Origin of the sequence: Geodermatophilus poikilotrophus (assembly GCF_900111455.1) — a bacterium.
Classification (GTDB): Bacteria; Actinomycetota; Actinomycetes; order Mycobacteriales; family Geodermatophilaceae; genus Geodermatophilus; species Geodermatophilus poikilotrophus.
Genome location: NZ_FOIE01000005.1, coordinates 1 through 115,343 on the forward strand (window position 1 = coordinate 1; position 115,343 = coordinate 115,343).

A 115,343-nucleotide genomic window follows, 5' to 3' on the forward strand; every position below is an offset into this window, starting at 1 on the left:
GTCTGCGACGGCTCGCTGCTGGGCAAGCACATCGCCGTGCTCGGCGCGGCGTTCAAGCCCGACTCCGACGACATCCGCGACTCCCCGGCGCTCAACGTCGCCGCCCAGCTGCAACTGCAGGGCGCGGTGGTGTGCGTCACCGATCCGGCCGCGATCGACAACGCCCGCCGGTCCTGGCCGCAGCTGGACTACGCGCCCACCCCCGAGCAGGCCGCGCACCGGGCCGACGCGGTGCTGGTGCTCACCGAGTGGCGGCAGTACCGCGACCTGGACCCGGTCGCCTTCGGGCAGGTCGTGGCCGGCAAGCGGGTCCTCGACGGCCGCAACGCCCTGGACCGGGAGGCCTGGACCGCCGCCGGCTGGACCTACCGCGCCCTCGGCCGACGGACCGACTGATGCGCACCCGATCCGCGACGCCCGGCGGTCGGATCCGCGGCTCCGGCAGCGGGAGGTGGGAGCGGCCGCCGGCCTGGGCCCTCGTCGCCATGGCGCTGTGCCTGGCCGGACTGGTCGCCGTCGGGCCGTCGGCCCTCGCGCCGGGCGCCGTCCCGAGCGCGGAGGCCACGGAGCCCACCGCGGCACCGCCCGCCGCTCCCGCCCGTCCGACGGCGGTCCCGCTGCCGTGGCCGGCCGACCGCCCCCTCCGGGTGCTCTTCATCGGGGACTCCCTGATGTGGGGGTCCTTCGCCAGTGACGAGAGCCTGACCTACCGGGCACGCGTCACGGCCGCGCTCTCGGCCCGTGGGCCGGTGGAGGTCGCCACCGTCGGCGGCCCCGGCTGGAGCGCGGCCGAGGCCACGGAGGACCTGCCCGGGGTGGCCGGGCCGTTCGACCTGGTCCTCGTCGAGGTCGGCGCCAACGACTCGGTCGCCCTGACGGCGGCCCGGTTCGGCGAGGACTACGCCGCGCTGCTCGACGGCGTCCGCGCGCTGGCTCCCGACGCCGCGCTGGTGTGCGACGGCGTCTGGAACGGCCCGGAGCTCGCGACGGCCCTCGACCGGGAGCTGCGGCCGGTCTGCGCCGAGCACGGCGGCGTCGTCGTCCCGCTGAGCCAGCTCTACGTCGACGAGACGCTGCGCGGGCCCGAGGGTTCGCCGGTCCCGGGTGGAGGGGTCCGCGACCAGTTCCACCCCAACGACGCGGGCCATGCCGCGATCGCCGAGGCGATGCTGGCGGTCCTCGACCTCTGAGCAGCCGGCTCCCTCCGCCTGCAGGTGGAACTCCCCGTGAGGCTGCGGGGAAGGACGGCGGTCGCAGCTCGGGGGGACGACCGGGTGTCACCTCGCCGGGGGACGCGACGCTCACGCTGCGTCACATAGCTTGGCCGGACAAGGTCATCCGACGGAGCGGGACGCCCTCGAGGGACGTCGCGCACGGGTCAGTGCAACAACGGGGGAACAACGCTCGTGCGTGCCACACGCAGTCTCGTCCTGGTCGTCCTCGCCGCCCTCCTGGCCGTCGGCGGCCTGGTCGTCGGCCCCGACCGGGCCGCCGCAGCTACAGGCGACTTCGGCCACCAGGGACCGTCCTACGCCGGCGTCTCCCACGTGCCCACGTCCGACAAGCCACAGAGCAAGCTCTGGTTCGCCCAGGGCTCGTGGTGGGCGGACATGTTCGACACCGTCTCCGGGACCTGGCACGTCTTCCGGCTGGACCGCTCCACGCAGCAGTGGGTGGACACCGGCGTGCAGATCGACGACCGGCCGAACACGCTGGCCGACGTGCTGTGGGACGGCACGCACCTGTACGTCGCGTCGCACGTGGTGAGCCTCTCCAGCGACACGAGCGCCACCCCGTCCCAGCCGGGCAACCCGGCGCGGCTCTACCGGTACAGCTGGTCCGCCGACCGCGGGTACACGCTCGACGCCGGCTTCCCCGTCGCGATCACCCAGTACTCGAGCGAGTCCCTGACCATCGACAAGGACTCCACCGGCACCCTCTGGGCCACCTGGACGCAGGTCAGCGCGGCCGCGGGCGGCGGCTACACGAGCGCGGTGCACGTCAACTCCACCACCGGCAGCGACAGCAGCTGGGGGACGCCGTTCGTCGTCCCGGTGGCCGGGTCGACCGTGTCGCAGGACGACATCTCCAGCGTGGTGGCCTTCGGCCGCAACCGGATCGGGCTGCTGTGGAGCAACCAGCTGGACGGGACCGTGTACTGGGCGGTCCACGACGACGGCACCTCCCGCACCTCCTGGCGGGGCAGCCCGGCCGTCCGGGGGAACAAGCAGGCCGACGACCACCTCAACATCAAGGCGGTGCAGGCCGACACGTCCGGTCGGGTGTTCGCGGTGGTCAAGACCAGCCTGGACGGCGAGCCGACGGCCGTGCCGACCGACCCGCAGATCCGCCTGCTGAGCTTCAAGCCCGGCACGGGTGCCTGGTCCGCCACGACGGTGGGCACCCTGGCCGACTGCCACACCCGGCCGCTGCTGATCCTGGACGAGCAGCACCAGACCGTCCACGTGCTGGCCACGGCACCCACCAGCGGCGGGTGCCCCTTCGCCGGCGCTCCCGGCACCATCTACGACAAGACCGCACCGATGGCCGATCCGGTCTTCGCCGCCGGGCGCGGCACCCCGGTCATCCGCGACGTGGCCTCGGCCACCATGAACGACGTCACCGGCACGAAGCAGAGCGTGACCTCGGCCAGCGGGATCGTCGTCCTGGCCAGCAACAAGGCCACCCAGCGCTACTGGCACGCCGACCTCGCCGCCCAGCCGGCGGCACCGGTGGCCCCCGTCGCGTCGTTCACGACCTCGACGACGTCCGGGGCGGCACCGCTGCCGGTGCAGTTCACCGACACCTCGAGCGGCGCCCCCACCTCCTGGACGTGGGACTTCGGCGACGGCACCACCGCCACCACCCAGAGCCCGGCGCACACCTACGCCGCCCCGGGCACCTACACGGTCCGGCTGACCGCCACCAACGCGACCGGTTCGAGCACCCCGGCCACCGCCACCGTCGCGGTGACCGCCGCGGCGACCGCGAGCGGCGTCGTCACGGCCGGTGCGTCGACCACCGCGGCCGCGACGACGGCCGGCACCGAGGTGACGATCCCGCTGCCCGCGGGCGTGACCGCCGGCACCGTGCTGGTCGCCCAGGTCACCGCGGACGGCGCGCCCACCATGGCCGGCGTCCCCAGCGGCTGGACGGCGCTCCTGACCCGACCGCTCGCCCTCGGCAGCGGCGCCCGGGTGTTCGCCTACCACCGGGTCGTCGGTGACCCGGCCACCGAACCGGCCACCGCGACGTGGACGCTGTCCGCGGCCCAGCGGTGGGGCGGTGGCATGACCGCCTTCGAAGGGGCCGACCCCGCCGCCCCCTTCGACACCCCGCTGAGCACCGCCGTCGACACCACCTACGCGGCCACCCAGCTCACCGTGCCCGGTCCGACCACCGTCACCGACGGCGCCCTGCTCGTCGGCGGTCTCGGCCTGGACAACCTCACGACCGGCGTCACCCCGCCCGGCGCGTGGACCGAGGCCTGGGAGAGCACCGGGGGCCAGGTGTCGGAGATGGCCTCCCGCCAGACCTCCGCGCCCGGCCCGGCCGGGGACCTCACCTGGACCCTGAGCCGGGCGACGGCCGCGGGCGGCTGGGCCCGCGCGCTGCGCCCGAGGCCCGCGCCCCCGACGGCGTCCTTCACCACCTCGGCGACCGAGGGGCAGGCGCCCCTGGCGGTGCAGTTCACCGACACCTCGACCGGCGCCCCCACCTCCTGGACGTGGGACCTCGGCGACGGCACGACCGCCGGCACGCAGAACCCGGCGCACACCTACACCGCGCCGGGCACCTACACGGTCCGGCTGACCGCCACCAACGCCCTCGGCGACAGCGCCCCGGCCACCGCGACGGTGACCGTGACGGCGCCTCCGCCGCCGCGGCCGGCGGGCATCACGGTGGGCGCGTCGACGACCGCGGTCGGGCTGACGGCGACCACCGCCGTCGCCGTGCCCCGCCCGGCGGGCGTGGCCACCGGTGACGTCCTGGTCGCGCAGATCACCGCCAACGGTGCGCCGGCGATGGCGTCGGCACCGGCGGGCTGGACGGCGGTGGTCTCCCCGATCGCCGTGCACACGGGCGCCCGCGTGTTCGCCTACTCCCACGTGGTGACCGACGCGGCGGCCGAGCCGGCGAGCTACACGTGGCAGCTCTCGGCCGCGCAGAAGTGGAACGCCGGGATGACCGCCTTCTCCGGGGTGGACACCACCACGCCCTTCGACACGGCGGCCAGCACCGCCGTGCAGACCGGGTACACGACCGCGAGCCTCGCCGTCCCCGGCGTGACCACGACGACGGCCGGCGCGATGCTCGTCGGCGGGGTCGGGCTGGACAGCTCGGAGACCGCGGTGACCCCGCCGTCCGGGTGGACCGAGGCCTGGGACAGCAACGGCGCCCAGGTGTCCGAGCTGGCCTCTCGCGCCGTGGCCACGCCCGGCGCCACCGGCTCGGCGACCTGGACCCTGGGCAAGGGCACCTCCTCCGGCGGCTGGCTGCGGGCCCTGCGTCCGGCGTCCGGTCCTCCGGCTCCGCCGCCGGGTCCGGTGGCGCCGACGGCGTCCTTCACCACCTCGGCGACCGGTGGGCCGGCGCCGCTGGCGGTGCAGTTCACCGACACCTCGACCGGCGCCCCCACCTCCTGGACGTGGGACCTCGGCGACGGCACGACCGCCGGCACGCAGAACCCGGCGCACACCTACACCGCGCCGGGCACCTACACGGTGACCCTGACCGCCGCCAACGCCACCGGGACCAGCGCGCCGGCCACCGCGACCATCACGGTGACGGACACGGGCACCCCGCCGCCACCGGCGGGTGGCGCGGTGACGGCCGGGCCGTCGGGGACGGCGGTGTCGCTGACCGCGGTGCCGGACGTGACGGTGCCCCGCCCGGCCGGGATCGCCGACGGCGACGTCCTGATCGCCCAGGTCACCACGGACAACGCCCCGACCGTCAGCAGCGCCCCGGCCGGCTGGACGCCGGTGCTCACCGGCCCGGTCTCCATCGGCGGCGGAGCACGCGTCTTCGTCTACTCGCACGTGGTGACCAGCGCGGCCGCCGAGCCGGCGTCCTACACCTGGCGGCTGTCGGCAGCCCAGAAGTGGGGCGCCGTCGTGGGCAGCTTCCGCGGGGTCGACCCGACCGCTCCCCTCGACACCGCGCCGGTGACCGCGGTCGACCGCACGTTCACCGCGAGCAGCCTGACCCTCCCCGGGGTCACCACCGTCACGCCCGGCGCCATGCTGGTCGGGGGCATCGGGCTGGACAGCTCGGCGGCCGGCATCGAGCCGCCGGCCGGGTGGACCGAGCTCGGGGAGAGCAGCGGGGCCCAGGCCGCCGAGCTGGCCTCGCGCGCGACGGCCACCGCGGGGCCCAGCGGCAGCGCCACCTGGCGCCTGCCGAAGGCGACCGCCGTCGGTGGCTGGCTGGTGGCACTGCGCCCGGCCGCCTGACCGGCTCGGCCACGCGGACGTCACCGGCGGCCGGCTGACGACGAGCCCGCCTCCGGGCCACCTCGGCGCCGAGCGCCGGGCCGCGGGTACGTCTCGACGTCCCCGCGGCCCGCACGACCGTGGGGGTCGCCGGGTTGGGCGCCGGGGGCTCCTGCCGGAGGCGGGCACGGGGCACGTCCAGGTGGACGACCGCGCCGGCGGCTACCGACGTCTTCGGCGTCGCTCGGCGCGCCGCGGAACGGCGGGTCGGTGACCGCCGCCGCACGGCAGCCGGCGGCTGCGGTGCCCGGCCTGCCGGCTCGGCGCCTCGTGGGAGCCGTTCAGCGACTAGCCGGGGCCGCACGCGCATGGCTGCGGGCTCCGGGCCGCGCAGCGAGGGCCCCGAGCCGTCAGCTGCCCGCGGTGCTCGTCGGGCGACACCGGCACCGCCACCTCGGACGACCACGAGGCGCCGAGCGACGGCACCGTCCCCCGTGTCGCGCCGCCGGGACCACGACCTGCGTGAGGCGTGCGTCGAGCTCGGCAGCCAGGCGGCCTGCTGGTCCTGCGCTCGATCCCGACGACGTGCTGCGGTGGAGGCCTCGGTCGACGACCACCGGCCCGACGACGGCGCCCTGACGCCGTTCCCCGTCGGCTACGGTCCGAGGAGCGCCGGGTGCGCCGGCGCCCTCGACCCCACCCCTGCCCGCACGTGCCCGACCCGGCCCCGGTGCCCGGGGCGAGGCCACCGACCCGTCACGGACGGTGCACCGGTCGGCCCGGAGACCTCGACGCCGGCTGCGCCTCCGGCCAGGACCCGGCCACCGGCCGCGTCACCGGGGCCGGCCGGGGGTCCGGCCCCGGACAGCACGGAGCCGGGCGCCCGCACCGACCGGGGTCGGGTGCGGGCGCCCGGCCTCCTCCGACGCTCAGTAGGCCCCGGAGCTGCTGACGACGGCGCGGAAGGTCTTCACGAGGATGAGCAGGTCCATCGCCAGCGACCAGTTCTCGACGTAGCGCAGGTCCAGGCGGACCGACTCGTGCCACGACAGGTCGGAGCGACCGGAGATCTGCCACAGGCCGGTGAGCCCGGGCTTGACCAGCAGCCGGCGGCTGACGGACGTGTCGTAGCGGGCGACCTCGCCCGGCAGCGGCGGCCGCGGGCCGACCAGCGACATGGAACCCCCGAGGACGTTGAGCAGCTGCGGCAGCTCGTCCAGCGACAGCCGGCGCAGCACCCGGCCGACCGGGGTCACCCGCGGGTCCACGCGCATCTTGAACAGCAGGCCGTCGGAGATGTTCTGCGCCCGCAGGGCGTCGACCTGGCGGTCGGCGTCGACCACCATGCTGCGGAACTTCAGCATCGTGAAGGCCTGCCCGTTCACGCCCACCCGCTCCTGGCGGTAGAGGACCGGGCCCGGGCTGGTGACCTTGACGGCGGCGGCGACGGACAGCAGCACCGGAGCGAGCAGCAGCAGCGCCAGGGCGGCCACCACCCGGTCCAGGCCGCCCTTGACGACGCGCTGCCAACCCTCGAAGCGCGGCTGCTCCACCGACAGCAGCGGCAGCCCCTCGAACGGCCGGATGTGCAGCCGTGGCCCGGCGACCTCGACGAGGCCGGGGGCCACCAGCAGCTCGATGCCGGTGCCCTCCAGCTGCCAGGACAGCGAGCGCAGGTACTGCGACGCCGTCTCGCTGGCGGAGGTGACCGCTATGGTGTCCGCGTCGAGCTGCCCGGCCAGCGTCAGGACGTCGTCCAGCCCACCGACGGGGACGCCGGCGGCGTGGGCCACCCGGTCGCGGTCGTCGGGGGTGACACAGGCGGCGACGACCTCCAGGCCGGCGAACTGCTCGCGCCGCAGCCGGTCGACCAGCTCGAGGGCGGCGGTGCCGCGACCCACGACGACGACCCGCTTGGTGCACCGGCCCTGGGCGCGCAGGCCGCGCAGCGCGCAGCGGGCGGCGAACCGCCCCACCAGGGTGCCCACGGCGAGCGCGGGGACGGCGCCGACGACCAGGGCCCGGCTGAGGTCCAGCTCGGCGGCGTAGGAGGCGAAGCCGGCCAGAGCCAGGAGCAGGAAGCCGGCCCTGCCGACGGCGCGGTACTCGTCGCTGCCGGTGCCGAAGACCCGCTCGGCGTGGGCGCCGGTGGTGTGCAGCAGGACCGGCCAGGCGAGGACGAGACCGACGCTCGCCCAGAACAGCGAGGTGGTCGGCGATGCCCCCGGGTGCGTGCCGAGGACGCAGGCCCCGGCCACCGCGGCGGCCACCACCTCGAAGGCGGTGAGGACGCGCGAGTACCGCCCGGCCCAGGGCGCCCTGCCGGCCCGCGGGCGGGGCCGGAGCACGGTGGACGGCGGATCCGCGAGAGTGCGGGACGCCGTCCCGAGACGGACGGCGGAGTGGTCGAGCAGCACGGTTCCCCCCGGACACGCGTGACAACGTGTGATCGGCGCCGCTCGCGCCAGGACCACCACCCGCCTGCCACCAGGGGGTTCGCCCGGGACGAGCGCCCGATGTCGCAAGAACGATCACAGCCGGTCACGAGCGGGTCAATGCGGAGGGGACGCCTTCACCCGTTGGGGACGGCGACTCACCCACCCGTGGCGGGGTCAGCTGCGCGGGTGGACCACGTTCTGCGCGGCCTCGAGGCCCAGCGCCAGGAGCTCCTCGGTGGCGTCGGCGGCCTCGGCGACCAGCAGGTCCAGTTCCTTGCGCTCGGTGGCCGAGAAGTCCTTGAGCACGAAGTCGGCCGGGTCCTGGCGGCCGGGCGGGCGGCCGATGCCGACGCGCACCCGGAGGTAGTCCCTGGTGCCGGTGGCACGGGAGATCGACCGCAACCCGTTGTGGCCGCCCTCGCCGCCGCCGCGCTTGAGCCGCACGCCGGCGAAGGGGATGTCGAGCTCGTCGTGCAGCACCACGAGGTCGGTGGCGGGGATGGAGTGGTAGTCGAGCAGGCCGCGGACGGGGCCGCCGGACTCGTTCATGTAGCTCGTGGGGCGCGCCAGCACGACGCGGCGGCCGGCCAGCCGGCCCTCACCGATCAGCGTCCGCGCCCGCTTGCCCTTCCCGGGGGAGAGCCGCACGCCGGCGCGCGCGGCGAGCTCGTCGAGCACCATCGCGCCGACGTTGTGCCGGTTGCCGGCGTAGGACGGCCCGGGGTTGCCCAGCCCGACGACGAGGAAGGGTCCCTCGGACACGGCCGCAGGGGCGCCGGCGTCGCCGGCGCCCCTGCGGGTGGTGTTCTCGCTCAGGGTCGGCCTCAGCCCTTCTCGGCCGACTCCATCGACTCCCCGCTGCCCTGGTCCTGCGGCTCGGAGACGACGTCACCCTGACCGGTGCCCTCCTCGGCGGGCGCGGACTCCTCGCGCTCGATGCCGGCCTCGGCCTCGGCCTCGGCGAGCTCGGCCTCGAGGGCCTCGGCGGTCGGGGCACCCAGGAAGCCGATGACCAGGGCCTCGGGGTCGGTGACCAGCGTCGCGCCGCGCGGCAGCACGACGTCGGCCGCGGTGATGTTCTGACCGGCGGTCCGGCCGGTCACGTCGACCTCGAGGGTGTCGGGCAGGTTCGTGGCGTCCGCCTCGATCGAGACGGTGTTCAGCTGGTGGTTCGGGATGGCGTCGACGCCAGGCTCACCCACGACGACGATCGGCACGTCGACGGTGGTCCGCTCGCCGCGGCGCACCAGGAGCAGGTCGACGTGCTCGTGGACACGGGTCAGCGGGTCGCGCTGGACGGACTTGGTCAGCGCCAGCTGCTCCTCGCCGTCGAGGACGACGGTGATCAGGGCGTTGCTGCCGCCGTTGCGCAGCACCGCGGCGAACTCGCGGGCCGGCAGGGACAGGTGCACGACGTCCTGGCCGTGCCCGTAGAGGACGGCGGGGATGCGGCCGGCCCGGCGGGTGCGGCGGGCGCTGCCCTTGCCGAACTCGGTGCGGGCCTCGGCGACGAGGCGGAAGTCAGCCACGGTGGTGTGCTCCTCGGGGAGGTGGATCCGGGTCGGTGGCCGGCACACGGCGCGGCACACCCCTGGAGGGCACACGCACGTCGATCACGGAGTACGGCGGACCGTCTCCCTCGCCGGGCAACGCCTTGAAGATACCCGAGGAGCCGCGGCAGGCACGCAGCGGTCCGTCCGAGCGGGGGCCCGGAGGGTTCCCCCGAGGACGGACGGGACGGGGGACGAAGAGGCTGGGACGGGAGCCGCCCTGCGAGGCCGGCCTGCCGAGCGGGGCCCGGAGGGTCCCCGAGGGAGGACGTGGGAACGGCTCAGCGCAGGCCGGGGACGGCACGTGGCCGCGGTGTCGGCCGGTAGGTCGACAGTTAAGACGCGCCGCCGAAGAGGCTCGTCACGGAGCCGTCCTCGAAGACCTCCTTGATCGCCCGGGCGAGCAGCGGGGCGATGGAGAGGACGGTGAGCTTGTCGAACTGGCGGGCCGGCTCGATGGGCAACGTGTTGGTCACGATGACCTCGCTGACGCGGCTGTTCTTCAGCCGGTCGACCGCCGGGCCGGAGAGGACGCCGTGGGTGGCGCAGACGATGACGTCAGCGGCACCGGCGTCGAACAGCGTCTCGGCGGCCTTCACGATGGTGCCGCCGGTGTCGATCATGTCGTCGACCAGGATGCAGACCCGGCCCTCCACCTCGCCGACGACCCGGTTGGCGACGACCTCGTTGGGTTTCATCGGGTCGCGGGTCTTGTGGATGAAGGCCAGCGGGACGCCGCCGAGCTTGTCGCTCCACCGCTCGGAGACGCGCACCCGCCCCGAGTCCGGCGACACCACGGTGATCTCGCGGTCGCCCCAGCGCTCCTTGACGTGCTCGACGAGCAGGTCGAGAGCGAAGAGGTGGTCGACGGGGCCGTCGAAGAAGCCCTGGATCTGCGCGGTGTGCAGGTCGACCGTCATCAGCCGGTCGGCGCCAGCGGTCTTGAACATGTCGGCGACCAGGCGGGCGGAGATGGGCTCGCGTCCGCGGTGCTTCTTGTCCTGACGGGCGTAGGGGAAGAACGGGGCGACGACGGTGATCCGCTTGGCCGACGCGCGCTTGGCGGCGTCGACCATGAGCAGCTGTTCCATCAGCCAGGTGTTGATCGGCGCGGTGTGGCTCTGGACGATGAACGCGTCGCAGCCGCGGACGGACTCCTCGAAGCGGACGAACAGCTCGCCGTTGGCGAACTCGTAGGACGCGGTGGGCGTCGGAGTCACGCCGAGGTGCCCGGCGATCTCCTCCGTCAGCTCGGGGTAGGCCCGGCCGGAGAAGAGCATCAGGCTCTTGCTGGTCGTCTGCCGGATCGCGCTCATCGGCTCGTCCACCCCTGCTCGTCGCGTCTGTCGGGCGACCGACGGGCCCTACTCGGACGCCTCCGCGCGAGTGTCGGCCGCCGCCTCGCCCCCTGCATCCTCGGCCGCCTCGGCGGCCCTCGCGGCAGCCGTCCCGGGACGGCGCCGCTTCACCCAGCCTGCCACATTGCGCTGACGCGCCCTCGCGACGCCCATCGCACCTGGGGGGACGTCGGTGGTGATGACCGAGCCGGCCGCGGTGTAGGCGCCGTCCCCGACGGTGACCGGCGCCACGAGCATGGTGTCCGAGCCGATGCGGACGTGGTCCCCGACCTCGGTGCGGTGCTTCTCGACGCCGTCGTAGTTCACGAACACCGTCGCCGCCCCGATGTTCGAGCCGCGGCCGATGGTGGCGTCCCCGACGTAGGACAGGTGCGGCACCTTGGATCCCTCGCCGAGCTGCACGTTCTTGGTCTCGACGAAGGCCCCGACCTTGGTCCCGGCCGACAGCCGCGAGCCCGGACGCAGGTAGCTGAACGGTCCGACGGTGGCGCGCGGGCCGACGACCGCGCCGAGGACGTGCGAGCGCACCACGCTCGCCTCCTCCTCGACGGTGGTGTCGACGAGCGTGGTGTCCGGCCCGACGACGGCGCCGGGAGCGACCGACGTCGACCCCCGGAGGTGGACGCCGGGCTCGAGCAGCGCGTCGGGCGCGACGGTGACGGTGACGTCGACCCAGGTGGTGGCCGGGTCGACGACGGTGACGCCGGAGCGCATCAGCTCGTCGAGGACGCGGTCGTTGAGGACGCGGCGGCGGGCGGCGAGCTCGCGGCGGTCGTTGCAGCCCAGGACGTCGACCGGGTCGTCGGCGGGGGCGCCGCCCACGGGGGCGCCCTCGGCGACCAGCAGGCCGAGGACGTCGGTGAGGTACTGCTCGCCCTGGTCGTTGTCCTCGCCGAGGGAGCCCAGCGCCCGGCGCAGCGCGGCGGCCTCGCCGACGTAGACGCCGGCGTTGACCTCGCGGACGGCGCGCTGCTCGTCGGTGGCGTCGCGCTCCTCGACGATGGCCCGGACGGCGCCGTCGGCATCCCGCACGATCCGGCCCAGGCCGGTCGGGTCGTCGACCTCGGCGGTCAGCACGGTCAGCACGTTGCCCGCCGCCCGGTGCACGTCGACCAGCGAGGTGACCGTCTCGGGGCGCAGCAGCGGGGCGTCGCCGTTGACCAGCAGCACCGGGCCCTCGAGGTCGGGGACGGCGGCCAGCGCGACCGCCGCGGCGTGCCCGGACCCGCGCTGCTCCTCCTGCAGCACCGGCCGCGCGCCGGGGGCGACCTGCGCCAGGTGCTCCTCCACGGCCTCCCGGCCTGCGCCGACCACCACGAGGGTGTGCCGGGCGGCCAGCGGCGTGGTCGCGGCCAGCACGTGGCCGAGCATGCTGCGCCCGCCGAGCGCGTGCAGCACCTTCGGCGTCGCGGACCTCATGCGGGTGCCCTGCCCGGCGGCGAGGACGACGACGGCGGCGATGCCGCCCTCGGGGGCGGAACCGGACGGCTGCAGAACGGACACGGATCTCCTCGGCCTCGGGCGTCTGTCGTGGCTGGGGGACTCGGACTCGAACCGAGACTTCCCGGCTCCAAAGGCCGGCGGGCTGCCGATTACCCCATCCCCCACTGCGGTCGCGCGGACGCCGGTCCGGCGTCCCCCGAGAGCCTAGGCGTCCGCCCCGGGAGCCACGGCGCCCCGCGCCCCGGCCCGGCGGGCGGGGCTCCCTACGGTGACGTAGCTTACGTACCGGTACGGCGGCCTCGCCGGACCGCACGACGCGACCTGGAGGCCGCTTGTCCGCTCCTGCTCCCACCCGGCCCACCGCCCCGGTCCTCCGGCCGGCCGTCCCCGATGCCGGGCTCCCGGCGAACGCCTTCGGCAAGGAGAAGGGGGTGCTGGAGCAGGTCACGCTCTACGTCTTCGTCGTCGTGCCGTTCCTCGCCCTCGCCGCCGTCGTCCCCGCCGTCTGGGGCTGGGGGCTGTCCTGGCTCGACGTCGGACTGGCCGTGGGCTTCTACTCCCTCACCCTGCTGGGGATCACCGTCGGCTACCACCGGTACTTCACCCACGGCTCGTTCAAGGCCGCCCGGCCGCTGCGGATCGCGCTGGCCGTCGTCGGCTGCATGGCCATCCAGGGACCGGTCGTGCAGTGGGTGGCCGACCACCGCCGCCACCACGCCTTCTCCGACCGCGAGGGCGACCCGCACTCGCCCTGGCGGTACGGCACCGACGCCCGCGCACTGCTCAAGGGCATGTGGCACGCCCACCTGGGCTGGCTGTTCGACCGCCGGCAGACCAACGCCGAGCGCTACGCCCCCGACCTGCTCAAGGACACCGGGCTGCGCCGCACCAGCCGGCTGTTCACCGTGTGGGCCTTCCTCAGCCTGGCGCTGCCGGCCGTCATCGGCGGCCTGGTCACGGCGAGCTGGACCGGCGCCTGGACGGCGTTCTTCTGGGCCGGCCTGGTGCGGGTCGCGCTGCTGCACCACGTGACCTGGTCCATCAACTCGGTGTGCCACGTCGTCGGCGACCGGCCGTTCGTCTCGCGGGACCGCGCCACCAACTTCTGGCCGCTGGCGATCCTCAGCGCCGGCGAGTCCTGGCACAACCTGCACCACGCCGACCCGACCTGCGCCCGGCACGGCGTCCTGCGCGGGCAGATCGACATCAGCGCGCGGGTGATCTGGGTGTTCGAGAAGCTCGGCTGGGCGCACGGCGTCAAGTGGCCCGACCCGGTCCGGCTGGCGGCCAAGCGCCGCACCGCGGCGACGGCCGCGTCCTGAGCAGCACCCCGTCCCCCTCACCCTTCGCAGGCTCGGGGCGAGCCGCTGGACGGGGGCGGGGCACGACAGGCGCCGTGCCCGGCGGCGCGGGCCGGCCCCGGGTGCGGATGACCGGTGCGCAGCGACGCCAGCAGCTGCTCGACGTCGGCCGGGAGGTGTTCGCCCAGCGGGGTTACGACGGCACCTCCATCGAGGAGCTCGCCGCCCGCGCCGACGTGAGCAAGCCGGTGGTGTACGAGCACTTCGGCGGCAAGGAGGGTCTCTACACCCTCGTCGTCGACCGGGAGATGCAGCGGCTGCTCGACCGGTTCACCGCCGCGCTGGCCGCCGGCGGCTCGCCGCGCGAGCTGCTGGAGCGCGCCGCCCTCGTGCTGCTGGACTACATCGAGGAGGACACCGACGGCTTCCGGGTGCTCACCCGCGACTCCCCGGCCGGCGGCTCGCCCGACGGCTGCGCATCCCTGATCGGCGAGGTCGCCCGCAAGGTCGAGCACGTCCTCGGCGCGCAGTTCAGCGTCCGCGGCCAGGACCCGGAGCTGGCCGAGCTGCACAGCCAGGCGCTGGTCGGGATGGTCGCCCTCGTCGGTCAGTGGTGGCTGGAGCGCCGCTCCCCCGGCAAGGAGCAGGTCGCCGCTCACCTGGTGGACCTCGCCTACGACGGTCTGGCCCGCCTCAGGCCCCCTCCCGGCGCGCCCTGAGCCGGTGGGCGGTGGGGGGTGAGGGGGTCCTCCCTCAGCCGACCAGCCGGGCGCCGGGGACGGGGCCGTGCACCGCCCGCACGGTGCGGTAGACGCCCTCCCCGGCCAGCGCCGCGGTCAGCCGCACCGCGGACTCCTCGTCCTCGGCGAGAGCGGCGACCGTCGGACCCGAGCCGCTGACCACCGCCGCCGCGGCACCGGCCCCGGTCGCGGCCCGCAGCGCCCGCCGCAGGTCCGGCCGCAGCGACAGCGCCGGGGGCTGCAGGTCGTTGCCGAGCGCGGCCGCCAGCGCGGGCACCGGACCGCTGCGCAGCGCCGCGATCACCGGGTCGGGCGAGGACAGCTCCGCACCGTCGGGTACCCGGCCCGCGGCCCGAAGCCGGTCCAGCTCGGCGTAGACCGCCGGCGTGGACAGCCCCTCGCCGGCGATGCCGAGCACCCAGTCCCAGCGGCGGCGGGCCAGCACGGGGGACAGCTGCTCCCCCCGGCCGGAGCCCAGGGCCACCCCGCCGAGCAGGCTGAACGGGACGTCGCTGCCCAGCCGGGCGGCCAGCGCGGTGAGCTCGCCGCGGGTGGCGTGGGTGGCCCACAGCGCGTCGAGGGCCACCAGCGCCGCGGCGGCGTCCGCGCTGCCGCCCGCCAGCCCCGCGGCGGCCGGGATCGACTTGTCGATGGTGATGGCGGCGTCGGCCGGCACCCCGGCACGCTGGGCCAGCAGCTCGGCGGCCCGCCAGACGAGGTTGCGGCGGTCGGCGGGGACGGCGTCCGGACCGCTGCCCGTCGTCCCCTCCCCGGTGACCGTGAGCGAGAGGCCGTCGCCGGGGCGCACGGTCACCGTGTCGAACAGCGAGACGGCCAGGTAGACGGTGCGCAGCTCGTGGAAACCGTCGGACCGCAGCGGCCCGACGGCGAGGTGCACGTTGACCTTGGCGGGGGCGCGGGCGACGACGGCGCCGTCCCCGGTCAGCCGGCCGGGTCCGCCGGGTGAGGACCAGCTCACTCCGCCACCTCCGTCGCGGCCAACCGCGCGAAGTCCGCGACCGACAGCTGCTCCCCGCGCGTGGTCGGGTCGATGCCGGCGGCGCGCAGCCGGGCCTCCGCCGCCGCGGGGCCGCCGGCCCAGCGGGCCAGCGCCGCGCGCAGCCCCTTGCGACGGGTGGCGAAGGCGGCGTCGATCACGGCGAAGGTGGCGGCGCGGTCGCCCGGGGGCGGCGGACGGCGGTCGAGGGCGACCAGGCCGGAGTCGACGTTGGGCTCGGGCCAGAAGACCCGCCGGCCGACGTTGCCGGCCCGGCGCACCTCGCCGTACCAGGCGGCCTTGGCCGACGGCACACCGTAGGGCGGCGAGCCCGGGGCCGCGGCCAGGCGCTCGGCGACCTCGGCCTGCACGAGGACCAGCGCGCGCCGCAGCGTCGGCAGCAGTTCCAGCAGGTGCAGCAGGACGGGCACCGCCACGTTGTACGGCAGATTGGCCACCAGCGCCGTCGGAGCGCGACCGGGGACCTCCTGGATGCGCAGCGCGTCGGCCTCGACGACGGTCAGCCGGTCGGCGAGCGCGGGAACTCGCCCGGCCACCGTGCGGGGCAGCAGCGCGGCCAGCCGGGGGTCGATCTCGACGGCGGTGACCTGCGCGGCGGCGGGCAGCAGCCCCAGGGTCAGCGAGCCGAGACCGGGGCCGACCTCCAGGACGACGTCCTCGGCGGTCAGCTCGGCGGTCCGCACGATCCGCCGGATGGTGTTCGCGTCGTGCAGGAAGTTCTGGCCGAGGGTCTTGGTGGGACGCAGTTCGAGCTGCTGGGCCAGGTCGCGGATCGCGGCCGGGCCCAGCAGCCCGTCGGTCTGTTCGGGAGGCGTGCTCAGCACCGGTCCGATCAGTTGAAGAGGCGCGAACCGCAGTGCGGCCACTGGCCGGCGCCGGAGCGCTGGTACAGCAGCTGCGCACGGTAGGTCTGCTCGTCGGCCGAGGCGGCGGCCGGGTCGCCGCTGCCGCCGACAGCGTTCCACGTCCCCTGCGAGAACTGGTACATGCCCCGGTACTTGCCGGTGCCGCTCACCGCGGTCGGGCGGCCACCGGACTCGCAGGCCGCCAGGGCGGCCCAGTTGAGGCCGTCCGCGCTGGGCTCGTTGCCGCTGGAGGCCGGGCGCGCCTTGGTGCCGACGGTGACCAGCTCGGCGACCGGCTCGCGGGTGACGGTGGCGGCCAGCTGCTCGCGGGCGGTCTCGACGCCGTCGGTGACCGTGACCCGGTAGGTGGTCACCTGCTCGCCCTCCACGCCCTCCTGGGTGACGGTGTCGTCGCCCTCGAAGGCGTTGGGGTCCTCGGTCTCGACGGTCTGGTAGTCGATGGGCGTGGGGACCGCGACCTCGGTGACCTGCACGCGGAAGACCTGCAGCCGCATGTGGGCCAGCAGCGCCTGCTCCGGGTACACGCTCGTGCGGTCGGTCGCGCCGAGGACGACGCCCTGCTCGACGAGCAGGTCCCCGGCGGTGGCCGCGGTGGTGGTGACCACGCGCTCCTGGCCGTCGACGACGAGGGTGACGTCCTTGGGCGTGGTGATCGACAGGGCCATGCCGTCGAGCGGGAGGCGCTCGCTGCGGCTGGCGGAGACGACGAGGTCCTCGGCGCGGTAGCCGAGCTGCGCGAGCGCCTCGTCGACCGACAGCGCGGTCACGTAGACCTCGCTCTGCACCCCGTCCACGGTGAGCGTGAGCGGACGGGCGCGGTTGAGCACGACGGTGTCGCCGTCGCTCACCGGGGCGGCGGCGTCCGGCAGGACGACGTCGTGCGACTGCGTCTGCAGGCCCGCCTCCTCGAGCACCTCACCGACCGTGCCGGCGTAGGTGCGGACCTCCCGCGCCTGGCCGTCGACGGTCACCGTCAGCGACTTCTGCGCGGCGAAGTAGGCCAGGGAGCCACCCAGGAGTCCCAGCAGGACGAGGGCGAGGAGGACGGGCTTCAGGGATCGGGGCACGACTCTCCCAGGGCTCGAGGACCCGGGAGGAGGAGCACGCGCAGGTGCACGCCGGCTGGCGGGCACCGAGCGCGACCCGGCTCGGACGGCAGTCGACCGGGAGACGGAGCTCCCGGTCGCGGTGCCCTCCGGGTCGGTTCCCACCCCGGCTGGTCACGACACGGTAACGGACACGATGCGTGTGGCAACGGTGCGCGACGAGTGAACCAGCGAGACGATCTGTCGACTCGGGGACGCGCCGACACGGTCCGTGACCGGCGCGCCGGGTGGGGCGGGTGTGACGAGTGCGCAGCGTGAGGTCAGCGCAGTGGTGGAGACCACGGCGTGATCACGGGCGGAGAGCGGTAGCCGACCCACTGCCGACGGGAGCCGCCCGGCGAGGCGGTCGCGCGGAGCGTGGCCCGGAGGGTCCGCGACGAGCAGCCGGACAGGGCTCAGCGCAGGCCGGGAACGGCACCTGGCCGCAGTGCGGTCCGGAGGACCGGGATGCCATGGATCACGTCGTCAGCGCCCGGTCGTCGACCCGGACGGGCTTGAGCCAGGTGACCAGGAAGACGGCGAGCGCGAGGCCGGCGGCCAGCGCGGCGAAGCCCCCGGCCACGAGCGCCACGGGCAACAGGTCGATGCCCTGGGTGACGCGGTCACCGAGGTCGATGCCCGCCGACAGCAGCAGGACCCCGACGGGCAGCAGCGCCAGCACGCTGACGGCGGCGGTGACCAGGTGCGCCGTCCAGGTGCGCAGCGCCTCGTCGACCGGCACGTCGGCCCCCTCGGCGGGCAGCGGGCGCACCAGCGTCCGCACCAGCGCCACCTCGGCGAGCAGCCAGGCGACCAGCGGAACGGCGACGGCGACCCAGCCGACGCTGTCGGGGAGCTCGCCGCGCTGCCACGTGAGGACGGCGGCGGTCAGCTCGGCGGCGACGACCGCACGCATGGACCAGAGCAGCACCATGGAGATGAGCTCGGACTGCCGGGGCCGGCGGGACGGCGAGCTGGTCCGCCAGCGCGGCCGGGGGCGGGTCGCCTCGGCGAGGACGACGCCCAGCAGCAACCCGAGGACGAGGGCCGGCAGCCAGAGGAACACCGACGCCTCACCGAACAGGGCGATGGCGGCGCCGATGCCGGCCACGCCGAGGACGAAGCCGAGCCGGCGCACCCGCCGCCCGTGCTGCGCCTGACGCCCGAGCACGGCGAGTCCCTCCGGCGTGGGGGTGGTGAACCCGACCGCCGCGGCGGCGACGGCCCGCCGGTCGGCGGCCAGGGCCCAGGCGCGGGCGAGCAGGACACCGGGGACCAGGACGGCGATGAAGAGCACGACGGCGATGAGGCGGCCCACGACGCCAGTGTCCCCCCGAACTGCGCGACGTGACGTGCGCCCGTCATGACACTGCGGTCCGACCGCCGGCCGGTCCCGCTGCAGGGGGCAGCGGGGTCTCTCACCAGCTCCCGAAGACGCGTTCGGCGGTGGTGGTGAGGTGGGCGCAGAGCTCCTCGAGCTCGACGCCGGTGACCTCGGCCAGTGCGCGGACCGTGTGCGGCACCAGCCGGGAGGCGTTGGGCCGGCCGCGGTACGGGACCGGGGTCAGGAACGGCGAGTCGGTCTCCACGAGCAGCTGCCCGACCGGCGCGAGCGCGGCGGCCTCCCGCAGGTAGCCGGCGTTGGCGAAGGTCAGCGTTCCCGCGAAGGACAGCACGAAGCCCCGCTCGACGCAGGCCCGGGCGAAGGGGACGTCACCGGAGAAGCAGTGCAGGACGGTGTGCTCGGGAGCCCCCTCGTCCTCCAGCACCCGGAGGATCTCCTCGTGGGCGTCGCGGTCGTGGATGACCAGCGCGACGCCGCGGTCCTGGGCGATCCGGATGTGCGCCCGGAACGACGCCTCCTGGGCCGCCCAGCCGTCGGGTCCGGTGCGGAAGCGGTCGAGACCGGTCTCCCCCACCGCCCGCACCCTGGGCAGCGCCGCGAGCCGGTCGATCTCGGCCAGCGCGTCCTCGGTCGCCGCGCCCGTACCCGCCTCGTTGGGGTGCAGGGCGACGGCGGCCAGCACGTTCGGGTGCCGGGCGGCGAGCTCGGCCGACCAGCGGGAGGAGCCGACGTCCACCCCGACCTGCACCAGCCGCGGGACGCCCACGGCGACGGCGGCGGCGATCTCGTCGTCCACGGCCCGGTCGTCCGGCCGCCGGTCGCTGTCGAGGGTGATGTCGAGGTGCGTGTGACTGTCGACCGCCGGGGACGGGAGCGGCTCGGGGGACGGCGGCGCCTCGCCCCTCCGGTTGGCGCGGGCCCCGGCCGACCGGCTCACACCAGGCCCTCGCCGACGTTCGGGCTCGGCCCTCGCCGGGCTGCTCCGCCCACCGGTGAGCTCGCGAGCCCGCTCACTCCTCTCCCTCGAGCCGGCGCAGCTCCTCCTCGACGATCGACTCGTCGAGCTTCTTGAACACCGGGGTGGGTGGCGACAGCGGCGTCCCCGAGGGGAGCGGCCGGGACGCCCACACCGCCTGCCCCCCGGAGTGGTCGCCGGTGATGATCGGGTACGGCGAGCCGTCGTCGAGGTCGGTGACCTCCTCGATCCGCGGCGCCGGTGACCACACGCCGGTCCCGCCGAGCAGCTCGTGCACCTTCTGCGCCGAGTGCGGGAGGAACGGGGTGAGTAGCGCGTTGCAGTCGCTGACCGCCTGCAGCGCCGTGTGCAGCACGGTGTCCCGGCGGGCCGGGTCCTCCTTGAGCTTCCACGGCGCCTGGTCGGACAGGTACTTGTTGGCCTCGCCGACCACCCGCATCGCCTCCGCGGCCGCGGCCTTCTGCCGGTTCCGCGACAACAGCTCCCCGACCGGCCCGAACGCGCCCGAGGTCGCGTCCAGCAGCGCCCGATCCGCGTCGGTCAGCTCCCCCGGGGTCGGGACGGCGCCGACGTTCTTCGCCGCCATCGACACCGTGCGGTTGACCAGGTTGCCCCAGCCGGCGACCAGCTCGTCGTTGTTGCGGCGCAGGAACTCCGCCCAGGTGAAGTCGGTGTCCTGGCTCTCCGGCCCCGCGGCCGCGATGAAGTACCGCAGCGCGTCGGCGTCGTAGCGGGCCAGGAAGTCGCGCACGTAGATGACGACCTGGCGGGACGAGCTGAACTTGCGCCCCTCCATGGTCAGGAACTCGCTCGAGACCACCTCGGTGGGCAGGTTGAGCCGGCCCAGCGAGCCCGGGGTGCCGCCCTTGTCGCCCTCGCCGTTGTAGCCGAGCAGCTGGGCGGGCCAGATCTCGGCGTGGAAGACGATGTTGTCCTTGCCCATGAAGTAGTAGGCGGACGCGTCCGGCGTCTGCCACCACTGGCGCCACGCGTCGTCGTCCCCGGAGCGGCGCGCCCACTCGATGGAGGCCGACAGGTAGCCGACGACGGCGTCGAACCACACGTAGATCCGCTTGTCGGGGCGGTCGCGCCAGCCCTCGAGCGGCACCGGCACGCCCCAGTCGATGTCACGGGTGTAGCTGCGCGGCTTGAGGTCGGTGAGCAGGTTCTTGGCGAAGTTGAGGACGTTGGGTCGCCAGCCCTTGCGGCTGTCCAGCCAGTCGCCCAGCGAGCGGGTGAAGGCCGGCAGGTCGAGGAAGTAGTGCTCCTCCTCCACGAACTTCGGCGTCTCGCCGTTGATCCGGCTCCTGGGGTTGATCAGGTCGACCGGGTCGAGCTGGTTGCCGCAGTTGTCGCACTGGTCGCCGCGGGCGCCGTCGTAGCCGCAGATCGGGCAGGTGCCCTCGATGTAGCGGTCGGGCAGGGTGCGCCCGGTCGACGGGCTGATCGCGCCGAGCGTCGTCCTCGGGAAGACGTACCCGTTCTTGAGCAGGCCGAGGAAGATCTCCTGGCTGATCGCCGCGTGGTTGCCCGTCGTCGTCCGGGTGAACAAGTCGTAGGACAGTCCGAGCGACTGCAGGTCGCCGATGATGACCCGGTTGTTGCGGTCGGCGATCTCCCTCGGGCTCACGCCCTCCGCGTCGGCGGCGACGGTGATCGGCGTCCCGTGCTCGTCGGTGCCGCTGACCATCAGCACCCGGTCACCCACCATGCGGTGGTAGCGGCTGAAGACGTCGGAGGGGACGCCGAAGCCGGAGACGTGGCCGATGTGCCGCGGGCCGTTGGCGTAGGGCCAGGCCACGGCGGTCAGGATGTGCCGATCACTCACGGCACGAGCCTAGGCGGCGGCGTCCAGCCGGTTCAGGGCCGGCTGGTGCCCACCGTCGCCGGGGCCTCGGGAGCCGCGCCGGGCACCGGGGTGGTGAGCGCGACGGTGAGCAGGGCCAGGCCGATGAGGGCGAGGGTGACCGCCCGGGTCCGCGGGCCGACGGCGGCCGGCTCCGGGCGGCGCACCGCCGGGCGCGGTCCCTGCGCCACCCAGTCCACGGTCGAGGGCGCGCCGGCCAGCAGCAGCTTCCCCACCGGCAGGCCGAGGGTCAGCAGCGCCAGCGCCGGCAGCGGCAGGCCCACCGGCAGGGTGTCGAACAGCGGGGTGAGCAGCGCGAGCGCCACCAGCGCTCCCACCAGCGCCACCTCCGCGGTGGCCACGGCGGTGTAGACCCGCCGTCCGGACCGGTCGAGCAGCAGCACCCCACCGCCGGCGCACAGCACCACCCACCCGGCGAGCAGGAGCAGCACCACGGCGACGACCGGGCCCGCCGGCCGCAGCGGGGACAGCAGCAGGCCGTCCAGCCCGGTCAGCCCACCGGCCAGCAGCGCCACCGCCTCCGCGACGCCGACGACCGCGGCCGCCAGCACGGCGACCGGCGGCCGGCGCCGGTCGGGGGACGACGGCGCGCGCGGGGTCTCGCGGGCGTCGAGGACGGTGCTCGCCACGGGTGTGCTCTCCCTGGCCGGGGACGTCGGTCACCGGTCGGGTCGGCCCCCGGAGCGGGCGGCTGGAGGGCCTGCGCGGGCGGCCTCACCCCTCCGAGGGGGTCAGCGGCGGGCGATGTTGTCCGCAGCCGACATCCGTTCCCCGGTGGCCATCCGGCTGCGGCGGCGGCCGTAGACGAAGTACATGCCGACGCCGAGTGCCATCCAGACGATGAAACGCAGCCACGTGTCGGTCGGCAGGTTGGACATGAGCCACAGCGAGGCGAGTGCCGAGATGATCGGCAGGACCGGGACCCACGGCACCCGGAAGGAGCGGTGCAGGTCCGGGCGGGTCCGCCGCAGCACCCAGACGCCGATCGACACGAGGAAGAAGGCGAACAGCGTGCCGATGTTCACCAGCTCCGCGAGTGCGGTGAGCGGGACGAACCCGGCGAGCAGCGCGACCACGATCCCGGTGACGATCGTGATGCGGTACGGGGTGCCGTACCGGGGGTGGACCTTCGCCAGGCCGGGCGGGAGCAGGTGGTCGCGGCTCATCGCGAACAGCACGCGGGACTGACCGAGCATCAGGATCATCACCACGGAGGTGAGCCCGGCCAGTGCGCCGAGCGAGATGAGGCTCGCGAAGACGGGCCACCCGTTGGCCGAGAAGGCGCCCGCCAGCGGCGCGGTGGCGCTCAGCTCGGTGTAGTTCTGCATCCCCACAACCACCAGCGAGACCATCACGTAGAGGAGGGTGCAGATCGCCAGCGAGCCGAGGATCCCGCGCGGCATGTCCCGCTTGGGGTCGCGGGTCTCCTCTGCCGCGGTGGCCACGATGTCGAAGCCGATGAACGCGAAGAACACGATCGCGGCGCCGGCGAGCACGCCGCCCCAGCCGTACGTGCCGGGGCTGAACCCGGTGAGCAGCGAGATCAGCGGCGTGTGCAGCCAGCCCTCCTCCCCCGCGGCCGCGGGCTCGGCCGGCGGGACGAACGGCGTGTAGTTCGCGGCCTTGGTCAGGAAGAACCCGACCCCGATCACCAGCAGGACGACGACCAGCTTGATGGCCACGATGATCGCGGTGACCCGCGAGGAGAGCTTGATCCCGAGGATCAGGACGCCGGTCATCACCAGCGTGATCAGGATCGCGGGGATGTTGACCGTCGCCGTCTCGCCGGCTATCGACGACGGCAGGGGCGTACCGATGTCGTCGAGCAGCTGGTTGAGGTAGCCCGACCAGCCGACGGACACCGTCGCCGCGCCCAGCGCGAGTTCGAGGACGAGGTCCCAGCCGATGATCCAGGCGATGAACTCGCCGAAGGTCGCGTAGGAGAACGTGTACGCCGACCCGGCGACCGGCACCGTCGAGGCGAACTCGGCGTAGCAGATCGCCGCCAGCCCGCAGACCACGCCGGCGATGACGAAGGAGATCGCCACGGCCGGGCCCGCCTGGTCCCGGGCGACGATGCCGGTGAGCACGAAGATGCCGGTGCCGATGATGACGCCGACGCCGAAGACCGTGAGGTCCAGGCCGGACAGGTTCTTCTTGAGCCGGTGCTCCGGCTCGTCGGTGTCTCGGATCGAGTCCTCGACGGACTTCACCCGGCGTGTGTTGGCGGCCACGGCGTCCTCGCTCTCGGCACTTCCCGGACCCTGGCAGCGTGGCACGGGGACTCCCGGCGCGCATGCCTACGCTGTTCCACCGACCCGGTCGGAGAGGAGTGCGGATGCCCGGCACGGAGGTCCCCGGCGGGATGTCCCGCGAGGTGCCGACGGAACTCCCGTCGACCCGGCCGCGGCCGGAGGGCCGGCCGCGTACGACGCCGTCCCGGCCGGACGACGTCGGCCCGGTCGTCGACTGCGCCGTCTACGTCGACGGACGCCGGGAGCCCCCGGTCGAGCCGCAGGAGGCGCTGCGCACGGCGGTCGACAAGGGCGGCTTCGTCTGGCTCGGGCTCTACGCGCCGACCGAGGACGAGCTGGGCACCATCGCCGAGCACTACCGCCTGCACCCGCTGGCCGTCGAGGACGCCGTCTACGCCCACCAGCGGCCGAAGCTCGAGCGCTACGACGACGTCCTGTTCATGGTGCTGACCACCGCCCGGTACGTGGAGCACGACCGGCTGACCGCGACGAGCGAGGTCGTCGACACCGGCGAGGTCATGGTCTTCGTCGGGCCGCACTACGTGATCACCGTGCGGCACGGCGAGCACGGCGGCCTGGCCGACCTGCGCCGCGGCCTGGAGTCGCAGCCGGACCTGCTGTGCCTGGGCCCCTCGTCGGTGCTCTACGCGGTCGCCGACAGCGTGGTCGACTCCTTCGTGGACGTCGCGACGGCGGTCGAGGAGGACGTCGAGGAGCTCGAGGCCTCGGTGTTCAGCCCGGAGCGGACCGACGACATCGGCCGGCTCTACCAGCTCAAGCGGGAGCTGCTGTCGCTGCGCCGGGCGGTCTCCCCGCTGGAGGTGCCGCTGGAGAAGCTGGCCGAGAAGCAGATCGACGTCGTCCCGGCGGCGATGCGGTCCTACTTCCGCGACGTCGAGGACCACGCCATCCGGGTGCGCGACCAGGTGGCCGCCCTCGACGAGCTGCTGACCTCGATCCTGCAGGCGTCGCTGGCCCGCACCTCGATGGCCGACAACGAGGACATGCGCAAGATCAGCGCGTGGGCCGGCATCATCGCCGTCCCCACCGCGATCGCCGGCATCTACGGGATGAACTTCGAGTTCATGCCGGAGCTGCGGTGGCGCTACGGCTACTTCGCGGTGCTGCTGGTCATCGTGACCGCCTGCGTGCTGCTCTACCGCGGTTTCAAGCGCAACGGCTGGCTGTAGCTCCGCGTCGTTCCGGTCAGACGGCAGCGGCACCCTCCTCCCGGCCCCCACGACCGAGCCGGCGCCGTCGGACGACCCTGACGAGGGTGGGCCGGGCCTGTGCCGTGCGGACCAGGAGGACGGCGGCGGCCAGGGCGACCTGCACCCCGGCCAACCCGAGCCCCGACCACATCGCCAGCTCCGACCAGGTCAGGGCACCCGTGTGGACGTGCGCCCGGGCCGCGGCTGCCCCGCCCTGCGGTCCCGTCAGCACCAGCAGGTGGGCCGCGAGCATCGCCGCGTACATGCCGCCGGTCATGGCCCAGGTCCGCACGGTGGGTCTCCGCCAGAGCCCACGGACGCACGGTACGCAGGCGGCGGCCATGGCGACCAGCAGGACGGCGACCGGCCGACCCCCGTGCCCCGGGGAGGCAGCCGCCACCAGGTGCAGGGCGATGCACCCGGCGCCCAGGGCGGCGGCCGCCTCACCGAGGACCTGCGCTCCGACCGTCGACCCGGGCACCGGGACGGTCACGTGGGACCCGCCCCTCACACCCGCCCCGTGGGCAGGTCTCCCTCGGGCGCCCGCTCCACCCCCACCGTCTCGACCGGCACAGGGTCCTCCTCGGTCGTCCCGACGTCCTGGACCCGTTCCGGCGCGGTGGCTCGGACGTAGAGCAACCAGGTCAGGCCCAGCAGCAGCGCACCCGCGAAGACGTACGGCAGCAGGTTGTACGGCGAGGGCGGCACCGGGACGACGTTCTTGTAGAAGACGTAGAGCAGCGCGACGACCACCACGACCGCCAGGACGGCCGACAGTGGCTTGGCCTCGTTCCGCCTGCGCAGGAAGACCGGCAGTGCGATCGCCATCAGGAGATAGGCGAGCATGTACCCGAACGTCCCGATCGTCCCGGTGTAGGCGTAGATGTTCAGCGGGGTCGTTCCCGTCGCCAACATGACGATCGGCACGACTCCCACGACGGGGGTGATCGCCCAGATGGCCACGTGCGGCGTCTTGTGCTCCCGGTGGGCCCGCCCGAACGCCTGCGGCAGCACCCCCTCCTCGCCCATGGTGTAGAGCACCCGCGAGGCGGCGTTGATGCTGGCGATGACGACGGCGAAGAAGGAGGCCGTGACCCCCAGGTCGATCAGCCAGGTGACCCCGCCGAGACCGTTGTCGCCGGCCAGGTCGCTGATCGGGGCTCCGCTGGAGGCCAGGGCCTCCGGGCCACCGAAGCCGAGGACCGACGAGTACGCGGCGAAGACGTACAGGAGTCCCACGAGCACCGCGCTGCCGACGACCGCCCGAGGGATGGTCCGGTGCGGGTTGCGTGCCTCCGCGCCCAGGCTGGCCGCGCTCTCGAACCCGACGAAGCCGAGTACGGCGAGCACGATGCCGAAGGTGACACCGTCGAACGAGACCCCGTCCAGGCGGAACTGGGACGCGTCGATGGCGAACCCGTTGCGCACCAGGACGACGACGAAGACCGTGAGGACCGCACCGACCGACAGGATCTCCAGCACCAGCCCGAGCCGGGTGGAGAGCTTGATCCCGGCGACGGCGAAGGCCCCGGCGACGACGGCGGCGGCCCCGAAGACCACCAGCTGGGCGGTGGTCGAGTCCCCCGGCACGCCGATCGTGGTGAGGAAGCTCCCCAGGTAGATGCCGGTGCCCACGACGCCGACCATGGCGATGCAGGTGTAGCCGATCACCAACCCCCAGCCGGCCGCGAAGGCGCCGGTGGGGCCCAGGCCGCGGGCGACATAGCTGTAGAGCGAGCCGGAGGACGCCATCCGCCGGGCGAACTGCGCCACGCACAGACCGATGAGGACGACGACGACCGTCGCGATCAAGTAGGGGATCCAGGCCCCCGTGCCGGCGTACAGCACGATCAGCGCCGGGCCGGTGGCCATGACCGCGGTCGGCGCGATGCCGGCCACCGACTGAGCCAGGACCTCGGCCTGGCTCATCGAGCCGTGGGCCAGCCCCCGGTCGGGGTGCACGCCGGTGGTGTCCGGCCGGCTACTCACTCGGACACCTGCCCACGGGCGCTCTCACCGGTGTGCCCGCCGTCGGCGTGACAGGCCGGTGTCGAGCGCGGCATGTCCAGGGCCGGGTTGCCGTCGAAGAAGCTCACCGGCTTGAGGTGGAAGCCGGCGTAGGTCACGGGCATGACCGGCCAGTCCTCGGGGCGCACCACGTGGTGGGCGCCGAAGGAGTACCAGACGACGACGTCCTGGTCGTCGAGCGATCGGTCGGCCTTCACGAACTCGGGGAGGCCGCCGGCGTTCTGACTCTGGTTGGGGTAGTCCCCGGCCGCGTAGCGCTCCTGCGGGTCGTACTGCGTCACCCAGAGGTGCTTGTAGGCGAACTGCGCCCGGCTCCAGGCCTGCGAGCCCTCCTGCTGGAGGGGCAGCACGTTCTCCCCCGGCACGAGCTTGTACCCCGCCGGCTGCCCCAGCTCGTTGACCGAGGAGGGGTTGACGATCTGCCACGTGCGGGCGACGAAGGGGTCGATCAGCCGCTGCGCCTCGCTCTCCCGCGCCAGGAGCGTCTTCTGGGTGACCCAGGCGTTGCCGTAGGGGTTGTCCGGGCCGGGTGGTAGGGCGGCGGCGTCGACCTCGTAGACGGAGTTGCGCTCGCCGTCGACCTGCATGTCCAGCCGGACGTTGAAGAAGTGCTGGTGATGGGGGCCGTACAGGCCGGGGGCGACGAGAGTGCCGAAGCGTGGCTGCTCGCCGACCGGCACCGCACCGGTCGAGATGACGCCTGTCAGCTTGACCTCGTACTGGATCGAGCCGTCGGTGTAGAGGTACCAGAAGAAGCCGTACTCGTAGTTGCCGACGGTGGCGAAGCAGGAGATGACCAGCCGGCGGGAGCGACGGACCTCCATCTTCTCGGTACGGAAGTCGGTGTGCTTCCAGCCGACGCCGTAGTCCTCCTCGTGCATGCAGATGGCGTTGGCGATGGTGAGCGGCTGACCGTCCTGGTCGTTGGCGACCACGTCGAAGTAGTGGATCTCGCCCAGACAGTCGCACCCGAGCTGCAGCGGGTTGAGCAGCAGCCCGACCCCGTACTCGCCCTCGTCGAAGACGTTCTTGATCCGGTGGGTCGGCGCCGGGTCCGCATAGGGGATGTACATCTCCGCCAACGACGCCCGGTAGACGACCGGGCGCAGACGCCCGCGGTCCTCGTAGCCGATCTGGTGCAGGACCAGCCCCTCGCGCGGGGTGTAGCCGACCCGCAGCCGCCACTTCTGCCAGCTCACCTGATGGCCGTCGACGGTGAAGCTCGGGCCCTCGGGCTGGGTGATCTCGATCGGCCGGACGTCGTCCCGGATCGCCGTGTGGGCCGGCCGGTTGTCGTCGTCGAACATCAGCTCCGGTACGTAGTTGCCGGCCCTCTCCGGGAGCGGCACGACCCCGTGGTCACGGACGTCGATGACCTCCATCTTGTCCAGGTCGACGAGCACGACCAGCCCCTCGACGGGCCGGGCGTAGCCGTTGTCGTCCTCCCGGGTCCGGACGAACGTCAGGGGCCGTATGAGGCGGCGGCCGAGCGGGTCCTCGATGTCGTAGCCGGCGGCCCAGGGGTCGATCATGGCCAGCGAGAAGTCGGTCACCCCGCGCTTGCGCATGGCCTCCTGCCAGCGCGGGTCGGCCCGGGTGATCTCCTCGGTGCTGAAGAACTCCTCCAGCATCACGCCGGGCTGCACGCCCTCTACGACCTCCCAGGACGTCACCACCCCGGACGTCAAGGACACCGCGGCCTCGATCGTCTGCTGGTGCCCACGGTCGTAGAGCACGGCGAAGGCCACCCGCTCCGGCGGCTCGGCCCCCCGCATGTCGTGGGCGAGCACCTCGCGCTTGTCCGGTTCCTGCAGCGCGATGGAGACGAAGCGGATCCGGGGGTCCTGCCCGCGCTGGTCGCGGATGATGGCCGACGCCCGGGCGATCTCGTCCGCGTCGAGCGGCTCGAGGGGGTGCCGGCCGGTCGTGGTGGTGGGCTGGGGCAGCTGGATGACCACAGGTCTCCTCCGGGGAGTGCCCGGACGGGAGGGCCCGGAGCAGGTCGGTGAAGCCCGGACCGTAGAAGGAGTGACACAGGTCACACAAGGACCGGCCTCCCGGCCGATCCGGGCTAGGACCCCCCGCTCGCTGCCTGCTCGCCGCCCTTCGCGGCGACGACGGCGTCGTAGACGGTGCGGCGCGGCAGCCCGGTGCGGACGACGACGGCGCGGATGGCGTCCTTGCGGGTGGCGCCCGCGGCCTCCTCCGCGGCGACCTCCGCCGCCAGTTCGGACGGCGAGAGCGATGCTGGGGCCACCGGTGCGCCGCCCACGACCAGGGTGATCTCCCCGCGCACGCCGTCGGCAGCCCACGACGCCAGCTCGGTGAGCGTCCCGCGGCGGACCTCCTCGTGCGTCTTCGTCAGCTCCCGGCAGACGGCGGCCGGGCGGCCCTCGCCCATCGCCGCCGCGGCATCGGTGAGCACGTCGGCCAGCCGGTGCGGCGACTCGAAGAACACCATCGTGCGGCGCTCGTCGGCCAGCCCGGCCAGCCTCGACCGGCGCTCCCCCGCCTTGCGCGGGAGGAAGCCCTCGAAGCAGAAGCGGTCGACCGGCAGGCCGGACACCGCCAGCGCGGTGATCACCGCCGACGGCCCGGGCACCGAGGTCACCTCGACGCCGGCGTCGATCGCCGCGCGCACGAGCGTGTAGCCGGGGTCGGAGACGGAGGGCATCCCGGCGTCGGTGAGCAGCAGCACGGTCCTCCCCTGGTCGAGCGCGGTCAGCAGGCCGGGCAGCCGGGAGCGCTCGACCGACTCGTGGAAGGTCACCACCCGGCCGGTCAGCTGCACCTCGAGGTCGGCGGCGAGGCGGTGCAGCCGGCGGGTGTCCTCCACGGCGAGCACGTCCGCGGTCGCCATCGCCGTGCGCAGCCGCGGGCCGACGTCGCCGGGCTGACCGAGCGGAGCGCCACCGAGCACGAGCCGTCCGACCACGTGCACGAGCCTGTCACGACGACCGCCGCAGGGCCGCCTGCGGGGGCTGCCCCCTGCAGGGTCCCGCCGCGGGCTCGCGAGTGGCGGGGGCAGAGGGCGTTCCTGCGAGCGCCGGGGGCCGTCGGCCCGGTCACTACCCTGGCCGCATGGCGGTCCTGGCTCCCGAGCGCACGGACCGGGAGCCCGGCGGGGTTCGGACCCGCCGCCGGCCGCTCCCCCGGCCGCGCCGCGACACCACTCCGCCGCTGCCCGCCGACCGGGTCCTCGCGTGGGTGCTCACCGCGCTGCTGGGCCTGGGCGCCTTCGCCGTCCGGCTGTGGCACATCGACTACCCGTCGGACCTGCTCTTCGACGAGGCGTACTACCCGCCGCAGGCGCGCGAGCTGCTCGAGTGGGGCCACGAGTACAACCGCGGCTACACGTTCATCGTCCACCCGCCGCTGGGCAAGTGGCTGATCGCCGGCGGCATCGGGCTGTTCGGCTACGACTCCTTCGGCTGGCGGTTCCCCTCCGCGGTCGCCGGGAGCACCGCGGTCGTCGTCCTGGCCCGGCTGACCCGGCGGCTGACCGGATCGACGCTGCTCGGCCTGGTCGCCGGGCTGCTGCTCGCGCTCGACGGCCTCGCCTTCACCCTGTCGCGGATCGGCCTCCTCGACGTCTTCCTGCAGGTGTTCGTGCTCTCCGCGGTGGCCTGCCTGGTCGTCGACCGGGACCGGGTGCGCGAACGCGTCCGGGCCGGCACGACGACGGCCACCGGCTTCGCGCTCGGCCCGCGGGGGTGGCGGCTGGCCGCCGGGTTCCTGTTCGGCTGCGCCTGCGCGGTGAAGTGGAGCGGGGTCTACTTCCTCGCCGCCTTCGCGGTGCTGAGCCTGTTCTGGGACCGCGCCGCCTGGCGCGGGGCCGGCGTCCCCCGCCCGACCCCGACCGCTGCGCGGCGCGGGCTGCCCGGCGCGCTGTGGGCGCTGGCCGCCGTGCCGGTGCTCACCTACGTCGCGAGCTTCACCGGCTGGTTCCTCGGCGAGACCTCGCAGGGCAAGGGGTGGGCGCAGCAGAACCCGGAGACGGCGTTCCCGTGGGTGCCCGACGCGCTGCGCTCGCTGTGGCACCAGCACGCCGAGTGGCTGACCTTCCACAACGGGCTGTCCACGCCGCACCCGTGGGAGTCCGGGCCGTGGAGCTGGCTGGTCAATGGCCGGCCGATCCTGCTGTGGAACCCGCAGGGCCTCACCGACGCCGCCGGCGACCAGGTCATCCGCTACATCCTCATGGTCGGGACGCCGACCCTCTGGTTCGCCTTCGCGCCCGCGCTGGGATGGGTGGCCTGGCGCCTGGTCGCCCGCCGCGACCCCGCCGCGCTGCTCGTCGCCGTCGCGGTCGCCGCCGGCTGGGGCACGTGGTTCCTCAACCCCGAGCGCACGATGTTCGCCTTCTACACCGCGCCGGTGCTGCCGTTCTTCGTGCTCGCCGTCGTCCTGGTGCTGCAGGACGTCCTGGGCCGGCCCGGAGCCTCGCGGCTGCGCCGGCAGGTCGGGCTGGGCGTCGTGGCGCTCTACGTCGGCGTGGTGGCGGCGACCTTCGTCCACTTCCTCCCCGTGCTCACCGGGGAGCCGCTCTCGCACGCCGAGTGGCTCGCCCGCATGTGGTTCCCGTCCTGGTTCTGACCCCGGAGGCCCTCGATGACCGACCAGCCGGTGCGCACCGAGGCGGACGGCGACGTCTGGCGGGTGACCCTCGACTCGGCGCGGACCGGCAACGCCGTGGACCCGGCGATGGCCGCGGCGCTCGGCGAGGCGTTGCGGGCCCGACCGCCGCGGACCCGGGCGGTGCTGCTGCTGGCCGAGGGCGAGCGCTTCTGCGTCGGCGGCGACGTGCGCGGCTTCGCGACGGCGGCGGACCCGGGCGCCGAGGTGGGGCGGCTGGCCGCCGGCTGGCACGAGGTCGTGCGGGCCCTGCTGGCCGCCCCGGTACCGGTCGTCGCCGGCGTGCACGGCGCGGTCGCCGGTGCCGGTGTCGGACTGCTGGGCGCCTGCGACGTCGTCGTCTGCGCCCGCTCGACCAGGATCCGGCCCGCCTGCGCCGCCATCGGCTTCTCCCCCGACGGCGGCACCTCCTGGACCCTGGCGCACGCGCTGGGCCCGGCCCGCGCCCTGGACCTGGCGCTGACCGACGGCACGCTGGACGCCGCGGAGGCGCACGCCTGCGGCCTGGTCGCCCGGGTGGTGGCGGACGACGAGCTGCGCGCGGCCGCCACCGAGCTCGCGCACGCGCTGGCGGCCGGGCCGGTGCGGGCGGTGGTGCGCACCCGGGCGCTCGTCCGCGGCGCCGTCGTGCGGACGCTCGACCAGCAGCTGGACGACGAGGCGCGGCTGATCGCGGAGTCCGCGGCCGACCCGGAGGGGCGGGAGGGCGTGCGCGCCTTCGTCGAGAAACGCCGGCCGGACTTCCGCACCGGCCGCTGAGCGCTCCGCGGCGCCGGTCAGCAGGACGGGGTCAGCGTGGTGGTCTGCTCGGTGGACACCCACGTGCCGTCATGGGTCCAGACCCGGTAGGTGTAGGTCGTGCCGTTCACCAGGCCCGTGTCGGTGAAGGTCGTCGTCCCCATCGGCACCGTGCTGCTCCCCTGGACCGTCCCGTTCACCAACCGCCGGCCCTGGTAGCCGTCGGCCCAGGAGCTCGGGCTGGCGGTCCAGGTCAGGATGGCGGCGGGCTGCTGGGGAGCGGGACGCAGGGCGAGGGTCTGCCCGATCCACTCGGCCTGGAAGTTGCTCGACGAGGCCGAGCTGCGCACCGGCGTCGCACCGGGCCCGGCGAAGGACACGTCACCCGCCGAGACACCCTGGATGGAGGTGCCGGTCCCGGAGAGCAGCCGCCACCGTTCTGCGGTGCCCCCGGGCGCGGGGAGCTGCTCCTGGCGCTTCGTGGTGACGTGCACGAGCACCGTGTTCGCGACCGTGGTGGTCACCGAGGGAACCGTCGTGGTCTCGGAGGAGCCGGTCATCGCGTGGTGCGCGTCCACCGGGGACGTGGTGCGCACGCCCCTGTACGCGGCGATGCCGCCCGCCGTGTCGACCGAGGCCGCGAGCTGGAAGGTCGCGGTCGCGGGTTCGGTGGCACTCGCCACTCGCCAGAAGAGGGCTGACGTCACCTGGGGGGTGCCGTTGACCTGGTTGACCTGGTTCACGCTGTCACGGCGGACGAGGTTCCACCCGGTCGGTGGTGGGGTGAGCGTCGCAGGGCCACCCCAGTTGCTCACCTGGGCCACGAGGAGGTCCCCGGCGCGGGTCTCGGGAGGGGTCTGCAGGGTGAGCGACCCCGAGCCCCTCGCCGACGTCGCGCCCTGGAACTCGATGGTGCTCGACGCGCAGCTCGTCGTCGCCGTCAGGCCGGAGGGTGGCTGCAGCTGATCGGCGGCCAGGGTGTTGGCGGGGTTGGCCGTCGTGGACGTGAAGACCGCGGACGCCGGCGGCAGCGCCAGCACGGCGACCACGAGTGCCAGCACGGCGACGAGCGGCGCCAGGGCAGCGACCGGACCCACCAGGCGGGCTCCGGGAGCCCGCCGGCGGCGCCGGTGCGGCTCGTCCATCGTCTTCCATCCCTCCGTCCCCGTCCCGCGCGTCCGCGGGGTGCTCGGTCCAGGCATCGGCACGGGCCCGTTCAGGATTGAGCCGTCCACCCCCCGAGCACGCCGGTCCACCCCGGAGGAGGGAGCGCCAGGGCCTCGATCAGAGGGCCGCGTGCACCCTGGCGGGCACCGGCGGGAGGGGGATCCGCGTGACGGTCGCCTCGTCGACGGCGACGCCGCTGACCGGTCCCTCCACGCCCGCCATGTGGGCCTGGTCCCGCCCGCCGGCCTTGGCGGCGTACAGCGCGGTGTCCGCCGCGGCGAGGAGTTCCGCGGCAGGGAGGCCGGCCCCGTGCTGGCAGGCGATGCCCAGGCTCGCCGTGATCGGTCTCGGTGCCTCCACCTCCCGGAGGACCGTGCGCAGCCGGCGCGCGACCGCGACGGCGTCGTCCGCCGTGGCGCCGGGCAGGACCAGCGCGAACTCCTCACCGCCGTAGCGCGCGGCGACGTCGCCGGGCCGCACGCAGGCCCGCAGGGCTGCACCGACGCCCCGCAGGACGTCGTCGCCGGCCTGGTGGCCGTAGGTGTCGTTGAGCTTCTTGAAGTGGTCGAGGTCGATGATCAGGACCGACAGCGGCGCACCGCTGCGGGCGGCGACCGCCAGCTCCCGGTCGAACGCGGCATCGAAGGCCCGGCGGTTGGCCACCCCGGTGAGGCCGTCGGTGAGCGCGCTGGCCTGCAGGTGCTCCAGCAGCGCGACGCGGGCGAACGCCGTCGCGGCGTGCGCGACCGCCTGTTCGGCGACACCGACCCGGCGTCGCTCGATGCGCGAGCCGCTGCGCGCGTCGTCCTGGAAGGTCAGGACACCGCTGCCGCCGCCGTCCAGGCCGAACGGGACGGCGACCACCCGCCGGGCGCCCTCGAGCACCTCGTCCACCCACGGGTCGGGGCCCTTCACGGCCGCCAGGAGCGTGCTGCCCCGGTCGACCGCTGCAGCGAGCAGCGACCCCGGCAGCGCAGCGCCGACCGCCCGCAGTGGCTCGGCGTCCTGCTCCCGGTGCTTGCGGACGGCCAGGTCGACCGCCGGCACCGCGCTGCCCTCGGGTACGTGGCAGTGCACCGCGGCCAGGGGGGAGTCGGCGGCGTCGACGGTGAAGTCGAGCAGCGCCTCGGCCACCTTGGCGCCGGTGTCCGCCTCGTGCAGGGCGCCCGCCAGCCGGCGCAGCGCCTCCTCGTCGTAGCGACGGCGACGCAGCTCGCGCTCGTTCACCGCACCCAGGCCCGAGGTCATCATCGCGGTCACCCAGACGGCGACCAGGAACACCCCGTAGGGCAGGGGGTCGAAGCCCTGGACGGGGCCGTGTGCGGGCAGCAGGGCCGTGTCGACCGCCTTGAGGACCGACATGACCACGAGGGAGTGCCACAGCGCGAGCTTCAGACCGGTGCGGAACGACCCCAGCAGCGTGACGCAGATGACGTGCAGGACGATCACGTACACCACCGGTCCGGTGATGCCCCCGGCGACGTAGAGCGCCCATCCCAGGTGGACCGCGTCGAGGATGACCGGCACCGTGATCGCCGCCACCGCGAAACGTCGACCGAGCGCCGACAGCTTCTGCAGCACCAGCCCGACGGCCAGCAGGACGGCCCCCGGCACGGCGAGGGTCTCCACCGGTGGTGTCTCCGCCGTCCGGGTGATCGTCCACGCCGCGACAGGCAGCAGGACGACGACGCCGATGCGGACGGCGAGCAGCCACCGGAGGCGGTCGGCCAGGGGCAGGTTGTCCAGGGAACCCTGTGGGGACGCAGGCGTCTGGCTCATGTGGGTGCCGTCCTCGGCAGCTCGGGGAAGTCTCGGAAGTCGTTCAGTTCCTGGTGGACGCGGGCCAGCGCCAGCTTCGGGTCCCGCCGGTCGAGCCGGCCCTGCACGGCCAGGAACCCCGCGGAGACGGCGACCAGCGCGAGCGGGAACTGACCGTCCTCGACGACGGCGATCGCCGTCTCGCCCACCGCGGCGGCCACCTCGGCGACCGTCGTGGGGGACGCCTGCAACGGCGGCGCCTGGACGACGTCACCGTCCCCGCGTGGCTCGTTGCCACCCGGATCGGTGGCCGGCGGTGCCGGGGTCGGACTCGGCGTCTCGGGAGGGAGGACCGGCTCCGGCTGGGGCGCCGGGACCGTGCTGGGGAGCGGCGTCGGCGTGGGGGTCGGCGTCGGCGTCGGGGTCGGCGCGGGCGGTTCGGCTCTCGGCGGGGGTGGGGGCAGCGGCTCCGGGCTCGGGGCCGGTGTGGGGGTCGGCGCCGGGACCGGTTCGGGGACGGGCTCGAAGTCGAGGGCCCAGACGAAGGTGGCCGCGGCTCGCAGGCCCTGCGCCCGGTGGTCGTCGAGGACCGTGACGCTGATCCGGTAGGTCGTCGAGGCCGAGTCCCCGGGCCGCCAGCCCGTCGGGATCCCTGCGGCGGCCGTGCGCGGCAGCTGCGCCAGCGTCCCGCTCCACGCGGGTACGCCGGTGAAGGACGCACACCGCGCCGGGTCGCCGAGCGTCCCGCGCTCGACGGTGACGAGCAGGTGCGGGGCGAGGGCGTCCTCGGTGACCTGGGCGCTGAGCGTCACCTCACCGATCGACCGGGCGGACCCGGTCACCGCCAGCGCCACGCAGGCGGTCTCCGTGGCACCCGGGCGCAGGTCGGTGGAGGTGAACAACGCCGTGCCACCGCGGTCGTCGACCAGGCTGACCGCACTGGTGGTCGCGGCGGCAGGCTCGACCGGCAGGTCGACCGCCCCGGCCGCCAGGTGGGCGAGCAACGCGGCACCGACCAGCCAGGCGGCTCCCCGGGTGCTGAGCAGGCGCGGGGACGTGACGGGCGATGGTGGGCGCACCGTCTCCCCCTCTCTCGGCGAGGCCGCGGTCCGGTCTCCGGAACCGCTCCGGCTAGCTCATGTCTTCGGCGGCGCGCGGCGGATGTTGAGCAGGGCGGGCGGCGGTCACCACGCCGCGCCACCGGTCGTCAGCGGCGCCCGGTCCCGCGGGCCGGCACCGTGCCGGCCGACGGGGGCACGGGCGGCAGCCCGACGCGGTGGACGACGTGGTCTGCGGCCGGGGCGGTGGCGAGCCGGTCGGCGCTGGTGAGGCCGCGCGACCGCCCGGCCCGGCTGCCGGTCCCGCTGACGGTGGAGACGGCCGCTGCCGCGAGCAGGGCGGTGAGCCCACCCAGGTGGCCCCACTGCCCGGTGAGCCGCCAGTACGCGGGGAGCCCGACGTGGGGCACCCGCAGCTGCGCCTCGCCGATGACGCTGGCAGCCGGCACGGGCGTGGTGTCGTTGCTCTGGTTGGCGTCGCCCCGCGTCACGAGGTCCCCCCGCTCGTCGAAGGAGACGAGGCGGTGGAGCAGCAGCCGGTCGGCCCCCTCGGGGTCGGGGAAGAGCAGCACCTGGCCCGGCTGCAGGTCCTGCGGGAGCACCGGACGCGTCAGCACCACGTCGCCGGGCGAGATCCGCGGCTCCATCGAGCCGGAGACGACCACGTGACCCTCGAAGCCGACGAGTCGCGGGGCGAGGGCGAGGAACACCAGGCCCGCGACGGTCACCAGCAGGGCCGCGACGACTCCGCGGTACACGGCAGCCGGCCGGAGGCCCTGCTCCCCGACCTCGGGTCCGGGCACACGGGAGCGCGGGGCGCTGGTCAGGACGGGCGCGGTCACGGGGTGCCTCCCGCTTCCCCGGTGTTCCGCGCCTCCCACGTGAACGTGGCCTCGGACAGCTTGCCCTGCGCGTCGTCGTTGTCCGCGAGGACGTACGTGATCCGCAGGGTCATGGACGTGTTCTCCGTGGCTGCCGGCTCGACGACGATGCCGGAGCCGAAGTCCCGGTGCTCGGTCCTGAGGTGTGCCAGCGTCCGTGAGGTCGCGTCCGGGACGCCTGGGTGGGTGCGGTCGAGGAACGTCGCCGTGGCTCTCGGGGTGAACCCGCTGCAGTCGACCGCCACCTCGGTCTCCGGGTCGACGTCCACGCCCCGCTCGATGCTCATCACCAGGTAGGGGTCCAGGTCCTCCGCGCCGGCCGGCGACCCGGTCCCGTCCGGCTCGATGTACATGCGGATCTCGGCCTCCAGACTGCCCGTGTAGTCGATCCGGATGCAGCGCGACCCGGTCGAGCCGGGCTTGAGGAGACCGTCCTCCGCGCTGAAGAGCGGGGTGAACACGGCCCCGACCTTGGCGTTGTTGTCGAGGTCGACGGTCCCGGTCTCCCACGAGTTGCCGGGGTTGTGGGTGGTGGCCGAGAAGGCCGCGTGGGTGGCGCCCCAGGTCAGGGCCAGGCTCGTCACGAGGCCGACGGGCACCGCCACGGAGAGGGCGGTGCGGCGAGCCCGGGGGGCGCGGTAGCGCACGGCAACTCCTCCGACGACGGTGGGACGCAGCGGCCTGCGTCCTCGACACCAGTGGCATCGGCGCCACCGAGAGACCTCTGAGGAGCCGGGCCGATCCCCTCACCCGATCGGGTGGTGGCCACCGGCCACGCCCTGCCGGGCGCCCGTGGTCGGGGGGTCGTCACCCGCCCCGTCCCGGAACCCGGTTGCGGCCGGGCCTCGGGGGTAGCCCCGTCCACGGGGAGACGGACCGGCGGAGACACCGCCGCGGGTCCCGACCGACGACCGGACGAGGAGGCGGCCATGGGCCTGCCAGCACGCGACGAGGCCAGGGCGTGGGTCGGCTGGACCGTCGTCGACCGCGAGGGGACCGAGCTCGGCGCCGTCACCGCCGTCCTCGCCGACGAGTCCACCGGCCGGCCGGAGTGGCTGTACGTCGAGGTCGAGGGGGCCAGTGCCGTCGTCCCGGCGCTGGACGCGGAGGGCTCGGACGGCCGGGTGACGGTCGCGGTGACCCGCGCCCAGGTCACGGCCGCCCCCTCGGTCGGCGGTGCGCAGGCGCTGTCCACGGACCAGGAGGCCGACCTCTACCGGCACTACGGGATCGAGGCGTCGAGCGAGGACTCGGAGACCCTGCTGCCCGCCGCTGCGGACGCCTCGGGGTCGACCGGTCGCGGGACCGTGCTCGCCGCAGGTGCCCTGGCCGCGGTGGCGGGGATCGGCGTGGTGCGGGCCCGCTCCCGGCGTCCGGTCGTCCGGCAGCCGTGGTCCCGGCGGCTGTGGGCACGCCGCCCGTGGGCGCCGCGCCCGCCGTCCCGGGCCGAACTGGTCGCCGGGCAGGTCCGCGCCGTCTCCGTCCGGGCGAGGACGGGTGCCCGGCACGCCGTGCGAGCGGCCGGCCCCATCGCCGCATCGGCCGCGGAGTCGGCACGGCACCGGGCGGTCCTGGCCGGCGAGGGAGCCCGGCACGTCGCCCGCACGGCCGCCCCGCTCGCGATCACCGCTGCCGAGTCGGCACGGCACCGGGCGCTGCTGGCCGGGGCGGGAGCCCGGTACGTCGCCCGCACGGCCGCCCCGCTCGTGGCCGCGACGGCCGAGTCGGCACGGCACCGGGCGCTGCTGGGCGCCGAGCAGCTGCGTCACGCCGCCCGTCTGACGTCGCACACGATCCGGACGTCCACCCGCACCTGACCCGGGCAGGAACGCGGAGAGCCCCGCACCGGCGGACCGGGCGGGGCTCTCTGGGTGTCGGGGTGGAGCTGAGGGGATTCGAACCCCTGACCCCCTCGATGCGAACGAGGTGCGCTACCGGACTGCGCTACAGCCCCTGACGGGAGACGAGCTTACCGCCCGCCTCCAGCCGTGCCCTCACGGGGGTGGCCACCCGCGAGGTGCTGGAAGGACCCCCTCGCGGAGACCCACCTCGAGCCTGGTGCCGTGATGGAACGGGCCCCTTCCAGGGCACCGCCCCGAGCTCGCGAGGGGTGGGGAGGAAGGGGGTCCTTCAGCCGTTGGCGACCCGGCGCGGCTGGTAGACGTCGATGTCGGCGAAGCCGATGTCGTCGTCGTCCAGGCCCACGACGGCGCTGTTCTGCCAGCCGGCCGGAGCGGCGGTGCGGGCGGCCACGACCCGGCCGGGGCGCAGCGGGTGCACCGGCGCCAGCGGCAGGCTCGGGTGCGGCAGGCCGACGGTGTGGTGGTGCACCTCCGCGGCCGGCGCCTCCTCGGCGGGGGCCGGACGGGGTGCCGGGACCGGACGGGCGGCCGGCCGGCGCGCGGTGCGGGCGGCGGCCCGGGCGGCGCGGCGGGCGGCCAGCCGCTCCCGGCGGGCAGCGGCCCGCAGCACCACCAGGTAGGCGACCACCGCGAGGTCGAGCACACCCTGCGCGATCCACAGCCACGGGCTCCAGACCAGTGCGCCCACCAGCGCCAGCAGCGTGAGGGCGACCAGGCCGGCCAGCGTGCGGCGGCGGACGGCGTGGACGTCGACCCGCAGCTCACCGGAGGTCAGCAGCGCGGCCCGGTCGATCGAGACCCGCTCGGTCTCGGCGAAGACGGCAGGGTCGACCGCCCGCCGCCGCTGCAACGTCCGGCCCGCGTCGGCCCCCGTGGAGCGGACCGCCGAGGAATCACCGCGGGTCACCACCATGGGCACCAGCACGACGAACCACAGCACGACCAGAGCGGCCAGCAGCACACCCGAACCCATCTGAGAACACCACCCGTCACACGCGTCACCTGCCGGGCGAAGTTACGGCCTGTGCTCCTCCGTTCGAGGGAGGCGCGCGGCGTGTCATGGGTGTCGTGTGACTGGAGTGCCGGACCGGCGGCGTGTCGACCCGGCGACACGCCTCCGCCGCTGGTCAGCGTGGTAGGCGCGACTCCCACCGGGCGACGACGCCACCGGGCACGTCCTCGGCAAGCAGCGCGAAGGTGTCGTGGTCGCGCCAGTCGCCGTCGATGTCCAGGTACCGGCGCAGCAGGCCCTCGTGACGGAACCCCAGCCGGTGCACCAGCCCCCGGCTCCGTGCGTTCTCGGGGCGGATGTCGGCCTGCAGCCGGTGCAGCCGGGCAGGTCCGAAGGCGTGGTCGCACACCAGCGCCACGGCCAGCGAGGCCATCCCCCGGCCGGCGACGGCGCGGTCGATCCAGTACCCGAGGTTGCCCGAGCGCAGCGCGCCGCGGACGACGTTGTCGATGGTCACCTGCCCGGCCAGCCGGCCCTCCACCCGGACGACGAACGGCAGCGACATGCCCATCGCGGCCCGGCGCAGCACGGCCCGGCGCATCGCCCGGTACGCCGCCGGCGTGTGCCGCGCCGCCCACGACCCGGCCGCGGTCGGCTCCCACTGCGCCAGCCAGTCCTCGTTGGCCCGCCGGACCCGGCTCCACTCCTCGGCGTCCCACCGGCGCGGCGGGTGCAGCTCGACCGGGCCCCGGACCAGGTGCGCGGGCCACCCGGGCCGCAGGGCGGGGTCGACCACTGCGCCGCTCAGCCGCCGAGCAGCAGGGGCATGACGGTGACCAGCCCGCCTGCGGCCACCTCGGTGACGTCCTCGTCGACCACGATCAGGCAGTTGGCCCGCGCCATCCGCGCCAGCATCGCCTCCTCGCTGGAACCGCTGCCGTCCCCGAGCGGCTCCACCACGTAGCCGCCGTCCGGGTGGCGCATGACCTGCCCGTGCAGGTACTGCCGGTAGCCCAGCGGGGAGACCAGCCGCTCCGCGGCGATCGCCTGCACGGTGCGCCGGAACAGCTGGCGCTTGCCCAGCATCATCCGGATGGCCGGGCGCACGAACACCTCGAAGGCGACCAGCGCGGCGACCGGCTCGCCGGGCACGCAGATGACCGGCACCGAGTCCCGCCCGAGGCGGCCGAAGGCCTGCACCGGCCCGGGGTGCATCGTCAGCTGCGAGAAGTGCATGGGGCCGAGCCCGGCCAGCGCCTCCTGCACCACGTCGCCCCCGCTGGCGAAGGTGCCGGCGACGAGCAGCAGGTCGCTGCGGAGCAGCTGGCTCTCCAGCACCTCCGACAGCCGCCGGGGTTCGGTGGGGAGGATGCCCCAGCGGTAGGCCTCGGCCCCCGCGTCGCGCGCAGCAGCTGCCAGCGCGTAGCTGTTGACGTCGACGACCTGGCCGGGACCGGGCTGCGTGCTGATGTCGACGAGCTCGCCGCCCGCGGAGAGGACGGCGACCCGCGGGCGCGGCCGCACCTGCACCCGGTCGCGGCCGACCGCGGCGAGCAGGCTGATCTGCGCCGGGCCGATCGGGGTGCCCACCTGCACCGCGGTGGTGCCCGGCGCGACGTCGTCCCCCGCCCGGCGCACGTAGCTGCCGGCTCCCGGGCCGGCGTGCACGGCGACCTCCACCATGCCGCCGTCGGTCCACACCGCCGGGACGACGACGTCCGCGCCGGCCGGCAGCATCGCGCCGGCAGCGACCTTCTGCGCCATGCCCGGACCGATCGACGCCGGGCCGGTGGGGCCGGCGACGGTCTCGCCCACCACCGAGAGCCGGGCCGGCTCGGCGGGGGTGGCGCCCTCGACGTCCATCGCGCGGGCGGCGTAGCCGTCCAGCGCGGCCTGGTCGAAGGCCGGCAGCGCGCGCCGGCTGACCACCTCCTCGGCGCAGAGCAGCCCCTGCGCGTCGAGGACGGCCAGCTCGATCGGGTCCGGCTGCGGCACCGCCGTGAGGATCTCGTCGAGGTGCTGCTCGACGCTGCGCGGGGGCGCCGGCTCGGCCGCCGCGGGCGGCGGGGGGACGGCGCCGCGCTCGATCGCCGTCGTCTCGTGCACGGGCGTCCCGACGGCGGCGTCGGCGGCGGGCGAGGGCGCCGGCACGTCCCGCACCGGGGTGCCGGAGCGCAGGTCCAGCGCCGTGGTGTCCCGGTACCCCGGGACCGTCCCGTCCCTGTCGTCCTCGGTCATGCCCACCACGGGGGTCGATGCTGCCCCCTGACCGCCTCCGCTCAGGCCTCCGACGCGCCCGCAGCAGGCAGGTCGGCCACGAACCCGGCCAGCCAGGTGCGGAAGCCGGGGCCCAGGTCCTCGCGCTCGCTGGCCAGCTGGACGACCGCCTTGAGGTAGTCCAGCCGGTCGCCGGTGTCGTAGCGGCGGCCCGAGAACACCACGCCGTGCACCGGCTCGCCGCGCTCGACGAGGGTGGCCAGGGCGTCGGTCAGCTGGATCTCCCCGCCGCGGCCGGGCGCGGTCTCGCGCAGGACGTCGAAGACCTCGGGGGCCAGCACGTAGCGGCCGATGATCGCCAGGCTGCTGGGCGCCTCGTCGACCGGCGGCTTCTCGACCAGGCCGGTGATCGCGACGACGTCGGTGCCGCCGGGCTCGACGGCGACCGCGCCGTACTTGTCGATGTTCTCCCGGCCGACGTCGAGCAGCGCCACCACCGAGCCGCCGTGCTCGGCCTGCACCTGCAGCATCTGCTCGAGCAGGTGGTCGCGGGCGTCGATGATGTCGTCGCCGAGCAGCACGGCGAACGGCTCGTCGCCGACGAAGGCGGCGGCCTGCAGCACCGCGTGACCGAGCCCCCGCGCCTCGCCCTGGCGGACGAAGTGCACCTGGGCGATCTCGGTGGAGGCGTGCACCGCCGCGAGCCGGGCGGCGTCGCCCTTCTTCTCCAGCGCGGTCTCCAGCTCGGGGTGCCGGTCGAAGAAGTCCTCGATCGCGGCCTTGTTGCGGCCGGTCACCATGAGCACCTCGCCGAGCCCGGCGCGCGCGGCCTCCTCGACGATGTACTGGAGCGCGGGCCGGTCGACCACCGGCAGCAACTCCTTGGGCACCGCCTTGGTGGCCGGCAGGAATCGGGTGCCCATCCCGGCGACGGGGATGACGGCCTTCCGCGTCGGGCGGGTGCTCGGAGTCGGCATGCGCGCGAGCCTAGTGACCGGGCACCGGAGCCCCCGCGTGGTGCCGTCGGGCCGCCGCCGGCCGGGGAACCGGGTCGTCGTCGGCGACACGCGCGCGGACACGCCGTCCGCGCCACCGGTGCGGGGCGGACGGACCGGCACCTCCGGGCGACCTGGCTAGCCTGCGCCGGTGACCTCCCCGGACGACGTGACCGAGGCCAAGGTCGTCCTCCGCGCGCGGTTCCTCGCCCGCCGGCAGGCCCGCTCGGCCGAGGAGCGCGCTGCCGCCAACGCCGCGATCACCACCGCCCTGCTGCGCGGACTGGCCGGCACGCGGACGCTGGCCGCCTTCGCCCCCGACCCGACCGAGCCCGGCGCGGGCCGGCTGCCGGCGGCCTTCACCCAGCTCCGCTCGCGGGTGCTGCTCCCCGTGGTGCCGGGCGACGGCAGCGAGCTGTCCTGGGCCGTCGACACCGGCCGGCTGGCCCCGGGCCGCTTCGGGCTGCTGGAGCCGGTCGGCCCGCGGCTGGGGCCGACCGCGATCGGCGCGGCGGAGGTCGTCGTCGTCCCTGCGGTGGCGGTGGCCCGGACCGGGGTGCGCCTGGGCCGGGGCGGCGGCTACTACGACCGCGCGCTGCAGCACGTCCGGCCCGACGCGCGGCTGGTGGCCATCGTCTTCGACGACGAGCTGGTCGACGAGCTCCCCGTGGAGCCGCACGACAAGCGGGTCACCGCGGTGGTGACCCCCTCGGGCGGCTGGCTCGACCTGGCCTGACCCGGGCCGGACCGGCCTCAGCCGTCGTCGTCGGCGAGCAGCGGGACGTCGGAGACCAGCTCGATGTGCGCGGTCATCGCCGCGGCGGCCGCCGGCGCGTCCCCGGCCCGGATGGCCTCGGCGATGGCGCGGTGACCGGCCAGGCTGCGCGCCGGCCGGCCCGCCTGGGACAGCGACTCGATCCGGCTCTCCCGGACCAGGTCGGCGATCTCGGCCATCAGCCGGCCGAGCAGGGGCGCGTGCCCGGCGGCCGTCACGGCCGCGTGGAAGCGCTCGTCCCCACCCACCCCGCGCCCGCCGCTCCGCACGTCCTCGGCCATCGCGTCCAGAGCGGCGTCGATCTCGGCGAGGTCGGCCTCGGTGCGACGGCGGGCCGCGAGGGCGGCCAGCCGGACCTCGAGCGCCTGCCGCGCCTCGATGACGTCCCCGAGGTCGTGCCGGCGGGCGCGCAGCGCCGCGAGCACCGCCTCGGAGCGCGGCGCGGCCAGCAGGACGGTGCCGTCGCCGTGGCGGACCGACACCACGCCGGTGACCTCCAGCGCCACCAGGGCCTGGGCGAGCGTCGCGCGGCTGACCCCCAGGCGGACGGCGAGGTCGCGCTCGGCGGGCAGCCGATCCCCCGGGCCGAGACCGCTCTCGTCGGCCCAGGAGACCAACTGCTGGACGACCTGCTCGTACAGGCGGGGGGAGCGGCGGAGCGGCTGGAGGCCGCCCGGGGCGGACGCTTCCGGCTCACCGGGCGCGGACACGTGTCCCTCCCTGCATGCTGTCGGCGTGGCGCATGACACAGTGTCCCCGACGCCAGTGGCTAGGCCACTGAGCCACTGCACGAGGTGTCCCAGTCCTCCGACGCCGTAGGAGCCCGTCGTGTCACCGGAGATCGTCACCATCATCGCGCTGATCGTGATCTTCGCGATCGCGACGTTCCTGCCCATCAACATGGGCGCGCTGGCCTTCGTGGCCGCGTTCCTCGTCGGCACGCTGTCGGTCGGGCTGAGCACCGACGACATCCTCGCGGGGTTCCCCGCGGAGCTGGTCGTGACCCTGATCGGCGTCACGTACCTGTTCGCGATCGCGCAGAACAACGGCACCGTCGACCTGCTGGTGCGGGGCGCGGTGCGGCTGGTCCGCGGCCACGTGGCCGCCATCCCGTGGATCATGTTCGCGGTCACCGCGCTGCTCACCGCGATCGGCGCCCTCTCCCCCGCCGCGGTCGCGATCATCGCCCCGATCGCCCTCGGCTTCGCCGCCCGCTACCAGATCAACCCGCTGCTCATGGGCATGATGGTCATCCACGGCGCGCAGGGCGGCGGCTTCTCACCGATCAGCGTCTACGGCGTCACGGTCAACACGATCGTCGAGACCGAGGGGCTGACCACCAGCCCGGTCACCGTCTTCCTGGGCAGCCTGCTCTTCAACCTGGCCATCGCCCTGGTGCTGTTCTTCGTCCTCGGCGGCCGCCGGCTGCTCGGCCGGAAGGTGGGCGTCACGGCCCCGGCCACGGCCGAGCACGCGAAGGCCACCGTCGTCAGCGGCCACGGCGCCCCGCCCGGCCCGGCCGTCGGCGGCGGCAGCGGCAGCGGCGACGCGGTGGACGGCGAGCCCGAGCGCCCGCAGAAGGTCACCCTCGACCAGGTCCTGACCCTGATCGGCCTGGTCGCCGTCGCCGTCCTGGCGCTGGTCTTCGACCTGGACATCGGCTTCGTGTCCATCACCGTCGCGACGGTGCTCGCGCTGTTCGCCGCCGCCCGGCACAAGGGCGCGGTCAGCCAGATCAGCTGGTCCACGGTGCTGCTCATCGCCGGCGTGCTGACCTTCGTGTTCGTGCTGCAGGAGGCCGGCACCATCGACTACGTCGGCGAGGCGGTCATCGGTCTGGGCATCCCGCTGCTCATCGCGCTGCTGCTCTGCTACATCGGCGGCGTGGTGTCGGCGTTCGCGTCCTCCACGGCGATCATCGGCGTCGCCATCGCGCTGGCCGTGCCGTTCCTGCAGGCCGGTGACATCGGCACGGTGGGCGTCATCGTGGCCCTCTCGGTGGCCTCGACGATCGTCGACGTCAGCCCGTTCTCCACCAACGGCGCCCTGGTCCTGGCCAACGCCCAGGACGTGGACCGGGACCGCTTCTACAAGCAGATCCTCGCCTACTCCGGGATCGTCGTGACCGTCGGACCGTTCCTGGCCTGGCTGGTCTTCGTCGTCCCCGGCTGGCTGTAGACCCCCGAGAGAGAGGCCCTCGTGCCCGGACCGCTGGACGGCGTCCTCGTCGTCGACCTCACCCGCGCCCTCGCCGGACCGCACGCCGGGATGATGCTCGGCGACCTCGGTGCCCGCGTCATCAAGGTGGAGAACCCCGGCACCGGGGACGACACCCGAGGCTGGGGGCCGCCGTTCCTCCAGCCCGAAGGAGCCGACCGGGAGTCCACCTACTTCCTGTCGACCAACCGCAACAAGGAGTCGATCACCCTCGACCTCAAGGACGACGGCGACAAGGAGCTGCTGCGCGAGCTCGTCCGCCGCGCCGACGTGCTGCTGGAGAACTTCCGGCCCGGCACGCTGGCCCGGCTGGGCTTCGGCACCGAGGTGCTCGAGCAGCTCAACCCGCGGCTGGTCACCCTCTCGATCAGCGGCTTCGGCCACGACGGCCCCGAGGGCGGGCGGGCCGGCTACGACCAGATCGCCCAGGGCGAGGGCGGGCTGATGTCCCTGACCGGGGCCGGCCCGGACGACCCGCAGCGGGTCGGCGTCCCGATCGGCGACCTGCTGGCCGGCATGTACGGCGCCTACGGGGTGCTGGCCGCGCTGATCGAGCGGCAGCGGACCGGCCGCGGCCAGGTCGTGCGCACCTCCCTGCTGGCGGCGATCGTCGGCGTGCACGCCTTCCAGGGCACCCGGTGGACGGTGGCCGGCGAGGTCGGCCGCGCGCAGGGCAACCACCACCCCTCGATCGCGCCGTACGGGCTGTTCCACTGCAGGGACGGCAGCGTGCAGCTCTCCTGCGGGTCGGAGGGGCTGTGGCGGCGGCTGTGCACCGAGTTCGGTCTCGACCCGGAGGCGCCGGGGCTGGCCACCAACAGCGAGCGGGTGGCCAACCGGGCACAGGTGATCGAGCTGCTGGAGCGCGCGTTCGCCGACCACGCCCCCGAGGAGCTGCTGGCCCGGCTGGCCGACGCCGGCATCCCGGCCGGCAAGGTCCGCACGCTCGACGAGGTCTACACCTGGGACCAGACGCTGTCGCAGGGCCTGCTGGTCGACGTCGAGCACCCCACGCTCGGCCGGCTGCAGCTGCCCGGCCCGCCGCTGCGCTTCTTCACCCCCGGTCCCGACGGCGAGACCGAGACGACCCGCCGCGAGCACGCCGCGCCGCCGGTGCTGGGATCCTCCGACGAGGCGGTCCGGGCCTGGCTGGCGCAGTGACCCGTTCGCTCGACGCCCGGGGGCTGCGCGACCTGGTCCTCGATCCCGGCTCCTGGAAGAGCTGGGACTCCCCCGTCCCCGTCGGAGACGTGCCGGAGTCCTACGCCGCCGAACTGGCCCGGGCGGCACGGGAGACGCGGCAGGACGAGTCGATCACCACCGGCGAGGGGTTGCTCCGCGGCCGGCGGGTCGCCGTGATCGCCGGGGAGTTCGGCTTCCTCGCCGCGTCGATCGGCGTGGCCGCCGCGGACCGGCTCATCGCCGCGGTCGAGCGGGCCACCGAGGAGGGGCTGCCGCTGCTGGCCGCCCCGGTCTCCGGCGGCACGCGGATGCAGGAGGGCACCGTCGCCTTCCTGCAGATGATCGGGATCACCGCGGCGATCGCCCGGCACAAGGAGGCCGGGCTGCCCTACCTGGTCTACCTGCGGCACCCCACGTTCGGCGGCGTCCTGGCCTCGTGGGGGTCGCTCGGGCACGTGACCATCGCCGAGCCCGGCGCGTCGATCGGCTTCCTCGGCCCGCGGGTCTACCAGGCGCTCTACGGCGAGCCGTTCCCCGAGGGCGTGCAGACCGCCGAGCACCTCGCCGAGCACGGGCTCATCGACGCCGTCGTCCCGCACGAGGAGATCGCCGAGGTCGCCGACCGGGCGCTGCGCGTGCTGGCCGCCCGGCAGACCTGGCACCGGGACGTCGCCGACGCCGAGCGGCCCACCGCCGAGGACGGCACCGAGGCCGACGACCCCGAGGACGGGCGCAGCGCCTGGGCGGTGGTCACCGCCTCCCGCCGCGAGGACCGGCCCGGTGTGCGGCGGCTGCTGCGGACGGCGGCCACCGACGTCGTCGGCCTGTCCGGCACCGGCGCCGGCGAGAAGGACCCCGGGTTGCTGCTCGCGCTGGCGCGCTTCGGCGGTGCGCCGTGCGTCGTCCTGGGTCAGGACCGCCGCGGGCAGTCGCTGTCGGCGCCGCTCGGGCCGGCGGCGCTGCGGGAGGCCCGGCGCGGGATGCGGCTGGCCGCCGAGCTGCGGCTGCCGCTGGTCACCCTGATCGACACCCCCGGCGCGGCGCTGTCCAAGGAGGCCGAGGAGGGCGGCCTGGCCGCGGAGATCGCCCGCTGCCTCGAGGACATGGTGGTGCTGCGGGCGCCGACGCTGGCGGTGCTGCTGGGGCAGGGCACCGGCGGCGGGGCGCTGGCGCTCGCGCCGGCCGACCGGGTGCTGGCGACGGCCAACGGCTGGCTGGGTCCGCTGCCTCCGGAGGGGGCCTCGGCGATCGTGCACCGCACCGTCGACCGGGCCGGCGAGATGGCCGCGCACCAGGGCGTGCGGGCGACCGACCTGTGGCGGGCCGGGATCGTCGACCGCGTCGTCCCCGAGCGGCCGGACGCGGCCGACGAGCCGGTGGCGTTCTGCCGGCGGCTGGGGCGGGTGCTCGGCGAGGAGCTGGCCGGCCTGCTCGGCCGGGACGACGGCGAGCGCCTCCGCACCCGCCTGCACCGGTACCGCCACCTGGGCCGCCGAGGTCCGGCGACGATCAGCTGAGCTGGTCATCGCGTCCCGAGCCCGACGGTGGCCGGTGAACGGCTCCCGCGGCCGTCAGCCGGCGTCCGCGCCCTCCCGCAGGCGCAGGCTGTGGTCGGGGTCGAGGCGGTCGAGCACCGCCTGCAGCGCGTTCCCGAGGGCGTGGGTCTGCTCGTCGGTGAGCGGGTCGAACAGCGCCGACCGGACGGCCTCGACGTGGCCGGGGGCGACCGACCGGACGACCTCCCAGCCGGCGTCGGTCAGCACGGCGACGTTGCCCCGGCCGTCCTCGGGCGAGGGCTCGCGGCGCACCCAGCCACGGTCCTCCAGGCGGGCGACGGTGTGGGACAGCCGGCTCTGCGACTGGTTGGCCCGACGCGCCAGGTCGCTCATCCGCCGGCTGCGGCCGGGCGCCTCGGACAGCATGGCGAGGACGACGTAGGCGGCGTGGCTGAGGCCGGCGTCGCGCTGGAGCTGGGCGTCCAGCACCCGGGGGAGCAGCTCGGAGACGCTCAGCCACGTCCGCCAGACCCGCTGCTGCTCCTCGTCGAGCCACCGCTGCGCCACGTCCGGCACCGTACTGGTGAGCGAGCCGGCTCCGGGCCGCCGGAGCTGCCCCTCGACGCGGATGGCGAGCGCGGCGATGTCGTCCTCGCGGTCGCAGCGGACCGGGTCCAGCACGCGGTCGAGGATGGCGTCGGCCGGCAGGTGCTGCAGGCCGTCGAGCGTCCGGCTCAGCGCAGTGGTGCCCTCGTCGATGTCCTGGCCGGTGCTGCGGCGCTCGATGAGCCCGTCGGTGTAGAGCACCAGCGTGCTGCCCACGGGCAGGTCGGCCGTGGGGTCGCGGCGCGGCCGGGTGGGGTCGATGCCGACGAGCAGGTCCGGTGGGGTGCGGAGCACCCGCACCGCGCCGTCGGGGAGCAGCAGCAGCGGCGGAGGGTGCCCGGCGTTGGTCCAGCGCAGTCGCCGGGACCCGCCTCCCGACCGTGACGGTGCCGGGCCACGACCGGTGGGCCGCGACTCCGTTGCGCAGCCCCACCGTAGTCCGGCCGAGCCCTCCCGTGCTGTGACGCAGGCTCCTGAGCAGCGGGGATGCTCGCCGCGCCGGCTCAGCGCAGCGGGATGTCGTGCCCCGGACCGCGCTCGTCGTCCCCCCGCGGGCCGTGCCACCGCCGGTCGGCCTCGGCGATGGGGACGTCGTTGGTGCTGGCCTCACGACGGCGCATGAGCCCGCGCTCGTCGAACTCCCACAGCTCGTTGCCGTAGCTGCGGAACCACCGGCCCCCGGCGTCGTGCCACTCGTACTGGAAACGGACGGCGATGCGGTCGTCGGTGTACCCCCACAGGCTCTTGCGCAGCACGTAGTCGAGCTCGCGTTCCCACTTGCGGGTCAGGAAGGCGATGATCTCCGCCCGGCCGGTCAGGAACTCCTCGCGGTTCCGCCAGACCGAGTCCTCGGTGTAGGCGAGGCTCACGCGGTGCGGGTCGCGGCTGTTCCAGGCGTCCTCTGCGGCTTGCACCTTGGTGAGCGCGCTGGTGCGGTCGAACGGCGGGAACGGTGGGCGGGGCTCGGTCACGGCGGCGTTCTCCTCGGGTGCGCGGACCACCCGGTCCTGCCCCGGCCGGCGACGGGTCACCCGTCGTCCGGTCAGCCCCCGGGCAGGGCGAGCCGCAGACCGGAGCCGAGCAGGGCGGCCCCGGTGACGCCCTCGACGGTCCGGCTGACCGCCGGGCGCTGCAGCCACCGGCGGGCGGCCACCGCACCGAGGACGAGGACGGTGAACCAGACCAGGCTCATCGCCGCGTGGACGAGGGCCAGCAGCACGCCCATCGCGAGGGCCGGCGTGCCGGCCGGGAGGAACTGCGGCAGCACGGCCACGTAGAAGGCGCCGACCTTCGGGTTGAGCAGGTTGGTCAGCAGACCGGTGCGGGCCGACCGCCAGGCTCCGCCCGGCGCGGCCGGAGCCGAGCCGGCGGGCGCGGCGGCACGGGAGCGGACCAGGCGCCACAGGATCCGCCCGCCGAGCCAGACGAGGTAGCCGGCGCCGACGAGCCGGAGGGCCGCGTAGGCGACGGTGGAGGCGGTGAGCAGGGCCGACACCCCGACCGCGGCAGCGGCGCCCCACGCCAGGACGCCGCCGACCACCCCGAGCGCCGTGGCGAAGGCGTCGCGCCGTCCCCGCGCGACGGCGGCGCGCAGGACCAGGGCGGTGTCGAGGCCCGGCGTGACGGTGAGGAGCAGGGCGACGAGGGCGAAGCCGAGCACGGCCGCCTGCACGCTCACGGCCCGGTTCCTGCTGCACTGGCCACGATCGGAGCGTAGTGAGGTGCCACCCGCGAGGACTCCGACCGGGACGGGGTGGCCTCGACCCGCGTGCGCCACGCCGCAGCGCCGAGGTCGACCGCCCCCGAGTACTGGACCACCCACCGGAACGACGTGCCGCTGCCGCCGTACTCCTCGCCCTGCAACGCCGGGCACGACGTGGTGCCGGGCTGGGTGACCCGGCCGTCGCCGTCTCCGCGGCGTCCCTCGCCGGGCTGGTCGTCGCTCGGGGTGCACGAGGGGGCCGGGTGGGACGGTGACCGTCGCCCGGGCCACTCGCTCGCCCGGCCCCAGCGCCGACTGCGGCCCGACCCCCCGGCGGACTCGTATCCGTCCAACGAGACACCTCTCGCGGACGTGACACTCGCCGCCCGCACGTGGACGGGCGCCGTCGCGGCGCGCATCATTGGCAGTCGCCGGGTGAGAGTGCCAGTCCGGCCCGTCCGACGAGGAGTACCACCACCGTGCCCACGTACCAGTACGCCTGCACCAACCCCGACGGGAAGCACCAGTTCGAGGTGGTGCAGAGCTTCACCGACGCCCCGGTGAGCGAGTGCCCCGAGTGCGGCAGCCCGGTGCGCAAGGTCTACGGGTCGGTCGGCGTGGTCTTCAAGGGCTCGGGCTTCTACCGCACCGACAGCCGCTCCACGGCGTCGTCGAAGGGGTCCGGCTCGTCGTCCGACGGCGGGAAGTCCGACGGCGGGAAGTCCGACGGCGGGAAGTCCGACGGCAAGACGGACGCCGCGCCCGCCGCCAGCAGCAGTTCGTCGTCCTCGGGCTCCTCGTCGGGCAGTTCCAGCTCCACCTCGAGCAGCGCCGCCGCCAGCTGACCCGCGGTCCACAGGCGGTCGCCGGCTCCACAACCCGGCGTCCGCTGCCCCAGCGGCGGCCGCGGGCGGCCAGCCTGTCGGCATGGTCCGCCTCCGCCGGCCGCGCCGGCCGCTGCACACCGCCCGGCAGGTCCTCGCCGCGCTGCTCGCCGCCACGGCCCTCGTCGTGGCCCTCCGCCCGGCGCCGGCCCCCTCCCCCGCGCCGGCCACCGTCCCGGTCGTCGTCGCCGCGGCCGACCTCGGGCCGGGCGCCGTCCTCACCACCGGGGGTGTCTCCGTCGCGCCCTACCCACCGGAGCTGCGTCCGGCCGGCGCGGTCGAGGACCCGGCCGCGGTCGTGGGTCGGGTCCTCGCCGGCGGCCTCCGGCCGGGCGTGCCGCTGACCGACGCCGTCCTGGTCGGGACCGGCCCGACCGACCGGCTCGGCACCGGACAGGTCGCTGCGCCGGTGCGCCCCGCCGACCTCGCGGTCACCTCGCTGGTGCGGCCGGGCGACCGGGTCGACGTCCTGGCCACGCCACCGGGCGCGGTGCGCGCCGAGGTGATCGCTGCCGGAGCCCCGGTCCTGGCCGGCCCCGGGCAGGAGGACGACGGACTGCTGCTGGTCGCCGTCGACGCCGACACCGCGGCGCGGCTCGCCGCCGCGGCCACCACCGCGACGCTGACCCTCAGCCTCCCGCCGCGCTCGGCGGGTGGTGCTGGACCGGCTGCGACCCGGGTGGGTGGATGACGCCGGAGCGGCCCGGGCCGCCGTCCTCAGTCGCTGCCCCAGTGCGGCGGGCGGTCCTCGAGGTAGCGCCGATCAGCGGCCGACAGCTCCTCGGGGCGCTCGCCCCAGCCGACGTCCCAGTCGTCGGGCGCCCGCCCGGCCGGCGCCGCCGGAACGTGGCGCGGGGGCTCGGCGACCGGGCGGCCCAGCCCCTCGAGGACCTGCACGGCGGGCAGCGCGGCCAGTGCGGCCCCGGGCACCGCCAGCTTGCTGCCCCGGGTGCCCGACCCGATCACGACGAGGTCGGCGGCCGCGACGTCCGGGTCGACCAGCACCGGCCAGGACGGCGGGAGTCCCAGCGGGGAGATGCCCCCGTACTCCATGCCGCTCTCGGCGACGGCGACGTCCTGCGGCGCGAACGAGACCTTGCGGGCGCCGAGGTGGCGGCGCACCAGGCCGTTGACGTCGGCGCGGGTGGTCGCCGGGACGAGGCAGGCGGCCAGCTCGGTCTGCCCGGCGCGGCGCGCGGCGACGACCACGCAGTTCGCCGAGACCTCGAGCGGCACGCCGTAGGCCTCGGTGAAGGCGGCGGTGTCGGCCAGGTCGGCGTCGATCGGGGCGACCCAGGCGGGCGCGGTCAGCGCGCCCAGCGCCGCGGCCACCGGGGCGGCGAGCAGCTCGGGGCGGTCGGCGGCGGGGGTCCAGGTCAGCGTTCCGAGCCGGGGGGCGGTCGAGGAGTCCACGGGGACGATCCTGCCCCGGTGGCCGGATCGTCGCGGCGAGCGGCCGGATCACCGCTGGTCCGGCACTCCCGCGCCCCGCAGGATGGGTCCATGATCGGCCAGCTGCACTCCGTCGTCATCGACGCGCCCGACGCCTACGCCCTCGCGACCTTCTACGCCGACCTGCTGGGGATGGAGGTCAGCAAGGGCTCCCCGGGCGACGACTGGGTCGTCGTCACCGGCCAGGGGTACCGGCTGGCGTTCCAGCAGGCGCCGGACCTGCGGCAGCCGGACTGGCCGGACCCCGAGCGACCCCAGCAGTTCCACCTCGACGTCCGGGTGGCCGACATCGGGGAGGCCGAGCCGAAGGCGCTCGCGCTGGGCGCCCGCACGCTCCCCGGCGGCGGGGGCGACTTCCGCGTCTACGCCGACCCGGTCGGCCACCCGTTCTGCCTGGTCTGGGACGCCTCGTGAGCGAGCTCGCGAGCTCACGGAGGAACACGGCAGCGCCGCGAACGCGGCCGACGAGCGTCAGCGAGGAGGACGCGTGAGCGCCGACCTGCCCGCGGTCGACCTGGACTCCGCCAGCCGCTTCGTCGCAGCCACCGGGTTCCAGGTCGGCGAGGTCGGTGCCACGCGCGTGACCGGGACGGTCCAGGTCGGGCCGGAGCAGCACACACCCTGGGGCGTCGTCCACGGCGGGCTCTACTGCGCCGTCATCGAGTCGGCGGCCAGCATCGGGGCCAGCGTCGCGGTGGCCGACGACGGGCAGTTCGCCGTCGGGGTCAACAACAACACCGACTTCATCCGCTCGATGACCGAGGGCCGGCTCGACGTCGTCGCCGAGCCGGTGCAGCAGGGCCGCACCCAGCAGCTCTGGCAGGTGCTGCTGACCCGGGCCGACGACGGCAAGCTCGTCGCGCGGGGCCAGGTCCGGCTGCAGAACGTGCGGCGACCCGGCGCGTGAAGGAGGACCCCCCTGCCCCCCGCCACGGCCCCGTCCAGGGCACCGCCCTGAGCCGGCGAAGGGTGGGGGGGACGGGGTCCTCCCACCTGCAGGGGGGCCACCGGGCGGCGCGCGCACTGCTCGCCGCCCGGGCGGTCGCGGCGGCCCACGGGGTCCCCGCCGACGGGGCGCGGGTGCTGCAGGACGGCGTCAACGTCGTCGTCCACCTGGCCCCGGCACCGGTCGTGGCGCGGGTGGCGACCCTGACCCCGCTGCTGCGCCCGACGCCGCTGCGCTCGTTCGCCCGCGAGGTCGCCGTCGCCGGCGCCCTCGCCGCGGCGGGCGCGCCGGTCGTCCCGCCCAGCGACGTGCTGCCGCCCGGGCCGCACCGGTACGCGGGCCTCGAGCTCTCCTTCTGGCGGCACGTGGAGGTCCTGCCGGTGGCGCCCTCCCCCGCCGACGTGGCCGCGGCGCTGCCCGAGCTGCACGAGCACCTGGCCGCGCTGCCGGTGGACGGCGCCCCGCTGGACACCCCGCTCGACGACCTCGCCCGGTTCGCGGTCCTCGGCCGGGCGTGGGGCGTTCCCGCGGTGCAGCTGAACCGCCTCCGGGACCGGCTGGCGGAGCTCCGTCCGCGACTGGGCGGCGAGCTGCAGCTGCTGCACGGCGACGCCCACCCGGGCAACCTGCTGGCCACTCCCGAGGGCTGGTGGTGGACCGACCTGGAGGACACCTGCGCCGGTCCGCGCGCCTGGGACCTGGCCTGCCTGCGCAGCACCTCGCGGTTGGACGGCCGGGCGGCGCTGGACGCGCTGCCGGACGCCCCGACCGACGCCGAGCTGGCGCCGTGGCTGGAGCTGCGCCGGCTGCACGCTGCCGCCTGGGGGCTGGTCGCCGCGACCGGCCGGCGGGTGGCCCCCCTGCAGGTGGAAGGACCCCGTCCCCCCCACCCTTCGCCAGCTCAGGGCGGTGCCCTGGACGGGGCCGTGGTGGGGGGCAGCGGGGCCATCCCTCAGGCCAGCGGCAGCGCCGGCTCGCGGTAGGTGGTGCCGGCCGCCGCCGGCGGCAGGACGTCGGGGTCGATGACGACCGAGAACAGCGCGCGGGGGTCCTGGAGCGTGGCGGGCGGGCGGGCGGCGGCGCGCGGCACGACGCGGTCCCAGCGGGCGGGACGGCGGTGCGGCAGCAGCTCGCGGCCGTCGAACAGGTAGTCCCCGAGCACCTCCCCGACCAGCAGCCCCGCGCCGTGCTCGATCGGCAGCGCGACCGGGTCGCCGGGGCGGACCTCGTCGAGGAAGGCCGAGAGCTGGCGCAGGTCCTTGGCCGGGCGGCGTCCGGAGATCTCCTTGGACAGCACGCGCAGCTCGGCCGGGGACAGCCCGGTGGCGTCGACGTCGATGCCGGACTGGGTGCCCAGCCCGACCAGGCCGGCGGCCAGGCACGCGCCCAGCTCGTTGTGCGCTCGGGGGCGCACCACCCACACCCGCGTCCCCTCCGGCGGCGGCGCCGGCGGGAGGTCGTCGGGCCCGGGCCAGACGTAGGGGAGGTCCTCGGGCTCGGCGCCGAAGAGCGGTTGGAACAGCGGGCGGTAGAAGTCCGGCTCCTTGGCCAGCAGGTTCGACCGGTGCGACAGGTGGATCGCCTCGTCGCCGATCCAGGAGGGCAGCATCCCGGCGCGGGCCAGCTCCTCCTGCGGGACGCCGACCACGTCGGGGGCGAACTCCGCGATCAGGGTGTGCGTGGTGTCGGCGAAGCCGCGCTCCCGCCACACGCGGACCACCGCCAGGCCGTAGGCCACCAGCGCCGGGGTGCGGCCGCGCCACATGCGCACGACGGGGTGCGAGGTCCAGCCGTAGTCGGGCAGCTCGAGGGCCCGCAGCACCTGGAGCGTCTCCACCCGCTGCTTGCCCAGGCGGGGGGAGTCCAGGAGCCGGGCGCTCTCCTCGAAGTCCGCCACCGGCAGGAAGGTCTGCATCGACGGACTTCCTGCCCGTCCCGGCGCGGCGTCAACCGCCGTGCGGCCTCCCTGCAGGTCCCGCCACGAGCCCGCGAGCGGTGGGGTCAGGGTGGTCCGTCACCCAACGCGGCGAGCGCGGCCTCCCAGCGGGCGCGGCGCGCGGCGTCGTCCTGGTCCCACCAGGCCGTGCCGCGCTCCCCCAGCCCCGTCTTGGCCAGCTGCACCCGGGCGCGGGCGGCGGCCAGCGCGGCGCCGTCCCCGGCTCGACCGGCCGAGCGGACCGCCGAGCGCGCGACGCCGAGGTGGTGCAGCAGCCGGGCCCGGACGTCGTCGGGCAGCGCCGGGTCGGCCGCCCGCCAGCGCCGGCCGTCGACGACCAGCCACCGGCCGTCGTCGGTGCGGGTGACCTGGCGGGTCATGCAGCGACGCGGCGGACGAGGTCGGGCAGCACCGTCCCGAGCGGGGCGTCCACCCGGACGTCGACCTTCGCGTCGCCGCGGGTCGGGCCCAGGTTGACCAGCCCGACGGGGATGCCGAGCTTCTCGGCGCGCAGCACGAACCGGTACCCGCTCATCACCGTCAGCGAGGAGCCCAGCACCAGCAGGGAGCCGGCCTGCTCGACCATCGCGAAGCAGGTGTCCACGCGGTCCCGCGGCACCGTCTCGCCGAAGAAGACGACGTCGGGCTTGAGCGGGCCGCGCCCGCAGGCCGCGCAGTCGACCATGACGAACCCGTCGAGCAGCTCGTCGGGCAGCTCGGCGTCACCGTCGGGGTTGACCTCGTCGACGTGCGGCCCGAAGTGCGGGTTGGCCGCCCGCAGCCGCTCGTGCAGCTCGCCGCGGTCGGCGACGTCCCCGCAGGCCAGGCAGATGGTGCGGTCCAGCCCGCCGTGCAGCTCAACGACGTCCCGCGCGCCGGCGGCCTGGTGCAGCCCGTCGACGTTCTGGGTGATGACGCCGGCCACCAGGCCCGCCCGCTGCAGGTCGGCGACCGCGGCGTGCCCGGCGTTGGGCCGCGCCTCCCGGATCTGCGGCCAGCCCACGAAGCTGCGCGCCCAGTAGCGGTGCCGGCCGCGCGGGTCGCGCAGGAAGGTCTGGTAGGTCATCGGCGTGTGCCGGCGCAGCGACCCGCTCGCTCCGCGGTAGTCGGGGATGCCGGAGTCGGTGGACAGCCCGGCACCGGAGAGCACGACGGTGTCCCCGTCCGCCACGAGGCCGGCGAGGGCGGCGAGGGTGCCGGTGTCTGCAGCGGCCGGGTCGACGGCGGTGGGGACGGCGGTCACGCCGCCATGGTCCCCCTCACCGGCAACCGGTGCCGCGACCTCAGGAGGTGGCGACCTCTCGGTCCAGCCGGCGCAGCAGGTCGTCGTACACGCGGCGCAGCCCCTTGGGTGCGAACGTGCGCTCGAAGAAGCCGCCGATGCCACCGGCGCCGTTCCAGGTGGTGCGCACGCGGACGGTGGTCAGCCCGGCGTCGGCGGGGTGCAGCGTCCAGGTGGTCACCATCGACGAGCGGGTGTCGTTCTCGACCAGGGTGTCGGCGTCGGGCTGGCTGACCTCCACCAGCTGGTCGCGCACCCGCTTGGAAGTTGCGGCGAACCGCCAGGCGACGCGGGTGCCCGCGCCCTGGCCGCCGGCCTCGACCCGGTAGCCGGTGAACTGCTCGGGGAGCACCCGGGGGCGCACGCCCTCGTAGTCGGCGAGAGCGGACCGCACCCGGTCCACCGGCGCCGTGACGACCCGTTCCGCGGTGGCGACGACCTGACCCATGGCCCCCATCCTGCCGCCGTCCGCACCGCGGCCCGACGCCGGTGCTGCTGCGGCCCGGCCGACCTGCAGAATCGCACCGCCGCCGTCCCGCCCCAGGAGGAGCCGTGACCACACCGCCGCTGCCGAGCGTCCCGTCGGACCTGACCCCCGAGGAGCGCGACCGGTTCCTCCTCGGTCTCGCCGTCGAGCAGGCGCGCATCGGGTGGGAGGAGGGCGGCGTCCCGATCGGGGCGGCGCTGGTCGACGGCGACCGGGTGCTGGCCGTCGGCCGCAACCGACGCGTGCAGATGGCCAGCGCCATCCGGCACGGGGAGACCGACTGCATCGAGCAGGCCGGCCGGCTCCCGGCGTCGGTCTACCGCCGCAGCGTCCTCTACACGACCCTCTCCCCCTGCCTCATGTGCGCGGGGACGGCGCTGCTCTACGACATCCCGCGCATCGTCGTCGGGGAGAACCGCAGCTTCCAGGTCTCCGAGGAGCTGCTCCGGTCGCGCGGCGTGCAGGTCGACGTGCTGGACGACCCGGACTGCCTCGCGCTCATGGAGCGGATGCTGGCCGAGCGGCCGGAGCTGTGGCTCGAGGACATCGGGGAGGAGTCGTGACCGCGCCCGGGCACCCGGCTCCGACGGTCCGCGACGCGGAGGTCGTCGACCCGGACTACCCGGTCACGCCGGTCCCGGCGCACGCGCGGAAGTCGTTCTTCTCGATCGCCGTGGTCCTCCTCGGCTTCACCGTCTTCACCCCGACGATGCTGGCCGGCGCGACGCTGGGGCCGGCGTTCGCCTTCGGCGACCTGGTGCTCGTCATCCTCGCCGGCTCCCTGATCCTCGGCGCCTACGTGGCCGTGATGGGCTGGGTCGGCGCGCGGACCGGGCTCACCACCGTGGTCATGGCGCGCTACACGCTGGGCACGCGGGGCGCGAAGCTGGCCTCGATCCTGCTGGGCGGCACGCAGATCGGCTGGTACGGCGTCGTCGTCGGCACCATCGGCGACCTGACCGCCGAGGCGCTGGACTGGCGCTCCTACGGCGCCCGGGCGGCGGTCATGGTCGTCACCAGCGTGCTGATGTGCGCCACCGCCTACTGGGGCTACCGCGGCATGTACTGGGTGTCGCTGGTCTCCACCCCGCTGATCCTCGTCCTGGCGTTCTGGGTGGTCGGCCGGTCGCTGCAGGAGGTCGGCGGCCTGGACGGGCTGACCGGCGTCCGGCCGACGGCGTCGATCGCCGTCGCCGTCGCGATCACCACCGTCGTCGGCACGTTCGTGTCCGCCGGCACCCAGGCACCCAACTGGACCCGGTTCGCCCGGCGTGGCTCGCACGCGGTCTGGGCCTGTGTCATCGGCTTCCTCGTCGGCAACGGGCTCATGGTCTTCTTCGGCGCGATCGGGGCGCTGACCTTCGGCGAGGGCGACTTCGTCCTCGTGCTGTACCAGCTCGGGCTGGTCGGCTGGGGTCTGGTGCTGCTGTTCGGCAACCTCTGGAAGAGCAACGCCGACACCGCCTACGCGTTCGGGGTCGCCGGGGCCGAGCTGTTCGACCGTCCCAGCAAGGGCCCGTTCGTGATCGGCGGTGCGGTGATCGGCACCGCGCTCGCGCTCACCGGCGTGCAGAACCACCTGGTCGAGTACCTGGGGCTGCTCGGCACGTTCATCCCCCCGCTGGGCGGTGTCATCATCGGCGACTTCCTCGCCCGCTGGCGGCGGCGCGGCATCCCCGCCGGCACCGCCGCGCCCGCGGTCCGGTGGCCGAACCTCCTCGCCTACGCGGTGGCCGCGTTCCTCGCCTGGCTCAGCGGCCTGTTAGGCATCGGCATCCCGCCGCTGATCGGCATCGTGGTGGCCATCGCGCTGTCGACGGCGCTGTCCCGGGTGGGCTCCCCCGGGGCCACCCCGGTCGGCGCGGGTCGCGGCCCGGCGTGAGCGGACTCACGGTCGGCCCGGCGCGCACGCCGGGTACGACGGGCGGGTGACCGTCCCGCTCTCGATGACCCGCGCCGGCTCCGGCGAACCGCTGTTGCTGCTGCACGGCATGGGCAGCTCACGGCGCGACTTCACCGCCGTCGCCGACCAGCTCGCCGAGCGCTTCGACGTCCTGAACGTCGACCTGCCGGGCGTGGGGCGGTCCCCGGTGCTGAAGCGGCGGCCCAGGGTCGCCGCCATCGCCGACGCGGTCGAGGCGACCCTCGACGCGGAGGGCGTCGGCGCGGTGCACGTGCTCGGCAACTCGCTCGGCGCCCGCGTCGCGCTCGAGCTGGCCGTCCGCGGCCGCGCGCGGTCGGTCGTCGCGATCGCGCCGTCGGGGCTCAACGTGCCCCTGGAGCGGGCGTTCCAGGGAACCGGCATGGCCCTGGCCCGGGTCGTCACGCGCACCACAGCACCGCTCATCGAGCCGCTGTCGCGGTCGGCGCCGGGCCGCGTCACCCTGCTCGCGCCGCTGAAGGCCCGCGCGTGGTCGACGTCCCCCGAGGAGGCGATCGGCGCGCGGGAGGGCTTCGCCGACTCCCGGGACTTCTGGCGCACCCTGCTGTGGGGGCTGCTGCTCGACGTCCCGCGTGGCCTGGACCGCATCGACTGCCCGGTCACCCTCGTGCAGGGGGTCGTCGACTGGGTCGCGTCGGGGCAGACGGTGCGCTACCTGCCGCTGGTCCCGGGATCCCGGTTCCGGCCGCTGCTGCGGGCCGGGCACGCACCCCAGTCCGACCGGCCGCGGACGATCGTCCGGCTGGTCGAGGAGGCCGCCCGCAGAGCCGGTCAGCTCGCGGAGTCCTCCGCGTTGAGGTACGAGCACCGGAACCGGGCGCCGGCCATCGCCTCGGTGAACCTGGCCTCCCAGGCCGGGTCATCCGACGGGAAGGCCGTGTAGACGCGGTCCTCGAGCACGACCGGCAGCCCGTCGGGCCCGGCGTAGGAGCGTCGCAGCAGCACGCGCGTCCGCCCGTCGACCTCGTCGTGCGCCGGCGCCCAGCGGGCACGGGCGACCGCGTCGGCGAGCCGGGCCTGCGGGCCGGTGAGCTGCCGGCGGCCGGCGGCCGGGGGGACGGCCGGTCGGGTGGACCAGACACCCAGGGCGTAGAGCAGCAGGCCGACGAGCGCCAGCAGGACCACCAGCTCGACCAGCAGGACGACCACGGGGACGACGGTAGCCACCTCGGAGCGCCGGGGGCGGGGTCCAGCGGCCCGCCCGCTAACCTCGACCGGTACGCCCCGGTCGGCCCCGCGTCGACGAGCCCCCGTAGCTCAGGGGATAGAGCATCGGTTTCCTAAACCGTGTGTCGCAGGTTCGAATCCTGCCGGGGGCACCACAAAGGTGCTGGTCAGCGGCTAGTCCGCGCGCCGGAGGCGGGCCACAGGGGCGTCAGACTGGGGTTCGGTCAGCACCTGGTCAGCACGAGCGGCATCCAAGCGGTCGGCGACCGCGTCCAGCTCGTCGGGGAACAGGTGGCCGTACCGGTCCAGCGTCATCTGCGCTGAGGCGTGGCCCAGCATCGAGTGCACGCCCTTCACCGACGCGCCGGAGGCGATGGCGAGGGATGCGGCGGTGTGCCGGAGCTCGTGCGGAGTGAGGCCCGAGAGGCCGGCGTCATCGGCCGCCCGGTCGAACCAGTCGCGGCGGAAGTTCTGGACCCGCAGCGGGGTGCCGGCCCGGGAGGCGAAGACCAGGTCGGTCGGCGCCTTCCCGGTGAGCTGGCGGCCGAGGTCCTCCCGAAGGAAGCGGGGCACCACCACCGACCGGTGCTGATGTGTCTTCGGCGTACCGAAGACCATCTCTCCGTCGACCTCGGTGACCGCCTCGACCACGTCGATGCGCCCTCTGAGCGGCTGCACGCGGCGCACGCGCAGGCCGGTCAGCTCTCCCCAACGCAGACCGGTGTAACCGGCCACCAGGACCATCAGGCGATGCGGGCCGCAGCCGTCGGCGAGGTCGGCGAGCTGCTGGTGGGTGAGGTAGCGGCGATCGGACCTAGGAAGGCGGGGCAGGCCGACACCGGTGGCCGGGTTCCGCGCCAGCCGGTTGTCCCTCACCGCGTCGTCCAGCATCGAGGACAGCAGGTGGTAGGCCTGCCGGGTTCTGGACGCCGACAGTTCCGCGCGCATCGCGGCCACCCAGGCGACGACGTCGGAATGCCTGACCTTGATCAGCGGGACCGTGTCCCAGGTCGGGAGGACACGGGTGGCCAGCAGTGACCGGTAGGACGACAAGGTCTTGGGCTTGAGGTGGACCCGGCCGGCCATCCAGGTCTCGGACCACTGCCCCACCGTCATCCTCGACCGACCCGGGTCGACCCAGGTGTCGTTCCTGATCGCCGCCTTCTGCTCCTGCTCCCACAGGTCGGCATCCCGCTTGCGGTGGAAGTTCCCGTTCGTGTGCTGCTTGCCGGCGACGTCGCGATAGAAGCCGACCCACTTGTCCCCACGCTTGTATGCCATCGCTCACCCCTCTGGACTGGTCGCACGCCGGTAGGACGCCTCGGTCCGCGTCGAAGCGCGCCCAGCCTTGCGCGGTCGAGAACCTGGCACGAGAGTCCGCGGTCCGACTCCGACGTCGATCTGCGCCTCTGGAGCAGGGTCCCGTTCAGCCACGCCTTCATCGCGCTGTGCATCGATCCAGGCGTGCAGGTCGTCGCGGCGGTAGAGGACGCGGCGGCCGAGCCGGAAGCTGTGCGGGCCGGTGCCCAGGTGGCGCCAGTACCGCAAGGTGGCGACCGGAGCTCGCAGCAGCAGGGCGGCTTCGGCGATGGTGAGCAGCTCGGCGGTGTGATCGGGGCCGGGGGTCTGGTCGGGCATGGCTGTCTCCGAGGGCTGGGCGGGTCCTGGCGGGCTGTCCACCTGTAGAAGGCGTCGTTTTCCGGCCATTGGTGACAGCTCACAGCCAACTTCTCCCGGTCGACCTCCTGTTTTCCTCCGGTGCGTCTCTGTGGCCGGTGATTGGGCAGGTGGGAGCCGCCGATGTGACGGCCCGCCGTCGGGGCCGGTGCTCGGTGGTGGCGTCCGGCGGGAGGCCGACCTCCGGCAGGCACCTGCCGGAGGTCTGCGGATCCTTCAGTTGTTCCTCACTTCTCCTGCAGTGCCCGCCCGCCCCGCCCGGCAGCACGCCGGGAAGCGACCCCACTCACCAACCGAGGCTCGGGGTGACATCCCGCGCGGCCCGTGGCCCGTGGCGCTCGCACCCGGGCCGCGGGACAGGTGTGGGGTAGCCGGTCGATCCCGGCGTGGCGGCTCGGCGCTGGTGCTGCTCGGTGTCGTAGCGGTCGCGCCAGGCGTCGCGGGCGGCGGTGCGCCGGTCGGGCGCCTGGCCTGCGAACGCGGGGTCGGCCTGCAGGTCGGCGATGCGGGCCCGGGCGGCAGCCAGCTCGTGCCGGGTGGTGGTAACTGAGCGCTCGAGGGCAGTCAGCCGCCCGGCCGGGTCGGGTGCCCAGGCCAGCGGCCCGAGCGGGTCGAGCCGCTCAGCGCGGTGGCGCTGCGCCTCGGCCAAGGCAGCTTGGGCCTGTTCATCGGCTTGCCGGGCGGCCTTGGCGGCGGTATGCAGCCCAGCGTGCCCTGGATGCTGCTGTTCGGTGGCCCGGCGGGCGACGGCGTCAAATGACCGCCACAGCGCGGGCCGGTCGTCGCCCCGGTCAGCCACCCGCGCGAGCTGCTTCACGTCGGTGGGCAGTCCGGGCAGATGCGGGCGCCACCGGTCGGCCCAACCGGCCAGCTGCTCACCGGCCCGAGCGACGGGCGCGCGCTTGAGACCCCACCAGCCGGGCCCATCGAGTACCAGCCGGGCTGCAGCGCGGGCGGTGCCGCGCTCGGCGTCCCAGGCGGCTAGCAGGCCGTCGCGGATGCGGTCGGCCTGCTCGGCGAGGAGAGTGTCGGCGGCCTGCACCCGCTGCGTGGCTCGCTGAGCGGCGTGAGCTACGTGCCGGGACCGGTCCTCCAGCCGGGCCGACTCGCCGGCGCGGGGCGCCTCCAGCGCCACGGCCTGGCGGAGCACGTCGCACCACGGCTCCAAGACGGCCAGCCGGTCGAGACAGCGCCGCTCGACCGTCCAGGCCGCGTGCAGGTCGGCCAGCAGCTGCCCGAGCGGGCGAGGTGCGGCGTAGCGGGCCGCCTCGGCGGCGGCGAGCTGCGCGGCGTGGCCGGGGCCGAGGTCAGTCCGGTCGCAGCTGAACACGGCGATCCACTGCTCGCGTGCGTCGGCTGGGTCGGTGGTGATCAGGTGGGCGGTGTTGGCGGTGCGGCCGCGGGTCATCCCGACATAGGCGGCCGCCGCGCCAGTGTGCTCGCCGACCACCAGGTGCGCCGCAGCGACGGTGTCGCCCTGCGCGCCGTGCGCGGTACTGGCGTAGGCGAGCTCCACGTGCAAGGTGACATAGCGAGCGGGCAGCACCCGCTCCCCTGCTGGGGTGACACCGGACGGGACGGCGTCGGTCGGGGTGACATCGGCCGGGATGACGGCCAGATCCCCGCCGTGGCCGATCGCGGTGACGGTCCAGACGTCGCGGTTGGCTACTCCGAGGTCGCGATCGTTTCGGCGGGTCGCGATCCGGTCCCCGGCCCCGATGCGCTGCCCGGCGTCGGTGACCGCGACCTGAGCATCGTCGACGCGGCCGTCGGCGACCAGCCGGTCCCGGATGGCGGCGCCTAGCTCGGCGGCCTGCTCGCGGGTGTCGACCACCACGGCCACCCGCTCGCTATCACGGTGATGTGCGGCGGTCATCGCGGCCAGCGCCGCCTGCAGCGCAGCGGAATCGGCGTGCAGCCGGATGTGGCCGCGGGCCATGAGCGCGTTGAAGACCGCGCCCGGGTCCTCGCCGGTGCGCATGGCCAAGGACAACTCGGCGTATTCCACGTCCGGCGCCGTCCGTCCGGTCTGGTCGGTGCGGACGAAGCGGTGGACCCCGTCGAGCACCAGGTGGGCTGTCGGGTCGACCTGCCCGGCGGCGAGATCGAGCACGCCGCCACGGCCTACCGCGGCGAGCTGGTTGCGGTCACCCAGCAGCGCCAACCGGGCTCCGGCCTCGTCGGCGACGGTCAGCAGCGCCCGGGCGGTGTCCTGGTCGAGCATCCCGGCCTCGTCGACGACGAGCAGGTCCCCCGCGGTTAGCTGCGCCGTCTCCTGCGGGCCGGCGTAGGGCACTCCGGTGACCGGGTCGGTCTGGCCGGAGGTCAGCCGGGTCCAGGCACCGTCGTCATTCCAGCGCCAGCCGTGCTGAAAGGCCAGCCACGCCGCCGAGGCCGTGGCGGTACCGACCTCGGCAGCGGCGACCTTGGCTGCCTTCAGCGTCGGGGTGACAACCACCAGGTGGCGCCCATCCGCCTCGAGCAGCTGTCGGGTGGCGGCCAGGGCGGTGGTCTTGCCCGCGCCGGCCGCGCCCTCGACAACGACCAGGGGCTGGTCGCCGGCCAGCGCGGTGACCGCCGCCGCCTGCCCCGCATCCAGCCGTCCGCGTACGGCATCCGGCAGCGTCGGCCCGTCCACGTCAGCGGCGACGGTCCTGCTCCGAGCGGCCAACCGGTCGGTCAGGTCGGCCTCGACGTCGAGCACCGGCTGGGAGGTCCACGCCCGGATGTGTTCGGCAACTCCCGCCTGTTCCAGCAGCGACACACACCGCGCCATTGCGCGGGCGGTGAGGTCCTCGGCCAACTCGGTGCGCGCGCAGGCGTCGACGACGATGCTCTCGGCGGCGATCAGCTGCTCGACCTCGCCGCGGACATCGGCGGCGTTCCATGCTGAGCGGGCGGCCGCGAGACGGGCCAGCACACGCTCGACCGCCCCGTCCCGGTCCAGCCCGCCGATGGGCGTGGGGCTCAGGGCGACGGGTCGCTCGGGGGCGCGGTAATCCAGGGCGGCCAGTTCGGTCACCCACCGGTCGGTGAGGTCGGTGCCCGGTTGCGGGGTGACCTTGTCCGGTCGGCCCTGGGCCCACGCCCGTGCATCCCACGCGCGCCGCAGGGACGGGCCCGGGACCTCACCGGGGTGCGCGGCCGTCCACTCCCGCTCGTAGCGGTTCAGGTTGCGGCCGATCTGCGCCGCCCGGGAACTGAACACACCCACGTACTCGGCGATCTCCAGTATTTCTCCAGTGCCGTCCAGGGTGTAGCCGTGTGCGGCCAGCGCGGCCCGGAACTGCGGGTCGGTAGCCACCGCGGCGTGTCCGATGCCGTTAATCGCGCCGAGGAAGTCGCGTACGCCCACGGTGTGTAGCCCCCGCCAGCGGCCGGCCGCGAACACCCGGGCGCCCACCTGCAGGTGCAGATGTCGGTGCGGATCTCCGGCTCGGGAGGTGTAGTGCCGCACCATCACCGCCTCCAGGCGCTCGACCGGCACCTGCACCTGCCCGCCGCGCGGCCCGACTCGGGTGGTCGCGTGCCCGGCCAGCCAGCCGATGATCTGGGTGGCGGCGCGGTCCTGGGCGGCGTCGTATGCGGCGGCGATGTCCGGGTGCAGGGCGGCGGCCAGCGACCACGACTTCGGGCCGTTGACCACCACCTCGACGAACCGCACCGCCCGCTCGTCGGTGCGCAGCCGCCCCCGGGCCATCCCGGTGTCGGGATCCAGGCCGGCCACCCACGCCTCGTAGCCATCCCCGGCCAGCGGTGCCAACTCTTGCACCCACCCGCCGGCGGCCGTGTAGCGGCGGGCGATTCCAGCGCCCTCGGTCAGGTAGTAGTCATCGACCCGGCCGCGGTCGAACTCCACGTATTGGCGTGCCGCCGCTGGCGCGCCGGCGTAGATCTTCATGCCGCCGTGCATTCGTCAACGCCGTCCAACAATGACCAACACGCCACCCCCAGAAACGGCAGTGGGCCCCGCGAAGCGGGGCCCGGACTACCTCTATTGGTAGCATGCGTGCCGTTCTCTGGTAGAGGGGTGAGGTCTCTCAGTGAGAGCCGATTGGCGATCCTCCAATCGCTGGCTATTGCGGCCATACGAGGCGCAGTGGGTGGATGGTTGGACAGTCCGGATAATGGTTGGTTGTTTGTCCGACGTGCAGGAGGCGTATCCGCTCGGCGATCTCAGCGGCTGCACGTGGGCACCTTCCCCGGCCCAGCCGGCACCTTCCGCCAACGCACCGAGCTCCCTGTCTAGCAGGAGGCCAACCTCATGCCGCCCAGAACACCGAGGCAACTGCGGAACGCGGGCATCACTCCTGCGCTCAACGCCTGCGTACTCAGCCCAGAAACCTGGTGCGGCTGAAGGTAGCAGGCAGCGACGTCTTCAGCGACGAGGACCCCCCTCGCTACGTGCCCTGCATTCCATCTCGCTGCGACTCCCGCCACCGACACTGAGCCGTCCTAGCGGTCGAACTCCCATGGATACTTGCTCACCAAGTTGCCCGACGGCCTTACGGAACCCATCGGCGTCTCGGTTCCCTGCACCATGGACAACGAATACTGGGTCTCGAAGCACTAACCTCTCGTTGCAGCAGGATTGCCATAGATCGTGTAAGCAAGCCATGTCGGGTCTCCTCCGTCTCCGATGACATCTTGACGGGCCTTTAGTGACGCCGAACCCAGGGCTAGTCCGTCCTTATAGAAGGCTTGGTAGAAGGCATCGGCGAATCCTCTCGCGGAGTTCGAACGGACCGCCCAGTGAGAGCCTATGAAGGCCCCCGCTCCAGCGCCAATGAACTGCTTTGCCCATCCCATCGTCTGAAACAAGCCTGAGATCTCGCCCGCTGTCCTGCAGGCATTAAAGAACACCAACGGATGGGCATCAGCCAACCCCCGCTTCTGCACTGCTTTGGCGAGGTCGCTCGGACGGAAAGGTCCATCACCCATGTTTAGGACCGACCCATCACTGCTCGAGAACTGATTGTGGCAGGCGAAGTGGAGAAGCCCGGGTGAAGATTCGAGCAGATGGAGCATCTGGTCGAGGCGCTGCACCGTCCCCAGATCGGTCACGTCTTCCCCCAGGTGGGCGCGAACAGTACGAACTTCTTCTAGCGCATCGCTCGGCGATCCCGCTGGGACAATGTAGGCAGCACTCTGAAGCGATAGATTGCGAGCCCGACGCTGACCATAAACTCGGCGGACAACTGGGAACCGCTCCACGAGGAACCCAAGGTCGTTGCTACCATCCACCGCGAAGAGCAACTCCCATGGCACTGCATCTCGGTCGCTTACGATAGTCAGCGATTTGATGTTGTCCACTTGGGCCCAAAACTGTTCACGGACGGCTTCTGGCACCGCCGTGGCCCAAAGCTCCGCCCCGAGGTTTTCCAGCCGGTTTCGGATCAGTCGCGGATTGGCGAAGGTGGACCGGCGAGCTGCCATATCGCGCAACTCCGCAACAAGCGCACCGACAACGTGGGTCGGATCTCCCGCCAACCGCCGAGTCAAGGTGACGGGGTAGAGCGCTTCCCCGATAAGTTGGAAGCTGTATCGATTGTCTTCTGTGAGGCCTACTTGGAGAGTTACCTCACCAGGCTCCGCGGCGAGCGCGTCAACCTCAACAAGTCTGGTTCGCCCCTCCTCGATGACGGCGCCTGCCTCGACGGAGATTTGGACGGCGAGTTCACCAACGAGCGTTCCGCCCGCGAAGGCGCGCACCACCACCGAGTGCAATCCGCTCCGGCTCGCCATGAAACCGAAGCGGATCGGATCCGTGTCCTCCGCGTTCGGAACAAGTAGGTCCTGATCAAGATTTCCCTCTGGTGTTAGCTCCGGAGCGGAGACGGTGATGGTGATGATCCTCCCTTCGAGCGGTATGTCGACGGATCGCATTGCCGAGGATGTCCCGTGAGTTGGACGGGACAGGGTTACTCTGACGAGGAGGCTGAAACGCCCGCCCACCGGCGCTCGTTGCGGTAGGTCGACCGCCAAGTGTCGCCTCGGCACGTGGTCTCCGCCGGAGGAGCCGGGAGGCTCTGGGGGACGCCGAGCCGGCGGCGAGGATATGGGCGACTTGGTGGAGTGTTGACCCGCTTGTGATGCGGACTCCTCACTCGACCCGGGGCGGCTGGTAAGCCCGAGATCCCTACTCCTCGATTGGCGTCGGGCGATCTCAGCGTGCTCGCTTTCTATGCGCTCGACGGCCCCTACAAGCACATCCGCTTCGGACGCCGGCTCCATGACCGTGTAGTCGGTGGCCAAAATCATCGCCGCGATCGAGGCGGCGTTGCCGAGCGCGGCCTTGGTGACCTTGACCGGGTCGATGACGCCCTGGGCGGCCAGGTCGCCGTACTCGCCGGTGGCGGCGTTGAAGCCGGTGCCGACGCCGGCCTCGCGGACCTTGCTCACCACGACCCGGCCCTCGAAGCCGGCGTTCTCGGCGATGCGGACCAGCGGGGCGTCCAGCGCCGTGCGGACCGCGCGGGCGCCGGTCAGCTCGTCACCGGCCAGGTCGAGGGCGTCGATGGCCGCGGCGGCGTGCACCAGCGCGGAGCCACCACCGGGGACGACGCCCTCCTCCACCGCCGCGCGGGTGGCGGCGATGGCGTCCTCGATCCGGTGCTTCTTCTCCTTCATCTCGACCTCGGTGGCCGCACCGACGCGGATGACACCGATGCCGCCGGCCAGCTTCGCGAGCCGCTCCTGCAGCTTCTCGCGGTCCCAGTCGGAGTCGGTCGCCTCGATCTCGCGGCGGATCTGCGCCACGCGGTCGGCGATGGCCTCGCCGGTGCCGCCACCGTCGAGGATCGTCGTCTCGTCCTTGGTGACGACGACGCGGCGGGCGGTGCCCAGCATCTCGGGGCCGACCGAGTCGAGCTTCAGGCCGACGTCCTCGCTGACGACCTGGCCGCCGGTGACGATCGCCAGGTCGGTCATGAACGCCATACGTTGATGGCCGAAGTACGGCGACTTCACCGCGATGACCTTGATGGTCTTGCGGATGGAGTTGACGACGAGGGTGGACAGCGCCTCGCCCTCGACGTCCTCGGCGACGATCAGCAGCGGGCGCCCGCCGGAGGAGAGCACCTTCTCCAGCAGCGGCAGCAGATCGGCCAGGGCGCCGACCTTGCCCTGCACGAGCAGGACCAGCGCGTCCTCGAGCACGGCCTCCATGGCCTCGGTGTCGGTGACGAAGTAGGGCGAGAGGTAGCCCTTGTCGAACTGCACGCCCTCGGTGACGTCGAGCTCGGTGGAGAGGGTGTTGCTCTCCTCGACGGTGATGACCCCGTCCTTGCCGACCGTCTCCATGGCCTCGCCTATCAGGGTGCCGATCTCGGCGTCCTGGGCGGAGACGGTGGCGACGCCGGCGATCCCGTCCTGGTCGGCGACCGGGATGGCGATCGCGTCCAGCGCCGCGTGCACGGCGTCAACGGCGGCGCGCATGCCGCGGCCCAGGCCCATCGGGTTGGCGCCGGCGGCCACATTGCGCAGGCCCTCGTGGACCAGGGCCTGGGCCAGCACGGTGGCGGTGGTGGTGCCGTCACCGGCGACGTCGTTGGTCTTGGTGGCGACGTCCTTGGCCAGCTGCGCGCCGAGGTTCTCGTAGGGGTCCTCGAGCTCGACCTCGCGGGCGATGGTCACGCCGTCGTTGGTGATCGTCGGGGCGCCGAACTTCTTGTCGAGGACGACGTTGCGCCCGCGCGGGCCGAGGGTCACCTTGACCGCGTCGGCGAGCTTGTCCACGCCGCGCTCGAGCGCGCGGCGGGCGTCCTCGTCGAACTTGATGATCTTCGCCATGTGCGTAGAACCTTCCGACTCTTCGCCGCCCGAGCCCTTCGGCGCCCGGTCCTCCCACGTCGACAGCCGGGTGGACTAATGACCGTAGGGGATCGAGGACATGCGGACGCCGACATCGGCAAGACTGCTGCGTCAGCTCCGCCTGGCATCGCCAACCCGCCAGGCGTCGATGATCTCGACGGTTCAGGCGCGGGTGTCGTGGGCGCAGGTTCAAGGGTGAGCCTGTGGCCGTCGGGTTCCTCGGAGGCCGTCCTCCGGGTCAACACCATCCCCGGGACGCAGCCCGGCAACCGGCGCGACTTCTCCCCGGCGCCCGTGCTGGAGAGCGCCTACGTACGGCCCATTGGCACCGGAGACGCACGCGACGAGTGGGACACACTCATGCATTCACGGCCCGTGGGCGCTCTTAGCGACGCGCAGCGGGGCGACCAAACAGGATGCGCCGCGGCGTGCCGCGGGCCGATCTCGCCGTGGCGGCAACCAGGGGCTCAAAGCACGAGCGGGCGTGGAGCACCGCCGCGACCTGCGAGCTCCGGCGGCGCATGCTGCCAGGCAGTGGCGGTGACACCGTGCTATCCGCCGCTTCAGCTGGTCAACGAGCAACTACACGGCTGGTAGGCATGACGCTTGCAGCGCCGAGGCCTCGAACCCCTGCAGTCGTTGCGCTTGCGGCTCGCGGTGACGTCCCGCGGAGTGGTGGATGTAGTCCTCACCGTGTCGGTCAGCGATGTGGTGACTATGACGCGATCAGGGCCGGCTGCGCCACCTCCTCGTTGGTCCGGTTGAGCAGGGTCATGGAGCCCTCGGAGAGGTAGCGGCGGTCGAAGACCTGTCATTCGTCGTGGGCCTCGACCAGGACCGCGCCGGCCAGCCGGAGCAGGGCGGCCGGATTGGGGAAGACGCCGACGACGTCGGTGCGGCGCTTGATCTCCTTGTTCAGCCTCAGCGGATTGGTCGACCAAATCTTTTTCCAGTGCGAGACGGGGAAGGCCGTGAACGCGAGCAGGTCGTCGCAGGCCTCTCGCAGCATCGCCTCGACCTGCGGGAACTGGCGGCCCAGCATGCCGGCGATGACGTCGAGCTGGGCGTGCACGTGCACGTGCTCGGCGTCGGGCTGGGCGAAGATCGTCCGGATCGCGGCGGCGACCATCTCGGCGTTGCCCTTCGGGACGCGCGCGAGGACGTTGCGCATGAAGTGCACCCGGCAGCGCTGCCAACTGGCGCCGAGCAGGACCGCGGCGATCGCGGCCTTCAGCCCGGTGTGGGCGTCGGAGATGACCAGCTGCGTACCGGTCAGGCCGCGGGCCTTGAGCGAGCGCAGGAACGCCGTTCAGAAGGCGCCGTCCTCGCTGTCGCCGACGGCGAAGCCGAGCACCTCGCGGTGCCCGTCGGCGGCCACGCCGGTGGCGATGACGACCGCCTGGGAGACCACCCGGCGGTTGACCCGCGCCTTGCAGTAGGTGGCGTCGAGGAAGACGTACGGAAAGGCCTGCTCGGCCAGGGAACGGTCCCGGAACGCGGCGACCTCGGCATCCAGATCCGCGCAGATCCGGCTAACCTCGGACTTGGAGATGCCGGTGTCGGCGCCCAGCGCCCGCACCAGGTCATCGACCTTGCGGGTGCTCACGCCGTGCAGATAGGCCTCCATCACCACCGCGAACAGCGCCTGGTCGATCCGCGGGCGCCGATCGAGCAGCGAGGGGAAGAGCGACCCGGCGCGCAGCTTGGGGATCCGCAGCTCCAGATCCCCGGCCGTCGTGGTCAGGGTCCGCGCGCGGGAGCCGTTGCGCTGGGTGGTGCGGGCATCGGTGCGCTCGTGCGGGGCGGCGCCGATCACCGCGGTGAGCTCGGCCTCGATCAGAGCCTGGTAGATCTTGGTGGTCGCCGACCGGATTCGGTCGTCGACATCGGCGGCCTTCAGTGCGTCGAGCACCTCGAGCAAGGCAGAGTGGTCCAGGGCCATCGTGTGCTGTGTCCTTCCGCGAGAACCATTGGCGTGGTCTCGCTGACCATCACACGATGGCCCCTCTACGTGGTTCTCCACGCGAGCGGTGACCTGGACTTACACCACCAGCGGGGACGTCACCTTCGCGGACGCCGGCGGACGTCCGCGGACGCGGTCATGACGGCCTGAGCAGTGTGGAGCTCAGGCATCGATTGCGGTGCGGGCCTGTGCCCCCGTGGCTGGCTTTCGTTTGACGCTGGTGGCGTTCTGGCCGGTCGGGCAAGCTGGCGCCTGTGGATCCCACGGGCCCGGCTGATGCCGATGAGCCCACTCGGGCTGCGTTCGACGAGGAAGTCGCAAGCCTCAAGCACCAGGGACTTGAGGCCTTAATCGCGCAGGACTTCGAGCGTGCGGAAGCCGCCTTCGGTCGCGCTCTAACGGTTGCGGGGCCCGCGGCCTCGCCGGTCGTCGCGGACCTCTATGAGCACCTGGCGCGGGTCTGCGCGCTGACGGGCCGGTTTCAAGCGGCACAGGACCTCATGGAGTCCGCGGTGGCCTTACGCGAGCGACTGCAGCCTGAGGCGGACTTGTCGGTCCAGGGCTTTGCCCTGTTCGTCGACACGCTTCGGGCTAAGCCCGATGCGCGCCGCGAGCTGGCATCCGCGCTTCACCTGCTGTCCCGCGCGGAGCGAACCGACAGCGCTCGGATACACGCGGCAAGACGGCACCTTGAGGAGTCCATCGAGATCGAGCTCCAGATTGCGGCGAACTCGGAGTCTGTCCTGCATCGACGGGCCGAACTTGTGTCGCTGCGAACTATGGATGGTGATCTCGAGGGTGCCCTGGCTGCGTTTGATGAGATCTCTTCACGAGTCGGAGAGTTGCCGCCTGCCGAAGCCTCCTCGGTACTCAGGACCGTCTCGCAGCTGCGGTGGTCCGCAGGTGACCTGGGCGGGGCAATCGCGGCAGCCACCTCCGCAGTCCACCGGGCGGCCTCGTGCGGGGCCTTTGCGCAGGAGGCGGCTGCGCAGGGGGTGCTGGGACTTATCTGCCAGAGCGAGGGCAACCTCGACGCTGCGGGCGAGCACTACCGCCGCGCCGTCGATGGCCTGCGTGACCAGTCGGCCAGTTCTGTGCCCATGGCTGTGAATCTCGTGCGGCTTGGGATGCTCGAGCATGCGCGCGGAGCTGCCGAGGAGGCCAGGCGGCGCCTACAGGAGGCGGTCGACCTCCTCCGAGCGCGCGCGCCCATGAGCTGGGAACTCGGGGAGGCCCTTGAGGGGTTCGCCGAGGTGGCGCGGGCCGCAGGCCACCTCGGTGAGGCGGCCTCTGCGTTGCGCGCATCGGCAAGGCTTGCAAGCGACGTGGCTACGAGGCTGCGGCGTGAGCTAGAGGTCGGCCTGGTCTACAAGGAGCTCGGACGGTACGACGACGCCGCCCGCGTCCTGTCTGACGTCGTCCATGAAGCCCTCAACCACGGGCACGGGGACGTGCATTGGACCGCAGCGATGGCGCTGGCCGGCGTCCACAGGCGGAAGGGGGACCTTGCGCGTGCGGAGCAAAGTTACCGTGAGCTCGAACGGCGGGAACGTCTGACGGGGTGGCGCCAGATTGAGGTGCTCAGCAATCTGGGTGGGATCCAGCATGAGCGCCAGAACTACCAGGGCGCCGCCGAGGCATACCGGCAGTCCCTGTCTCTTCTGGATGCCGTAGAAGGGGGCAGCACTGTCCGGCCAACGCTGCTCCATAATCTGGCGACCGCCCTGCATGGGCTCGGTCAGCTCGGCGAGGCCGACGACTGCTACGTAGCGTCCCTACGCGGGGCCCGGGGTGTCGCCGCGCAACATGCTGAAGCTTGGATCGGCCGAGGCCGGATCGCACTCACTGAAGGCCGTTTGGACAACGCCGTCGACTTGTTGGAGAACGCCGTCGGCGTCGCGGAGCAGTTGCTCGCGGGGGCAGGTGGAACCGAGAACCGGGGCGCCTTGTTTGCCCGCTTGCAGAATGCGCACGCGTTCCTAATTCAGGCGCTCTGTCGTCGCGCCGGGCCGGGGGACGTGGCCCGGGCGCTGCTCGTGGTGGAAGGCTCGCGAGCACGGGAACTCCATGAGCGACTCTTCGCATCCGAAGCGTTGCTGCCTCAGCGACGTCTGCAGGAGCGGGAGCTCCGGCAGCGTCTCGGCCAGGTGTCCCGGAGGTTGTTGCATCTACGCGAAGTGCAGAGCACCTTGCCGGTGCAACTGGCCGAGCTTAATCGCCAGGAAGAAGAGCTGCGGTCGGCAGTTGAGGATCTAGACGGGCACCCAACGGTGGCTTCGGCGGCGACCGCCATGACTGCAGACGAGATTCGCGCCGCCCTCGCCTCGGGCGAGGTTCTCCTGGAGTTTCACGTCGTTCACGATCGAGTCTACCTGTGGGCGGTGACCTCCGGCGGCCTCGACCTCCACATCCTCGAGCCGTCCGTCGTCGAGCTCGCTGATCTGGTGGCGAAGGCCGTTGGCCCCTACCACGTCGGATCGCCGCCTCAGGCGAGCAACGAAGCCGCATGGCTCAAACTGCGCACGACGGCGTTGGGACCGGTCGCACCGCTAATGCGAAACGCCCGCTCCTTGGTCGTCAGCCCGGCGGGGCCACTTTCGCTCATCGCCTTCGAGCCTCTGGTCGACGACATCGAGCTGGTGCAGTACACGCCGTCGGCCACCGTCGGTCTTAGGCCACGGGCACCCCGTCTCTCTCGACCCCGCGATGCGCAATTCGTTGGATTCGGCGATCCGATCGTGCGGCGGGAAGCGCCCGAATTTGCGGGTCTCCCTCCGCTGCCCGGCGCCCAGGCTGAGGTCGAAGAGATTGCCGCGCTCTTCGGCGCGGACGGTGTTGCGGTGTGCGGAGCGAACGCAACCGAGCGTGAACTGCGCTCATGGGCTCGGCGTAGCCGGTACCTACACATCGCCGCTCATGGCATCGTCGATCTCGACAATCCTTTGCGCAGCGGCATCGTGCTCGCCGCGCCAGCCGGCTCGGCCGTGCTAGCCGGCTTCCGGGAGGACGACGTCCTGCATGGCTACGACATGGTGGACCTGGACACTGATGCTGAGCTCGTTGTCTGTGCGGCCTGTCGTACCGGGTTCGGCAGCGAGCGTGCGGGTGAGGGGCTCGCGACGCTGGGGAGCGCGCTGCTCCTCGGCGGCGCCCGTTGGGTGCTGGTCTCGCTGTGGCCGGTCGGTGACTTCATCAGCGCTGCCTTCATGCAGGAGCTCTACGGGGCCCTGCGTCGCGGGGCTTCGGTGCCGCTCGCGGTGGGTACGGCCCGACAAGCGCTGAGAGCAGACCACTCGGATCCGTACTGGTGGGCCGCATTCGTCCTTTTCGGAGTGAGGCCATGATCGACGCTCGGTACCGCGCGAGGACAAGAATGGCCATCCGTATTTTGCCGCGACTAGTCCTCGATCACTCTGGGTGGGTGCAGGTGGCCGCCTTACTGGACAGGATCCTGGGGGCGCTGCGGGCCGATGATGTGGCCCTTCTGCGTCCGGCGCTCGCCCAACTAGAAGAGCTCGGCGCAGTGCGGTCTGGGGGTGGCGCCGTGGTGCCGACCCAGGCGGGCGAAAACGGGCAGCATCTGAACGCCCTGGAAGAGCCACCTCCTGCTGCAGTGCGCGACAGGTTGGCCCGTGTCGCCGAGGCAGTGGCTACGGGACAGGTCGACCTTCCCCAACCGCCGGTCGAAGCGCCTCGAGATCCGCCGGAAAGGGCACTTGCTGCGGAGGTTCCTCAACAAGCGGCGCTGGGACAGCAGATCCCGCTGCTTGTGCGCGTGGTCGTTACCCCCGACCCCGCCGCTCCGGGTCGACTCACCGGGCTAGGGGAGGTCCCACCGGAAGGGCGGCGGATCGTTGTGACCGTGAGCTGCGGCGGATTGCAGCCTGAAGGTGACACAGCCCAGGAGCTCCTCGTTCCGGCCACCGGGGACTCGGACGCAGTGCTGTTCATGTTCCGGACGATGAAGCCCGGACTGCAGATCATCCGCGTTAGCGCCTTCCTGGATGGAACGTTTCTCGGGGAGCTCGCGGCTGAAGTGCTGGTTGTGGCATCTGTGGCATCGACGAGGGCCCACGAGGTCCGCAGCCACATGCCGTTGGCGGCCACCGAGCCTGGCGAGGTGACTCTCCAGATTCGTCAATCGGGCGGCCAGTATCAGTTTCAGTTCCTCGGGAGCACCCTCACGGCCTTCGAGACCATTCCCATGGTCGGGGACCCACACATCACCGCGGGCCGCCTGGCGGATGAGCTACGAGGCATGGCACGCATCGCGGCCACGGCCAACGGCCGGATAGCCCTGAACAAGCTGAAGAGCTACGGGGCAATGCTTTGGGGGCAACTGCTGCCGGAACCCATCCGGCAACAATTCTGGTCGGAGGCCTCAGGCATCTCCGCCTTCACCGTGGCGAGCGACCTAGACGTGATTCCGTGGGAGCTGCTGTACCCAGTAGACGGCAGCGCCGAAAACGGGTTTCTGGCGGAGCAGTTCCCGGTAGTCCGCCGTGTCTACGGCCAGGGGCGCGCCCGAGTGCTGAACCTCGAGCGAAGCGCCTTCGTCGTCCCCCATGGGTCACCCGCCAACGCGATGGAGGAGGTGCGGACTGTCCGCTCAATGCTCGGCGCAGCTGACGGTCCCGTCCTGAGCCGGCTTGCAATGCTCGACGAGGCCGTTAGCAGTGCGCAGCTTGATTTGCTGCATTTCGCATGTCACAACGCGTTCGCACCCGGCGTCGGTTCCAGCATCGCCTTCGAGGACGGTCAATACACGCCCGACGATCTGTCGGTCCTAGTCCAGCGCGCAGCGCTTCGCGAGCGCGCCCCGCTGGTCTTCTTAAATGCCTGCCGCACCGCCGGAGAGATACAGGGGCTAACGGGTCTGCTGGGGTGGGCAAGCCAATTTATGCGAGCTGGGGCGGGTGCGTTCGTGGGTACGCTGTGGGCTGTCCGGTCGAACACCGCACGGCGCTTCGCCGAGGAATTCTACCGGCAACTCTGTTCGGACGTCCGCCCTTCGCTGGGAGCGGCATCGCTTGCGGCGCGCCGAGCGATCGCACACGAATCCGGTGACCCGACGTGGCTTGCCTATTCGGTCTACGGAAATCCGGCTGCGCGTGCGAGCGGCGCAACCTCTGGAGGGTCCTAGCGGCCGGCGCGCGCGAGATAGGCACCGGCCTCGGCGACCCCCGAGCCAGCTGCTAGGCGTAACAGTCTGCGTCCTTCGTCGGCCCGGCCAGGCTGGTTAACAAGTATCACTCCCAGTATGAAGGCACACCGCGCGTCCTTCTCCAAGCCCCTGCGCAACACCTCCTCGGCTTCCGCAACCCGACCGTGGACTTGGAGAAAATCACCGTAGTGGGCGACAAGGTCCCACTCGCCAGCGGCAATCCCGTCGCGATACGCGGCATCGGCCTCGGCTAGCCGGCCGAATTGGGCGAGAACAACCGTCAAGTTGTTCCATCCGTGGGCTACTCCTCCTTCCGCGGCTCGGCGCAACGCCGCCACTGCGTCACTTTCCCTACCGGGCAGCCCGAGAAGGAGCCTGCCCAGGACCCCGTCTGCGGCTGCTGTCCCGCTTGCCCGGAGAGCGGTTGCAGCATCCTCCTCCCGACCTGGCTGGCTCACGAGGAGACAGCCGAGTTCGTACTGCGCTAGCGGCCTTATCTCGGAGTTGCGCTCCCGGCGCAGCGCATCCTCCGCCTCGGTATGACGGCCAAGTCGCCGAGCGAGCAACTTCCCAAGCACATACCAGGCACCCACGGCCTCACGGGTGACGGCGAGCCGCAGCATCGCCTCGACTTCCGAGGTGCGCGATGACTCGAACAGCAGCATATCCGCCAGTTGAACGAGGCCCTCGTCATGACCAGCTTCGATGGCCTCGCGGTAGGCCGCTTCCGCTTCTTCAGTGCGATTCATCCTGTCCAGGGTGACGGCGAGGTTGGTGAGAGCCGACATCTCTCCGAGATCGCGCGCGGCTAGGAAGGCCATTTCCGCCTCAGGAAAGTGCTCCGCGTGCAGGAGTTCGAGACCAAGGGCCGAAAGCTCCGTCGCCGCGCCTGCCTCCCGCAGGGCGCCAATCTGACGCTGGAGGGCGTTCACTCCATTTACCTCAATTCGGTCAGCGAGTCCCCTGGTGACCCGAAAGTGGCCTCCATGGCGACTCTTAGCGCCTCGAGGTGCCAGTACGCCGAATGCGTCCACAGGCCCGCCGACGCAAGATGCGGCACGCGTACGTCCCGCGGTGTGGAGCCGTCGTGGAGTCGAAAGACCGGAGCGGCACAGAAAGCCAGTAGATCGAGCGGCTCCCACAGATTGGTCCATGCCGCGACCGAGGGCGGGAGGATCGCCGGCAGCCCATCGGTGAGCGGCGAGATAAGGCCTCCGCGCGGATCGACAGCGTGAAAGAAGCTAAACTGGGAGCCGAAGGTGAGCAGGCTCGACACCCACAACGGATTGTGCCCGGTGGCAAGGTCGAGCGTGATGACGCCGCCGAGGCTGTGACCCAGGACGCGCACAGGTCGGTCACGGCTACCAAGGCCCGAACCGTGCTTCTCCACCGTCTCGCGAACCCGCGCGTGGATCGCTGCCCGGTGCCGCTGGTAGACCAGGACGTCTCCCAGGAACCGGGCGACACCGGGCGCCGCGGAAGACCTCATGTGGGTGTTGAGTCTGCCCGCGGCGGCTTCGATGGCGGCGCCGACCACTGAGTCGAAGTCGCGCAAGCGGCGCCGCACGAACGCAGCGACGTTCAGGCCACGCAATTCTTCGGACGGAGGGGATACCGCAGCCGCATCAGCGGCGGCGTCCGCGACTGCTGCACCGACTTCTCGGAGAAGCTCCTCCTGCTGGACGGCCGGTAGCCAGCGCAGATCGCTCCACTCGGCCGCCACCGCCGCAGAGACTTCCGCCACAAGAGCGCCGTCGGATCCGGAGTCCCGGAGCTCCTCGTCATCCCTTAGCCGCTCTCGTACGCCTACGAGTACCGCATCAAGGTTGGAATCGGACTGACGCAACTCCTCAGCCGCTGAGACCCCGGAAAGTGGCCACCCGGCTAGCAGATCGGCGACGAGTACATCTGGCAGAGCCTCCTCAACGCTGTCCCCTCGGACCTCGTCCGCGACCTCGGTTCGAGCGGGAACAGTGAGATGAACCCAGCGATCATCCGCACCCAAGTCTCCCCAGAAGATCGGTAGCAGCTGCCACCGGCTCCCTGCGGCGACGCTCAAACGATCGACGGTGGCCTCAAAAGCCTCGCGATCATGGTTGGCCACCCCGTGAATAACGAAGACTGGCTCCCCCATGCCTGCTCCCCTGTGGTGCGGTGCGGTCACGGTCGAGAGCCGCGCGGTGATCCTCGCCCAACACGGACCGGCTGGACAGTGATTCGGACGCCAGACGGCGGGGATACTCGTGGCGAGACCCAAGGACACGATGGAGAGCGAGTAGGCCCGGGCGTCTTGAGCGGGAACGAGTCAACGGTCGGCCCCGGCAGTCCTGGGCAAGGTCACCACGGCGGACGCCATCGTGCCGCCCAAGCCCACGACCACGCCTGCTGCGTCGTCGGGCGGTACAGCAGCGTCACATGAGCTAGCGACAGGACGCCAAGCCACGCCCGCTGCCCTCCACCGTTTCTGCAGCCTGCTCGAGCGGGCCCTTCAGGGTTGTACGCCAACGACCGTGGCGAGCAACCAAGGCGGCGCGGAGGTCAGGGCCGATCGAGCTCCTTCGCCCCGTCGGCGCTGAGGTCCCTACGCCATGAGAAAGCCTGCCCGCAGGGATGGATCAAATCCGACCGGCGGCGCACAGCAAAGAGACCAACGAGCCGCTGGTGCGGCTCTCCACGGGCTCGACACGCACTACGGCGTAGGGCCGGCCATTTCGCTGCTCGTGGCTGAGCCGATGGTGAGTCCCGCTGTCCCCGCTGTCGAGGTCAGGCCAACCGCGTACTCAGATCGGCGCGCGGAGCTGGGCTCGCTGCATCGTCCGCACTGAGTCCGCAGATAGTCCGCAGGACGACCACCAAGGGCCGTCGTCGCTCAACGACACTCCGCGCTAATGAGAGCTTGTCTCACGTGGATGAGCGCCGACCTGGCCAACGTTGCCCCCGCTCGTGGGAGAACGGATGGGTCAGACGCTGGTGCCCGACGGGCTGTGGAAGATCGTCGAGCCGCTGCTGCCGGCTCAGCGCGAGCGCCCGCAGGGTGGCGGCACCCGGTATGTCAATGACCGGGCGGTGTTCACCGCGATCGTCTACGTGCTGACCACTGGCTGCGCCTGGCGCCATCTGCCGGCGGACTTCGCCGTGTCCAAGGCCACCGCGCACCGGCGGTGCGTGGTTTGGACCGAGGCCGGGCTGTGGCGCCGGCTGCACCGGGCGGTGCTGGTTCGGCTCGGGGAACAGGCGGCGATCGACTGGTCCCGCGCGGTGGTCGATGCGGCCAGCGTGCGGGCGAAAAAGGGGGCCCGCTGACCGGCCCGACCCCGGTCGACCGCGGCAAGCCCGGCGCCAAGCTGCACGTGCTCACCGACGCGGCCGGCCTGCCGCTGGCGGTGGCGACCTCGGCGGCCAACACCCACGACAGCCTCGCGCTCATTCCGCTGGTGCAGGCCATTCCGGCCGTCCGCTCGCGCCGCGGCCCGCGCCGACGACGACCGGCCAAGCTGCACGCCGATAAGGGCTACGACTATCCGCACCTGCGGGCCTGGCTGCGCCGGCGCCGGATCACCCCGCGGATCGCCCGTCGCGGCGTGGAAACCTCCACCCAGCTGGGCCGGCACCGCTGGGTTGTCGAGCGCTCCTTCGCCTGGCTGACCGGCTACCGCTGGCTGACCCTGCGGTACGAGCGATCTGCCCGGTTATTCACCGCATTCCTCACCCTGGCTGCCGCGCTCACCTGCTACAAGAAGCTCGCCACGTGAGACGAGCTCTAAGTGCAGCTCAGAGCCGACCTACCACCGATTCCGGCAGGTCAACGAACTGGGCAGAAATCATGTCCGCGATACCGCGCTCAAGCCTACGGCGGGTGCCAACACTCGGCCCCAGACTCGGTTGCCGCACGGACACGGAGTCTTCCGGTAGGGGGAGTGGCGTCTTCAGCCAGACCACCTGACTTCCTCGGTGAATTCTGTTGGGCATGAGCAGGGGTAAGCTTCGTGCGCTCGTGGCGACAGTGTCCGGACTGAAAGGCGGCTCCGCTGTCCGCTGGCGCCGGGTACCGCCACGGCGGGTGATGGGTGTAGAGCTGAAGCGTGAGCAGTCGGGGCACTGACTTCTTCGTCAGTCACCCCGGCCGGGACACCGCGTGGGCGGAGTGGCTGGGCTGACACCTGCAGGAGGCCGGTTACTCCGTCGAGCTGGACGTATGGGACTGGGCGCCGGGCGAGGACTTCGTGGCGCGCATGCAGGCGGCCCTCGAGCGGGCCGACCGGCTGCTGGCGGTGTGCACCGAGGCCTACTTCGCCTCCGGATGCGGCGGTGCCGAGCTGCGCGCGGCCTTCGCCCAGCAGGCGGCGGGGCGGATCGTGCCGGTGCTGGTCGAGCCGGTGACCCTGCCGGCGTTGTACGCGCCGCTGATCCACCTGGACCTCATCGGTCTGGACGAGGCGGCGGCGACGGCCCGGCTCCGGGCGCGGCTGGCCGGGCTCCGCCCGACCGGCCCACCCCCATTCCCCCGTGGGGATGCTGCGCCGGGCGACCGACCGGGGTTCGCGGGCCGCCTGCCGGAGGTGTGGCGGATGCCGCCGCGCAATCCGCGGTTCACCGGCCGGGACGGCATGCTGGCCGAGCTCCGGCGGCGGCTGCGCGCCGGCCAGGGCACGCTGGTGGTGCAGGCCCTCTACGGGCTGGGTGGGGTGGGCAAGACCCAGCTGGTGATCGAGTACGCGCACCGGTTCGCCGCTGACTACGACCTGGTCTGGTGGCTCGACGCCGAGCAGCCGACACTCATCCCCGAGCAGCTCGCCGCGCTCGCCGCCCGACTCGGCCTCCCGCCCGGGCCGACGGTGGCCGACACCGTCGAGCGGCTGCTGGCCGAGCTGCGCGGCCGCGACCGCTGGCTGCTGGTCTTCGACAACGCCGACCACCCCCAGGACATCGCCGGTTTCCGGCCCGGTGGAGCCGGGCACGTGCTGGTCACCTCGCGGTTCCCCGGCTGGGGAGCGCTGGGTGGCCGGCTGGAGGTCGACGTGCTGGTCCGCGCGGAGACGATCGCGCTGCTGCGGGCCCGGATCCCGGAGCTGGACGAGGAGCTGGCCGACAAGCTCGCCGCCGAGCTGGGTGACCTGCCACTGGCCGCCGCCCAGGCCGCCGGCTACCTGGAGCAGACCGACCTGCCACCCGCCGATTACCTGCGCCGGTTCCGCACCCGCCGCGCGATCCTGCTGGCCCGCGGCGAGGTGGTCGGCTACCGAGGTCGGATCGACACCGCCTGGGCGCTGTCGCTGGAGCGGCTGGGCAGGGAGGATCCGGCCGCGGTCCAGCTGGTGGAACTGGCCGCCTTTCTGGCCCCCGAGCCCATCCCGCTGACCCTGCTCACCGGCCACCCGGAGCTGCTCGACGAACCGCTCCGCAGCACCGCCGCCGATCCCGACGCTCTCGCCGACACCATCGGCGCGCTGGTCGGCTACTCGCTGGCCCGCCGCCATCCCGACGCCTTCCAGGTCCACCGGCTCGTGCAGGCCGTCATCCGCCACCAGTTACCCCCCGACCGGCAGCGGGCCACCGCCGAGCGGGTAATGGCGCTGCTGGCCGCCGCTGTCCCAGGTGATCCGGAGGAGCGGGCCTGCTGGGCCGCCTACGCCTGGCTCATTCCGCACATGCGCGCCACCGCCCCGGTCGGGAACCACCCCGATTCCCTCACCGCCGCGAGCACCCTGATGCTCGGCCTCGGCAAACTGGGCGAGGAGGAGGCGGCCCGCGCCCTGGGCGAGGACACCCTGGAGGGCTGCCGCCGGGTGTTCGGCTCGGACCACCCGACCACCCTGCGGCTGGCCGCCGACCTGATCCTGACCCGTGTCGCGATGGGTGAGGCGGAGGCGGCCCGGGCGCTGGGCGAGGACACCCTGGAGCGGTGCCGCCGGGTGCTCGACCCGGACCACCCGACCACCCTGTCGGCGGCCGCCAACCTGGCCCTCACTCTGGCAGCGGCGGATGAGGTGGAGGCGGCCCGGGTGCTGGGCGAGGACACCCTGGAGCGCTGCCGCCGGGTGTTCGGCCCGGACCACCCGAAGACCCTGTGGCCGGCCGCCGCCCTGGTGAACGCCCTGACGAAGGTGGGTCGGGCGGAGGCGCCCGGGCCCTGGGTGAGGACACGTTGCGGCGCTGCCGCCGAGTGCTCGGCCCGGACCACCCGACCACCCTGTGGGTGGCCATCGCCCTGGCTCGCGCTCTGGCGGCGGTGGGTGAAGGAGCGGCGGCCCGGGTGCTGGGCGAGGACACCCTGGAGGGCTGCCGCCGGGTGCTCGGCCCGGATCACCGGAACAGCCTGTGGGCGGCCGTCGCCTTGACCGAGGCCCTGGCATCGGTGGGTGAGGTGGAGGCGGCCCGGGCGCTGGGCGAGGAGACGCTGCGGCGCTGCCGCCGAGTGCTCGGCCCGGACCACGTGATCACCCGAGACGCCACCGTCGCCCTGACTCACGCCGTGAGCAGGTCGGGTGATGCGAAGGCAGCCCGAGCCCCAGGACCCCCACCTGCAAAACCTCCAGGCCTGTGAGAGAACCTCACTAGAAGGGGCGCACCATCAACTACCGGGACGTCGCGGCGACCCACCGACCCGTCGAAGATCAGATCGATGGAATTGACCCGTCCTTTGTCTCTAGGCTTTGACCGGAGATGCGCGGCCTCGTCGCCTTAGTTCTGGTGGCGGTCAGCTTCCTCAAGCGCTCGAACCCCATGAGCGCTCCCATGTCTCTGGCCGCTCCCCATAATCGATCTTGTTCCGGCTGCATTGGGCCGGGGGAAGGGTGAGCCTAGGCCCATCCCGGAGGGACGCGCAGCGCTCTTTCGCCGACCGGCTACAGCGGGCACCCTCGGCCGGCTGTGGAGCGGTTGCCTGGCCCCTCAAGACGGCTTGGATGGGTCCGCGGATCACGCCATCTCCAGTCCGCACACAGTCCGCAGAGTCCGCAGAAAGTCCGCAACTCAGCCAGCATCGGTCGTCGCCGAGCATCAGCGCCCAACGATGAAACCGCAGGCCAAGCCCAAGTTTCATCGATCACCGCACGCAGCCGAGCATCCCGGGTCAATTCTGGGTCCTTTGGCCGGGGACATGGGCGACACCTTCGCCCGCCCGCCCCTGAAGGCGGCTGTAGGGTCACGTACCGGTTGACCGGGCTTGCCGCGGGCAGGACGCTCTTGCAATGAATCCGCAGCGGATATTGATGCTGCTCCGGGGCACACGAGCATCCCCTCCTGGCCTAGCGGCAGGGGATGCAGAGCGGCGAGGCATCTACAACTCGGCCCTACAACAGTTTGAGGAACTTGCTGCGGCAGCAAGATCAGTGGGCCCAGCTTCGCAGCCATTGGCGCTGTTCTATGCATTGGAGCAGGCGGGGCAGGCGATCCTCGCAGCGCGACTGGAAGGACGGGGAAAGCCCCACCACGGCCTAAGAGTCTCCGGTTACGACAAGGCTCTCCATGAGGTTGCTATAGAGCCGAAGGGGAATGGCGCATTCCAGGCAGTTGCGGAGGCGCTCGCCGTCTCAGGCATCTCAGGCAGGGCAACCCTGGGTGAGCTCTGGGCCTCCTTACCTGAAGGTGGTGACGAACCGCTCGATGACGTCGAACATCCCCGGGCCCTGGGTCTGTATCCCGAGGATCGCCCGGGCCCCGCGGCGACCTTCCTCATGACGGATCGGGCAGTAGCCTGGCTCTTCGCCCTTCCAGAGGAGATGCGCTCAGTCCCATCGACCGAGCAAGTGGCGGCAGTCAGCGCGTATCTGTCGAGCTATCCCACGGCATCGGGCTGGGAATCCCCCATTGATGGCGGTATTCCTGGCATGGATGACCCCTCAGCCGGCTTTGGTATCCGACTTCAGTGGCGACTGCCAAAAGCGTCGGGGAGTGCAGGGGAGCGCTTTGAGTACTTACTGACGAAAGTCGCGCCCAGGTACGACCGTTATGATCGTGGATACTTGCGACCAGCCGTGGGGGGAGGCGAGATACTTCACCCGCTCCTAACGTGGTGGCTTATCCTATACGCGCTCTCCATGTTCGCGCGCTATCAGCCAGGCGCATGGGTGAAGCACCTAGACGTCGCTTCGTCTGCTAATGCAGTACGCCATGAATCCCTGCTGTCTCTGGGCCTTGAGTCGGTGCCTAGATTAGTCCTAGAGGCACTGACGGGTAGCAAACAGCTCGACTATCGCTAGGTAGCGATTGCGATACCCTGCATTGGCGAGCTACGTGCGGCGGGCATCGGCATCATGGGCTTCTCGACCTCGGGTGCATAGGGTTCGCCCCATAAGTACGCAACGAGGTGTCTCCGTAGTGGGCCGCTATGAGACACCCGGCTCAGGTCGCCGTGAGGGCGGCCTCAGGGACATTTCGGAGACGTCAGGCCACAACGACCACGCCAAGCATTGCTCCACCCCGTTGGGGGCCATCCCCTGGTCGGTGAAGGTGGATAGACGGTCACCAGCTGGGGACGTCGCGGAGCCTGGGGACTTCTTCACCTCGCACGACCTGTGAGGTGAAAGGTATACGCGAGCAAGGCGACGGCAGGCTAGGCGGCACGATTTAAAACGCAAGCGCGCAGCCAGGAGTCGATAGCATCCTCACCCCCGAGGGAGCCCTCAAGTGAAGGACCTCCGTTCCAGTTCCATTCTTACCACCACGGGAGTAGTCGCTGGGGCGCTTGGCGCGGCAGTCGTTTCGCTCTCCCTGATCTTCGCATTCGGACAGATGGGGCCCAATCTGCTCTCCGAAGCCGCCGGGCTTCTGCTGGGAGTAGCGCTCGCTGTGCTCATTATCGATCGAGTCACGGCCCGTCAACGGCAGCGAGAGTGGAGGTTTGCTCATGACATTGTCGCCCGAAGACTGGCTGCCAGCGTAGTAGACGCGGTGCGCCTGCTTTCAATCCGGCAAGACAAGGAAACTTACGCCGCGCATCGGCCTCGCTTCGCTGAGTTCGCAGACCTGTGCCAGCTTCACTTCGGCGACCTTGACAGCAATATTGCGGCCTCGGTGACTGTCGTAGAACCTCAACTGTACGAGAGGTCAAGGGAAATCCAACTGCACTTGTCCGTGCTGATCAGGACGCTCAAACGCCGCATGGGGCATGAGCTAACCCCCATTGCAGTCTGGGAGCTACAACTCGCGCGGCACGTGGCGCAGATGGCAATGGACTACATGCAGCTCGAAAAGGAAAGCGCCGCAAGGGATGCCTCGAATAGAGTCCTGAGATTCTTAGAGTCCACTCAAGGCCAAGGGTATTGGCCCTCTACGGTCTCCGACGTACTCTCGAACAGATTCAATGTTCAAACGTCAACGCTCCATAAATTCGCACCTGACCGTAGGTTCGGCATAATTATGGATGCTGACCTTGATCTCGCCGTCTGGTATTTCACTATTGACTGGTGGCTCCTGTCTAGACTTGGAGCTCAGGCGGCCTAGCATCCCCGCAGGAAGCTTCCGAAAAAGCATCCGCAGTAAGCAAGTGGTCAAGCGGCCGGAGAGCCGCCTCGTACAAGGGTCAGCCCCTGCTTGAGCAGTTCGACAACTGGAGCCATGCCGGTCCCCCCGTTCGTGGCTCACGTCCGCTTCTCCGAGAGGGCATGCGTGTCCGTTAGTGGGCCGCTTGGGACACCCGACCCAGGCTAGCCCGCGGGGCCGCTAGTCCGAGAATCAATGAGGTTTTCTCACGAGGAATCCGCACCCGGTTGAAGGGCGCGGTGGGCGTCGCGGGTCAGGGCTTCAGCGACATGAGCCCCCGCGGTCCGAGCCCACCGTCGTGGGGTGCGGCTCAGCGCATCGGCCCGGAGTGGGTCAGCGCGGCCACCAGCGCCCGGTCCAGCCGATGGGTCAGATCGACCTAAGCGGGCGGCCGCCTCCCCCTCGGTTCAGGTCACGGGATTGACCGCCGTGCTGTCCGGCGTGCACGTCTCCAGGAAGCCGAGGTCTGGTCCGGCCCCGCAGTACGACGACCCCGTTGGAAGGGCTACGTCGCGAGCCGGCGATGCGTCGCGGGTGTAGAAGTCGTTGTTTACGGGATCCGGCCGCCACATCGGGTTCCCGGTGAGCGATCCGGCCGGCACATCTGATGCCGTCCGGTAGAAGAGGTTGCGGTCGACCGTCAATGCGGTGACCGTGCCGACTCGCAGGCCCCGCCCCGCCAGGTCGACGATGTTGTTGATCACGACCGCCCGCTGGACCACAGCTTCCTGGCCGACGGACAACGCGTAGTTCGCCGAGGTCGGGGCGACGTCGACGGGGATCGCGTACAGCGTGTTGTGGTAAATCTCCGCCACCCGCGCCGGAGCGACGCGGACGCCGAACGCCCCCTTGCTGCTGCCGCTGTGCACCAGGTTGAACACCAGGTTGCGGCGAAAGACCACGGAACCCAGCCCCGTGTTGATCTCCGAGCCCAGCGATGCCGCCGAGTTCGAGTCCCAGATGCGGTTGTTCTCGATCAGCACCGCGTCCGCGTGGTAGTGAACCACCAGGGCCGTACCTTGCGGCGACGAGGGCGCGCTGCGGTAGCCCATCATCTTGTTGCCACGGATCGTCACCCGCTGGCAGCTCTTGATGTCCACGGCGTTCTCCCGGTCGGCCCGGCGGGCCGTGCCGTTCTTGTGCCGGTTGCCGTAGCGATTGTTCTCGATGGTGACATCGGTCGGGTCGAGGGTGCCGAATCCGGTCTCCCGCGGGCCGGCGCACTGAACCGAATCGCCGCTGTTGCCCCAGGAGTCGTTGCCGCTGACAAGAATGCCGCTGGAATCGGGGAAGATGCCGACACCGTGACTGTCCTCGGTACCCCGGGAGAAATTGTGGATGCGGCTGTTGCGCACCGCCGAGTGCTTGGCGTTGACGAACGCGACCCCGACCGGCGCGGTTCCGCCGTACGCCTCGACATCGTCGACAAGCACGGAGGAGGTGTTCTCGACGCGGACGGCGTTCGCGGCCGCTCCCCCCGCGTTGAGGACCAGACCACGCACAACCCAGTACGGCCGGTTCATCCGCAGGAGGGGTGACGTGCCCGTGCTCGTGGAGCCGAGGAGCACCGGCCGGCTCTCGCCGGCGGCCCCCTGGATCCAGATTGGCTGCGTCGCCGTGCCGTCCTTGCCGGTCCGGAGTCGCTCCGGGTACGTCCCGGCGTGCACGACCACCGCTTGCCCCGGCTGCACCAACGTCAGCCCGCGCGCGATGGTCCGTACCGGAGCACTCGGCGTGCCGGGATTCGCGTCGCTGGCAGGGGACGTCTGGGCGACATGAATCTGGCCAGTGGGCGTGCGGCTGGCCCACCCGAGATCGGGTCGTGCCTGGGCCCCGACCTCGCTGTCACTCAGCAGCGGAGGTGTCGCCGTGGCGGACGACACCTTCGCCAGAGTGCCCGCCGTGGTGAGCGCCGCGATCATCAGCGCTCGTACGCCTGTGAGTCGCATGGTGTCCTCCTTCGTCGCCTCGGCTTCCTTCCGATCCGCGGCCAGCAACACGATCCGTGCGCGCTCGACCTCCCGGGCCGGCACTCCCTCGTCCCGAGCACGTCGCTGCAGTCGCGCCGGTCGGCGCCGGGAATCTGCACTACTCGCGCGTGCGCGGCCACCAGAATTGGTCACGCTGGCCGCGAGATCACATCAAGAAGCACCGTGACGGAGCACTAGGCCTCAGTGACGGAGCACTAGGCCTCACTGGCAGACAGGCCGTCCGGGCGCACAAAGAGGTTGATTGACCCGCCCACCTCAGACCTGCCCTCGATCGCGTCTCCTGGGTACACATAACCTGTCTTCGAGGCCCGGACACGATCGTCGCCTTCGGCCCTCCGCTGCCAGATGTACCAGAGGACCTGATCATTCTCTCGTTGATGATCTCGAAGTGATGAGCCGGGAAGTCCTCCTCCCTGGTGCACCACGGGACCCAGGCTCCGATACTGACCGTTGTATTGTTCTCGACATACCTGTTATCTCTGGATGACTCAGAGTTGATGAACAGGAGTCGCTGACCTGTGATGTTCGTGATGTTGGCGGCAACGGTTACGGGCATGACTTCCTCCGATCGCACGGGCCTCGAGGGCGAGCGCTACGCCCAACGCCTACGCAAGGCCATTTTGCAGCCCCACCGTCACCGCAGCGTGACGAGGCCGTCACGACGAACCCACCGTCAACCTGCTGCACGGGGCCACCTGAGCACCGGCCGAGCGCGGTAACTCGCTGCTCAAGACAAACGCCAGGGCGCTGCGCCGGGTCAGCCTGTGTCCGCGGATCGGCGCGATCACCGCCGCTGCCCTCGTCCTGCTCCACCAAGTGCACGACCGCACCACGTGATCAACAGACCAGTGGACTCGCTACCGGGAAAGGCTCAGTGAGTCGGCGGTAGCCGGTCAGCCAGGCGAAGGACCGCTCGACGACCCAGCGGTGGCGGCCCAGCCGGGTGGAGGTCTCTTCGCCTCCATGTCGCACAATGAGGATTTCTCACCTGGTTCCGCGGTCGAGTGAGGTCAGCACCAATGCGGCGGCGGCGATTGCGCCGATGCGCTGCGGGGTGACGGTGACTCGGTCGAGGGCCCGCCAGCGGCCGAGCAGAGCGTGACCGCGTTCGGCGGGCGCGCGTAGCGCAATGATCAGGGAGTTGTAGCAGCGGTTGTCGGTGTGCAGCGGCCCGTCGGGGTGGTGGCGGACCGGCACGTGCACGCCGACGCCCGCGCCGGTGTAGCCCTTGTCGGTCGCTCCCCATAACCGGCTTGAATCCGGCTGCAGCGGATTGAGGGAAGGGTGGGCCGTAGGCCCATCCCGCAGGGACGCACAGCGCCCTTCCGGCGACCCGCTGCAGCCGGCACCCTCGGCCGGCTGGGAGCGGCGTGCCGCCCCGCGAGGAGGTTCACACGGGCCAGGGAACGCGCTGTCCCAGTCCGCAGTTAGTCCGCAGGAAGTCCGCAACTCAGCCAACCTTGGCCGTCGTCAGCCCACAACGCTCAAGGGGCAAGGCCCAGCGCCGCCCCGGCGAGTCCAGCAGAGTCAGTGCAACTGGGGGCAGTCCCGTGCGTCCGCCGGTAGGCCCGACCGTCCCCAGTAGCTAGCGGCCGTCTCCGAGCCGCACGTCAGGGTCCTGCCCGTCCGGACCGCGGGCCGATCGTGCCGAGCGCTCGGCGCGGATCGACCCCACAAGCCCGAGGGTGCCGGCAAGGGGGAAGACCGCGAGGAGGAGCAGGCTCCGGTCCAGCCCGAACACCTCGCCGAATCCTCCGACGATCGCGGACCCGATACCCCCACCGACGAGGAAGACGAGCATGGCGATGCCCAGCGCGACCCCACGGACGTCGACCGGTACCGCTCCGCTGACCGCGGCCATCAGCGCCGGCTGGCCGAGACCGAAGGCGAAGGTCACGAGGACGACTGCGCAGACCAGGACCGTGGCGGACCCCGCAGCGGCGCCAAGGGCGGCCAGGGCGAGAGCGGCTCCCGCCGTGACCCCGGCCACCGCGAGCGACCGGGTGGGTCCGAGGCGGGCGAGCATCGGCCCCGCCAGCCGCGGCCCCAGGAGACCGGTGAAGGCGCTGGGCACGAGGGCAAGGCCGACCTCGAGCGGCGACCATCCCCGCAGTGCGAGGACCGCCGGCACGGCGATCAGCAAGGCAAACCACGCCGCCGGGATCGCGGAGGCCGCCAGGGCACTGCGGACGACGACCGGCTCGCGAATGACTGTGTGCGGGAGGAATCCCTCGGGCCGGCGGCGGACGCGGGCCGCCACAGCGGGGACACCGAGCCCCAGGAGAACCACGCCCGCTATGGCGACGACGACACCGGAGGACGGGGACTGCAGGAGCAGCACGAGCCCCGCCGCGGTGCCAGCCACCAGGATCGCGCCGAGCACGTCGAGCCGGGCGCCGGTCCCCCTCGTCGGGACCGCACGCCACAGCGCAGGGACGACGAGCAGTCCCAACGCGGGGAGGACAACGACGGCGCGCCAGTCCAGGAGGTCCGCAACGAGGCCGCCGGCCAGCGGGCCGAGGGCACCGACCGCAGCCGCCATTCCGGCGACACGGCCGAGGGCGAGGGCGCGAACCCGTCCGTCGTACTTGGCGGTGACGATGGCCATGCCGAGCACCGGGACGGCGGAGGCGCCCAAGCCCTGCAGCACCCGCGCTCCGAGCAGGACCTCGTACGTCGGCGCGAGACCTCCGAGCACGGCGCCGGCGGTCATGAGCCCAACACCTACGAGAAATGGCAGGCGGATGCCAGCGAGGTCGGCCACGCGCCCGTAGACCGCCGTCGCCACCGCGAGCATCAAGGCGTAGAGGGTGAGCACCCATGAAACGCCACCGGTGGTCAAGTCCAGGTCAGCTGCGATCTCGGGCATCGTGACGGCGACGGCGGCGCTGCCCATGCCGGCAAGTCCGAACAGCAGACCGACGAGCACGGCGACGCGGCCGGCGTCAGTGTCAGGGCCCACGATGCTCGATCAACCCGCGGACGAATGGTGGTGTTCCCCAACCTCGGTGTCGGCGTCAGCGCCGACCGCGCTCCTCGTCGGTGACCTCGGCCGACTTGGCCTCCGGGCGGTACGTGAAGGGTGGTGATCAGCCGCGGCGACTCCGGCTGTTCACCGAGGTCCGGGCGCCGACGACGCTAAGCCACCCGCTTCCGCTTCGTGTCCACAGGCCCCCGACCGCCTCGCGGCGCACGCCGACTGTGCCAGGCGGAGGTCTCGATCCGGTGTCCGCGGCGGGAGTGCGCGTGAGGCTCCGGCCGTACCGTGCCAACGGCGCTGGACCTCGCCGGGGGCGGACCGGGCCGGCGCGGCCGACCAGCCGTGGCCTTCGAGCGCCGCCAGCAGTGCTCCTGCGACGCCGTGCGGGCGCGCACGACGGCCTTCACCATTTTGACGTCGGCCGTGTGGACCCGCTGCATCCTCGCGGAGCCCCCCCGCCCTTGGGCACAATCGGGGCACATGATCGTTCGATTGAGTTCGATTGACTCTGATTGACTGAGATGTATTCTTGCAGGTCAGAACGGGAGTTCACGATTTCACGCTGGTCAACGCGCCCACCCGCACGTCCTGGGACAACGCATCACCAGCCACACCCGAGCGCCAATTCAACGAAGCACTACTAGGCGCGTCCCCACCCCTGTCTGCTTCCCCACAACCGGCGCTCCTCTGGCTGTCGCAGGGCGGGGGAAGGGTGGGCCGGAGGCCCATCCCGCAGGGACGCGAAGCGCCCTTCCGGTGACCGAGACAGGCGGAACACTGCCGCCGGGTGGGAGGCGGCACCTCCAGCATCGGCGCGGGGCGCCAGAGCCGGAGAGGTCCCACGCACGGCTACTCGGGCCTGCCGGACATTTGGTCAGCACTCGGTCAGCAAAATGTCCGTCAAGGGCCGTCGACAGCACTCATCAGCTCGGCACAACACCGCAGGTCAAAGCCGCAATGAGCGACCGGAGCCCAGGTCAGGACCACGCCTGGATCGGTTTCCTAAACCGTGTGTCGCAGGTTCGAATCCTGCCGGGGGCACCACGAGCTCGACGGTTCGGCCTGGTTCGAGCGTCGGGTCCAGCGACAGGGCGCCCGAACGGCATTCGGTCCGCACGAGCGGTGTCAGGCCGTCGGCGGACAGGTGGCCGTGTCGGTCCAGGGTCATCGCGGCGGAGGCGTGTCCGAGCATCGACTGCACCGCCCCCACCGACGCGCCGGAGGCGGTGGCAGGCGATGCGGCGGCGTGCCGCTCGGGCGCCTGCGTCGGTACCCGGCAGGAGGCTGGCTGTCCGGAGCGCGCCATGGGGTCGGGCGAGATCCTCGTGACCTCACCGGGCCGGCGTACTGGAGCGGTCCAGCCGCGGGTCAGGCCTGTCCGCGACGCAGAACCCGCGCGGGTGAGACCAGCCCGGCGTCCGCCCCGTTCACGCTGTCACTGCGACGCGGGCGGCCTCCGTACCAGTCCAGGCACACCATGGTCGCGTCGTCGCGGAGATCGCCTCCGGTCGCACGCAGTACCGCCGCGCCGAGTTCCTGGACGACCTCCCGGGGGTGCAGGTCTGCGGTGTCGCGGAGAGCCACCTCGACGTCGAGGGAGGCGGCGTTGCGTTCCTGCATGCCGTCGGTCAGGAAGATGACCCGGTCCCCTGCTTGGAGCTGGAAGGCCTGGGTTAGGAACGACCTGCCGGGCACGACGCCGAACGGCGGGTCGATGCCCAGACCGATCTCCTGCACCCGGCCGTTCCGGAGCCGCAGCGGCGACGGGTGACCGGCGTTGACGATCGCGGCCGTGCCGGCCGACAGGTCGACGCGCAGGAGTTGTCCGGTGACGAACTGCCCCGCGGAGGCGTTCTCGACCAGGGCGTCGTTGGCGTACCGGGCCTGCGCGGCGAGGTCCAGTCCCTTGCGGCGGGCGTTGCGCAGCGCCCCGACGAGCAGTGTCGCCAGCAGGGCGGCCTCGACCTCGTGGCCGACGGCATCGGTGATCGACACGTGCAGGGAATCCCGGTTGAGCGTGTAGTCGAACGTGTCGCCGCCGACCGAGGCCGCCGGTTCCAACCAGCCGGCGAGGGTGAACTGCCCGGCCTCACAGGTGTAGGAGGTCGGCAGCAGCCGACGCTGGATCTCGGCGGCCAGGGAGAACGGCGTGGTGCGCTGTCCCCACTCGAACACGTCGGTGTACCGGCGGGCGGCGATGACGACGTAGGCCAGCGCGTGCGCGGCGGCAGCGACGTCGGCGACCGCCGTCGGGGCGGGGTGCGCGGGCAGGACCAGCTCCAGCAGCCCGATCGCGTCCCCCCGGTCGGTGACCGGGGCGATGATCCGGGCTTCGTCATCCAGCGGGTGTACGTCGACCTCCTGGGTGCGCAGCACGCGCTCGTACACGGTGCCGGACATCGGCACCGTCTCCGCCTGTGCGCCCGCCTGCGTACGAGCGCCCTCGACGCCGGCGGTACCCGTGGTGAGACGCACGACGGCGCGACCGCTGAAGTCCGCGATCAGGAAGGTCAGGTTCCGCGCGCCGAGCATCTCGGCGAGCGCTCCCGCCGCGGCCTCCACAGCGTCGATCGGCGCGATCCCGTCGACTCGATCGAGCAGCATGCCGACGTCCAGGCCGGGGCCTGGCGGGGTCGGCATGGGAAGACTCTAGGCGGGACCGTCGCGATGCCCCGGCCAGGGCGGCGCCGGGCACGGCGACGGCCGGGGTCAGGTCGGCTCGACCGGCGTGCCGGTGCGCACCGCCCGGACGACGTCTTCGATGGCCTGCCTGGACGCCTGGGCGCCGTGCTCCTCGTCCAGCAGGGCGTTGTGCGTGGCGTCCGCGTGGCGGTGGCTGCTGTTCGTGGACAGCGCGGCCATCCGCTCCTGCACGGCGGACCATCGCAGGTCCACGTGGGGCCCTGCGGCGGTGAGGACGACCAGCGGCGTGCTCCCGAGCGTGGTCAGCGCCTGGGCCTGGCCGAACAGCGCGGGCATGGCGGCGGACTCGTCACGGACGTTCCGCCAGCCGCGGGGACCGGTCGTGAACGCCTGGACCTGTCCGGCTGCCGGCTCGGGCAGGCTGGACCACACGGCGGCCGGGACGAGCTGCCCGATGCCGAGCCGGGCGAGGCTCGGCAGCAGCGCGAGCTCGGCGGGGGCGTTCGCGTCGGCCGAGGTGGAGGCGGCGGTGACCTGGTAGGGGTCGGAACCATCCAGGAGCACCACCCCGGCGACCTGCTGGGGATGGCGGGCGGCGTAGGTCATCGCGTAGCTGCCGCCGGTCGAGTGCCCGACGAGCACGTACGGACCGTCCTCGCCGGCGCGGTCGAGCAGGGTGTGCAGATCGGCGGCGGCCTGCAGGCCGTCGGGCGCGTGCGGCGAGTCATCGCTCCAGCCCTGCCCGGCGCGGTCGTAGGCGCACACCCGGGTGGTCCGGCCGACGGCCGGCGCGATGCGCGCCCAGGACGACGACATCGAACCGAGCCCGCCCTGCAGCACGACGGTGGGACTGCCGGTACCGGTGCAGTCCAGGTGCAGCCGGTAGCCGCCGACGTCGTAGGACTGCCCGGGCGCGACGGAGCTGCGGTGGCCGGCGATCGCGACGGTCTCGGCCATGCCGCCCACGGCTGCCAGGGCCATGACCGCCACGACCGCGAAGAGCAGCCGGCGGCCGCAGCCGGCGGCCAGGTCGCGGCGGATGCGGACGCCCATCCAGACGGCGAGTGCGAGCAGGACCGCCGGCCACACCCAGCCGGCGGCGGTCAGCCCACCGTCCCCTGGGGCGAGGACCAGCAGCCCCAGCCCGGTGGCGGCCATCCCGGCGGCCGGGACGAAGGCCCAGCGCTGGGGCTGGGTGGTCAGCCGGATCGACAGCACCGCCAGCACCGCCCAGCCGAGTGCAAACCCGAGCAGCGCCGACCCGGTGATGACGTGCTCGCGCGCCCCGGCGAACAGCACCAGCACGAGGACGAGCGCGGCGGCCAGGCCGACGCCCAGGGACGTGGCGACGATCCACCGGATCGGTCCTCGCCGCGGGGGAAGTGGAGCGGATCCCGGCGGGAGGGTGGGTGCCGTCTCGGTGACCATCGCCAGAGCGTCGGCCGGCGCGGCGTCCCTGCCAGGTGCCAGAGGTCATGGTCGGGGTCACGGCCGGACCCGACGGGTGCTCACGTGGCGGTCCGCGCGGTCGACCCGCCGGGCCCCGGAGACGGCGCCACGACGGCCCGGCCTGGTGTGTACGGTTGTTCTTATGGGCACCCCGGCAGACGCTGACGACTCCCGGACCATGCGCGAGCGGGTGCTCGCCGGCGATCCCTGCACCGCCGACGACCCCGAGCTCGGCGCGGCGAGCACCCGCGCGCTGGACGTCGCCGACGCCTACAACGCGACGACGGTCCGGCAGGGGCCGCTGCGCCGCCGGCTGCCGGAGGTGCTGCTCGGCAGCGTCGGCGAGGGTGCCAAGTGGGAGGCCGCCGAGCCGATCACGATCGGCGACGACGTGTGGCTCGGCGGCGGGGTGGTCGTGCTGCCCGGCGTGACGATCGGGGAGAACGCCGTCGTCGGCGCCGGGGCGGTGGTCACCCGGGACCTGCCGGCGGACGTGGTCGCCGCGGGCAACCCGGCCCGCGTCGTCCGCACCCTCGACGGGCCCGAGGGGTGAGCGCCGCTCCGGTCCCGGCGCGGCGGGCCCGACGGCACGACCCGGGACGGCGCGACCGGCTGGTGGACACGACGCTCGACGTCATCGCCGCGCAGGGCGTCGCCGCCGCCACGCACCGGGCCATCGCGCGCGCGGCGGACGTCCCGCTGGGGTCGCTGACCTACCACTTCGGCTCGCTGACCGAGCTGCTCGCCGCGGCGTTCACCCGGCACGTCGAGACGGTCGCCGAGCGCTTCGACGAGCGGATGCGCGCCGCACCGGACCGGGCCGCGGCCCTCGATGCGCTGGCCGGGCACCTGACCGGCGACCTGCTGGGGTCCAGCCGGGACCTGGTGCTCGCCGTCGAGCTCTACGTCGCCGCGGCCCGCAACCCGGCCCTGCGCGCGGTCACCCAGGACTGGATGTCCCGCAGCCGCCGCAGCCTGGAGCGGCACCTCGACCCGGTGACCGCACGCGAGGTCGACGCGCTGGTGGAGGGGCTGGTCCTGCACAGCGCCCTGTCCACCGACCCGATGGACGCCGCCCAGATCCGTTCCGCCCTGCACCGGCTCGCCGGCTGAGGCCCGATCCCGAGGACACCGTGGAGACCACCACGCTCGACGCCGCGCGCCTGCGCCGTGCCCGCGTCGCCGTCGCCGCCTGCTTCTTCCTGAACGCCGTCTTCTACGCAGGCCTCGTGCCGCGGCTGCCGGAGGTGAAAGCGCAGCTGGGGCTGAGCAGCACCGCCCTGGGTGCGGCGCTGGCGGCCGTGCCGCTGGGAGCGCTGCTGGCCGGGCCGTTCGCCGCCGCGCTCATCCGCCGGTTCGGCTCCGGCCGGATCGCGTCCTACGGCCTGGCCCTGCTCGGCGCCACCGTCTGGACGGTGTCGGTGGCGCCCAACTGGCTCGGCCTCGCCGCGGCACTGCTGGTGCTCGGCGCGCTGGACGCGGTCGTCGACGTCGCGCAGAACGCGCACGGGTTGCGCGTCCAACGGCTCTACCAGCGCTCGATCCTCAACGCCTTCCACGGCACCTGGAGCATCGGCGCGGTCGCGGGCGGGCTGCTCGGTTCGGTCGCGGCGGGGCTGGGGGCGCCGCTCGCCGTCCAGCTCGGCGCGTCGGCCGTCGTCCTCGGCGCGCTCGCGCTGGCCGTCTCGCGCGCGGCCCTGCCTGGCCCGGACGAGCCGGAGCCGGCCGCTGACGAGCAGCCGCGGGAGCGCCCGCGCCGGCGCGCCGCCGTCCCGGCGCTGGCCGTGCTGGGCGTGCTCGCGGCGTGCGGTGCGTTCGTCGAGGACGCCGGCGCCTCGTGGAGCGCGCTCTACCTGCGCACCGAGCTCGACGCCGGCGCGGCGACCGCGGGGCTGGGCTTCGTCGCGCTGTCGGTGGCGATGACCGTCGGCCGGCTGACCGGGGACCGCGTCGTCGACCGGTTCGGCCGCCGCCGAGTGGCACGGGCCGGCGGCGCGCTCGCCGCGGCGGGGATGGGCCTGGCCCTGGCGCTGCCGTCGGTGCCCACCACCCTGCTCGGCTTCACCCTCGCCGGTCTCGGCGTCGCCACCCTGGTCCCGGCCGTCTACCAGGCGGCCGACGAACTGCCCGGACTGCCGCACGGGACCGGCCTGGCAGTGATCAACTGGCTGCTGCGGATCGGCTTCCTCGTCTCCCCGCCACTGGTGGGCGCCCTGGCGGATGCGACCAGTCTGCGGGTCGCCCTGCTGACCGTGGTGCTGGCCGGGGTGGGCGCGCTGGTGCTGGGCCGGGCCCTGCCGGGACGGGCAGCCGGGCGGTCCGCCGCCTGAGCGACGAGCACGGGGGTACCGCAGCCGCCATGGCACTCCGCAACGCGGCGGTCGCGGCCGCCGGCCAGTGGGTCGACCCCGACGACGGCATCCGGTACCCCGCCGGCGAGGTCCACGGTTGGGAGCGCGGGCGCAACGAGACGGTCTGCGGGCTGTCGCTGAGCAGGTCGCGGCTGGCCCGCTTCCCGCACGTCAGCTGGGCCGACGTCCAGCCGGAGTCCGGTCGCCACGCCGAGGAGGTGCAGGACGTCTGCCGCCGCTGCCGGGCCGCACTCGGCGGACGGCGGGACGACCGCGGCTGGACGCGGACCAACCCCCGGCCCTGAGGGTCAGCGCCGCCGGGAGGACACGCACCGGAACGGCCCGGGAAGGGGCACCGACCAGCCGCGTGCGCGGGGCTGCACCCCACCGGGCCGACGTGCAGGCCGGGCGAGATCCCGCGGCGGCTGACGTGCAGGTGGAGGGGTCCGAGGCGCTCGGTCAGGCGGAGGTGCAGGGGCGTGCACCAGCCCCTGCACCTCCGCCCGGGTGTCCCTCACAGGGGCGACATGCCCCCGCGCAGCGGCACTGCGCGGCGCTGCGAGGCGTTAACGTCTCTGAACGCATGTCGAGCCCCGGCAACGGCGCCGGGGACGAGCGGAGGGGGAAGCCCAGCATGGAGACGAGCGTGGTCGACGTCCCGGATCGGGGACGGTTCGAGGTCCGTCTCGGTGACCGGGTCGTCGGCCTGGCCAGCTACCACGTCGAGAACGGCACCATGGCGCTGCCGCACACCGAGGTCGACCCCTCCGTCGGCGGCCGCGGGATCGGCTCGCTGCTCGTCGCCGGTGTGCTGGCCGCCGCCCGGCAGCGCGGGCTGACCGTGCTGCCTTACTGCTCGTTCGTGCGCCACTACATCCAGCAGCACCCCGAGGACGTCGACCTCGTCGCCGAGGACGACCGGCCGCACTTCGGTCTGGCCACCGCCGACCGCTGACCCGCTCGGCCGCCTGGACTGCGCGGCCACCGGGAGCTGCCTACGCTCGCGCGCGTGCCCACCGCGCTGCTCTGGTTCCGCCGCGACCTGCGGCTGGCCGACCACCCGGCCCTGCTCGACGCCCGCGAGGCGGCCGGGCCGGACGGCGCCGTCGTCCCGGTGTTCGTCTTCGACCCCCGGCTGTGGGGCCCCTCCGGCCTGCCGCGGCGGCAGTTCCTGCTGGACTGCCTCGCCGACCTCGGCGGACGGGTGGACGGCGCCCTGGTGCTGCGCAACGGCGACCCGGCGCGGGTGCTGCCGGACCTGGTCCGCGAGGCGGGCGCGGGCAGCGTGCACGTCTCCGCCGACACCGGTGTCTACGGCCGGCAGCGCGACGCGGCGGTCGAGCGGGCACTGGACGGCGTGCCGTTCGTGCGCACCGGTTCCCCGTACGCGGTGACCCCGGGCCGGGTCACCAAGTCCGACGGGACGCCGTTCCGCGTCTTCTCCCCCTTCGCCCGTGCCTGGCGCGAGCACGGCTGGCACACCCCGGCACCGCGGCCGAACCCGGTGCCCTGGAGCACCGGCGTCCGCTCCGAGGACCCGCCCGAGGTGCCGGACCTCGACGGCGTCCGGCTGCCCCCGGCCGGTGAGGCCGCCGCCTCCGACGCCTGGCGGCGCTTCCGCGCCGAGCGGCTGGAGGGCTACCGGACCACCCGCAACACCCCGGGCACCGACGGCACCAGCCGGCTGTCGGCCTACCTCAAGTACGGCTGCGTGCACCCGCGCACGCTGCTGGCCGACCTCGAGGGCCTCGACTCCGACTCCGCCGACAGCTTCCGCAACGAGCTGGCCTGGCGGGACTTCTACGCCGACGTCCTGTGGCACCGCCCGCAGTCCGCCCGCGAACCCCTCGACGAGCGGATGCACGCCATGGCCTACGACACCGGCCCGGACGCCGACGAGCGGTTCGCCGCCTGGGCGCAGGGCCGCACCGGCTACCCGATCGTCGACGCCGGGATGCGGCAGCTGCTCGGCGAGGCCTACGTGCACAACCGCGTGCGGATGATCGTCGCGTCGTTCCTGGTCAAGGACCTGCACGTCGACTGGCGCCGCGGCGCCCGGTACTTCATGCAGCACCTCGTCGACGGCGACCTCGCCAGCAACAACCACGGCTGGCAGTGGGTCGCCGGCACCGGCACCGACGCCTCGCCCTACTACCGCGTCTTCAACCCCACCCGGCAGGGCCGGGAGTTCGACCCGGACGGCGACTACGTGCGCCGCTGGGTGCGCGAGCTGCGCGACGTCCCGGCGCGCCACGTGCACGAGCCGTGGCTCGCGCCCGACGGCGTCCCCGACGGGTACCCGCTGCCGATCGTCGACCACGCCGAGGAGCGCCGGGTGGCGCTGGAGCGCTACGAGCAGGTCCGCGACCGCTGAGTGTCGCCGGGCTCACCGCGCCGTCGTGGCGGAGTCGCTGGTCAGCGGTGAAGCTGGGGGCATGACCTGCCGAGCCGCCCGTGCCTGAGGGCCACACGCTCCACCGGCTGGCCCGGGACCAGTCGCTGGCGTTCGCCGGACGACCCGTGCACGTCACCAGTCCCCAGGGCCGGTTCGCCGCCGGCGCGGCGCTGCTCGACGACCGGGTGCTCGACGAGGTGACCGCCCACGGCAAGCACCTGTTCGCCTGCTTCGGCGCCGACACCCTGCACGTGCACCTGGGGCTCTACGGCAGCTACACCGCCGGAACCGGCAGCCCGCCGCCCCCGCGGGGAGCGCTGCGGATGCGCTGGCAGGGCGAGGGCCCCGACGGTCTGGGTGTCTGGACCGACCTGCGCGGCGCCACCGCCTGCGAGGTCCTCGCCGCACCGGAGGTCGACCGCATCCTCGACCGGCTCGGGCCCGACCCGCTGCGGCCGCGCAGCGACGGCACGGTCGCCCACCGGCGGATCGCCGGCAGCCGCACCGCGATCGGCGCACTGCTCATGGACCAGTCGGTGCTGGCCGGCGTCGGCAACGTCTACCGCGCCGAGGTCCTCTTCCGGCACGGCGTCTCGCCGTTCCGCCCGGGCCGGGAGGTCGACGCCGGCACCTGGGCGGCGGTGTGGGCGGACCTGGTGGTGCTCATGCGCGCCGGCGTCCGGATGGGCCGGATCGTCACCACCCGCCCGGAGCACCGCACCCGCCGCGGCGGCGCCGTCCGGCGGGACGACGCGCACTACGTCTACCGGCGCACCGGGCTGCCCTGCCGGGTGTGCGGGACGCCGGTGCAGACCCAGGTGATGGTCGGCCGCAACCTCTACTGGTGCCCGGTCTGCCAGGCCTTCTGACCCGGTGACCGGGGGCCCCTCCCGGCCTATCGTGGAGCATGGTCGGCGGGGGGCGCGCTCTCGGGGCGGCCGCGCTCGCCGCGGCGTGCCTGGTCCTCGGCGTGCCGGCCGCGGCGGCCCACCCGGGGGACGACACCGGGGTCGGCTACGACGTCTCCCACCCGCAGTGCGGCGAGGACCTGCCCGACGAGCCGGCGTTCGCCGTGGTCGGCGTCAACGGCGGGCTGGCCACCCGGCCCAACCCGTGCCTGGCCGAGCAGCTGGCCTGGGCGGCGCAGCAGGCCACCGGCCAGGTGGCGGCGCAGCCGCGGCTGCAGCTGTACGTCAACACCGCCAACCCCGGGCAGGTGCGCGACCTGGTGACCACCTGGCCGTCGCACGGGCGCACCCCCTACGGCCGCTGCGACGGCGACAACAGCCGGGCCTGCTCGTGGCGGTACGGCTGGGAGCGGGCCGCCGTCACGGTGCGGGAGTTCTTCGTCCCGGCCGCCGAGGACGCCGGCGTCGACCCCGACCCGGGTGCGTACACCTGGTGGCTCGACGTCGAGACGACGAACACCTGGCAGACCGGGTCGGCGCCCGCCCGTGCCCGCAACCGCGCGGCGCTCGAGGGGATGGTCGCCCGTCTCGCCGGCAGCGGCGCGGACGTCGGCCTGTACTCCACCGGCCACCAGTGGCGGCGGATCGCCGGTGCGGTGCCCGCGGACAGCCCGCTGCACGACCTCGACAGCTGGCTGGCCGGCGCGAGGTCCCCCGCCGGCGCCCGCGCCACCTGCCACCGCGACCCGCTGACCGACGGCGGCCGCGTGGTCCTCACCCAGTACGTCGTCGGCGGGCTGGACCACGACCACAGCTGCCCTACAGAACGCCCTTGGCGTCGTCCCCTGTCGGGACCGGACTGAGCACCTGCAGCTCCAGGGTGCCGGCGAGCTTGCCCTCCAGCTGCCGGGACAGCTCGCTGAACGGCTCGCCCTTGCCGTGCGCGGCCAGCGCCTGGGGGCCGGCCCACTGCTCGATCATCACCAGGGAGCCGTCGCGCGCCTCGTGCAGCGCGTAGCGCTCGCACCCCTCCTCCGCGTGCACCTGCGGGACGGCGGCCAGCACGGCCTCCCGCACCGCCTGGGCGTGCTCGGGCTGCGGGGTGATGGTGGCGACGACGACGACGGACACGGGCTGCCCCCTGCTCTTGGTTCTCGGAGCCTGGTGCTCGCCCACCCGGGCGGGTCAGGATGCGTGTCGTGTCGGCCGACGAGGACCCCGGTCCCCCGCCCCCTCCCCCACGGCTGCGGGTGGCCGTCGTCGGCGCCGGTCCGGCGGGCATCTACACCGCCGAGGCGCTCACCCGGCAGCAGGAGGTCCCGGTCGCCGTCGACCTGATCGACCGGCTGCCCACCCCGTTCGGCCTGGTGCGCCACGGCATCGCCCCCGACCACCCCAAGATGCGCGCCATCCGGGACACGCTGCACCGGGCCCTGGACCACCCGGCGGTGCGCTTCGTCGGCAACGTGGAGATCGGCCGCGACCTCTCCTGCCCCGAGCTGCACGCCGCGGTGGACGCCGTCGTCTACACCTACGGCGCCGCGCTGGACCGGCAGCTGGGCATCCCCGGCGAGGAGCTGCCCGGCAGCCTCGCCGCCACCGCGCTGGTCGCCTGGTACACCGGTCACCCCGACGCCGACCGGGCCAGGGTCGAGGCGGCACTGGCGCGGGCGCGGTCGGTCGTCGTCGTGGGGGTCGGCAACGTGGCGCTCGACGTGGCCCGCGTGCTGGCCCGCACCCCCGCCGAGCTGGAGTCCACGGACATGCCGCAGCACGTCCTCGACGCCCTCGCCGCCGCGCCCGTCGAGCACGTCACCGTGCTCGGCCGCCGCGGCCCGGCGCAGGCCACCTTCACCACCCAGGAGCTGCGCGAGCTCGGGGAGCTGGCCGAGGCCGACGTGCTGGTGGACCCGGCCGACCTGGAACTGGACGCCGCAGCCGAGGAGCGGGTGGCGGCCGACCGGGTGGTGTCGCGGAACCTCGCGGTGCTGCGCGACTGGGCCGCCCACACGGCACAGCCCGGCCGGGCGACGGTGACCCTGCGCTTCTTCGCCCGCCCGGTGCGCCTGCTCGGCGAGGACCGGGTGACCGGCGTGGAGGTCGAGCGCACCGTCGTCGACGCCGACGGCCGCGCCTCGGGCACCGGCGAGACGACCGTGCTGCCCGCCGACCTGGTGGTCCGCTCGGTCGGCTACCGCGGCGGCGAGCTGCCCGAGCTGCCGCTCGACCCGCGCCGCGGCACCGTCCCCAACGACCTGGGCCGGGTGCTGCGCGGCGGGGCTCCCTCCCCCGGCGAGTACGTCGCGGGGTGGATCAAGCGCGGGCCGACCGGCGTCGTGGGCACCAACAAGCACGACGCCCGGGAGACGGTGGCCACGCTGCTCGCCGACGTCGCGGCCGGCGTGGTCCGCCCCGGAGGCGGCGAGGACGACGACCTGGTCGCCGCGCTGCGCGCGAACGGTGCCGACCCGGTGCTGCTCGAGGACTGGCGGGCCATCGACGCCGCCGAGGTCGCCCTCGGCGCCACCCACGGCCGCGCCCGGACGACGCTGCACGAGTGGGAGAGCCTGCTGGCCGCGGTGAAGGAGGCGGCCGCCCGCACCCGCTGAGAGAGGACCCCCTTGCCCCCCACTGCTCGCACGCTCGCGCCAGGCCCCGTCCAGAGGCTCGCCGCAGGCCTCGTCCCGGGTCCCACCCTGAGCCTGCGAAGGGTGGGGAGGACGAGGTCCTTCCCCGGTGAGGAGGACGGGGTCCTTGTTCCTGCAAGGGGGCCGTGGACGTCTGCTCAGCCTCCTATGCCTCGGTGCAGGTCAGCTCGCGCAGCAGCGCCCGCGCCCGCTCCTCGGTACCGGTGGCGACGAACCGGATGAGCGTCTCGGTGTCCGGCCGCAGCCGCAGCGGCGCGCCGTCCGGGCCCAGCGCCACCCCGCCGGCGGCGGCCAGCAGCGCCAGCCCGCCGGCGACGTCGTGCACGTGGGTGCCGCTGCGGTCGAGGTTCTGCCACGCCCCGGCCGCGCCGTCGGCGACCAGGCAGACGTCGACCGCGGTGCAGCCGGTCACCCGGACCCGGCGGGCGCTGGCCGGCACGACCACGGCCGACCCCGACGGGGCGGTGGGCGCGACGACCGTCCCGGCGTCCCGCGGCCGGACCGGCACGCCGTCGCGCCGCGCCCCCGCACCGACCGCGCCCGACCAGCGGCGGCCCGACGAGAGGTCGGCGACCAGGCCCGCGACCGGCCGGCCGTCCTGCACCAGGGCGGCGGAGAACGCCCACGGCGCCAGCCCGGCGCGGAAGTTGCCCGTGCCGTCGAGCGGGTCGAGCACCACCCACGGCTCGTCACCGGGAACCGGGCGGTCGGAGCGCTCCTCGCTGAGCACGGTCACGCCGAGCGGGCGCAGCGCGTGCGCCGCCGCCAGGTGCGCGGCCTCGTCGGCGCCCAGCGACGGGCTGCCGTCGGCCTTGGTGGTGTCCTGACCGGCGTCGCGGGCCAGCGCGACGGCGACCTCGACGCGGGTGGCGGCCAGGGCGGCGTGGTGGAGGAAGCGGTCGGCCAGCGGGGTGTCGTCCGCCGGCGGCGGAACGGGCCGGACGTCGTCCCCCCGGCCGTCGCGCACCCGCTCGCAGCCCCACGCCGAGGCGGCGGCCAGGACGGCGGGCTGGTCGATCCGGGCGCCGCGCCGGCGGACGAGCACCGCCTCGGCGTGCCCGTCGGCACCCCACTCGCGGCGCAGCAGCGCGACGGCGCCCAGGTCGTCGACGAGCAGCCGCAGAGTGGGGTCGGGGAGCGCGGTCGCGAGGGCGGCGGGCGCGACGCCGAGGGCCCGTGCCGCGGCCTGGACCTGGCCGGAGCGCGTCGCCACCCGGAGGTCCAGCGGGCCCGGGCCGGCGCGCTCCTCCAGCTGCGGCTCAGCCACTGTTGCGCAGGGCGGTGGCGATGCCGTTGATGGTCAGCTGGATGTTGCGGCGGACCAGCTCGTCGTCGTCCCCGTCCTGCCCGTCGTGTCCGCGGCGCCGGCGCAGCATCTCCACCTGCAGGTGGTGCAGCGGCTCCAGGTAGGGGAACCGGTTGCGGATCGACCGCGCCAGCGCCGGGTTGTCCGCCAGCAGCCGGTCGTCGCCGGTGACCGCCAGCAGCACCCGGCAACTGCGCTCGTGCTCGGCGGTCAGCTGGTCGAACACCCGGTGCCGCAGCTGCTCGTCGGGCACCAGCTCGGCGTAGCGGGCGGCCAGGTCGAGGTCGGTCTTGGCCAGCACCATGCCCATGTTGGACAGCATCGTGCGGAACCACGGCCAGCGCCTGTGCAGCTCCTGCAGCCGGGCGAGCCGGGCCGGATCGCCCCCGACCCAGCCCTCCAGGGCCGAGCCGGTGCCGTACCACCCGGGCAGCATGATCCGCGCCTGCGACCAGCTGAACACCCACGGGATGGCGCGCAGGTCGGCGATCGAGTCCCCCGCCTTGCGCGACGGCGGCCGGCTGCCGATGTTCAGCTCGGCCAGCTCGCCGATCGGGGTGGCCGCGCGGAACCACTCGACGAAGCCCGGCGTCTCGTGCACCAGCGCCCGGTAGGCCTGCTGGGCCCGGGCCGCCAGGTCGTCGAGCAGCGCGTAGGCCGGCTCGGCGTCGTCCCCCAGGCCCTCGGTGTCGAGCAGGCTGGCCTCCAGCGTGGCCGCGACCATGGCCTCCAGGTTGCGCCGGGCGCGGTCGGGCTCGGCGTACTTGGCGGCGATGACCTCGCCCTGCTCGGTGATCCGCAGCGCGCCGGCCACCGCGCCGGGCGGCTGGGCCCGGATCGCGTCGTAGCTCGGCCCGCCGCCGCGGCCGACCGTGCCGCCGCGGCCGTGGAACAGCCGCAACCGGACGCCCTCGCGCCGGGCGACCTCGACCAGCGCCAGCTCGGCCCGGTACAGCGCCCAGTTGGCCGCGAGGTAGCCGCCGTCCTTGTTGCTGTCGGAGTAGCCGAGCATGACCTCCTGCACGTCGCCGCGGTTGCGCAGCAACGAGCGGTAGAGCGGCTGGCCGAGCACGGCGGTCGTCGTCTCCGCGGCGCGCTGCAGGTCTCCGATGGTCTCGAACAGCGGGGAGATGCCGACCGGGCAGGTGGGGCCGCCGTCCCCGTCGGGGTCGAGCAGGCCGACCTCCTTGAGCAGGACGGCGACCTCGAGGACGTCGCTGACCGACTCGCACATGCTGATGACGTAGTTGGGCACGGCCTCCGGCCCCAGCGCGCGGACCTGGTCGGCCGCGGCGAGCAGCACGTCGAGCTCGCCGCGGGCCAGGTCGGAGAGGGCGGCGTCCGGGCGGACCAGCGGGCGGCGCATCCGCAGCTCGCCGACCAGCAGCTCGACCCGCTGGTCCTCGTCGAGGGCGGCGTAGTCGGGGCAGACCCCGGCCCAGGCGAGCAGCTCGGCCAGCACGTCGGCGTGGACCGCAGAGTTCTGCCGCACGTCCAGCCCGGCCAGGTGGAAGCCGAAGACCTCCACGGCCTCCCGCAGCCGGGCCAGCCGGTCGTCGGCCAGCGCCGCAGCGCCGTGCGTCCGCAGCGAGGCGTCGACGGTGGCGAGGTCGGTCAGCAGCTCCTCGGGGGTCGCGTAGGGCTCGAGGACGGCGTGCGGCGGCGGGCCGGGCACCGACCCGAGCACCCGCTGGGCCGTCGCGGCCAGCCGGGCGTGCACGCCGTACAGGGCGCGGCGGTAGGGCTCGTCGGCGCGGAACGGTGAGCTGTCCCGGGAGGCCTCGGCCAGGTGCGCCAGCGCCGGCGTCGGCGTGATCAGCCGGTCGGACATCGACAGCTCGTCGTGCAGCGCGAGCAGCTCGGCGAGGTGGTGGCCCAGCGCCGTCTCGGCCTGCCGGGTGCTGGCCAGGCGGACGGCGTCGGCGGTGACGAACGGGTTGCCGTCGCGGTCGCCGCCGATCCAGGAGCCGGGCAGCAGCACGGGCCGGTCCAGCCGGGCCGAGGGCCAGCGCGCGCAGAGCTCCCGGCGCAGCTCGGTGTTGATCGCCGGGACCACCTCGAACAGCGACAGCTCGTAGTAGCGCAGCGCCTCGTCGATCTCGTCGGCCAGCCGCAGCCGGGACAGCCGCAGCAGGGCGGTCTGCCAGAGGGTGAGCACCGCGCGCTGCAGCTCCCCCGACCACGCCGGGTCGTCGGCCTCCCCGGGGACGGAGCGGTCGCGCCGGCGGATCAGCTCGGTGACCTGCCGCTGCACGCGGGAGATCGTGCGGCGGCGGACCTCGGTCGGGTGCGCGGTGACGACCGGGGAGACCAGGGCGCCGGCCAGCTCGCGGGCGACGACGTCGGCGTCGAGGTGCGCGGCGTCGAGCAACTCGAAGGTCGCCGCCAGGCTGCCCTTCTGCGGCGGCGAGCCCTCCAGGCGGTGGAAGCGGCGGCGGCGCTCGTGGTGCACGTCCTCGGCGAGGTTGGCCAGCAGCGAGAAGTGGTTGAACGCGCGGATGACGTGGTTGGCCGAGCGGACGTCGAGGCCGTCGAGCCGGGCGGCGACGTCGGCGCGGTCGACCTCCGAGCGGCGCAGCCGGAAGGCCTCCACGCGGATGGCCTCGACGAGCGCGAGGACGTCGTCCCCCGACTGCTCGCGGATCACCTCGCCGAGGACCCGGCCGAGCAGCCGGATGTCCTCGCGCAGCGGGGCGTCGACAGCGTCGGCGGCATCGGCTCCGTCCTCCTCGGCTCCTCCGTGGTGGCGTAGGTCGGCGACGTCGACGGTGGCTTCGGACACCCGGCGAGTATCGACCGCCCGTGTGACGGGTGGGTGTCGTGGCGCGGCCGCGACCCCTGCCGTCCTCCCGTCCCCCCGTTGATCATGGGGTTGTTGCCGCACGACGCCCCGTTGACGGCGTGTCCGGCGGCGAGAACCCCATGATCAACGCGCGAGGAGGACCGGCAGGGGCGGGGGGCGGCGTTCGCCGCGCACCGGGCCCGCCCCGACGGGACGATGCAGGGGTGCACCGACTCCCCGCCACGCCCGCGCCCGGCCTGTCCCCCGCCGGACACGGTGAGGGCCCGACCTGGGATGCCGACCGCGGCGAGCTGCTGTGGGTGGACATCACGGCCGGGCAGGTGCGACGGGCCACGATCGGGGCCGACGGCAGCCTCACCGAGACCGGGGTGCACCGCGGCGGGGACACCGTCGGCGCCGTCGTCCCGGCGGCGGACGGCGGGTGGCTGCTCGCCGCGGACGGCGGCTTCACCCACCTCGGGGCCGACGGGACCGCCCGGGTGCTGATCTCGCTGGCCGGCGAGGGCGGCACCGAGGCCGACGGCGGCACCCGGATGAACGACGCGGCCTGCGACCCGGCCGGCCGGTTCCTCGCCGGCACCATGGCCTTCGACGAGCGGCCCGGCGCCGGCGCGCTGTACCGGCTGGACCTCGACGGCACCGTCACGACCGTGCTGGACGACCTGACCGTGTCCAACGGCATCGGCTGGTCGCCGGACGGGGGCACCGTCTACCTCGCCGACTCCGGCCCGGGCGTGGTGCACGCCTTCGACTACGACCTCGGGTCCGGCGCCTTCGGCGAGGGCCGCGTGCTGCTGCGGTTCGACGGGGACGACGGCGTCGCGGACGGGCTCACCGTCGACGACGAGGGCTGCCTCTGGACCGCGCTGTGGGGCGGCGGGCAGGTGCGCCGCTGGTCCCCGGACGGCGAGCTGCTCGCCGTCGTCGAGGTGCCCGGGGTGACCCAGACGTCGAGCTGCGCCTTCGCCGGGCCCGGGCGCGACCTGCTCGTGGTGAGCACCTCGGCGCACGGCCTGGACGACGCCGCGCGGGCCGCCCAGCCCGACGCCGGCCGGCTGTTCACCGCCCGCCCGGGGGTGACCGGCCCGCCGGCCACCCCCTATCGCGGACCGCTGGCGGGGCTGCGCCAGGAGAGCTGAAAAGAGGACCCCTCTGCCCCCCACCACTCGCAGGCTCGTGGCGGGGCCCTGCAGAGGGGCCGTCCGGCTGGGACGGGTGGGACCAGGGAGCACGGTGGGGCGCGGACACGCGGCGCTCCCGGCCACGGGCGCGAGCCGACCTAGCATCGGTCGTCGTGTCCACGGCTCCGGCAGACGTCCTGCGCGCCGCAGCACGCGGCGCCGGGCAGCTGCTGCTCACCCTCGGCTACGTCCTGCTGCTCTTCGTCGGCTACGAGCTGTGGGTGACCGACCTGCTGAGCAACGCCCGCCAGGACGAGCTGACCGCCGAGCTGCGCGAGGAGTGGGCGGCGCCGGCCGCCGTCCCGGCCGAGCTGCAGGGCGGCGAGGCGTTCGCGATGCTGCACATCCCGCGGCTGGGGGCCGACTACGCCCGGGCCGTCGTCGAGGGCACCGGCACCGAGGAGCTCGAGCAGGGGCCGGGCCACTATCGCGGCACCGCCATGCCCGGCGAGCAGGGCAACTTCGCCGTCGCCGGGCACCGGGTGGGCCGCGGGTCGCCGTTCCTGGAGATCGACGAGCTGCGCGCCGGCGACCCGGTCGTCGTCGAGACCGCCGACAGCTGGTTCGTCTACCGGGTGCTCGAGCCGGCGGACGTCGTGCCCGGCCAGCAGGTCGTCCCGCCCTCCGACGTGTCGGTCATCGCGCCGACGCCGAACGGGCCGCCCGACGGCGCGCCGTCGGGCGCCTACCTGACCCTGACCACCTGCCACCCCGAGTACTCCGCACGCGAGCGGTTGATCGTGCACGCCGTGCTCGAGGGCGGGCCGGTGGGACGCGCCGAGGCACCCGAGGGCCCGCCGGCCCTGCGGGGAGTGTGAGGAGCGACCGTGTACTCGTGGATCTGGCGGCACCTGCCCGGCGGGACGGCGGTGCGGGCGCTGCTCGCCCTCGTGCTCGTGGCGGCGGTCAGTGCGCTGCTGCTGTTCGTCGTCTTCCCGTACGTGGAGCCGTACGTCCCGTTCGCCGACGTCACCGTCGACGGCTGAGCTAGCCGCCGAGCTCGCGCAGCGCCCGCTCGGCGAGGTCGTCCCCGCCGGCCGCACCGAGCCGGAAGTGCTCGACCGCGCCGTCGAGGTCGCCGCGGTCGGCCAGCAGCACGGCCAGGTTGTGGTGGCAGTAGCCGTCGCCGGCGGCGATGCCGGCGCGGTAGGCCTCCTCGGCCGCCTCCACGTCGTCGAGGTCGTCGACGTAGAAGTTGCCCAGCGGCAGCCACGCCTGGACCTCGCCGAGCTTCGCGCCGCGCTCGAGGGTGAAGCGGGCCTCGGCCGTCCGGTCGGTCGTGCGCAGCAGCGAGGCCAGCGCCACGCGGGTGCCGGCGAAGCGGTCGGCCCCGGCGCGCAGGTCGACCTCCAGGGCGGTGTCGTGCGACGCGGCCCACCGCCAGCAGGCGACCACCGCGGCGGCGACGTCGTCCCCCGTCGCGGCGAGGTCGGCCGCCACCGCGAGGGCCTGCTCGTGCTCGCCCTGCTCGTGCAGGAGGAACGCCAGCTGCAGCCCGCCCTGGGTGTCCCCGGCCGCGCCGGCACCGCGGTAGGCGCGCATCGCACCGGCGAGGTCGCCGAGCTGCTCGAGCACCAGGCCGAGGTTGACCCAGGCGTCGCGCTCGCCGCCGGCCAGCGCCTGCTCGTAGGCGTCGGCGGCCTCCTCGACCCGGCCGCGGGCGGCCAGCGAGTTGCCGAGGTTGAACCAGCCGAGCGAGTCCCCCAGCTCGGCGGCCCGGCGGAAGCAGCGCTCGGCGTCCAGGTCACGCCCGGCCTCGGCCAGGTCGCAACCCAGCTCGATGACGGCGTCGGCGTCCCGGCAGGCGCGCAGCCTCCGGAGGCGCCCGTCGAGGTCCTCCCGCATGCGGCGATCATGCGGTGCACCCGGCGCCCCGTCCTCCCCCCGTGGGGCGGTCTCACCCGTCGGAGGAGGTGCAGGTCACCCGGGCGGAGTCAGTCGCCGCGATGGGCCGACTCCCCGGCGGGATCGGCGATCTCGCACGGCGCCCCCCTGCAGGGTCCCGCTGCGAGCGTGCGGGTGGCGGGGGGTCCGTCTTCAGGCCCGCTCGGCGCGCAGCGCCTCGCGCAGCCGGGTCTTCCCGCTCGTGCGCAGCAGGGCGCCGGAGTAGACCCGCCCACCCAGGCGGACGGCGAGCCCGATGGCCACCAGCATCAGGACGACGGCCAGCGCCACCTCCCAGCCCGCCGCCTCCCCGGCCGCCTGGCGCACCGGCATCACCAGCGGCGAGAGGCCGGGCACGAAAGAGGTGACCGCGGCGAGCGTGCCGCTGGGGTCGCTCGCGGCCTGGAACGCCACGAAGAACCCCACGACCAGCAGCATCGACGCCGGCGTGAGCACGCTGCCGAGGTCTTCCTGCCGGCTGACCAGCGAGGCCGCCACGGCGAAGACGCAAGCGTAGAAGGCGTAGCCGAGGACGAACCAGGCGATGACGGTGGCCACGGTGCCGATCAGCTCACCGGGGACGTCGACCAGGTCGAACGCCAGCGCGCCGGCGACCCCCACCACGCCGATGACGACGATCTGCCCCAGCCCGAGCAGGCCGAGGCCCAGGATCTTGCCGGCCAGCAGCTGCCACGGCCGCATGGTGGCCAGCAGGAGCTCCACCACGCGGCTGGACTTCTCCTCCACCACGCCCTGGGCGACGAACTGCGCGAACAGGAACAGCAGGCCGTAGAGGACGACGATGCCGATGACCGCCACGACCACCTGCTGGCCGTCGTCCTCCCCGTCGCCGAGCGGGGTGACCGCCACCTCGGGGATGGACTGCAGGTCGACGCCGGCCTCCAGCAGCCGGTCGGAGACGGCCAGCCCGCTGACCGCACCGCCGACGACCGCCTCCAGGGCGGGATCCCGGTCGACGAGCAGCAGCTCGGGGGCGGGGCCGGTGCCGTCGAGCAGGGCGGCGTCGACCTCCCCGGCCTGGACGGCGGCCCGCGCCTCGGCCTCGTCCATGGTGTCGACGACCTGCACCTCGACGCCCACCGCCTCGCCCTGCGCCTCGAGGGCGGGCCCGAGCCGGCCGTCGTCGGCCACGACGGCGATCCGGCCGGCCTCGACGCCGCCGACCGCCACCTGGAAGACCATCATCCCGAGCAGCAGCAGGAGGATGACCGCCGAGCTGACGATGAAGTTCTTGTCGCGGATGCGGCTGGAGACCTCGCGCGCGGCGACCAGCCGGACCAGCGCGGTGCTTCCCGGGCTGCCGGGCCCGGACGCCGTCACGCGGCGACCCCGGCCGGCTCGGCGACGGCCTCGCGGAACAGCTCCACCAGGCTCGGCTCGCGCCAGGCGAAGTGGCCGACCCGGCCGGTGCGCAGCGCCGCGGCGAGCACGGCCTGGTCGTCGGCACCCGGGGCGAGCTCCAGCAGGGTGTCACCGGCCCGCTCGGAGACCACCCGCACGCCGGGCAGCGCGGCCGCCCAGCCCGGCGGCGCGTCGGGGACGACGACCCGCAGCAGCCGGCCGGACTCACGGCGGCGCAGCTCGGCGACCGGACCGGTGGCGACCATGGCCCCGCGGGCGAGGATGCCGACGGCGTCGCAGAGCCGCTCGACCAGGTCGAGCTGGTGGCTGGAGAAGACGACCGGGACGCCGCCGCGCACCTGCTCGAGCAGCGCCTCGGCGAGCGCGTCCACGCCCACCGGGTCCAACCCGGAGAACGGCTCGTCGAGGATGAGCACCTCCGGCCGGCTGACCAGGGCCGCGGCCAGCTGCACCCGCTGCTGGTTGCCCAACGACAGCTTCTCCACCTGGTCGCGACGGCGCTCGCCGAGGCCGAGGCGGTCGGCCCAGTGCTCGGCCGCGCGGGTGGCCGCCGCGCCGTCCAGGCCGTGCAGCCGGGCGAAGTAGGCCAGCTGCTCGCCGACCCGCATCTTCGGGTACAGGCCGCGCTCCTCCGGCATGTAGCCGATCCGGCGGCGCAGCGCCTGGTCCAGCGGACGCCCCTGCCAACGCACCTCGCCGGCGTCGGCGCGGACCAGCCCCATGGCGATCCGCATCGTGGTCGTCTTGCCGGCCCCGTTGGAGCCGCAGAAGCCGAACATCGAGCCCGGGGCGACGGCGAAGGAGACCCCGTCGAGCACCCGGTTGGCCCCGAAGCTCTTGTGCAAGCCGTCGAACTCCAGCACGCGCTTCCCCCGTCACCCTCCGTTGCCTCCGGCAACCGTATCGGCCGCCTGCTGTCGCGCCGGGACGCCAGGTGGGGTGTCATCGGCGGATGAGCCAGGAGAACGTGCCGGCGCAGCCGCCGACCGGGGTGGGGCTCGACGGGCTGCGCACTGCGGCCGCCGGGTGCCGAGCCTGCGAGCTGTGGGAGGGCACGACCCAGACGGTGTTCGGCGAGGGGCCGGAGACCGCCCGCATCGTCTTCGTGGGCGAGCAGCCGGGCGACCAGGAGGACCGCAGGGGCGAGCCGTTCGTCGGCCCGGCCGGGCGGCTGCTGGACAAGGCGTTGGCGGAGGCCGGCATCGACCGCGGGGACGCCTACATCACCAACGCGGTCAAGCACTTCCGGTTCACGCAGAAGGGCAAGCGCCGGATCCACCAGACCCCCGGTCCCGAGCACCTGCGGGCCTGCCGGCCGTGGCTGGAGGCCGAGTTCGCCGTCCTGCAGCCGGAGGTCGTCGTCTGCCTGGGCGCCACCGCCGCCAAGGCGCTGATCTCGCCGTCCTTCCGGATCACCAAGGAGCGCGGCCAGCTGTTCCCCTGGACCCCGCCGGGCGCCGACACGCTGTTCGCCGCGGCCGACGACGAGGACGCGCCGCACCAGACGTGGATGCTGGCCACCACCCACCCCTCGGCGATCCTCCGGACACCGGACGAGGCCCGCGACGCCGCCTACGACGCCCTCGTCGCCGACCTCCGGGTGGTGGCCCACGCCCTGGCATGACGGAGGACCACCCTTCCCCCACGCCTCACAGGCTCGGCGCGGGCCCCTGGAGGGTGGCCGAACTGCGCGGGGCCGGCCGTCCGGGTAGGACGGGTGCCATGGACCGCGTGTACACGGCTGAGGCAACGGCGTCGGGAGCCCGCACCGGGGAGGTGAGCTCCTCCGACGGCCGGCTGACGGTGAGCCTGTCCCGCCCGGCGGAGATGGGCGGGGACGACGGTCCGGGCACCAACCCCGAGCAGCTGTTCGCCGCCGGCTACGCCGCCTGCTTCCACAGCGCCATGCGCTTCGCGCTCCGGGACCTCGGGCTGACCCCGCAGGCGCTCGAGGGCTCCTCGGTCACGGCCGAGGTGCACTTCCTGCGCGCGGCCCCCGGCGACTTCGGCCTCGGCGTCGACCTCTGGGCACGGCTGCCGCAGCTGGGCGACGAGCAGGCCCGGCAGCT

General features: G+C 73.5%; 93 protein-coding genes, 4 tRNA genes and 4 pseudogenes (1 of these 101 running past the window's edge). 45 read left to right on the plus strand and 56 right to left on the minus strand.

Annotated elements, in window-relative coordinates; genetic code table 11:
- From BMW27_RS12045 to BMW27_RS23715, 3 genes are all read left to right on the plus strand, one after another.
- Positions 1-396 (plus strand): UDP binding domain-containing protein (locus tag BMW27_RS12045; protein WP_281244756.1); only part of this gene is annotated, 396 nt, incomplete at its 5' end.
- Positions 396-1,190, plus strand: a complete 795-nt coding sequence (locus tag BMW27_RS12050; protein ID WP_091444367.1) for an SGNH/GDSL hydrolase family protein — start codon at positions 396-398, stop codon at positions 1,188-1,190. The genes BMW27_RS12045 and BMW27_RS12050, both read left to right, overlap by 1 nt.
- A gap of 216 nt (positions 1,191-1,406) precedes the next feature.
- Complete coding sequence (locus BMW27_RS23715; protein ID WP_091444371.1) at positions 1,407-5,456, plus strand: PKD domain-containing protein; 4,050 nt, start codon at positions 1,407-1,409, stop codon at positions 5,454-5,456.
- A gap of 908 nt (positions 5,457-6,364) precedes the next feature.
- Here BMW27_RS23715 and BMW27_RS12065 read toward each other — a convergent pair.
- The 6 genes from BMW27_RS12065 to BMW27_RS12090 all read right to left on the minus strand — a co-directional run bounded on the left by BMW27_RS12065 (position 6,365) and on the right by BMW27_RS12090 (position 12,388).
- Complete coding sequence (locus BMW27_RS12065) at positions 6,365-7,783, minus strand: sugar transferase (RefSeq protein WP_245743515.1); 1,419 nt, start codon at positions 7,781-7,783, stop codon at positions 6,365-6,367.
- Positions 7,784-8,047: 264 nt separating this feature from the next.
- The gene (gene pth, locus BMW27_RS12070) at positions 8,048-8,635 is read right to left on the minus strand and encodes an aminoacyl-tRNA hydrolase (RefSeq protein WP_091444380.1); all 588 of its coding nucleotides are present in this window, start codon (positions 8,633-8,635) and stop codon (positions 8,048-8,050) included.
- Positions 8,636-8,697: 62 nt separating this feature from the next.
- Complete coding sequence (locus tag BMW27_RS12075) at positions 8,698-9,402, minus strand: 50S ribosomal protein L25/general stress protein Ctc (protein ID WP_091445124.1); 705 nt, start codon at positions 9,400-9,402, stop codon at positions 8,698-8,700.
- 356 nt (positions 9,403-9,758) lie between these two features.
- Positions 9,759-10,739 carry a ribose-phosphate diphosphokinase gene (locus BMW27_RS12080; RefSeq protein ID WP_091445125.1) on the minus strand — a complete coding sequence of 327 codons (981 nt, stop codon included), beginning with the start codon at positions 10,737-10,739 and terminating at the stop codon, positions 9,759-9,761.
- A 48-nt stretch (positions 10,740-10,787) separates the two neighbouring features.
- The gene (gene glmU / locus BMW27_RS12085; protein WP_091444384.1) at positions 10,788-12,284 is read right to left on the minus strand and encodes a bifunctional UDP-N-acetylglucosamine diphosphorylase/glucosamine-1-phosphate N-acetyltransferase GlmU; all 1,497 of its coding nucleotides are present in this window, start codon (positions 12,282-12,284) and stop codon (positions 10,788-10,790) included.
- 28 nt (positions 12,285-12,312) lie between these two features.
- Positions 12,313-12,388 (minus strand) — tRNA-Gln (locus BMW27_RS12090).
- A 168-nt stretch (positions 12,389-12,556) separates the two neighbouring features.
- On the opposite strand from BMW27_RS12090, the gene BMW27_RS12095 reads away from it, so the two are divergent.
- A complete protein-coding gene (locus BMW27_RS12095) occupies positions 12,557-13,546 on the plus strand; it encodes an acyl-CoA desaturase (protein WP_091444387.1) in 990 nt (329 codons plus the stop codon).
- 74 nt (positions 13,547-13,620) lie between these two features.
- Positions 13,621-14,244 (plus strand): TetR/AcrR family transcriptional regulator, encoded by a 624-nt coding sequence (locus BMW27_RS12100; RefSeq protein ID WP_091444390.1) that lies wholly within the window; start codon positions 13,621-13,623, stop codon positions 14,242-14,244.
- Positions 14,245-14,278: 34 nt separating this feature from the next.
- Here the strand turns inward: BMW27_RS12100 and BMW27_RS12105 are convergent, their stop codons facing one another.
- The 8 genes from BMW27_RS12105 to BMW27_RS12140 all read right to left on the minus strand — a co-directional run bounded on the left by BMW27_RS12105 (position 14,279) and on the right by BMW27_RS12140 (position 23,656).
- Entirely contained in the window at positions 14,279-15,244 is a 966-nt protein-coding gene (locus BMW27_RS12105; RefSeq protein ID WP_091444393.1) for a 4-(cytidine 5'-diphospho)-2-C-methyl-D-erythritol kinase, read from the minus strand.
- Positions 15,241-16,107, minus strand: a complete 867-nt coding sequence (rsmA, locus tag BMW27_RS12110; RefSeq protein ID WP_091444395.1) for a 16S rRNA (adenine(1518)-N(6)/adenine(1519)-N(6))-dimethyltransferase RsmA — start codon at positions 16,105-16,107, stop codon at positions 15,241-15,243. Before rsmA ends, BMW27_RS12105 begins: the two co-directional genes overlap by 4 nt.
- Positions 16,108-16,115: 8 nt before the next feature.
- Positions 16,116-17,216: a resuscitation-promoting factor gene (locus BMW27_RS12115; RefSeq protein ID WP_091444398.1), complete on the minus strand. Its 1,101-nt coding sequence runs from the start codon at positions 17,214-17,216 to the stop codon at positions 16,116-16,118.
- 496 nt (positions 17,217-17,712) lie between these two features.
- Entirely contained in the window at positions 17,713-18,552 is an 840-nt protein-coding gene (locus tag BMW27_RS12120) for a hypothetical protein (protein WP_091444401.1), read from the minus strand.
- A 100-nt stretch (positions 18,553-18,652) separates the two neighbouring features.
- Entirely contained in the window at positions 18,653-19,516 is an 864-nt protein-coding gene (locus BMW27_RS12125) for a TatD family hydrolase (protein ID WP_091444403.1), read from the minus strand.
- A 73-nt stretch (positions 19,517-19,589) separates the two neighbouring features.
- Positions 19,590-21,383: a methionine--tRNA ligase gene (metG, locus tag BMW27_RS12130; RefSeq protein ID WP_091444406.1), complete on the minus strand. Its 1,794-nt coding sequence runs from the start codon at positions 21,381-21,383 to the stop codon at positions 19,590-19,592.
- A gap of 32 nt (positions 21,384-21,415) precedes the next feature.
- Positions 21,416-22,051: a hypothetical protein gene (locus BMW27_RS12135; RefSeq protein ID WP_091444407.1), complete on the minus strand. Its 636-nt coding sequence runs from the start codon at positions 22,049-22,051 to the stop codon at positions 21,416-21,418.
- 102 nt (positions 22,052-22,153) lie between these two features.
- The gene (locus BMW27_RS12140) at positions 22,154-23,656 is read right to left on the minus strand and encodes an amino acid permease (RefSeq protein ID WP_091444409.1); all 1,503 of its coding nucleotides are present in this window, start codon (positions 23,654-23,656) and stop codon (positions 22,154-22,156) included.
- Between the two features lie 104 nt (positions 23,657-23,760).
- On the opposite strand from BMW27_RS12140, the gene corA reads away from it, so the two are divergent.
- Positions 23,761-24,867 (plus strand): magnesium/cobalt transporter CorA, encoded by a 1,107-nt coding sequence (gene corA / locus BMW27_RS12145; protein WP_091444411.1) that lies wholly within the window; start codon positions 23,761-23,763, stop codon positions 24,865-24,867.
- A gap of 16 nt (positions 24,868-24,883) precedes the next feature.
- Here the strand turns inward: corA and BMW27_RS12150 are convergent, their stop codons facing one another.
- The 4 genes from BMW27_RS12150 to rsmI all read right to left on the minus strand — a co-directional run bounded on the left by BMW27_RS12150 (position 24,884) and on the right by rsmI (position 29,851).
- Complete coding sequence (locus BMW27_RS12150; RefSeq protein ID WP_091444413.1) at positions 24,884-25,381, minus strand: hypothetical protein; 498 nt, start codon at positions 25,379-25,381, stop codon at positions 24,884-24,886.
- A 14-nt stretch (positions 25,382-25,395) separates the two neighbouring features.
- Positions 25,396-26,877: an APC family permease gene (locus BMW27_RS12155; RefSeq protein ID WP_245743517.1), complete on the minus strand. Its 1,482-nt coding sequence runs from the start codon at positions 26,875-26,877 to the stop codon at positions 25,396-25,398.
- A complete protein-coding gene (locus tag BMW27_RS12160) occupies positions 26,874-28,874 on the minus strand; it encodes a primary-amine oxidase (RefSeq protein WP_217638137.1) in 2,001 nt (666 codons plus the stop codon). The genes BMW27_RS12155 and BMW27_RS12160 overlap by 4 nt, the downstream gene beginning before the upstream one ends.
- Before the next feature lie 113 nt (positions 28,875-28,987).
- The gene (gene rsmI, locus BMW27_RS12165; RefSeq protein WP_091445128.1) at positions 28,988-29,851 is read right to left on the minus strand and encodes a 16S rRNA (cytidine(1402)-2'-O)-methyltransferase; all 864 of its coding nucleotides are present in this window, start codon (positions 29,849-29,851) and stop codon (positions 28,988-28,990) included.
- Between the two features lie 146 nt (positions 29,852-29,997).
- Here rsmI and BMW27_RS12170 point away from each other — a divergent pair, with 146 nt between their 5' ends.
- Together BMW27_RS12170 and BMW27_RS12175 are read left to right on the plus strand one after the other, a co-directional pair.
- Positions 29,998-31,512, plus strand: coding sequence for a dolichyl-phosphate-mannose--protein mannosyltransferase (locus tag BMW27_RS12170; RefSeq protein WP_091444415.1), 1,515 nt, complete (start codon positions 29,998-30,000; stop codon positions 31,510-31,512).
- Between the two features lie 15 nt (positions 31,513-31,527).
- Positions 31,528-32,310: an enoyl-CoA hydratase/isomerase family protein gene (locus BMW27_RS12175; protein WP_091444418.1), complete on the plus strand. Its 783-nt coding sequence runs from the start codon at positions 31,528-31,530 to the stop codon at positions 32,308-32,310.
- A gap of 17 nt (positions 32,311-32,327) precedes the next feature.
- On the opposite strand, the gene BMW27_RS12180 is transcribed toward BMW27_RS12175, so the two are convergent.
- The 5 genes from BMW27_RS12180 to BMW27_RS23395 all read right to left on the minus strand — a co-directional run bounded on the left by BMW27_RS12180 (position 32,328) and on the right by BMW27_RS23395 (position 37,800).
- Entirely contained in the window at positions 32,328-33,434 is a 1,107-nt protein-coding gene (locus tag BMW27_RS12180; protein WP_091444420.1) for a fibronectin type III domain-containing protein, read from the minus strand.
- Between the two features lie 139 nt (positions 33,435-33,573).
- Positions 33,574-35,235, minus strand: coding sequence for a GGDEF domain-containing protein (locus BMW27_RS12185; protein WP_091444421.1), 1,662 nt, complete (start codon positions 35,233-35,235; stop codon positions 33,574-33,576).
- Positions 35,232-36,293, minus strand: a complete 1,062-nt coding sequence (locus BMW27_RS12190; RefSeq protein ID WP_091444423.1) for a hypothetical protein — start codon at positions 36,291-36,293, stop codon at positions 35,232-35,234. The genes BMW27_RS12185 and BMW27_RS12190 overlap by 4 nt, the downstream gene beginning before the upstream one ends.
- A gap of 128 nt (positions 36,294-36,421) precedes the next feature.
- The gene (locus BMW27_RS12195) at positions 36,422-37,114 is read right to left on the minus strand and encodes a signal peptidase I (protein WP_175486492.1); all 693 of its coding nucleotides are present in this window, start codon (positions 37,112-37,114) and stop codon (positions 36,422-36,424) included.
- On the minus strand, positions 37,111-37,800 hold the full coding sequence (locus BMW27_RS23395) for a hypothetical protein (RefSeq protein ID WP_175486493.1): 690 nt from the start codon (positions 37,798-37,800) through the stop codon (positions 37,111-37,113). Before BMW27_RS23395 ends, BMW27_RS12195 begins: the two co-directional genes overlap by 4 nt.
- 282 nt (positions 37,801-38,082) lie before the next feature.
- On the opposite strand from BMW27_RS23395, the gene BMW27_RS12200 reads away from it, so the two are divergent.
- Positions 38,083-38,970 carry a PRC-barrel domain-containing protein gene (locus BMW27_RS12200; protein WP_091444425.1) on the plus strand — a complete coding sequence of 296 codons (888 nt, stop codon included), beginning with the start codon at positions 38,083-38,085 and terminating at the stop codon, positions 38,968-38,970.
- A 63-nt stretch (positions 38,971-39,033) separates the two neighbouring features.
- On the opposite strand, the gene BMW27_RS12205 is transcribed toward BMW27_RS12200, so the two are convergent.
- The 5 genes from BMW27_RS12205 to galU all read right to left on the minus strand — a co-directional run bounded on the left by BMW27_RS12205 (position 39,034) and on the right by galU (position 43,161).
- A tRNA-Ala gene (locus tag BMW27_RS12205) sits at positions 39,034-39,107 on the minus strand.
- Positions 39,108-39,283: 176 nt separating this feature from the next.
- Entirely contained in the window at positions 39,284-39,988 is a 705-nt protein-coding gene (gene sepX / locus BMW27_RS12210; RefSeq protein ID WP_091444428.1) for a divisome protein SepX/GlpR, read from the minus strand.
- A 154-nt stretch (positions 39,989-40,142) separates the two neighbouring features.
- Positions 40,143-40,763, minus strand: coding sequence for a GNAT family N-acetyltransferase (locus BMW27_RS12215; protein WP_091444431.1), 621 nt, complete (start codon positions 40,761-40,763; stop codon positions 40,143-40,145).
- Between the two features lie 8 nt (positions 40,764-40,771).
- Positions 40,772-42,205 (minus strand): molybdotransferase-like divisome protein Glp, encoded by a 1,434-nt coding sequence (gene glp, locus BMW27_RS12220; protein ID WP_245743518.1) that lies wholly within the window; start codon positions 42,203-42,205, stop codon positions 40,772-40,774.
- A gap of 41 nt (positions 42,206-42,246) precedes the next feature.
- Entirely contained in the window at positions 42,247-43,161 is a 915-nt protein-coding gene (gene galU / locus BMW27_RS12225) for a UTP--glucose-1-phosphate uridylyltransferase GalU (RefSeq protein ID WP_091445130.1), read from the minus strand.
- A gap of 169 nt (positions 43,162-43,330) precedes the next feature.
- Here galU and BMW27_RS12230 point away from each other — a divergent pair, with 169 nt between their 5' ends.
- Entirely contained in the window at positions 43,331-43,915 is a 585-nt protein-coding gene (locus BMW27_RS12230; protein WP_091444436.1) for a 5-formyltetrahydrofolate cyclo-ligase, read from the plus strand.
- A gap of 17 nt (positions 43,916-43,932) precedes the next feature.
- On the opposite strand, the gene BMW27_RS12235 is transcribed toward BMW27_RS12230, so the two are convergent.
- Positions 43,933-44,664, minus strand: coding sequence for a FadR/GntR family transcriptional regulator (locus tag BMW27_RS12235; RefSeq protein WP_217638138.1), 732 nt, complete (start codon positions 44,662-44,664; stop codon positions 43,933-43,935).
- Between the two features lie 118 nt (positions 44,665-44,782).
- Here BMW27_RS12235 and BMW27_RS12240 point away from each other — a divergent pair, with 118 nt between their 5' ends.
- Genes BMW27_RS12240 through BMW27_RS12250 form a run of 3 tightly spaced genes read left to right on the plus strand, consistent with a single transcriptional unit; the run spans position 44,783 to position 48,870 of the window.
- Positions 44,783-46,132 carry an SLC13 family permease gene (locus BMW27_RS12240; RefSeq protein ID WP_091444441.1) on the plus strand — a complete coding sequence of 450 codons (1,350 nt, stop codon included), beginning with the start codon at positions 44,783-44,785 and terminating at the stop codon, positions 46,130-46,132.
- 21 nt (positions 46,133-46,153) lie between these two features.
- Entirely contained in the window at positions 46,154-47,332 is a 1,179-nt protein-coding gene (locus BMW27_RS12245; RefSeq protein ID WP_091444443.1) for a CaiB/BaiF CoA transferase family protein, read from the plus strand.
- Positions 47,329-48,870, plus strand: coding sequence for a carboxyl transferase domain-containing protein (locus BMW27_RS12250; protein WP_091444446.1), 1,542 nt, complete (start codon positions 47,329-47,331; stop codon positions 48,868-48,870). Before BMW27_RS12245 ends, BMW27_RS12250 begins: the two co-directional genes overlap by 4 nt.
- Positions 48,871-48,924: 54 nt before the next feature.
- Here BMW27_RS12250 and BMW27_RS24040 read toward each other — a convergent pair whose 3' ends face one another.
- The 3 genes from BMW27_RS24040 to BMW27_RS12265 all read right to left on the minus strand — a co-directional run bounded on the left by BMW27_RS24040 (position 48,925) and on the right by BMW27_RS12265 (position 51,133).
- Entirely contained in the window at positions 48,925-50,019 is a 1,095-nt protein-coding gene (locus BMW27_RS24040; protein ID WP_091444448.1) for a SpoIIE family protein phosphatase, read from the minus strand.
- The gene (locus BMW27_RS12260; RefSeq protein ID WP_091445131.1) at positions 49,959-50,426 is read right to left on the minus strand and encodes a nuclear transport factor 2 family protein; all 468 of its coding nucleotides are present in this window, start codon (positions 50,424-50,426) and stop codon (positions 49,959-49,961) included. Before BMW27_RS12260 ends, BMW27_RS24040 begins: the two co-directional genes overlap by 61 nt.
- Before the next feature lie 71 nt (positions 50,427-50,497).
- Entirely contained in the window at positions 50,498-51,133 is a 636-nt protein-coding gene (locus BMW27_RS12265; RefSeq protein WP_091444450.1) for a LysE family translocator, read from the minus strand.
- A 503-nt stretch (positions 51,134-51,636) separates the two neighbouring features.
- Between BMW27_RS12265 and BMW27_RS12275 the strand changes: the two genes are divergently transcribed.
- Entirely contained in the window at positions 51,637-52,002 is a 366-nt protein-coding gene (locus BMW27_RS12275) for an FmdB family zinc ribbon protein (protein ID WP_091444453.1), read from the plus strand.
- Positions 52,003-52,084: 82 nt separating this feature from the next.
- A complete protein-coding gene (locus BMW27_RS12280; RefSeq protein WP_091444456.1) occupies positions 52,085-52,732 on the plus strand; it encodes an SAF domain-containing protein in 648 nt (215 codons plus the stop codon).
- Positions 52,733-52,758: 26 nt separating this feature from the next.
- Here the strand turns inward: BMW27_RS12280 and BMW27_RS12285 are convergent, their stop codons facing one another.
- A complete protein-coding gene (locus BMW27_RS12285; protein ID WP_091444459.1) occupies positions 52,759-53,454 on the minus strand; it encodes a YbaK/EbsC family protein in 696 nt (231 codons plus the stop codon).
- 90 nt (positions 53,455-53,544) lie between these two features.
- On the opposite strand from BMW27_RS12285, the gene BMW27_RS12290 reads away from it, so the two are divergent.
- The 3 genes from BMW27_RS12290 to BMW27_RS12300 all read left to right on the plus strand — a co-directional run bounded on the left by BMW27_RS12290 (position 53,545) and on the right by BMW27_RS12300 (position 55,422).
- Complete coding sequence (locus tag BMW27_RS12290) at positions 53,545-53,907, plus strand: VOC family protein (protein ID WP_091444463.1); 363 nt, start codon at positions 53,545-53,547, stop codon at positions 53,905-53,907.
- Between the two features lie 73 nt (positions 53,908-53,980).
- Entirely contained in the window at positions 53,981-54,400 is a 420-nt protein-coding gene (locus tag BMW27_RS12295) for a PaaI family thioesterase (protein ID WP_217638139.1), read from the plus strand.
- A 62-nt stretch (positions 54,401-54,462) separates the two neighbouring features.
- On the plus strand, positions 54,463-55,422 hold the full coding sequence (locus BMW27_RS12300; RefSeq protein ID WP_091444467.1) for a phosphotransferase: 960 nt from the start codon (positions 54,463-54,465) through the stop codon (positions 55,420-55,422).
- Here BMW27_RS12300 and BMW27_RS12305 read toward each other — a convergent pair.
- The 4 genes from BMW27_RS12305 to BMW27_RS12320 all read right to left on the minus strand — a co-directional run bounded on the left by BMW27_RS12305 (position 55,392) and on the right by BMW27_RS12320 (position 58,105).
- Positions 55,392-56,354 (minus strand): MSMEG_6728 family protein, encoded by a 963-nt coding sequence (locus BMW27_RS12305; protein WP_091444470.1) that lies wholly within the window; start codon positions 56,352-56,354, stop codon positions 55,392-55,394. The genes BMW27_RS12300 and BMW27_RS12305 overlap by 31 nt on opposite strands.
- A gap of 86 nt (positions 56,355-56,440) precedes the next feature.
- Positions 56,441-56,755: a biopolymer transporter Tol gene (locus BMW27_RS12310; RefSeq protein WP_091444473.1), complete on the minus strand. Its 315-nt coding sequence runs from the start codon at positions 56,753-56,755 to the stop codon at positions 56,441-56,443.
- Positions 56,752-57,618, minus strand: a complete 867-nt coding sequence (locus BMW27_RS12315) for an NAD-dependent protein deacetylase (RefSeq protein WP_091444476.1) — start codon at positions 57,616-57,618, stop codon at positions 56,752-56,754. Before BMW27_RS12315 ends, BMW27_RS12310 begins: the two co-directional genes overlap by 4 nt.
- A gap of 40 nt (positions 57,619-57,658) precedes the next feature.
- Entirely contained in the window at positions 57,659-58,105 is a 447-nt protein-coding gene (locus BMW27_RS12320) for an SRPBCC family protein (RefSeq protein WP_091444479.1), read from the minus strand.
- Positions 58,106-58,209: 104 nt separating this feature from the next.
- On the opposite strand from BMW27_RS12320, the gene BMW27_RS12325 reads away from it, so the two are divergent.
- The 3 genes from BMW27_RS12325 to BMW27_RS12335 are packed head-to-tail and all read left to right on the plus strand — an operon-like array spanning position 58,210 to position 60,969.
- A complete protein-coding gene (locus BMW27_RS12325; RefSeq protein WP_217638140.1) occupies positions 58,210-58,707 on the plus strand; it encodes a nucleoside deaminase in 498 nt (165 codons plus the stop codon).
- Entirely contained in the window at positions 58,704-60,026 is a 1,323-nt protein-coding gene (gene codB, locus BMW27_RS12330) for a cytosine permease (RefSeq protein ID WP_091444482.1), read from the plus strand. The genes BMW27_RS12325 and codB overlap by 4 nt, the downstream gene beginning before the upstream one ends.
- Positions 60,027-60,072: 46 nt before the next feature.
- Entirely contained in the window at positions 60,073-60,969 is an 897-nt protein-coding gene (locus BMW27_RS12335; protein WP_217638141.1) for an alpha/beta fold hydrolase, read from the plus strand.
- Here BMW27_RS12335 and BMW27_RS12340 read toward each other — a convergent pair.
- Positions 60,858-61,235: a hypothetical protein gene (locus tag BMW27_RS12340; protein ID WP_091444485.1), complete on the minus strand. Its 378-nt coding sequence runs from the start codon at positions 61,233-61,235 to the stop codon at positions 60,858-60,860. The genes BMW27_RS12335 and BMW27_RS12340 overlap by 112 nt on opposite strands.
- A 97-nt stretch (positions 61,236-61,332) precedes the next feature.
- Here BMW27_RS12340 and BMW27_RS12345 point away from each other — a divergent pair.
- A tRNA-Arg gene (locus BMW27_RS12345) sits at positions 61,333-61,408 on the plus strand.
- 19 nt (positions 61,409-61,427) lie between these two features.
- Here the strand turns inward: BMW27_RS12345 and BMW27_RS12350 are convergent.
- The 5 genes and pseudogenes from BMW27_RS12350 to BMW27_RS12370 all read right to left on the minus strand — a co-directional run bounded on the left by BMW27_RS12350 (position 61,428) and on the right by BMW27_RS12370 (position 72,684).
- The gene (locus BMW27_RS12350) at positions 61,428-62,534 is read right to left on the minus strand and encodes a tyrosine-type recombinase/integrase (RefSeq protein ID WP_091444487.1); all 1,107 of its coding nucleotides are present in this window, start codon (positions 62,532-62,534) and stop codon (positions 61,428-61,430) included.
- A 156-nt stretch (positions 62,535-62,690) separates the two neighbouring features.
- Positions 62,691-62,891 (minus strand): annotated as a pseudogene (locus BMW27_RS24045) (helix-turn-helix domain-containing protein); the annotation flags it as partial.
- A 325-nt stretch (positions 62,892-63,216) separates the two neighbouring features.
- Entirely contained in the window at positions 63,217-66,831 is a 3,615-nt protein-coding gene (gene mobF / locus BMW27_RS12360; RefSeq protein WP_245743520.1) for a MobF family relaxase, read from the minus strand.
- 668 nt (positions 66,832-67,499) lie between these two features.
- A complete protein-coding gene (gene groL, locus BMW27_RS24600; RefSeq protein WP_091444496.1) occupies positions 67,500-70,721 on the minus strand; it encodes a chaperonin GroEL in 3,222 nt (1,073 codons plus the stop codon).
- A 736-nt stretch (positions 70,722-71,457) separates the two neighbouring features.
- Positions 71,458-72,684, minus strand: a pseudogene (locus BMW27_RS12370) (IS256 family transposase).
- 275 nt (positions 72,685-72,959) lie between these two features.
- Between BMW27_RS12370 and BMW27_RS12375 the strand changes: the two are divergent.
- The gene (locus BMW27_RS12375) at positions 72,960-76,049 is read left to right on the plus strand and encodes a CHAT domain-containing tetratricopeptide repeat protein (protein ID WP_091444499.1); all 3,090 of its coding nucleotides are present in this window, start codon (positions 72,960-72,962) and stop codon (positions 76,047-76,049) included.
- 29 nt (positions 76,050-76,078) lie between these two features.
- Positions 76,079-77,848 (plus strand): CATRA system-associated protein, encoded by a 1,770-nt coding sequence (locus BMW27_RS12380; RefSeq protein WP_342707448.1) that lies wholly within the window; start codon positions 76,079-76,081, stop codon positions 77,846-77,848.
- On the opposite strand, the gene BMW27_RS12385 is transcribed toward BMW27_RS12380, so the two are convergent.
- Positions 77,845-78,801 (minus strand): tetratricopeptide repeat protein, encoded by a 957-nt coding sequence (locus BMW27_RS12385; protein WP_175486495.1) that lies wholly within the window; start codon positions 78,799-78,801, stop codon positions 77,845-77,847. The genes BMW27_RS12380 and BMW27_RS12385 overlap by 4 nt on opposite strands.
- Before the next feature lie 5 nt (positions 78,802-78,806).
- The gene (locus BMW27_RS23410; protein WP_175486496.1) at positions 78,807-80,003 is read right to left on the minus strand and encodes a hypothetical protein; all 1,197 of its coding nucleotides are present in this window, start codon (positions 80,001-80,003) and stop codon (positions 78,807-78,809) included.
- 821 nt (positions 80,004-80,824) lie between these two features.
- Here BMW27_RS23410 and BMW27_RS12390 point away from each other — a divergent pair.
- The 5 genes and pseudogenes from BMW27_RS12390 (at position 80,825) to BMW27_RS12400 (ending at position 87,313) form a co-directional block, all read left to right on the plus strand.
- A protein-coding gene (locus BMW27_RS12390) for an IS5 family transposase (RefSeq protein WP_091444508.1) occupies positions 80,825-81,621 on the plus strand; the annotation gives its coding sequence in 2 pieces (ribosomal slippage) (positions 80,825-81,155 and positions 81,155-81,621; 798 coding nt in all).
- A 435-nt stretch (positions 81,622-82,056) separates the two neighbouring features.
- A pseudogene (gene fxsT, locus BMW27_RS12395) lies at positions 82,057-83,838 on the plus strand (FxSxx-COOH system tetratricopeptide repeat protein); the annotation flags it as partial.
- A gap of 98 nt (positions 83,839-83,936) precedes the next feature.
- Entirely contained in the window at positions 83,937-84,413 is a 477-nt protein-coding gene (locus BMW27_RS24050; RefSeq protein ID WP_281244757.1) for a tetratricopeptide repeat protein, read from the plus strand.
- Positions 84,414-85,080: 667 nt separating this feature from the next.
- Positions 85,081-86,070, plus strand: a complete 990-nt coding sequence (locus BMW27_RS24605) for a YaaC family protein (RefSeq protein ID WP_425431668.1) — start codon at positions 85,081-85,083, stop codon at positions 86,068-86,070.
- Positions 86,071-86,497: 427 nt separating this feature from the next.
- A complete protein-coding gene (locus BMW27_RS12400) occupies positions 86,498-87,313 on the plus strand; it encodes a hypothetical protein (RefSeq protein WP_091444510.1) in 816 nt (271 codons plus the stop codon).
- Positions 87,314-87,759: 446 nt separating this feature from the next.
- On the opposite strand, the gene BMW27_RS12405 is transcribed toward BMW27_RS12400, so the two are convergent.
- Positions 87,760-89,385, minus strand: coding sequence for a right-handed parallel beta-helix repeat-containing protein (locus tag BMW27_RS12405; protein ID WP_091444513.1), 1,626 nt, complete (start codon positions 89,383-89,385; stop codon positions 87,760-87,762).
- A 657-nt stretch (positions 89,386-90,042) separates the two neighbouring features.
- Here BMW27_RS12405 and BMW27_RS22945 point away from each other — a divergent pair.
- Positions 90,043-90,180: pseudogene (locus BMW27_RS22945) on the plus strand (IS5/IS1182 family transposase); the annotation flags it as partial.
- Positions 90,181-90,327: 147 nt separating this feature from the next.
- On the opposite strand, the gene BMW27_RS24355 reads toward BMW27_RS22945, so the two are convergent.
- Together BMW27_RS24355 and BMW27_RS12415 are read right to left on the minus strand one after the other, a co-directional pair.
- Entirely contained in the window at positions 90,328-90,801 is a 474-nt protein-coding gene (locus tag BMW27_RS24355) for a transposase family protein (RefSeq protein WP_091444516.1), read from the minus strand.
- A gap of 127 nt (positions 90,802-90,928) precedes the next feature.
- Positions 90,929-92,305, minus strand: coding sequence for an MFS transporter (locus BMW27_RS12415; RefSeq protein WP_091444519.1), 1,377 nt, complete (start codon positions 92,303-92,305; stop codon positions 90,929-90,931).
- A 982-nt stretch (positions 92,306-93,287) separates the two neighbouring features.
- Here BMW27_RS12415 and BMW27_RS12420 point away from each other — a divergent pair.
- A tRNA-Arg gene (locus tag BMW27_RS12420) sits at positions 93,288-93,367 on the plus strand.
- A 324-nt stretch (positions 93,368-93,691) separates the two neighbouring features.
- Here the strand turns inward: BMW27_RS12420 and BMW27_RS12425 are convergent.
- Together BMW27_RS12425 and BMW27_RS12430 are read right to left on the minus strand one after the other, a co-directional pair.
- Entirely contained in the window at positions 93,692-94,963 is a 1,272-nt protein-coding gene (locus BMW27_RS12425) for a PP2C family protein-serine/threonine phosphatase (RefSeq protein WP_091444522.1), read from the minus strand.
- Between the two features lie 69 nt (positions 94,964-95,032).
- On the minus strand, positions 95,033-96,394 hold the full coding sequence (locus BMW27_RS12430) for an alpha/beta hydrolase (protein ID WP_091444525.1): 1,362 nt from the start codon (positions 96,392-96,394) through the stop codon (positions 95,033-95,035).
- Positions 96,395-96,557: 163 nt separating this feature from the next.
- On the opposite strand from BMW27_RS12430, the gene BMW27_RS24360 reads away from it, so the two are divergent.
- The 8 genes from BMW27_RS24360 to BMW27_RS12470 all read left to right on the plus strand — a co-directional run bounded on the left by BMW27_RS24360 (position 96,558) and on the right by BMW27_RS12470 (position 102,932).
- The gene (locus BMW27_RS24360) at positions 96,558-96,968 is read left to right on the plus strand and encodes a DapH/DapD/GlmU-related protein (RefSeq protein WP_217638142.1); all 411 of its coding nucleotides are present in this window, start codon (positions 96,558-96,560) and stop codon (positions 96,966-96,968) included.
- Complete coding sequence (locus BMW27_RS12440; protein ID WP_091444528.1) at positions 96,965-97,528, plus strand: TetR/AcrR family transcriptional regulator; 564 nt, start codon at positions 96,965-96,967, stop codon at positions 97,526-97,528. Before BMW27_RS24360 ends, BMW27_RS12440 begins: the two co-directional genes overlap by 4 nt.
- Positions 97,529-97,548: 20 nt before the next feature.
- Positions 97,549-98,745 carry an MFS transporter gene (locus tag BMW27_RS12445; protein ID WP_091444531.1) on the plus strand — a complete coding sequence of 399 codons (1,197 nt, stop codon included), beginning with the start codon at positions 97,549-97,551 and terminating at the stop codon, positions 98,743-98,745.
- Positions 98,746-98,774: 29 nt separating this feature from the next.
- Entirely contained in the window at positions 98,775-99,071 is a 297-nt protein-coding gene (locus tag BMW27_RS12450; protein WP_012947057.1) for a hypothetical protein, read from the plus strand.
- Between the two features lie 278 nt (positions 99,072-99,349).
- Complete coding sequence (locus BMW27_RS12455; RefSeq protein ID WP_245743522.1) at positions 99,350-99,721, plus strand: GNAT family N-acetyltransferase; 372 nt, start codon at positions 99,350-99,352, stop codon at positions 99,719-99,721.
- A gap of 54 nt (positions 99,722-99,775) precedes the next feature.
- Positions 99,776-101,140: a cryptochrome/photolyase family protein gene (locus BMW27_RS12460; protein WP_091444537.1), complete on the plus strand. Its 1,365-nt coding sequence runs from the start codon at positions 99,776-99,778 to the stop codon at positions 101,138-101,140.
- Positions 101,141-101,220: 80 nt separating this feature from the next.
- Complete coding sequence (locus tag BMW27_RS12465) at positions 101,221-102,030, plus strand: Fpg/Nei family DNA glycosylase (RefSeq protein ID WP_091444542.1); 810 nt, start codon at positions 101,221-101,223, stop codon at positions 102,028-102,030.
- A 38-nt stretch (positions 102,031-102,068) separates the two neighbouring features.
- On the plus strand, positions 102,069-102,932 hold the full coding sequence (locus tag BMW27_RS12470; RefSeq protein WP_091444546.1) for a hypothetical protein: 864 nt from the start codon (positions 102,069-102,071) through the stop codon (positions 102,930-102,932).
- Here the strand turns inward: BMW27_RS12470 and BMW27_RS12475 are convergent.
- Positions 102,889-103,200, minus strand: a complete 312-nt coding sequence (locus tag BMW27_RS12475; protein ID WP_091444549.1) for a putative quinol monooxygenase — start codon at positions 103,198-103,200, stop codon at positions 102,889-102,891. The two genes, BMW27_RS12470 and BMW27_RS12475, sit on opposite strands and share 44 nt — an antisense overlap.
- Before the next feature lie 59 nt (positions 103,201-103,259).
- On the opposite strand from BMW27_RS12475, the gene BMW27_RS12480 reads away from it, so the two are divergent.
- Positions 103,260-104,678 carry an FAD-dependent oxidoreductase gene (locus BMW27_RS12480; protein ID WP_245743524.1) on the plus strand — a complete coding sequence of 473 codons (1,419 nt, stop codon included), beginning with the start codon at positions 103,260-103,262 and terminating at the stop codon, positions 104,676-104,678.
- A 184-nt stretch (positions 104,679-104,862) separates the two neighbouring features.
- Here BMW27_RS12480 and BMW27_RS12485 read toward each other — a convergent pair whose 3' ends face one another.
- Positions 104,863-105,984 (minus strand): inositol monophosphatase family protein, encoded by a 1,122-nt coding sequence (locus BMW27_RS12485; RefSeq protein ID WP_091444554.1) that lies wholly within the window; start codon positions 105,982-105,984, stop codon positions 104,863-104,865.
- Complete coding sequence (gene ppc / locus BMW27_RS12490) at positions 105,977-108,805, minus strand: phosphoenolpyruvate carboxylase (protein ID WP_091444557.1); 2,829 nt, start codon at positions 108,803-108,805, stop codon at positions 105,977-105,979. The genes BMW27_RS12485 and ppc overlap by 8 nt, the downstream gene beginning before the upstream one ends.
- A 224-nt stretch (positions 108,806-109,029) precedes the next feature.
- Between ppc and BMW27_RS12495 the strand changes: the two genes are divergently transcribed.
- The 3 genes from BMW27_RS12495 to BMW27_RS23415 all read left to right on the plus strand — a co-directional run bounded on the left by BMW27_RS12495 (position 109,030) and on the right by BMW27_RS23415 (position 110,993).
- On the plus strand, positions 109,030-109,965 hold the full coding sequence (locus BMW27_RS12495) for an SMP-30/gluconolactonase/LRE family protein (protein ID WP_091444560.1): 936 nt from the start codon (positions 109,030-109,032) through the stop codon (positions 109,963-109,965).
- Positions 109,966-110,120: 155 nt separating this feature from the next.
- On the plus strand, positions 110,121-110,825 hold the full coding sequence (locus BMW27_RS12500; RefSeq protein WP_091444562.1) for a class E sortase: 705 nt from the start codon (positions 110,121-110,123) through the stop codon (positions 110,823-110,825).
- 9 nt (positions 110,826-110,834) lie between these two features.
- Positions 110,835-110,993: a hypothetical protein gene (locus tag BMW27_RS23415; protein WP_091223636.1), complete on the plus strand. Its 159-nt coding sequence runs from the start codon at positions 110,835-110,837 to the stop codon at positions 110,991-110,993.
- Between the two features lies 1 nt (position 110,994).
- On the opposite strand, the gene BMW27_RS12510 is transcribed toward BMW27_RS23415, so the two are convergent.
- From BMW27_RS12510 to BMW27_RS12520, 3 genes are all read right to left on the minus strand, one after another.
- Positions 110,995-111,852, minus strand: a complete 858-nt coding sequence (locus tag BMW27_RS12510; RefSeq protein WP_091444564.1) for a tetratricopeptide repeat protein — start codon at positions 111,850-111,852, stop codon at positions 110,995-110,997.
- A 192-nt stretch (positions 111,853-112,044) separates the two neighbouring features.
- Entirely contained in the window at positions 112,045-113,232 is a 1,188-nt protein-coding gene (locus BMW27_RS12515; RefSeq protein ID WP_091444566.1) for an ABC transporter permease, read from the minus strand.
- A complete protein-coding gene (locus tag BMW27_RS12520; protein WP_091444570.1) occupies positions 113,229-114,137 on the minus strand; it encodes an ABC transporter ATP-binding protein in 909 nt (302 codons plus the stop codon). The genes BMW27_RS12515 and BMW27_RS12520 overlap by 4 nt, the downstream gene beginning before the upstream one ends.
- Positions 114,138-114,226: 89 nt before the next feature.
- Here BMW27_RS12520 and BMW27_RS12525 point away from each other — a divergent pair, with 89 nt between their 5' ends.
- Positions 114,227-114,898, plus strand: a complete 672-nt coding sequence (locus BMW27_RS12525) for a UdgX family uracil-DNA binding protein (RefSeq protein ID WP_091444574.1) — start codon at positions 114,227-114,229, stop codon at positions 114,896-114,898.
- A gap of 98 nt (positions 114,899-114,996) precedes the next feature.
- On the plus strand, positions 114,997-115,343 hold the 5' portion of the coding sequence (locus tag BMW27_RS12530) for an organic hydroperoxide resistance protein (protein WP_091444577.1). It continues 97 nt past the right edge of the window; only the first 347 of its 444 coding nucleotides appear in the window; its start codon is at positions 114,997-114,999; the stop codon falls past the right edge of the window.

Coding starts and splice junctions, on each gene's coding strand:
- BMW27_RS12050 (WP_091444367.1), top strand. CDS start 396: ATGCGCACCCGATCCGCGACGCCCGGCGGTCGGATCCGCGGCTCCGGC.
- BMW27_RS12080 (WP_091445125.1), bottom strand. CDS start 10,739: ATGAGCGCGATCCGGCAGACGACCAGCAAGAGCCTGATGCTCTTCTCC.
- corA (WP_091444411.1), top strand. CDS start 23,761: ATGCCCGGCACGGAGGTCCCCGGCGGGATGTCCCGCGAGGTGCCGACG.
- BMW27_RS12170 (WP_091444415.1), top strand. CDS start 29,998: ATGGCGGTCCTGGCTCCCGAGCGCACGGACCGGGAGCCCGGCGGGGTT.
- BMW27_RS12175 (WP_091444418.1), top strand. CDS start 31,528: ATGACCGACCAGCCGGTGCGCACCGAGGCGGACGGCGACGTCTGGCGG.
- BMW27_RS12180 (WP_091444420.1), bottom strand. CDS start 33,434: ATGGACGAGCCGCACCGGCGCCGCCGGCGGGCTCCCGGAGCCCGCCTG.
- BMW27_RS12185 (WP_091444421.1), bottom strand. CDS start 35,235: ATGAGCCAGACGCCTGCGTCCCCACAGGGTTCCCTGGACAACCTGCCC.
- BMW27_RS12200 (WP_091444425.1), top strand. CDS start 38,083: ATGGGCCTGCCAGCACGCGACGAGGCCAGGGCGTGGGTCGGCTGGACC.
- sepX (WP_091444428.1), bottom strand. CDS start 39,988: ATGGGTTCGGGTGTGCTGCTGGCCGCTCTGGTCGTGCTGTGGTTCGTC.
- glp (WP_245743518.1), bottom strand. CDS start 42,205: ATGACCGAGGACGACAGGGACGGGACGGTCCCGGGGTACCGGGACACC.
- galU (WP_091445130.1), bottom strand. CDS start 43,161: ATGCCGACTCCGAGCACCCGCCCGACGCGGAAGGCCGTCATCCCCGTC.
- BMW27_RS12280 (WP_091444456.1), top strand. CDS start 52,085: ATGGTCCGCCTCCGCCGGCCGCGCCGGCCGCTGCACACCGCCCGGCAG.
- BMW27_RS12290 (WP_091444463.1), top strand. CDS start 53,545: ATGATCGGCCAGCTGCACTCCGTCGTCATCGACGCGCCCGACGCCTAC.
- BMW27_RS12305 (WP_091444470.1), bottom strand. CDS start 56,354: ATGCAGACCTTCCTGCCGGTGGCGGACTTCGAGGAGAGCGCCCGGCTC.
- BMW27_RS12310 (WP_091444473.1), bottom strand. CDS start 56,755: ATGACCCGCCAGGTCACCCGCACCGACGACGGCCGGTGGCTGGTCGTC.
- BMW27_RS12320 (WP_091444479.1), bottom strand. CDS start 58,105: ATGGGTCAGGTCGTCGCCACCGCGGAACGGGTCGTCACGGCGCCGGTG.
- BMW27_RS12350 (WP_091444487.1), bottom strand. CDS start 62,534: ATGGCATACAAGCGTGGGGACAAGTGGGTCGGCTTCTATCGCGACGTC.
- mobF (WP_245743520.1), bottom strand. CDS start 66,831: ATGAAGATCTACGCCGGCGCGCCAGCGGCGGCACGCCAATACGTGGAG.
- groL (WP_091444496.1), bottom strand. CDS start 70,721: ATGGCGAAGATCATCAAGTTCGACGAGGACGCCCGCCGCGCGCTCGAG.
- BMW27_RS12380 (WP_342707448.1), top strand. CDS start 76,079: ATGGCCATCCGTATTTTGCCGCGACTAGTCCTCGATCACTCTGGGTGG.
- BMW27_RS23410 (WP_175486496.1), bottom strand. CDS start 80,003: ATGGGGGAGCCAGTCTTCGTTATTCACGGGGTGGCCAACCATGATCGC.
- BMW27_RS24605 (WP_425431668.1), top strand. CDS start 85,081: ATGCTGCTCCGGGGCACACGAGCATCCCCTCCTGGCCTAGCGGCAGGG.
- BMW27_RS12425 (WP_091444522.1), bottom strand. CDS start 94,963: ATGCCGACCCCGCCAGGCCCCGGCCTGGACGTCGGCATGCTGCTCGAT.
- BMW27_RS12430 (WP_091444525.1), bottom strand. CDS start 96,394: ATGGTCACCGAGACGGCACCCACCCTCCCGCCGGGATCCGCTCCACTT.
- BMW27_RS24360 (WP_217638142.1), top strand. CDS start 96,558: ATGGGCACCCCGGCAGACGCTGACGACTCCCGGACCATGCGCGAGCGG.
- BMW27_RS12450 (WP_012947057.1), top strand. CDS start 98,775: ATGGCACTCCGCAACGCGGCGGTCGCGGCCGCCGGCCAGTGGGTCGAC.
- BMW27_RS12455 (WP_245743522.1), top strand. CDS start 99,350: ATGTCGAGCCCCGGCAACGGCGCCGGGGACGAGCGGAGGGGGAAGCCC.
- BMW27_RS12470 (WP_091444546.1), top strand. CDS start 102,069: ATGGTCGGCGGGGGGCGCGCTCTCGGGGCGGCCGCGCTCGCCGCGGCG.
- BMW27_RS12480 (WP_245743524.1), top strand. CDS start 103,260: ATGCGTGTCGTGTCGGCCGACGAGGACCCCGGTCCCCCGCCCCCTCCC.
- BMW27_RS12510 (WP_091444564.1), bottom strand. CDS start 111,852: ATGCGGGAGGACCTCGACGGGCGCCTCCGGAGGCTGCGCGCCTGCCGG.
- BMW27_RS12525 (WP_091444574.1), top strand. CDS start 114,227: ATGAGCCAGGAGAACGTGCCGGCGCAGCCGCCGACCGGGGTGGGGCTC.